Origin of the sequence: Thioalkalivibrio sp. ALMg9, assembly GCF_000380625.1 — a bacterium.
GTDB lineage: Bacteria > Pseudomonadota > Gammaproteobacteria > Ectothiorhodospirales > Ectothiorhodospiraceae > Thioalkalivibrio > Thioalkalivibrio versutus.
The window spans coordinates 282,137-393,930 of record NZ_AQYC01000008.1 but is presented as its reverse complement, the minus strand read 5'-3'; the positions used below and the strand labels follow the sequence as shown (position 1 = coordinate 393,930).

Sequence of the window (111,794 nt, the reverse complement as noted above, 5' to 3'; positions counted from 1 at the left end):
CCACCGGACGGTGAGCTCCAGGAAGACGAGTTCTTTGGCGAGAGCCAGGTCTACCGGGGCCAGGTCGAGATCCTTGTTCCGGTCCTGCGCGACGCGGATGACGTCTCCGACATCACCCTGGCGATCGACTACCAGGGCTGCGCCGACGCCGGCGTGTGCTACCCGCCGCTGACCCAGGAGGTCTCGGTTTCCTTTGCTGCCGATCTGGCCGCCGAGGCCGACACCGACGCCCTTCCGGAAACCGGCGACGGGGCTGCGGAAGACGACGAGGCCGCGGCACCGGTCACCCAGCAGGACCGCATCGCGGCCCAGCTGGCAGACGGCCAGATCTGGCTGGTAGCCCTGGCCTTCTTCGGCTTCGGGCTGCTGCTGACCTTCACCCCTTGCGTGTTCCCGATGATCCCGATCCTGTCGAACATCATCATCGGGCAGAAGAACCTGACCACACGCAAGGCATTCCTGATCTCGCTTGTGTTCGTGCTGGCCATGGCCCTGACCTACACCATTGCCGGCGTATTCGCGGGCCTGGCGGGTGCCAACCTGCAGGCGGCCTTCCAGAACCCCTGGATTATCGGGACCTTCGTGGCCATCTTCATCGCGCTGGCGATGTCGATGTTCGGCTTCTACGAGCTGCAGATGCCGGCCGGCGTGCAGAGCAAGCTTTCGCAGATCAGCAACAAGCAGGAAGGCGGCACCTACGCAGGCGCCGGCATCATGGGCTTCCTTTCCGCCCTGATCGTCGGCCCCTGCGTGACCGCACCGCTGATCGGGGCGCTGCTCTACATCAGCCACACTGGCGATGCAGTGCTGGGCGGGATCGCGCTGTTCGCGCTGAGCATGGGCATGGGGGCGCCGCTGCTGGTCATCGGCACCTCCGCCGGGCGCCTGCTACCGAAGGCCGGTCCCTGGATGGATACCATCAAGGCGGTGTTTGGGGTCGGCCTGCTGGCCATCGGCATCTGGCTGCTCGAACGGGTGATCCCGGGCGAGGTGGCGATGTTCCTGTGGGCGATCCTGCTGATCGTGACCGCCGTCTACATGGGCGCACTAAGGACCCTGCCGGACAATGTCTCCGGCTGGTACAGCCTGTGGAAGGGGCTGGGTGTGGTGATCCTGATCTACGGCGTGCTGCTGATGCTCGGCGCGGCGACCGGCGGCAAGGACATCTTCCGCCCGCTGGCCACGTTCAATCAGCCCGCGGTGACGGCCACGGGCGAGCAGTCCGGGCCGACCGAGATGGCGTTCACCTACGTCGACAGCCTGGAGGACGTGGAACGCGAAGTGGCCCGGGCCCGCGAAAACGGCCAGCCGGTGTTTCTCGACTTCTACGCCGACTGGTGCGTGGACTGTGTGCGGCTGGATCGCACCACCTTCCAGGACCCGCGCGTGATCCGGGCCATGGGCGACGTGCACCTCCTGAAGGCCGACGTGACCGACAACACCTCCGAGCACCGCGACCTGATGCGTCAGTTCAATCTGTTCGGGCCGCCGGCGATGATCTTCTATGACCGCGACGGCAACGAGCTGCGCAACTACCGCAATGTCGGCTACCTGAATGCCGACCGCTTCCTGGCACATGTAGAAAGCGCCATCGGGGTGACACCATGAAACACCGCAAGCACGCACTCGCAGGGGTGGTGGTCGCCACGGCCAGCGCCCTGATCCTGACCGCCTGTGGTGACCCGGAACCCGAGATGGACGCCGGGGCAACCTCTGCCAACGCGGCCACCGAGGTCGCCGCCGAGGAGACCCAGGGCAATCAGCGCATCGACTTCACCCTGCCCGACCTCGCCGGTGAAGAACGCCAGTTCAGTGAGTGGGACGGCGACCTGATCGTGCTGAACTTCTGGGCCACCTGGTGCCCGCCCTGCAAGAAGGAGATGCCGCTGTTCCAGGACACCTTTGATGCCAACCAGGAGGATGGCTTTACCATCGTCGCGGTCGCCGTGGACGAGCAGACAGCCACGCAGCATTTCGTCGACGATTTCGGCATCGGATTCCCGGTACTGATCGGCCAGGACGACGCGGTCGCGATCGGCCGGGAATACGGCAACCGCATCGGCGCCCTGCCCTACACCGTACTGATCGACCGCGAAGGCACCATCCTCGACACCCATCGTGGCGAGGTGGAACCGGCCGACCTGGACGAATGGCTGGAGGCGCACCTGTAGCGCCCCCCGACGCCGGAGCGACACCCGGCGCCCTGGCGCCGCAAGGCTGGTAAGCTTGGCCGCCATGACCGAGCGCGAACGCCTGTGGGAACTCGCCCGCCTGATCCGGTTGGATCGCCCGGTGGGCATCTACCTGTTGCTGTGGCCCACCTTCTGGGCCCTGTGGGTGGCGGCCGAGGGCTGGCCGCCGGCCTACCTGATCTTCATTTTTGCCGCCGGCGTGGTGCTGATGCGCTCGGCGGGCTGCGCGATCAACGACTACGCCGACCGCGACTTCGACAGCCATGTGGCGCGCACCCGCGACCGACCGCTGGCGCTCGGCACCATCACCCCACGCGAGGCGCTGGGTACCTTCGTGGCCCTCAGCGTGGTCGCTTTCGTCCTGGTGCTGTTCACCAATGGGCTGACCATCCTGTATTCCCTGGTGGCGGTGGCACTGGCCGGCACCTACCCGTTCTCCAAGCGTTTCCACCACTTCCCGCAGGTCCATCTCGGCGCCGCCTTTGCCTGGGCCGTGCCCATGGCGTTCACCGCCGTCACCGGCGAGCACCCGCCCGAAGTGGCCTGGCTGTTGTTCGTAACCGTGCTGGCGTGGACGGTGGTGTATGACACCTTCTATGGCATGGTGGATCGCGAAGACGACCTGAAGATCGGGGTGAAATCCACGGCCATCGCCTTCGGCGAACTCGACCGCCTGATCACCGGCGGGCTGCAGGTTCTCGTGTGGCTGGGGCTTTATCTCGTCGGCCAGCACGCCGATTTCGGTGGCTACTACACCGCCGGGCTCGTGGTGGTGGCAATGCTGATGTTCTACCAGCAGTTCCTGATCTTCGAACGCGAACCCGCCGACTGTCTGCGCGCCTTCAAAAACAACCACTACCTGGGCGCCGTCATCCTTCTGGCGATGATCGCCGACCACCACCTGGGGGCCTGAATTCCGCGCCCGCACACCCTCAGGCGCGCGCGAGGACCAGTCCCTCCACCCGTGCGGCACCCTCGCGGCGCAGCACTTCGGCCAGTGCAGCCAGCGTCGCGCCCGTGGTCGCCACGTCATCCACCACCAGCACATGCTGCCCGGCGAGGCTCGAACCGTCCCAGGCAAACGCACCGTGGACATTGCGCCGCCGCGCCTTGCGACCCAGCGCCTGCTGCGACTCGGTCGCGCGGATGCGCCGCAGTCCGCGGGTATCCAGCGGGACATCCAGCACCCCCGCCACACGCCGCGCCAGGTAGTCCGACTGATTGAAACCCCGCTCGCGCAGCCGCCTGCCATGCAGCGGCACGGGGAGCACTAGATCGGGCAGATCGCCGTTCTCGCCCACCAGACGGCCCGCCACCTGCTCCGCCAGGGCCGCGAGGATGCGTTCGGCCCGTGCATTGGCGCCGTGCTTGTAGGCCAGGATCAGCTGATCCAGCGGCCAGGCATAGGCCCAGCCGGCATGCAGCGCATCCAGGACCGGCGCTCGGCGGATGCAAGCCGGGCACACGCCGGCGACCGGCAGGGGCAACGCACAGGTGGGGCAGGGGTGCTCGAGCGGCGCAAGATCCGCCCGGCAATCCGCGCAGATCGCCGGGCCGGGGGCCAGGCACAGTCCGCACTGACCGGGGTACAGGGCCTCCCCCAGCCAGTCGACACAGGCCGCAGCCCGGGCCCTCAAACGCGCGGCCGGAGACCGCCTGGAAACGGGTCGCAATGAAGGGTCCGGGGCCATAATGGTATGCTCTGCTTTTTGCATGCAGGGTAGACCATGGCCACCAGGACCGTCTCCGGACGCAGCTCGCGGCGCGCCGCGTCGATGTTCGATATCGGCAACCTGATCAGCGTGTCGATTGCCGGCATCCCGCTGTTCCTGGTGAGCAGCGAGGGCGTCGGGGTCGGTTTCATCATCGCCGCGATCATGGGTATCGTCCCGCTGGTACTGTGGTTTGGCGGCTCGATGCTGGTCTACGCCCTGAACAAGCACCACCCCGATCCCCGCGTCGGCCACTTCACGCAGTGGGCCGCCTATCGCTACTACGCCCTGATGGGCCTGCTGATCGGGGTCGCCACCTTCTTTCCGCCGGATCTGAACTACTACCGCGCCTACTGGGCAATCGCCGCGGCCATCCTGCTGCCGTGGACGATCTACGCCCTGTTCAATATCTATCGCGAGCCCTGGACGGACGTCGAGATCCCCGCCGAAGCCGACAAGGAACATCATCTATGAGCACGCCCCGCCACGACTGGAACACCGACGAGGTCGAGGCCCTGCTCGACCTGCCGCTGAATGACCTGATCTTCCGCGCGCAGACCGTCCACCGCGAGCACTTCGACCCGAACGCGGTCCAGGTGAGCACGCTGCTGTCGATCAAGACCGGGGCCTGCCCCGAGGACTGCGCCTACTGCCCGCAAAGCGCGCACCACGAGGTCGAGATCGAGCGCGAACGCCTGCTGCCGCTGGACGAGGTGCTGGAGGCGGCCCGCAACGCCCGCGCCCAGGGCGCGACCCGCTTCTGCATGGGCGCGGCCTGGCGCAACCCCACCGACAAGAACCTGGAGCGCGTGATCGAGATGGTCCGCGCGGTGAAGGACGAGGGCCTCGAGACCTGCATGACCCTCGGCATGCTGAAGGCCGAGCAGGCCAAACGCCTGTCCGAGGCGGGACTGGACTACTACAACCACAACCTCGACACCTCGCCGGAGTTCTACGGTCACATCATCAGCACGCGCACCTACGACGATCGCCTCGAGACCCTGGAGCACGTACGCGAGGCAGGCATGAACGTCTGCTGCGGCGGCATCCTCGGCATGGGCGAGTCGCGCCGCGATCGTGCGCGGCTGCTGCAGCAGATGGCCAACCTGCCAAAACACCCGGAGTCGGTGCCGATCAACCAGCTGATCCAGGTGGAGGGCACGCCGCTGCACGGCATCGAGCACCTCGACCCGCTGGAGTTCGTGCGTACCATCGCGGCCACCCGCATCCTGATGCCGGCCTCCTACGTGCGCCTGTCCGCCGGGCGCACCGAGATGTCCGACGAGATGCAGGCCCTGTGCTTCCTCGCCGGTGCCAACTCGCTGTTCTACGGCGACACCCTGCTGACCACGCCAAACCCCGGCGAGAACCACGACCTCGCGCTGTTCGAGCGCCTGGGCCTGCGCCCGGAGACTGGCCCGGAAGCCCCTGCGAAATCGGACCAGTCAGCCTCCGCCTCGGCCTGAGCCAGACCGGCGGTGAGCGGCGGCTTCCCCGACCATTTCTCGGCGGTGGCTAACGCTTACGGCCGCCACCGCCCGGACTACCCGGCCGAGCTGTTTGACTGGCTGGCGGCGCACACTCCGCACCACGAGCGCGCCTGGGACTGTGCCAGCGGCAACGGCCAGGCCGCGCGGGGCCTGGCGCCCCACTTCTCGCAGGTCTTCGCCACGGACGCCGCCCCATCGCTGCTGGCCACACTGCCGGATCACTCCGGGATCGACCGCGTCGCCTGTGCCGCCGAGGCCTGTGCTCTGGCCGATGGCTCGGTCGACCTCGCCTGTGTGGCCCAGGCCGCGCACTGGTTCCGCCACACCGAGTTCCACGACGAGGTCGCCCGCGTCCTGCGCCCGGACGGACTCCTGGCGATCTGGGGCTACGGCGTGCTGCGGGCCGAGGACCCGGCACTGGACCACCTGCTGATCGACTTTCACGATGCCACCTTGGCCCCCTGGTGGCCGGAAGAGCGCCAGCACATCCGCAACCACTACCGCGACCTGCCGTTTCCCTGGCCCGAGATCGAGGCGCCCGAGTTTCGCATCACGCGCGAATGGGACCGCGCCACCCTGCTGGGCTATCTCGGTACCTGGTCCGCGATCCGCCGCGCCCGCGCCGCCGGCCAGGACCCACTGGCTGCGCTGGCGCCGGCCCTGCAAGCCCTGTGGTCCAACCCGAGCATGCCGGCACGGGTGCACTGGCCGATCTTCCTGCGCGCGGGCCTGCGCCCATGAGCGACTCACTCGATCACTACCTGGAGCAACGCCTGAGCACTGTGCGCGACGCCGGGCTATGGCGCCGCACCCGCATGCTCGACGGCCCACAGCGGCCCGAACAGGTTATCGACGGCCACCGCGTGATTGCCTTCTGCTCGAACGACTACTTGGGCCTGGCCGGTGACCCGGCGGTCGCCGCCGCCGCCCGCAAGGCGCTGGATCAGTACGGCGTCGGTGCGGGGGCCGCCCATTTGATCAACGGTCACAGCCGCGCCCACGACGAGCTGGAACAGGCCCTGGCCCGCTTCACCGGGCGCGCTCGGGCACTCGTCTTCTCCACCGGCTACATGGCCAACCTGGCCCTGGTCCAGACCCTGGTCGGTCGCCACGACATCGTCTTCGAGGACCGCCTGAACCACGCCTCGCTGATCGATGCCGTGCGCCTGTCGGGCGCGCGCAGCCAGCGCTACCGCCACGCCGAGCCCGAACACCTGCGCGAGCGCCTGGAGAAGGCGCCCGCGACCGGCCAGCGCCTGATCATCACCGACGGCGTGTTCTCCATGGACGGCGATATCGCCCCACTTCCGGAACTCGCCGCCCTGGCGCGCGAATACAATGCCTGGCTGATGGTGGACGACGCCCACGGCCTGTCAGTGCTGGGCGACACCGGCGGCGGCACCTGCCAGCACTTCGGTCTCGGCGGCGACGACGTACCGGTCCTGATGGGGACGCTGGGCAAGGGCTTCGGCACCGCCGGGGCCTTCGTGGCCGGCTCCGAACGGCTGATCGAGACCCTGATCCAGACCGCGCGCCCCTACATCTACACCACCGCGATGCCGGCCGCCCTGGCCGCCGCCACCCTGGCCTCGGTGCAAATCGCCGCGTCCGCCCACGACCGCCGCGCGCACCTGCAGAACCTGTTGCGACGCTTGGGCGACGGGCTGGATCGCCTCGGCCTGCCACACCCACCGCCCCTCACACCCATCCAGCCTGTCACCCTGGGCACCGCCACTCGCGCGAGCGCCGTCGCCGAGCGACTGTTCGAGGCCGGCTTCCTGGTCCCCGCGATCCGCCCCCCGACCGTCCCGGAAGGCGAGGCCCGCCTGCGCATCACCCTGTCCGCCGCCCACACCCAAACGCAGGTCGACGCACTGCTGCAGGCGCTGGAAAAGGCTCTCAAGGACACACCGGCGTGACACCGCGCGCAAGCTTCTAACCGTCATTGCGGGGAGCAAAGCGACGAAACAATCACCATCCGGATGCCCCGGGAGAGAATATCGGCAGATTGCTTCGTCGCCTGCGGCTCCTCGCCATGACCATTTAGTGCCGGACCAGCGGCCGGCAGCTCACCGCGTTGCAACGCAGACGTGCGACTGGGTCAGCCTCCCCCTACAGCTCGCCGCGTTCGGCGAGGGAGACGGCCTCGTCGGCGACGATCACGTGATCGAGGACGCGGATGTCCACCAGCCCCAGGGCGTCGGTCAGGCGGCGGGTGATGGCGACATCCGAACGCGACGGCTCGGCCACGCCCGAGGGGTGGTTATGGGCCAGGATCACAGCCGCCGCGTTGTGGTGCAGCGCGCGCCGCACAACCTCGCGCGGGTGCACGGAGGCACCGTCGATGGTGCCGCGAAAGAGTTCCTCAAAGGCGATCACGCGGTGGCGGTTATCGAGGAACAGCACGCCGAAGACCTCAAAGGGATAGTCACGCAGGCGCGCCGCCAGGAACTGCCGGGTGGTCGCGGGCGAGGTCAGTGCATCGCCGCGCTCCAGATCGGCCGCCAGGTGGCGGCGCCCCATCTCCAGCACGGCCTGGAGCTGGGCGTACTTGGCATCCCCCAGCCCCGGGGCGGCGCAAAACCCCGCCTGATCCGCCTGTAATAAAGGCCGCAGCCCGCCGAAGCGGCTGAGCAGGTCCCGCGCGACATCCACCGCGCTCTTGCCGGCCACGCCGGTGCGCAGAAAGATTGCCAGCAACTCCGCATCCGAAAGCGCGGCCGCGCCGCGTTCGATCAGCCTCTCCCGCGGGCGCTCGGCCGCGGGCCAGTCGGTAATCGCCATCACCACCTCCCTGTGGTTGCGTTACATGCGTTCGCTTTTTTCGGTTTGGGCCCTGGGCTAGTCCTCGAAGCGGGAGATGTCGCGCACCGCGCCGTAGGCGGCGGAGGTCGTCATCAGGGCGTAGGCGCGCAAGGCCTGGGTGACGGCCCGCTCCCGCGACTCGGGTTTCCAGGCCTTCGCGCCACGGGCCTCCATGGCCTCGCGCCGTGCGGCCAGCGTGGCGTCGTCGACGTCGATGCGGATCTCGCGACCGGGGATGTCGATCACGATGGTGTCGCCTTCCTCGATCAGGCCGATCGCACCACCCTGCGCCGCCTCCGGCGAGACGTGACCGATCGACAGCCCGGAGGTGCCGCCGGAGAAGCGCCCGTCGGTGACCAGCGCGCATTCCTTACCCAGGCCCTTGGACTTGAGATACGACGTCGGGTAGAGCATTTCCTGCATGCCCGGGCCGCCCTTGGGGCCCTCGTAGCGGATGATCACCACGTCGCCCGCCTGGATCTGGTCACCAAGAATGGCCTCCACCGTCGCGTCCTGGCTCTCGAAGACACGGGCCGGACCCGAGAATGTCAGGATGCTGTCGTCCACCCCGGCAGTCTTCACGATGCAGCCATCCGGGGCCATGTTGCCGTAGAGCACGGCCAGGCCACCGTCCTTCGAGTAGGCATGCTCGATGTCGCGGATGCAGCCATTCTCGCGGTCGATGTCCAGGCTGTCCCAGGTCTTGTCCTGGCTGAACGCGACCTGGGTAGGCACACCGCCCGGGGCGGCCTGGTAAAGCGTCTCGGCCTCGGCGGCGTGGCGCATCACGTCCCACTGTTCCAGGGCCTGGCCCATGGTCTCGGCGTGCACGGTGGGAATGTCGCGGTGAATCAGCCCGCCGCGGTCCAGCTCCGCGAGGATGCCGACCACACCACCGGCGCGGTGGACATCCTCCATGTGATAGAGCTGGGTGGCCGGGGCGACCTTGCACAGATTCGGCACCTTGCGCGACAGGCGGTCGATGTCGGCCATGGTGAAGTCGACCTCGCCCTCGCGCGCGGCCGCCAGCAGGTGCAGCACCGTGTTGGTGGAGCCGCCCATCGCGATATCCAGGCTCATCGCGTTCTCGAACGCCTCGAAGGTGGCGATGGAACGCGGCAAAGCAGATTCATCGTCCTGCTCGTAGTAACGCTTGGCCAGTTCGACCACGCGCCGGCCGGCCTGCTCGAACAGGCTCTTGCGCCCGGCGTGGGTGGCCAGCAGCGAGCCGTTGCCCGGCAGCGACAGCCCCAGCGCCTCGGTCAGGCAGTTCATCGAATTGGCGGTGAACATGCCGGAGCAGGACCCGCAGGTCGGGCAGGCGGAGCGCTCGATGGCCTCCACTTCTTCATCACTGGCACTGGAGTCGGCGGCCTTGACCATCGCGTCCACCAGATCCAGGTGGATGACCTTGTCGCTGCCCGGGGCCTGCACCTTGCCGGCCTCCATCGGCCCGCCGGAGACGAACACCACCGGGATGTTCAGGCGCATCGCGGCCATCAGCATGCCGGGGGTGATCTTGTCGCAGTTGGAGATGCAGACCAGGGCATCGGCGCAGTGTGCGTTGACCATGTACTCGACCGAGTCGGCGATGATCTCGCGCGAGGGCAGCGAATAGAGCATCCCGCCGTGGCCCATCGCGATCCCGTCGTCCACCGCGATGGTGTTGAACTCCTTGGCGACGCCGCCGGCCTTTTCCACCTCGCCGGCCACCAGCTGGCCCAGGTCCTTCAGATGCACGTGCCCGGGCACGAACTGGGTGAAGGAGTTGGCAATGGCGATGATCGGCTTGCCGAAGTCGCCATCCTTCATGCCGGTGGCGCGCCACAGGGCGCGGGCACCCGCCATATTGCGGCCGTGGGTAGTGGTGCGGGAACGATAGGCGGGCATGTATATTCTCGTGAACGATTACGGTGAACGCAGATCGTACATAATGAGTCGTACAAACCCCAGTACCCCGGAGCACCTGCAATGAAAATCGAAGTCGAGAACATCAAGTGTGGCGGCTGCGCCAGCTCCATCCGCAAGGGCCTGCTGCAGGTCGAGGGCGTCACCGACGCCGAGGTGGACGTGGAAGGCGGTGCGGTTGATATCGAGGCGCCCGACAGCGCCCGCGAGGCGGTCGCTGCCAAGCTCGCCAGCATGGGTTACCCCGAGGTCGGTTCGGTCTCCGGCCTGCGCTCCGCCAGCGCCAAGGCCAAGTCGTTTGCCAGCTGCGCCGTGGGGCGCATGAGCGGCGAATAGGCTTGATCAATACGTCGCGGGGGCGCGCGCAGCCCGGCCTTGTCGGGCTGGTGCTGCTGTTCGTCCTGGGCACGGGGCTGGCGCAGGCCGAAAGCGGGCTACCGACCGCCGAACTGCAACTCGGCGAACAAGCCCTGACGATCGAGATCGCCGCGACCGACCGTAGCCGCCGGATCGGGCTGATGCACCGCGACCACCTGCCCGCCGACCACGGCATGCTGTTCATCTGGCCACGACCGGCGCACTACGGCATGTGGATGCAGAACACCCGCATCCCGCTGGACGTGGCCTTCATCGATGCCGACTTCACCATTACCAACATCGCCAGCATGACGCCCCACTCCACCCGCATACACGAGGCGAAACGGCCGGTGCGCTACGCCCTGGAGGTCAATGCCGGGTGGTTCAAGGAACACGGTATCGCGCCCGGCGCCTCCGTCCCGGACCTCGAACGCCTCGTGGGCGAGACCGACTAGGGAAACACTGATCAATGTTTCCCTAACACCCCTTCCCGCAGGATCGGGCCAGCAGGCCTGACTGATCCCACGTGTACATTGATCCGTGATTCCCTAGACTGTCTGCTCAAGGACATCATCAGGAAACGGACACGCCCGTGACCGCCACATCCAACCCAGCCGCCCGCAATCACGCGCCCTCGCGCCGAGCCCCGCAGCCCGGGGAGCTCGCCTGGTTCCGTGATGCGGTGCCGTACATCGCCGCCCACCGCGGGCGCACCATGGTGATCGCGCTCGCAGGCGAGGCCGCCCAGGCGCCGGAGTTTCCGGCACTGATGCGCGATATCGCCAAACTCAATGCCCTGGGTATCCGGGTCGTGCTGGTCTACGGGGCGCGCCCGCAAATCGAGGCACGGATGACCGAGCGCGGACTGACCCCGGCTTACGCCAACGGGTTGCGCGTAACGGATGGCGCAGCGCTGGAAGCGGTGCTGGATGCGGTCGGTCGGCTGCGCCTGCAGATCGAGGGCCTGCTCTCGCGCAGCCTCGGCCAGCCGGGTACCGGCAACGCACGCCTGCGCGTGGCCAGTGGCAACTTCGTCACCGCACGGCCACTGGGCGTACGCGACGGCGTGGACTTCCACTACACCGGCGAGGTGCGCGGGGTGGACACCACCGCACTCGCGGCCCTGCTGGACCGCGAGCAGGTGGCCCTGGTCTCCCCGCTCGGCTACTCCCCCACCGGCGAGGTGTTCAACCTCTCCGGCGAGGATGTCGCCACCCAGGTCGCGATCGCGCTGAACGCCGACAAGCTGATCTTTCTCACCGAAGCCGGGGTGTTGCGCGATCCCGAACACGGCGTGCTGGACCAGCTCACCGTGCCGGCCGCGCAGGAGCTGCTGGAGACCGCCACCGACCTGCCGCAGGAACTGGCCAACCACCTGAAGAGCGCGATCGACGCCTGTCGCCAGCGCGAGATCCGGGTGCACCTGATCGACCGTCGGGACGACGGTGGGCTCCTGACCGAGCTGTTCACCCGCCTGGGAATCGGCACACTGGTCTCGCGCGAGCCACTGGAACGGCTGCGCCCGGCCACACTCGACGATGTGGGGGGTATCCATGCGCTACTGGAACCGCTGGAGGCCGAGGGCATCCTGGTGCATCGCGCGCGGGAGCACCTGGAGCTGGAGATCGACCGCTTCCAGGTGCTGGAGGCCGACGGCCTGATCATCGGCACCGCCGCGCTCTACCCCTTCGAGGCGGATGCCGCGGAGATTGCCTGCCTGGCCCTGCACGCGGACTACCGCGGGAGCGGCCGCGGCGACCGTTTGCTGCAGGCAATGGAACACCTGGCGCAGGAACAGGGAATCCGGCGGGTATTCGTGCTCACCACGCGCACCGCCCAGTGGTTCCAGGAACGCGGTTACACGCCAGGCAAGGTGGACGATCTGCCCGTCAGCCGGCAGACCCGCTACAACCAGGCGCGCAACTCGCGGGTGTTTACCCGAGTGCTGGCCGGCGAGTAACCCGGACCAGACAGGCCCTATTCATAGCGGGCCTCGTCATTCATAGCGGGCCTCGTCGCGCTCATGGGCCTCCTGGGCCGCCACGCTCAGCGTGGCAATCGGGCGCGCCTCCAGCCGCGCGATGCCGATCGGTTCACCGGTCTCCTCGCAATAGCCGTATTCGCCCTGCTCGATGCGCGCCAGCGCCGCGTCAATCTTGTTCAGGAGCTTGCGGTACCGATCCCGGGTACGCAGCTCCAGGCCGGCATCGGTCTCGTGGCTGGCGCGGTCATTCGGGTCCGGCTCCTGCCAGCTCTCGCTGCGCAGGTGCTCCAGAGTCTGTTCCGATTCCTCGATCAGCTCGGCACGCCAGGCCTCGAGCTTGGCGCGAAAGTAGTCCAGTTGACGCGGATTCATGTAGGGTTCGTCCTCGGACGGACGGTACCCGGAATCCGGGCGGGTCTTGGCTTCTTGGCTCATCTTGGACCCCTCGCCAGGCCCCCTCTCGCCCCATGCGGGAAGGCCCCGGCGCATTGCACAGTACACCCGATCGAGTATAGGGCAATAACCCTGCCGGGCGGCAAACGCGAAAGCGCGCCCGAACGCACACAACCGGCACCATACGGAAAACGACACCGGCCGCATGCAGCACATCCTTCAGATCAGCGACACCCACCTCGGCCGGGAGCCGGGCCCCATTCGACCGGGTTATCCCGACAGCGACCGCCAGCTCGCCCGCGTGCTCGAGGCCCTGCGCCGGAACGAGGCCCGGCCGGACCTGCTATGGCTCACGGGCGACCTGGCCGAAGATCCGGATCCGGCGGCCTACACGCGACTCCTCGCAATGCTCGACGAACACGTGAAAGGCTGGCCGCTCGCCGGCCTGGCGGGCAACCACGATGACTGGACCCTGCTGCACCGCGCCTTCACGGGCGCCGGACACGCCCTGGACGGCCACCGGCTGCTCGGCGACTGGCTGCTGGTCGGGATCAATTCGGCGGTTGCGGGGCAGGCGTCCGGGCGCATCGAGCCGGCCGAGTTGTCGCGCCTGGATCAAGTACTGACCGCACACCCCGATCACTGGGGCATGGTCGCCGTTCACCACCCGGTCGTGCCCGTCGGCAGCGCATGGATGGACCGGATCGGCCTGACCAATCCCGACGACCTGTTCGCGATCCTGGATCACCACCCGCGCGTACGCGCCTGTCTGTTCGGTCACATCCATCAGGATTTCCGCGCCGAGCGCCAGGGCGTCGAACTGCTGGGCTGCCCCTCCACCTGCGTCCAGTTCGCCCCCGGCTCCGAACAGTTCGCGCTGGATACCGAACACGCCGGCTACCGCGTATTGGCACTGCATGCCGATGGCCGCATCGATACCCGCGTCGAGCGTCTATCCGGCGAATTTCCCGAGGCCCGCGCATGATCCCGGACGATCGCCGCAGCGAGCAGCTCCAGGCCTGGCTGAAGGACCAGCCGGGCAGGTTCACCGACCTGGCACTCCTGCGCGCGGATGCCAGTTTTCGGCGCTATTTTCGCCTGTGCCGCGACGACCAACCGGTGGTGCTGATGGATGCGCCACCCGAGCGCGAGGCCACCGAGCCGTTCGTGGAGATTGCGCGACTGCTTGAATCGCTGGGGCTGCGCCCGCCGCGCATCCTTGCGCACGATCCAGCCACCGGCTTCGTGCTGCTCGAGGACCTCGGCGACCGAACCTTCACCCGGGCCCTCGCCGAGGGGGCCGCGGAAGGCCCGTTGTACGACCGCGCCATCGACACCCTGATCCAGCTGCATCGCGCCTGGCCAGCGCAGGCCGCGAAGGCCCCGGACGTCCCCGCCTACGATTCCCCGCGCCTGCTGGACGAGGCCGCCCTGTTTGCCGACTGGTACTGGCCGGAACAACGCGGCACCCCGATGAGCGCGTCCCTGCGCAACGGATTTCTCGCAGCCTGGCGGGAGGCACTGGAAGACCTGCCCGTCCTGCCCGGGACACTGGTGCTACGCGACTTCCACGTGGACAACCTGATGCTGCCGCCCGGCGAGGATGGCGATTGTGCCGTCCTGGATTTCCAGGATGCCGTGATCGGCAGCCCCGCCTACGATGTCGTCTCGCTGCTGGAAGACGCCCGGCGCGAGGTGTCACCCGCCACCGTGGAGCGGGCATTGAAGCGTTATGCCGCGGGAACGGCCTGGGACCCCGAGATCTTCATGCAGCACTACCGCGTCCTCGGCGTCCAGCGCACCACCAAGATCCTCGGGATCTTCGTGCGCCTGGCGCGCCGGGATGCCAAACCGCACTACCTGGAACACCTGCCGCGCCTGCATCGACTCCTGGCGCAGGGACTGTCACAGCCAGAACTGACACCGGTGGCAGGCTGGTTCCACACCCACATGCCCGAACGGATACGGGAGGATTAAGCCATGCGCGCAATGATCCTGGCCGCCGGGCGCGGCGAACGCATGCGCCCGTTGACCGACCACTGCCCCAAGCCGCTGCTGCCTGTCGGTGGCCGGCCGCTGATCGGCTACACGCTGGATCGTCTGGCGACCGCCGGGTACCGCGACGTAGTCATCAACCTCGCGCATCTGGGCGAACAGATCCGCGCCACCCTGGCTGAACGCCAGGCGGGCCTCGCCATTCGCTACTCACCGGAGCCCGAGGGTGCCCTGGAGACCGCGGGCGGGATCCGCCAGGCCCTTCCCCTTCTGGGGGAGGAGCCGTTTCTGGTGGTCAATGGCGATGTCTGGTGCGACCACCCGCTGACACCCCCGACGACGATGAACACGGCCACCGACCGACCGCTCGCGCACCTCGTACTGGTCGCCAACCCCGACCATCACACGCAGGGCGATTTCGCCCTGGACGGGGAGCGGGTGGCCCTGGCGGGGAACGAGTTGCTGACCTTCAGCGGCATCGGCTGGTACGACCCGGCGCTGTTTCGTGATCTGCCACCGGGGCGCCAGGCCCTCGGACCCTTGCTGCGTCAAGCCATCGAGGCCGGCCGGGTCACCGGCGAACACTACACCGGCGCCTGGCGCGACATCGGCACACCGGAGCGCCTGGCGGCGCTGGACACCGAGCTTGGGGGGCGCTGATCACCCAACGCAGGGGGGATGCGGCCGCTCCGGTCAGGGCTTGATGTAGGTGTAACCGGAGCGTTGCAGGCGGGTCAGTTCCACGATGCCACTGGGAACCACGTCCCTGTCCGATACCTCATGCAGATCGCTGCGTTCGAGCCCGCGCGATTCCAGCGAGTTGCCACACACCAAAAAGCGCACATCCTGCAGCTTAAGGGTGTTCACGGTACTGCGCAGGTCCGGATCGGTACGGGCGTGCTGCAGCAGACTGATGCCGCTGCCATGAGTCAACACCTTGATCTTGAGCGAAACATCATCGGGGCTACCGTCGATGTGATTCTGCAGGTTGCGCAGGGCGTTCAGGTGGAGCTCCAGGTCATCGGTGTTGATGTGATAGACCACCCGCAGCGGCTCTTCGGCCGCCGGCGCCTTGGCGACGGTGCCCATCAATACAGCAGTCGCGCCGCCTGCCGCCAGCATCAACAAGAGCGCCCCGGCCAGGAACCAGCCGGGGCGCAGCACTTGTGGGTCGACTTGCATCGAGACTCCGGCCGTGCCAAATCAGACCTTGATGTAGATCCAGCCTTCCGCCTGACGGCGGGCCGCCTCGGCGACGCCGGAATCGATCAGTTCAGCCTGTGGCAGGATATCCACCTTCTGGCCTTCCTCGCGCGCCAGGCGGTTGAGGGTCTGGGCACAGGCGGTAAAGCGCAGCGTGGGGTACGCCTCCGCCATGCTCGCGACGCGTTCCGGATAGGGTGCGCTGTCGCTTCGCAGCATGCCCATCGCGTTGTTGTGCACCACCACCTGCACGTTCAGGTCGCGCCCGACTGTGGCCGCCTCGCGATACATGCTCTCGATGTCGTCCAGCAACTCGTCCACCGCGCGGGTATCCGCCTCGTTAATGTGCAGCAGAATCTGATCGGTTTCGGTAGCCGAAAACACCTGCTGCGGGGCCGCGGCCCCGCCGGGCGCGTTATCGCTGGCAGCCACCTGCGCCAGGGCCCCGGACTCCTGGCCGGGCGCAGCAGCATGGTCGCCCCCGAAGAAGCCGGCATCGCGAGTGATCTCGTATCCACCCAGCGAACCCACGACCAGCGCGAGCACCCCGGCCGCCACCGACGGGAACCAGGCCGAACCTCCACCGCGCGATAACCGGCAACGGCCACCGGTGGTGCCGGCCGCGCGCCCGGCCGGGACGTCTTCGTAGGCCATGTTCACCAGCTCCTTGAGCTGGTGCATGTCGCAGACCTCGCGACTCAGATGCTCACTGGAGGCGATCGTCTTCAGCGTAAACAGACGATCCTCCGGCGAGAACTCGCCGTCCACGAAGGCATTGAGAATCTCCTCGCTGGGTCGATTCTTTGCACTCAGTCTTTCATTCGACATGCCGATTCCTCACTACCTTGAGATAGGGTGTATCGGCCGCTGTCCCCGTGTCGGCCTGCTGCTCCAGCAGCACCTTCTTCAACTGCGCCCGAGCCCGGCTCAGGCGACTCATCACGGTGCCGATCGGTACGTCCAGCACCTCCGAGACCTCGGAGTAGGCAAAACCCTCCAGGTCCACCAGCGCGACCACCTGACGGTGATCGGTACTCAGTTCGGCCATCGCCCGGTGGACATCCGCGACCATGCGATTGCGCTCGGTCTGTTGCTCCGGGCAGTCCTCGCAGGACAGCTCCATGCTGTCCACATCCACCGTGTCCTTCTGCCGCCGGCCCCAGTCGCGGTAACAGTTGGTCATGATGCGGAACACCCAGGCCTTCAGGGCGTTCTCGTCCTGCAACGACTTCAGCCGGGTCAGGGCCTTCATCATTGCCTCCTGCACCAGGTCATCCGCCAGCGCGGCATCGTGACACCACGCGAATGCCATGCGGTACATCTGCGGCCGCAGGTCGCACACCTTCTGACGCAGCCTGCGCTGCGCGAACCAGTTCGCCATGTTGTCGATTCCTCCATCCGCAGGCCGTACGTGCGACCTTGCTTGTTCTTGTACCCTGTAGGACGCTACGGGGCGCGGGGCTATTCCGGCCCCTCCACCGCAGACGCCGCGCATCCCGGGCTTCGTCGATCAGGATACCCAATGCCATTCGATCCGCAACAACTGGAGCGCGCTTTCGCCTTTGACCCCGATACCGTGCGGGATCTGCGCGACCACTGGGCGCGCCTGATCACCGATGCCGTCTGGGGCGAGCTCAAGACCGGCACCATCGGCGCCGTCCCGCGCCTGCGCAAGCGCCTGCTGGAACTGGGCGAGAACCTGCGCTCCATGCTGTCGGACCGCGCCTGGATCCCGCACGAGCGCGAACGCGTCAAGGGTGCGATGGCCGCCAGCCTTAACCTGCGTGACAGCCTGCAGCAGACCGACCGGGCCGCCAAGCTGCTCAATGGCGGGGCCGACTTCGAAGCCTTCGAGGCCGACTATCTCGCCTTCCGCAAGAGCCTGCTGACCTTCATCGAGCAACACGAACAGATCTGGGGCGATCTTCTGGAGAGCCTCTATGACGACGCACCGGACGACGACCGGGACGAGGACTAGGCCTTGGGCCGCGAGATCCGCGAGGAGCACTTCGGCGCGGCAGACTTTGACCGCTTCCACCAGGCCCTCGCGGACGAGACCGCCCAGCTGCTGAACTGGCTGCGCACGCAACCGCCCGAGGACCCCGCCCCACCCCCGCGGCTGGGCTTCGAGATCGAAGCCTGGCTGTGCGACACCCAGGGGCGACCGCTACCGGTCAATGACGCCTTCCTCGCCGCGATGGACAGCCCGCTGGCCACCCTGGAACTGGCGCAGTTCAATATCGAACTGAACAGCGGCGTCTTCCGCGCCGGTCCCGGCTGCTTCAGCGCCATCCTCGACGAGTTGAACGAGACCCTGCGCCGGGCGCGCCGGGCGGCCCGCCACGCCGGCGCGGAACTGCTGATGGCCGGCAGCCTGCCCACCCTGGAACCGGACGACCTCGGGATCCACCACATGTCGCAGCAGGCCCGCTACCGGGCCCTGAACAGCGCGATCCTGGAACAACGCGCCCAGCGCCCGCTGCAGGTGGACATCGTCGGTCACGAGCACCTGCAGCACCGCCATGCGGACGTGATGCTGGAAGCCGCGGCGACCTCCTTCCAGGTGCATATCGAGACCCGCCCCGAGGTCGCCCACCGCGCCTACAACGCCTCTCTGGTCGCCGCGGCACCGGTGCTGGCCGCCGCCGGCAATACGCCCTACATCTTCGGCCACGACCTCTGGGCCGAGAGCCGCATCCCGTTGTTCGAGCAATCGGTGGAGGTCGGCGGGTTCGCCAACTCGGCGCGTGGCCCGATCCGCCGCGTGACCTTCGGCACCGGCTATCTGCACGCATCCATCGGCGAGTTGTTCACCGAAAACCTCGAGCACTTCCCGGTGTTGCTGCCGGTAGCCCTCGACGAGCCGGCCGATCAACTGGCCCACCTCGCCTTCCACAACGGCACGATCTGGCGCTGGAACCGGCCGATCGTCGGCTGCGATGCGGATGGCCGACGCAGTCTACGCCTGGAGTTTCGCTGCCTGCCGGCCGGCCCGTCGCTGATCGACATGCTGGCCAACACCGCTTTCGCCCTGGGCCTGATCGAGTACCTGGTGGCCGAATCGCCCAACGGAACGCTGGAGACCCCGTTTTCCGAGGCCCGCGACAACTTCTACAATGCCGCCCGCTACGGGCTGGATGCTCGCCTGCGCTGGGGCCATCGCGACCCCGTCCCGGCGCCACGCCTGATCACGCGGGAGCTGCTCCCCCGGGCGGCCGAGGGTCTGGAGCGCCTGGGCATCGACCGCAGCGAACGCGACAACCTGCTTGGCATCATCGCCGCGCGCGTCGCCAGCCGCCAGACCGGCACGCACTGGCAACGCGACTGGGTCGCGCGCCACGGCCGCGACTGGCCGGGCCTGGTCCACGCCTACCGCGGCTGGCAGAACACCGGCGCGCCGGTTCACACCTGGGGACTTTGAGGAAACCCGTGACTCTCTCGATCAACGAATACTTCGAACTACCCGACGGCTTCCTCGAGGCCACGCCCGCCACCCTGCACCAGTGCGTGCCCGGGCCGGCGCTAATCCACCTGGAAGGCCAGCGCGAGCCTGCGGTGGCCGTGGTCCTGCTGCTGCACGGAAACGAGCCGGTGGGCCTGCACGCGGTGCAGCAACTCCTGCGCCACTACACCGGACGCCCGCTGCCGCGCGCGCTGACCCTGGTCGTGGGCAACCCGCAGGCCGCGGCGCTCAACCAGCGCCACCTGGACGACCAGCCGGACTTCAACCGCATCTGGCCGGGGACCGAGCAGGGCGGCTCGCGCGAGGCCGACGTCTTCGCCGAACTCTGCCGGCGCCTGGAAGGACGCGGCCTGTTCGCCGCAATCGACCTGCACAACAACACCGGGCGCAATCCCCATTACGCCTGCATCAACCGTCTGGAGGCGCCGTTCCTCAATCTGGCCGCGCTGTTCGGACGCACGGTGGTCTACTTCACCCGGCCGCGCGGGGTCGCCTCCATGGCACTGGCGCGTATCGCACCGGCCGTGACCGTGGAATGCGGCCACCCCGAGGACGCGGCCGGCGTGGACCACGCGCGCGAGATGATCGATGCAGTGCTGCACCTGGACCACTTCGCCCAGGAGCCGCCGCGGACGGGCGCCATCGAGATCTTCCACACCGTGGCCCAGGTACGGGTGCGCCCCGGACTACAGGTCGGACTGGACGCGCAGCACGACGTCCGCCTGGAACCCGACCTGGACGGCCTGAATTTCCAGCTACTTCCCGCCGGCTCGCGCCTGGTGAATGTGCACGCGGACGCCCAGGACCCGCTGATCGCGATCGCCGAGGACGGTTCGGAGGTGACCGGGGAATATCTGGAGCGGGCCGGTCAGGAGATCCGCCTGAAGCGCCAGGCGATGCCGTCCATGCTCACGCTGGACACCCGCGTGATCGCCCAGGACTGCCTGTGCTACCTGATGGAGCCGCTGACGCTCTGATCCCGCCGCTGTTCGCGACGGATTCGAATCCGGCTCAGGCGTCGCGTTCGACGCGCTCGAGGACCTGGGCGACGTGATCGCCCTTGCGGTAATTCGGGAGGTCGCGCTGCATGTCCGCCAGCGCCTTGTCACGCTCCAGCGCACTGTCATACCAGCGATAGGATTCCCAGTCCGCCCCCAGCAGGTGCGGCATGGAAAGGGTGCTGCCTTCCGGCAGGCGAATGCGGATTCCGTAACGTTTCATGGCGTTCATCCGAGGTTGGTCCCAGTGAGCCGGGCCGGCCGGCGCGCAGTCTAGCCGAGCCCCGAACAGGCGGCAATAAAGCCCTCCGCGCGCCTATTGGCCCCGGCCGACCACAAAATCGAAATAGTGATCCGGAAAGGGCTCGTCCGCCAGGGTGAAATGCCACCACTCCTGCTCGTAGGGCTCGAAGCCCGCCTCTACCATCAGCCGCTGCAGAAGCATGCGGTTGGCCCGCTGCTGTGCGGAAACACCGTCATCCCCGGGCCAGGAGCGCGGACTGAACCGGTCAAAGCCGGTGCCCATCTCCAGCGCGTCGCCGGAGTCGCGATCAATCAAGGTCAGATCGACCGTCGAGCCACGCGAGTGACTCGACCGGGCCGCGACATAGCCATGCTCGAACAACTCGTCCTTGGCAACTTCCGGGTAATACTGTGCCTGCATGCGGGTATCGCCGAGGTCCTCCGCCCAGTGCACGAAGTGCGCGACGGCCCGCGCGGGCCGATAGCAGTCGAACACCTTGAGACCAAGCCCGAACGCCGCGAGACGTTCCTGCACCCGGGCGAGGGCATGGGCGGCCGGGGACGTCAGGATGCAAACGGGGGACTCGTAACCATCGATCGGTTCGCCCACGAAGTTGTCGTCGCCAAAGTACCGGATCTCCTCGACCAGGTCCGTTACCACGTCACCCGCCGCAACAAACCCTGCCGGGCGCGCCTCAGCAGCGCACGAGACCCCGCCTGCCGCCATTGCAACCAGCAGCCCAAGCCCCGCCAGAATCGTCCGCTTGCTGCGCATAGCGCCCCCTTGCCCACGCCTTCGTCACTGCCAGGATACGCAAAGCCAAAACCGGTAGCAGCGCCCAACACCAAAAAGGGCTGCCGGAAGGCAGCCCTTTTGGAGAATTCGGTGGTGGCTACGCCCTGATTCGAACAGGGGACCCCATCATTATGAGTGATGTGCTCTAACCAGCTGAGCTACGTAGCCACGCGGGCTGCGAATTCTCCGGAGGCCGGCGCATAAAGTCAAGCCAGCGCGGCGCCCGGCGGGGTTCAGATCTGCAGGCGCTCGACCACGCGGCCGTTCTTGAGGTGCTCTTCCAGGATCTCGTCGATGTCGCGTTCGTCCTGGTAGGTGTACCAGACGCCCTCCGGATAGACGACCGCGACCGGGCCCTCGTTGCAGCGGTCCAGGCAGCCGGCCGTGTTCACCCGCACCTGGCCCTTGCCGTGGATGCCCATGGCCTTGGCCTGGTTCTTGGCATAGGCGCGCATCTCGGTCGCCCCGTGGTCCTCGCAACAGTTGCCGTCCTCGCGGCAGTTGGTGCAGAAAAAGATATGGCGCTGGTAGTAGCCCATGGAAGTCTCCGGTGATCCCTGCGACTCATGATAACGCTGCCACTGGCAAAACGGCGGGTGGCAGCGTGCGCTGTCCGTGCATTCAGCGGAAGCGGTAGACCAGGCTGACGTCCGTGATGGTGTCGGTATTCTCCACGCCGGGCTCGACGTCCGTGTTGTGCTTCACGGTGAAGCTGGTACGCAGGGACATCCGGCTGGTGACGTCCGCGGTCAGGGCGAGGATGTTCTCGATCTCGGTGTTGTCGCTGCCGGTCAGGATCAGCAACTCGTCGGTGAGGCGGGCGCTTTCGCTGATCTCCCAGCGGAAGTTGCCGGCCAGGCGGCCGACCGGTTCGCTGTCGGTCTCCCCGGTCGTGCGGATGCGCACCTGGCGCATACCGGCACCGATCTCGCCGTCCAGCTGCACCCGCTCGCCGTCGATCAGGCGCCGACCATAACCAGCCGTGGCCGAACCCTGATAGTCATAGTTGCTAAAGCGGTCACGCTCGTAGCGCAGCGCCCCGAACAGGTAGTCGTGCTCGCCCAGCTTGCGGTCCGCCTGATAGCCGGCGATGTAGCGCTCGCCGGTGGTTTCGTCGTCTTCCTCGTGAAAGTACGCGTCCAGGCGGATGCGATTGCGCCAGTCGACGGTCGTGTGCTCCGCGCGGAAACGGCCCGTGGCCGTGGTGGACTCGGTGTTCCCGGTGGTCTTGGAGGCCCCGAGCTCGATCGTCGATTGCCAGCCCTCGGCCTCCCAGGCCAGGGCCTGCGAGACTGGTATGCTCAGCAGGATGAGCGAGGCAAACGCGGACCCGACGGACCGGAACGAACGCACGAGCATGGGAAACCTCCCGGAAGCGAATAAAGGCGAAACCCTAGCAAAGCCGCTGGGGGTATCGGACCAGCCCCTGAGATTCAGGGGACTTTCCGCCGCGGACCAGTGCGTGCACTGCGGGCTATGCCTGCCACACTGCCCGACCTACGGCTGGCACGGGGTCGAGGGCGACTCCCCGCGCGGGCGGCTGACCCTGATGCAGGGCCTGGCCCAGGGCCGGCTGGAGCCGGAATCCGAACGCCTGCGCAGCCATCTGGAAGGCTGCCTGGGTTGTCGCTCCTGCGAGTTGGTCTGCCCGGCACGCGTGCCCTTCGGGGCACTGATGGACCGCGCCCGCGAGATCCTGACCGAACACCCCGCCACGCCGTCGCGCGGGGACCGCTGGCGCCAGGCGCTACAGCACCAGGCCCTGCTGCACCCAACCCTGCGCAGTCTCGGGGGGCTGACGGCGCGCACTGGCGCCCGCCTGGGTGTAGACCGCCTGCTGCCGCGCGGCGGCTGGGAACGCAGTCTCGCCCACACCCGCGACTCCCTGGCACCCGCCCCCCGGCTGCGAGCGACCGCGACCCCGGAAACGGCCGACGCCTTGCTGTTTACCGGCTGCATGGACCGCTTCTTCACCGGACCCGACCTGGAGGCCGCGCTGGAGGTCCTCGACGCCCTCGGCGTGCGCGTCGCCATCCCGCAGGGCCAGGTTTGCTGCGGAGCGCTGGACCAGCACACCGGCCACCGCGCGGCGGCGCAGGCGCTGCAGGCGCGGAATGGCGAAGCCTTCGGCACCCGCGAGGTGCCGGTGATCGCGCTGGACAGCGGTTGCGAGGCCACGCTGCGCGAATACCCCGAGGGCACTGTGTCGGCACGCAGCCAGAGCCTCACCCGGTTTCTGGCGCAGTGGCTGGACACCAACACCAACGGAGATATCTGGGACGCCACACCGATACGCATCGCGCTGCATCGGCCCTGCACCCTGCGCAACGTCACCCGCGAGGCCCACGAGCTGCCCGCGCTCCTGGCACGCCTGCCTGGGGTCACGCTGGCGCCGGTCGCCGACGCGCCGAACTGTTGCGGCGCCGGCGGCACCGCGATGCTGACGCAGCCGGCCATGGCCGACGACCTGGGCACCGAGACCCTGCAGGCCCTGACCGCCGACGCCCCGGACGCGATCATCAGCCCCAATGTCGGTTGCAGCGTGCACCTGCGGGCGCTGGCCAGCGAACAATCGGGTCTTCCGGAAATCCTGTCACCCGCCCGCTTTCTGGCCCGGCGTCTGAAAAACCACACTCACAACTCCGCCGGGCGCTGATCCCTGCCCGCGCTTGCGGTACCCTTGAGGGGTACACCACGACGCCCCAACCGGACCGGAACCATGCGCCGACTTTCCCCGCTGGACCACCTGATCAACCAGGCCGACGCCTTCGTGAAGGTCGTCTCCGGACAGGCCCGCTCCACCGGCCGGCCCTCCCCGGGTGGGGACGACATCGGGCCGCACCTGGAGGATCACGAACGCGACCTGTCCGCCCGCCTGATGCGGGTCAATCATGCCGGCGAGGTCGCGGCGCAGGGGCTATACCAGGGCCAGATGCTGACCGCCCGCAACCCGGAGATCCGCGGCCACCTGGATCAGGCCTCGCGCGAGGAGGGCGACCACCTGCACTGGTGCGCCCGCCGGGTACACGACCTGGGCGGCCGCACCAGCCTGCTGGGGCCGTTCTGGTACATGGGCTCGTTCGGGATGGGCGCGCTCGCCGGGCTGACCGGCGATGCCTACAGCCTGGGCTTTATCGACGAGACCGAACGCCAGGTGGAACGCCACCTGGACCGCCATCTGGAGCGGTTGCCGGCACAGGACGAGGTCTCCGCGCGCATCCTGGCGCGGATGAAGCAGGACGAGGTGGAGCACGGTGCGCACGCGATGGCACTGGGCGGCAAGGCGCCGCCGTGGCCAGTGCGCAACCTCCTGATGCCGCTGACGTCCAGCGTGATGACGCGCACCGCCTACTGGATCTGACCCGCGACGCGGGGAGCCAGGTGATCACCGCCGCGTGCAACGCCGCGCGGCGCGCACCGACTCAGCCCGGGCGACTCATGTTCTTGCCGTAGAAGATCTCCATCATCTCGTGCTTGAGCAGCTTGGAGATGCGCTTGGCCTCCTTGGCCGAGTAATCATCCTTGCCCAGCCCGAACAGGTAACTGTCCAGGTCGAAGTCCTTCAGTACCATCTTGGTGTGGAACAGGTACTCCTGGTACACGTTTACGTCCACCATCTGGTACTTCTCCTGGGTGTCGCGCGACAGGAAGTCCTGGATGGAGTTGATCTTGTGATCGATGAAGTGCTTCTTGCCGCGCACGTCGCGGGTGAAGCCGCGGACACGGTAGTCCATGATCACGATGTCGGACTCGAAGCTGTGGATCAGGTAGTTCAGGGCGCGCAGCGGCGAGATGCGCCCGCAGGTGGACACGTCGATATCCGCGCGGAAGGTCGCGATCCCACCCTCGGGGTGCGCCTCCGGGTAGGTGTGCACCGTGATGTGACTCTTGTCCAGGTGGCCGACCACCGTCTCCGGCAGCGGGCCGGGGCCTTCGGTGTAGCCGATCTTTTCGGTGGCCACCGGCTCCTCCGAGATCAGCATGGTCACCGACGCGCCCTGCGGATCGTAGTCCTGGCGCGATATATCGAGGATGTTGGCCCCGATCAGGTGGGCCACGTCGGACAGGATCTGCGTCAAACGCTGGGCGTTGTACGCCTCGTCGATGTACGCAATGTATTCATCGCGATGTCGGTCACCCGAGGCATAGCAGATATCGTAGATATTGAAGCTCAGGCTCTTGGTCAGGTTATTGAAACCGTGGAGCTTGATCTGCTTCTTGTGACGAGGCATGGCGTGTCCTCTTGGCCCGGGCCGCAGCGAGCGGCGAATTGTAGACGCCCCGGCCCGCAAGTCCAAGGACGGACCCAGGGAGACGCGGCTTCAGCGCGGCGCCGGCCCCTCGATGATCTCGAAGTCGTGGGTCACCTTCGCCGAGGCCCCCAGCATCAGCGAGGCCGAGCAGTACTTCTCGGCCGAGAGCCCCACCGCACGCCCGACCTGCTTCTCCGACAACGCGTGGCCGTACACACGAAAATGCACATGGATGTCGGTAAAGACCTTGGGCACGGTCTCCGCCCGCGTGCCCTCCACGGTCACCTCGCAGTCCAGCACCTGCTGGCGCGCCTTCTTCAGCATCGCAATCACGTCGAAGCTGGTACAACCGCCCATCCCCAACAGCAGCATCTCCATCGGGCGTGCGCCCAGGTTGCGCCCGCCGGCATCCGGCGCCCCGTCCATCACCACCGCGTGGCCACTGTCGGTCTCGCCGACAAAGGCCACCTGATCCAGCCATTTCACTTTCACCTGCATCGGGCTTGTCCTTTCACACTGTTGGATGGAGAAATCCACGCCTATACTCGGGTAGAACTCTACTCAGGGCGGACCTGCTGCACAAAACAGGGCCCTGCCGGCGGATTTTGTGAACGGTGCCAGTTACCCCGGGGTGCAGGGCACGGATGCTGCATTACACTGGCGCTCATCTTCAGGAAGCTGATATCGGACGTGACCATGGAAGCCTTGAACAACCCGTTCATTTACCGCCCGGCGCAGCCATCGCCCGCGCTGGAGCGTTTCCTCGGCTACTGCCACCGGCGCCAGTACCGCAAGCGCACCACGATCATTCACTCGGGCACCGTACCCGACACACTGTATTACGTGGTCAGTGGTTCGGTCTCGGTACTGGGCGAGAACAACGGACATGAGCTGGTACTTGCCTACCTGAACAAGGGCGAGTTTTTCGGCGAGCTGGGCATGTTCGAGGACGACCCGCGCAGCGCGACGGTCACCACCCGCGAGGACACCGAGACCGCGGAGATCCCCTACACCCAGTTCCGCGAGATCGCCCAGCGCGACCCCGAGATCCTGATGCTGCTCACCAGCCAGATCGCGGCCCGCCTGCGTCAGACCTCGCGCAAGGTGATGGACCTCGCGTTCGTGGATGTCACCGGACGCATCGCCCACACCCTGCTGGACCTGGCCCAGCAGCCCGACGCGATGACTCACCCCGACGGCATGCAGCTGCGCATCACCCGGCAGGAGATCGCGCGTATCGTGGGCTGCTCGCGCGAGATGGCCGGACGCGTGCTGAAGGATCTGGAAGAACGCGGCCTGATCACCGCCCACGGCAAGACCATCGTGGTGTTCGGCACCCGCTGACACGAGCCCGCCCGGGTCGGGCCCGCGGGGCCGTTATTCGCCGCGGAACAGCCGGCCCAGGGCCGCGCCCGGGTCCTCGGTGCGCATGAAGGCCTCTCCCACCAGAAAGGCATTCACCCCGGCCGCCTGCATGCGCGCGACATCCTCGCGCGTGTGGATGCCGCTTTCGGTCACCAGCAGGGCCTCCTCCGGCACCTGATCCTTCAACTCCAGCGTCGTCTCCAGCCGCGTCTCGAAGCTGTGCAGGTCGCGGTTGTTGATGCCGATCAGGTCGGCCCCGATGCGCTTGGCCCGCTCCAGCTCCTCGGCGTCATGTACCTCCACCAGGGCATCCATGCCCAGCTCGCGGGTCAGGAAGAAGAGCTCGTGCAGCGCCGTGTCATCCAGCGCCGCCGCGATCAGCAGCACGCAATCCGCACCCAGCACCCGCGCCTCGTAGACCTGGTAGAGATCAATCACGAAATCCTTGCGCAGGATCGGGATCGTGCAGGCCACACGCGCGTCGCGCAGGTCGCCGTCGCGTCCCTTGAAGAAGTCCACGTCGGTCAGCACCGACAGACAGGTCGCACCATGCTCCTCGTAGCTGCGCGCAAACGCCTCGGGGTTGAAGTTCGGGCTGATCTGGCCCTGGCTCGGGCTGGCCTTCTTGATCTCCGCGATCACCGCAGGGCGCCCGGCGTCGATATCGCGCTGCAGGGCCGCGCGAAAACCACGCGGCGCCGGGGCGGACCCCATCCAGCCGCGCAACTCGCGCAGTGGCCAGTACACCTCGCGTTCCTTCAGCTCCTCGCGCTTGCGCTCCAGGATGCGCTGCAGGATGTCGGGTACTGCGTTGCCTTCACTCATTGTGCTTCCTTGTTTGCCAGTCTTGCGCTGGTCGCTTGCAGGCGCTCCAGCCGTTCGCGCGCCGCGCCGGAATCGATCGCCCGGGCGGCGGCCTTGATCCCCGCTGGGAGTGTGTCCGCCCCGCCACCGGCGTAGATCGCCGCCCCGGCATTCAGCAGCACGATGTCGCGTGCCGCACCCGCCTGTCCGTCCAGCACGCCGCGCAGCATGCTGGCCGAGGCCTCCACGCTGTCGACCCGCACCGCATCCAGCGCCGTGGTGGTCAGCCCGAAATCCTCCGGACGGATGGTGTATTCGCGGATCTCGCCATCCTGCAGCTCCGCCACCCGGGTCGGCGAGGCGATGCTGATCTCGTCCAGACCATCCTCGGCATGCACCACCAGGACGTGCTCGCTACCGAGCCCCTTCAGGGCCTCGGCCAGCGGGCGCACCCAATCCTGGGAAAACACGCCGAGCACCTGATTCGGCGCCCCGGCGGGGTTGGTCAGCGGCCCCAGCACATTGAACAGCGTACGCACGCCAAGTTCCTTGCGCGGACCGATCGCGTGCTTCATCGCGCCGTGGTGGGCGGGAGCGAACAGGAAGCCAACACCGACCTCGTCGATGCAGGTCCCCACCGCTGCCGGCGACAGGCCCAGCGAGATCCCCAGCGATTCCAGCACGTCGGCACTGCCGGATTTCGACGACACCGAGCGATTGCCGTGCTTGGCGACCCGCACGCCGCCCGCCGCCGCCACCAGCGCCGCGGCGGTGGAGATATTGAAGGTGCCCGAGGCATCGCCGCCGGTTCCGCAGGTATCCACCAGCCCGGTACGCGGCACATCCACGCGCGTGGCCAGCGAGCGCATCACGCCGGCAGCCGCGCGGATCTCCTCGATGGTCTCGCCCTTCATGCGCAGGGCCACCAGGAACGCGCCGATCTGGGCATCCGTGGCCTCGCCGGTCATCACCGCCTGCATCACGGCGGTCATGGTCGCCTCGTCCAGGTCGCGGCGCTCGATGAGGGCCGCTATCGCTTGCTGCACGGTCACGGGCTTGCTCCTGCGGAAATTCGAAGCGGCTAGTGTAACGTCCGCGCGGTGCCCGCACGACCACCGCCCGGCGCGACCAGCCAGGCGGCCAGTGCCAGGGCCCAGAGCAGCAGCGCCGCGAGGACCAGACGCCCCATGGCATCGTCCAGCCAGTCGACCAGGAACAGCGCCAGCAGCGCGCTGAAGCCCAGCTGCACGAAGGCCTGCATGGCCGCAGCCATGCCGCGCGCGCCGGGGTAACAATCCAGCGCCAGCAGGGTCAGCGACGGCATCGCCGTGGCCAGGGCGAAGCTGTATAGCGCGAACGGCCCGGTGATCGCGGCCACCGGGCCGTCGGCCAGCACCGCCAGGCCCACCAGCGCCAGCGACAGCCCAGACAGCCCGAGCCCGATCGCCACGGCCCGCTGCGGGCTCACCACCCCGGCCACGCGCCCGGCGACGAAGCCGCCCACCACCAGCCCGGCGACCAGCGGCCCGAACAACCACCAGAAGTCCTGTTCCCCGCCTTGCAGGTGCTCGTAGATGATGGTCGGGGACGCGGCAATGAACAGGAACATCGCCCCGAACATCCCCGCATGGACCGCGACCGGGAACAGAAACGCCGGGTTGTGCAGCGTGCCCAGGTAGCCCCGGATGACCGGACGCGGGTGACTGGAGACGCGGCCGACCGGCGGCAGGGTCTCCGGCATCCAGGCGCGCACCGCCAACAGCAGGAAGACGCCGTAGAGTGTCAGGAAGGCGAACACCGAACGCCAGCCAAACGCCGCCTGCAACCAGCCGCCGATGATCGGCGCGGCGGCCGGCCCGATCGCGAACATCATGGTGACCAGCGCGAACACCCGCCGCGCGTCGGTGGGATCAAAGCGATCGCGGATCAGCGCTCGCCCGACCACCACCCCGGCCGCCGCCGCCAGCCCCTGTCCCATGCGCAACGCCAGCACCTGCCAGTACTCCATCGCGAACACCAGCAGCACCGAGGTCAACACGTAGGCCAGCAGGGCCCACAACACCACCGGGCGCCGGCCATAGGCATCCGACAGCGGGCCGGCAATCAGGGTGGCAACGGCGAACGCGACCAGATAGGCGGACAGCGTCGCCTGCATCGCCACACCATCGACGGCCAGGGCCTCGGCCATCGCCGGAAACGAGGGCAGATAGGTATCCAGCGAGAACGGCGCCAGCATGGACAGCGGCGCTACCAGCAGGGCGAAGCGCAGCCGCGTGCGGCGTTCCGTGGCGGCGCCCCTCAAGCGAGGCATGCGCGCCGGAATCGAGAGTGAACACCGGTCGGGCACGACCCGCGAGAGGCCGCCGCGCGAGCGGTGCGAGCCGCAATACCGCCAGCAGGCGCGGCCAGGCGAACCCCACCTGCCGTCCAGAACAAGCAGTAAGGGCCGCGTGGAGAGGTGTCTATTGACCTGCGCTTCACGCCGGCTGGGGCAGGCGACTCAGGAAGTTGCCGAGCAGTTCGTGCCCCTGGCGGGTCAGGATGGATTCCGGGTGAAACTGCACGCCCTCGACATCCAGCTCGCGATGACGCAGGCCCATGATCTCGTCGCGCGAGCCGTCTTCGCGCTGGGTCCAGGCAGTGACCTCCAGACATTCCGGGAGGCTTGCGGCCTCGACCACCAGCGAGTGATAGCGCGTGGCCTCCAGCGGATTCTCCAGCCCGGCGAACACCCCGACCCCGGTGTGATGCACCGGCGAGGTCTTGCCGTGCATGATCTCGCGCGCCCGCACCACGCGGCCACCGAAGACCTGGCCGATCGCCTGGTGCCCGAGGCAGACCCCGAGGATCGGGATCTCGCCGGCAAAGCGCCGGATCACCTCCAGCGACACCCCCGCCTCGTTCGGCGTACAGGGGCCGGGGGAGATCACGATACCGGTGGGGTCGAGCTCCGCAATCTGTTCCGGGGTGATGCAGTCATTGCGGTGCACCACCACCTCCGCCCCCAGCTCGCCCAGGTACTGGACCAGGTTGAAGGTGAACGAGTCGTAGTTGTCGAGCATCAGGATCATGGCGAACGTCCCTGGAGGCCGAAAGAAACGGGCAGACGAATAAAACCGAGGTCATGCGCACCCAGGCAGGGACCAAGCATACCCCGGGTCCCGAGTGGTTGCGCCGCAACCGCAATCGCGCTGACGAAACCGCGCGCCTTCATCGCGGCAGCAATAGCGCCACCAGCAGGGTGCCGTCGGCGGCCTCCAACCGGTGCCCGCCAGGGCTGGGCAGGGTATGCGCCCGTCCGCGCAGGGCCGGGAGGCGGTTCATGTCCTGGCTAGCGGCATCCACCCACGGGTCGGCCAGGCGCACGACCGAGACATAGCGGATGGGCGGATGCGCCTGCGTGTTCAGCCACTCCAGATGCATCGCAGCCGGCGAACCACCCTCCGGGCCCCACAGCCCTTCGCGCCGGTGCAGCCCCTGCACGCCGGCGAACGGGGCGTACAGCCCCAGCGGGGAATCGGCCAGCGCATCCGTCACCGAACGCGCCAGCGCGGACCAGCCGCCCCCCGCATGCGGCGCGGAGAAGGTCACCAGGGTGGAGATGGCCGGGTGCGGCTGACGCACCAGCAGCTCGCGCGCCACGACCCCGCCGGTGGAATGCCCGACCAGCACCAGCTCGCGGCCGGGGTGGCGCCGGGTCAGACCATCGACCACCTGGCCGAGCGCCCGCGCCCGTTCCGGTGGAGCCACAGCGGTCGGCAGATCCACGGTATAGAACTGGCGTGCGGCGGGGTCGGGAGCTCGCTCGAAGTGCGCAGCGCCCACGTTTGCACGGGCACGCCCGCCATCGGCATAGCCGGCGGCGTTCAGGGCCGCGGTGAACCCAGCCTGGCGAAAACCGTCGCCGCGATCCCAGCCCCCGGGTACCAGCACCACGATCTGCGCCGCCGCCAGCCCCGGCAACAGCCAGAGCCCGAGCACCAGCAACAGGATGCGAAGGCCACCGCACCGCATGACCGGCCCTCAGTCGCGGTGGCGCCGGGGCCCCAGACCGCCCAGGGCGGTCTCGGCCGCACGCACCACCGCGCGCCCCTTGTTCAGGGTCTCCTGCCACTCGTTTTCCGGCACCGAGTCGTGGACTACACCGGCCCCGGCCTGGATGTGCAACTCACCGTCGTGCAGCACGGCGGTGCGGATCGCGATCGCGGTGTCCATATTGCCCGACCACGAGAGGTACCCCACCGCACCGGAGTAGGGCCCGCGCTTGACCGGTTCCAGCTCGTCGATAATCTCCAGCGCGCGGATCTTCGGTGCCCCCGAGACGGTCCCGGCCGGGAAGGTCGCGCGCAGGACATCCATCGGCGAGTGGCCCGGGGCCAGCCGCCCCTCCACGTTGGAGACGATGTGCATCACATGCGAGTAGCGCTCGATGCTCATGGTGTCAGTCACCTCCACCGAGCCGATCTCACAGACCCGGCCGACATCGTTGCGCCCCAGATCGATCAGCATCAGGTGCTCGGCACGCTCCTTTGGATCCGCCAACAATTCGGCCTCCAGCGCGCGATCTTCCGCCTCGGTACGCCCACGCGGGCGGGTGCCGGCGATCGGACGCACGGTCACGCAGTCGTCCTCCAGGCGCACCAGGATCTCCGGGGAGGCCCCGACCACGTGGTGATCGTCCAGGTCGAGGTAGTACATGTAGGGCGACGGGTTCAGCGCCCGCAGGGCCCGGTAGAGGTTCAGCGGCGGTGCGGAGAACGGCACGCTCATGCGCTGTGCCAGCACCACCTGCATCACGTCGCCGTCCATGATGTATTCCTGCGCCCGCTTGACGGCGGCCTGATAGCCCTCGGCCGACCAGCCGGACACATACTCCGGCACCGCGTGTGGATGCGGCGGATCCTCCGGCGGTACCAGCGGCTCGCCCAGGCGGGTCTCCAGCTCGTCCAGGCGGGCGGCGGCCACGGCCTGGCCACCGGCCTGGGTCGTATCCGCATGGACCACCAGATACAGCCGCCCGGAGAGGTTGTCGTAGACCACGACCTCCTCGGAGACCATCAGCAGGATATCCGGCAACCCCAGGGCATCCGGCTTCTCCGGCCCCTCCAGGCGCGGCTCGATCAGGCGCACGGTCTCGAACCCGAAATAGCCGACCAGGCCACCGGTGAAGCGTGGAAGCCCCGGCAGCTCCGCGGCCTTGAAGCGCGCCTGATAGGCCTCGATCCAGGCCAGCGGGTCCGTCTCGGTGGTCTGCTCCATCACCGCGCCGTCGGTCTCCACGGTGATGTCGTGGCCATGCACGCGCACCAGGGTGCGCGCCGGCAGGCCGATGAAGGAATACCGCCCCCAGCGCTCCCCGCCCTGCACGGACTCGAACAGGTAGGAATACGGCCGGTTGGCCAGCTTGAGGAAGATGGACAGCGGGGTCTCGAGATCCGCCAGGACCTCGCGCACCAGCGGGATGCGGTTATAGCCCTCGCGGGCCAGCTGGTCGAACTGTTCGGGGGTCATCACAACGGTTCCTGACAAGGGGGATGGATGGCGTGGCGGTTCATCCGCCGTCTCGCCATCGCCCCATTGTCCGGTCCGTTGCCGACATCACGGATCACGCCGCCCGGGCGGGCAGCAGGTCCGGCAACTCGTCCAGCCGATCGAGCACCGCGTCCGGGTGCTCGTCGCGGATATCCTTGCCGTGGTTGTACCCGTAGGTCATGCAGACGATCTGGAAGCCAGCGGCGCGGGCGGCCTTCACGTCGCTCTTGGAGTCCCCGACCATCAAAGCCTCGGACGGGTCCACGCCGAGCTTGTCGGCCGCGTGCAGCAGCGGGGCCGGATCCGGCTTCTTCTGCGGCAGGGCGTCGCCGGCGACCACGATCTCGAAGTCGTCGAGGATGCCCTTTTCGCGCAGCAGCGGCACGGTGAAGCGCTCGGCCTTGTTGGTCACGCAGCCCAGCCGGTAGCCCGCGGCCTTCAGTTGGTCCAGCCCCTCGCGCACGCCCGGATAAAGCGGCGAACGCCCGGCGGTGTTCTCCTGATAGATGCGCATGAACACGGGCAGCGCATGTGCGAACTGCTCCGCGTCCGGCTCGCCGTCGAGGTCGTTGACCAGCGCGCGCTGGACCAACCGCTCCACGCCGTTGCCGACCCAGTTGCGCACGGCCGGCTCGCCGCGTTCGGGCAGGCCCAGCTCGCGCATCATCGCATCCACGCTAAAGGCCAAGTCCGGCACGCTGTCAATCAGCGTGCCGTCCAGGTCGATCAGGATCATGCGGGGGCGTTTCAGGGACATCCCGGTCTCCGGTAACCGTCGATTCAGGCCTTGGCCAGCTCGTCGCGCATCTGCTGGATGATGCTGTCGTAGCGGTTCGGGTCGGTGTCGCTGCCGGCGCCGAAGATCGCGGACCCGGCCACAAAGGTATCGGCACCGGCGGCCTTGATCTCGCGGATATTGTCGGCCTTCACGCCACCATCGATCTCGAGGCGGATATCACGCCCGGAGTCGTCGATCATCTTGCGCGCGGCGCGCAACTTGTCCAGCGTATTCGGGATGAACTTCTGGCCACCAAAGCCCGGGTTCACCGACATCAGCAGGATCATGTCGACCTTGTCCATCACGTACTCGAGATAGGACAGCGGGGTTGCCGGATTGAACACCAGCCCGGCCTTGCAGCCCTCGGCGTGGATCAGCTGCAGGGTGCGGTCGATGTGATCGGAGGCCTCCGGATGGAACGTGATGTAGCTGGCACCGGCCTGGGCGAAGTCCGGGATGATGCGATCCACCGGCTTGACCATCAGGTGCACGTCGATCGGCGCGGTCACGCCGTGCTTGCGCAGGGCATCACAGACCAGCGGACCGATCGTCAGGTTGGGCACATAGTGGTTGTCCATCACGTCGAAGTGCACGGTGTCGGCACCGGCCGCCAGGACGTTGTCGACTTCCTCGCCCAGGCGGGCGAAGTCGGCGGAAAGGATGGACGGAGCGATGAAATCGGGTTGTGCCATGGAAAGCCTCGCAGGGATCGCTGGTGAAGCAGGGCCGACCGTCGACCGTGCTCTCGGAATCGCCGAACTTTACCGGATGCCGGGATGCCAGGCAAAAGCCAGTGGTCGCAGCGGGCGGCACTCCAACGCAAACGGGCCGGAGAAACCCCCGGCCCGTTGGCTGCCTTCGCTTGCCTCTACCAAGGCGCCCGGATCAGTTGAACTCGGTCGCGATGTAGTTGGACAGGTTGGCGATGTCGTCATCGCTCAGGCCCTGGGCCTGCGGACGCATCAGCGCGGTATGATCACCGACTTCCTCGCCGGCGCGATAGCGCTCCAGCAGACTGGCCACGGTGTCCGCATCCTTGCCGGCCAAGGCCGGGAAGATCGCCTGCCCCTTGCCCTGGGCACCGTGACAGCTGGCACAGGTGTTCTGGTACTTGGACTGCCCCGCCTGGATATCGGCGGCCTGGGCCGCACTGGACAGCATCAGGACACTGCCGGCAATACCGGCCAGCACGAACAGCTTGGTTTTCATTATTGTAGTCTCCTCGCTCAAGTTCCCGGGCGGGGTCGTCGCCCCGTCTTGATGCAAACGTTAGCAGGGCTTTCCTGAATGGTGCATTAACATAGAACCAAACAGGGACATAGCCACAGGCCGCTCCATGGAGCCATTCGATCGGTCGGAGAACGCGGGCCGGAGCCTTCCTAGCGTCCGTGGATGTAGCGCTCGTCCGACCAGGTCGCCAGCCACTCGGGACGCACCATGACCAGGCCGGTAATCACGATCCCGTTGATCACCGCCTCGGGCAGCACCAGCAGGGCCAGGTAGCGCAGGTAGTCGCGATGGATATCCGCCCAGGCGAGCTCGGTGAACAACCCGTAGATCGCCGCCGAGGCCAGCACGGTGGCAACCACCGAAAGCGCCCCGCCGAGGAAACCGACCGCGTAGAGGTAGATGAACATGTGCGCGGGCAGACGCGCCTCGGACAGCCGCAGCAGGCCCCAGGTGACCGCGACCGGCAGAATACCCGCCAGCAGCACCGTCAACGGGAAGGCGGCTAGCGGGAGCACGCCGAACAGGCCGAGGATCGCCACCACCAGGAAGACCATCAGGATCGCCAGCTGCCAACCGAACATCAGGGTCACGGTGGCCATGCCCAGAAAATGCAGGGCCAGCCCATCCAGGGCCTGCGCCCGCATGCTCCAGATCAGCAGCAGGCACAGCGTGGCGATCACGAACAGCTGGGCGCGGCCGGGCACGAAGAAGGTCTCCCAGGGCATGCGCCGCAGCATCACCAGCATGCCGCCACCCAGCAGCACGGCGGACAGCACCCGGAGCGCAACCGGCAGTTCGCCCGCCCCCTCGACCATGCTCAGTCGGGCTCGCGCACCGCGGCCGCGACAGTGTACTCGCGGCCCTGCTTGACCTTGTCGTAGTTGCCGAACACTTCCTTGAACCCCTTCTCGATGAACCGCCGCAACCCGGTAATGGTTACGACATAGATGCGTCCACCCGGGTTCATCTGCTCGTGGGCGTCCAGCAGGTAGGTGTAGAGCATCTCGCGCCCCACCTTGGCCGGCAGGTTCGAGGTGACCAGATCGAAACGCCGGTCACGGATCTGCGCGAAGCCGTTACTGGTCACGCAGTCCACATTGGTGATGCCGTTCAGCTCGGCGTTACGCCGGCTGTACTCCACCGCCAGGAAGTTGGTGTCCACCAGCGTGCAGTGTCCCTGCGGCGCCTTGCGCGCCAGCGTCAGGCCGATCGGGCCATAGCCACAGCCCAGATCCAGGCAGGCATCGGTTGGCTCCACCTCGATGCGCTCCAGCAACATCCGCGTGCCATCGTCGATGCGGCGCGGCGAGAACAGACCCCAGGTCGTGCGGAACCGCAGGTGTTCTCCGGCCAGCGTGTCCTCGAACTCCAGGTCGCGCTTCAGCTCCGCCTGACGGGTACGCCGCGCCTGGATCGTGGGGAAGCCCTCCTTCATGCCACCCCTCCGTCCGCAGTCCGCTCCACAGCCTCGGCCAGACCCTGCCACAGGGCCTCGGCGGTGGAGGCCGCGGCGCCGGCGTCGTCCTCGCCCGGCAGACCGAGCACGTTGACGTGCCCCATCTTGCGGCCGGACCGGGCCTCGGCCTTGCCATACAGATGCAGCCGCGCGCGGCCGGCAGCCAGCACGCCCTGCCAGTCGGGTTCCGCTGCGGCGGGCCACAGGTCACCCAGCAGGTTGACCATCGCCACCGGCGTGGTCAGCAAGGCCGGGGCCAGCCCCAGCCCGCAGACTGCGCGCACCTGTTGTTCGAACTGGCTGATGGTGCAGGCATCCTGGGTGTAGTGCCCGGAGTTATGCGGACGCGGCGCGATCTCGTTGACCAGCAATTCACCCTCCACCGTGAGGAAGAACTCCACCGCCAGCAACCCCTGGTAGTCGAGCTGCTCGGCAATGTGCCGCGCGATCGCCGTGGCGCGTTCGCGCGGCTCGTCGCCGACTCGGGCCGGCACCCGCGTCAGGTGCAGGATGCCCTCGTGATGGGTGTTTTCCGCCACCGGAAAGGCCTCGTTCGCGCCGTCCGCGGTTCGCGCCACCAGCACCGAGAGCTCGCGCTCCAGCTCGACCTGGGCCTCCAGCACGCAGTCCACCAGCCCCAGCTCGGCATGCGCCGCGGGCAACTCGCCGGCCTGCGCCAGCCGGACCTGGCCCTTGCCGTCATAACCCAGGCGCGCGGTCTTCAGGATCGCGGGGAACGTCGGCCCCCCCGCGTCCGCTCGCACTTCGGGCGTCTGGCCGGCCAGGACCGCCTGCCAGGGGGCTACCGCCACATCGATCTCGCCGAGGAAGGCCTTCTCCTCCAGGCGATCCTGGGCAATGCTCAGGGCGCGCGGCCCCGGGCGCAGACAGGCGCGGGCATCCAGCCACTCCACGGCCGGGCGCGGGATGTTCTCGAACTCGGTGGTAATGACCGCGCAGGCCCCGGCCAGGGCCTGCAGCGCATCGGGGTCGTCGAAGGCCTGGCACAGGTGCCGCGCCGCCACTCGCCCGGCCGGGCTCGCCGGGTCCGGGTCCAGGACCCATACGGGATAGCCCATACCCTGTGCGGCCTCCACGAAATAGCGGCCGAGCTGCCCGCCACCGAGCAGCCCGAGGGTCGCAGGGGGCTGGATCATGACGGGTCCGGTGGCAGGGTCTGCCCCAGCACGGCCTGACTCTGGGACTGGCGAAAGGCATCCAGACGCTCACGCAGATCGAGATCGTGGTTCGCCAGCATCGCGGCGGCGAACAAGGCGGCGTTCGCCGCGCCCGCCTCGCCGATCGCGAAGGTCGCCACGGGGATGCCGCGCGGCATCTGCACGATGGACAGCAGCGAGTCCTGCCCCTTCAGGTGGCGCGAGGCGACCGGCACGCCGAGCACCGGAACCGGGGTCTTGGAGGCCAGCATCCCCGGCAGGTGCGCCGCCCCCCCGGCCCCGGCGATGATCGCCTGGAGGCCCCGCTCGCGTGCCTGCTCGGCGTACTCGAAAAGCAGATCCGGTGTTCGGTGAGCCGACACCACCCGGGCCTCGAACGGGATCCCGAGTTCGTCCAGCACATCCACCGCCCGCTCCATGGTCGCCCAGTCGGAGGTGCTCCCCATCACGACGCCCACGCGAGGCGCCGCCGAATTGCCTGCCATCTCAGTCATGGCCCGAACGATAGCGACCCCGGCCCCACCCGACAAGCCATGCGCACCACGAAGCGCTCCCGGACGCGCAGAAAAGCCCGGTCAAGGAGCGATCCACAGGGAGACCCAAAGGCCGGAAGGGCTCACTGGTGAGAGCGAAGCGGGGGGCGTGAATGGCCGGTGGATAAGGCTCGACGCGCCCATGCGCTTGCTGCCGATCGTCGCGTCTCCTTGTGGATCGCTTTTCTTCGTGTCTTCGTCCGCTTCGTGGTGCGCAAGGCCCGCGCCCGGTAGAATCGCGGCATGACTGACACCCTGCTTGAAAGCCAACTCCCCGACCTGGAACTCGTGCATCGCGGCAAGGTACGCGATCTCTATGCGGTGGACGCCGACCACTGGCTGATGGTCACCACCGACCGCCTGTCCGCCTTTGACGTGATCCTGCCCACGGCCGTGCCCGAGAAGGGCCGAGTGCTGACGGAGATCACGCAGTTCTGGATGCACAAGGTGGAGCGCGAGCTGGGCATCCCCAACCAGTTGACCGATATCCCACTGGAACAGGTGATTCCGGACCCGGCCGTTCGCGCCCCGCTGGAAGGACGCAGCCTGGTGATCCGCCGGCTCGAGGCCCTGCCGGTGGAGGCAGTGGTACGCGGCTACCTGATCGGCTCTGGCTGGAAGGACTACCAGGCCAGCGGCGCGGTCTGCGGCATCCCGCTCCCGGCCGGCCTGGAGCTCGCCTCGAAGCTCCCCGAGGCGATCTTCACCCCCAGCACCAAGGCCGACGTCGGCGACCACGACGCCAATATCGACTTTGATGCCGTGGTGGCGACCATCGGCGAGGACCGGGCGCGGCAGGTGCGCGATGCGGCACTCTCGATCTACGCGATGGCCCGCGACTACGCCGCCGAGCGCGGCATCATCATCGCCGACACCAAGTTCGAGTTCGGCGTCGATGCCGCCGGCACCCTGCATCTGATCGACGAGGTCCTGACCCCGGACTCCTCGCGCTTCTGGCCGGCCGACCGCTACGCGCCAGGCACCAGCCCGGAGTCCTTCGACAAGCAATACGTACGCGACTACCTGGAGACCCTGGACTGGGACAAGCAGCCGCCCGGCCCCGAGCTGCCCGCGGAAGTGGTGGAACAGACCGCGGCGCGCTATCGCGAGGCCCTGGAGCGCCTGACCCGCGACGCATGAGCCCGGCACAGACAGGAGCGCCCCCGCAGGGCCTGTTCGTCACCGGCACCGACACCGGCGTCGGCAAGACCTTCGTCAGCTGCGCGCTGCTGGAACTCTGGCGGGATCGTGGGCTGCGGCCGCAACCGCGCAAGCCGGTGGAATCCGGCTGCCCGCCGGGCCCCGATGGGCTGTGGCCCGAGGACGGGATGAACCTGACCCACGCGGCGGGCCTTCCGGACGCCGCCATCGAGCAGGTCACGCCCTGGCGCTTCCCCGATGCCATCGCCCCGGACCAGGCCGCCGCGAACCAGGGCGTGCGCCTGACGATCGCGGAGCTGGCCGCGGCCTGCGCAGCCGACGGCACGGGCCCGCGGCTAGTGGAGGGTGCGGGGGGCTTCTACTCGCCGCTGTGTACCGATGGGCTGAACGCGGACCTCGCCGAGGCCCTCGGGCTGCCGGTCCTGCTAGTGGCGGAGGACCGCCTGGGCACACTGAACACCTGCCTGTTGACCCTGGAGGCCCTGGAACGACGCGGCCTGCAACTGGCCGGGATCGTGCTCAACCGGCGCCGGGAGGATGCCGACCCGCGCCTCGACAATGCGGCCGCGCTGCGTTCACGCACGAGCGCCCCGATCATCGAGTCAGCCGAAGGCATCACCCGCGCGGCGCTGGTTCAGAAGCTCTCCACCTCGAAGTTGTCCGGGCGCACGCCGCCGGAGGACTCGCGCCCCTGACCACGGGACTCGGAGGCCGCAGGGGCTTCCTCTTCGTCAACCCGGAACCCGGCCAGGGTCTCGCGCAGGGCACGGGTCCCTTCACGGTCGACGCGGCGGCTCTCGATGATATGCACCGGGCGCTGGGACTCGCCGTAGTACGCCTCGTTGAAGTCGTCGCGCACGGTCATGCGCGAGCCGGACAAGCTCATGCCCAGGTAGGCACCCCGCGCCCGCGAGTAGGACAGGAAGTCGGCCGTCGGGGTGGCGCTCCGGCCCGCACCCACCGGACCGGCAGCCACCGAGGCATCGCCCCCCAGGCGGATGGCGGACCCGAACATCGAGTCCACCGCATCCTGGGTGCGCGCGACCATCACCACCTCGGCGGCATCACCACCGAACTGCATGCCGAAGCTGACCGAACCGAGGGAGTAGAACGCCACCGGCGAATAATCGCCGCGCTCGTCGTCCCAGGCAAGGAACACGCCGATGCCGCCGGAGCCTCCGATCAGGAAGGCCCCGCGAGCCACGCGCGGGAAGATCACCACGCCGCGGGCGTCGCGCAGGTCCTCTTTAAGGGACTCGTACTCGGGGTGGGTCGCCATGTTCTCCACCGTCGCCTGGGCGCGATCGATGATGTCCTGCGGATCGATCTCGCGGCTGAACGGGTTCGCGTGAGCGCTCCCCACTATGGCGGCAAACACCAGCGTCGTCAGGCAGAAAAGGATCAGTCGTTGCATCGTGGAAACCTCCAGAAAGGCCAAGGGAGACGCGGCCGCGCGAATGCGTCGGCGTCTCCCTAACGAATACATTCATCATGGCACAAAAAAAGGGGGCCGAAGCCCCCTTTTTCGTGCTGCAACCCGCAGGATCAGTTGACCTTGGGATCCAGCTCGCCGGACAGGTAGCGCTTGACCATGTCGTCCAGGGAGATCGGCTTGATCTTGGACGCCATGCCGGCGCAACCGAAGGCCTCGTAACGGGCCTGGCAGAGGTCCTTCATTGCGGCGGTCGAGGCCTTCAGGAACTTGCGCGGATCGAATTCCTTCGGGTTCTCGGCCAGGAACTTGCGCACCGCACCGGTGGAGGCCATGCGCAGGTCGGTATCGATGTTGACCTTGCGCACGCCGTGCTTGATGCCTTCCTGGATCTCTTCGACCGGCACGCCGTAGGTCTCGCCCATATCGCCGCCGTACTTGTTGATGATCTGCAGCCACTCCTGCGGAACGGAGGAGGAGCCGTGCATGACCAGATGGGTATCCGGGATGCGGGCGTGGATCTCCTTCACGCGCTGGATGGCCAGGATGTCACCGGTCGGCGGACGGGTGAACTTGTAGGCGCCGTGGGAGGTACCGATGGCGATCGCCAGGGCATCGCACTTGGTGTTCTTCACGAAGTCGGCGGCTTCGTCCGGGTCGGTCAGCAGCTGGTCGTGGGACAGCTGGCCCTCGGCACCGGAACCGTCTTCCTCGCCGGCCATGCCGGTTTCCAGGGATCCCAGGCAGCCCAGCTCGCCTTCCACGGACACGCCACAGGCGTGGGCGATCTCGGAGACCTTGGCGGTCACGTCACGGTTGTAGTCGTACGAGGCCGGGGTCTTCATGTCAGGCATCAGGGAGCCGTCCATCATCACCGAGCTGAAGCCGGACTGGATGGAGCGCAGGCAGACTGCCGGCTCGGAGCCGTGATCCTGGTGCAGCACAACCGGGATGTCCGGGTACTGCTCGATGGCGGCGATGATGTTGTGGCGCAGGAAGGGCTCGCCGGCGTACTTGCGGGCACCGGCGGAGGCCTGAATGATCACCGGGGAGTCGACCGCAGCGGCCGCTTCCATGATCGAATGGACCTGTTCCATGTTGTTGGCGTTGTACGCCGGCATGCCATAGCCATGTTCGGCGGCATGGTCCAGAAGCTGGCGAAGTGAGATTAGAGCCATGGATTCCTCCTTACGGGATTCGGACTGAGGTAGTGAAAAAGTCGATTAATCTGGTTGGCGACTGCGGGCGGTGCGCGGTTCAGGCCAGTTCGCCGACGCGCACGATCTTCATGGCGTTGGTGCCGCCATGCTCGCCCTGCAGGTCGCCCTTGGTAATGATGACCAACTCGCCATCCTGCACGACGCCCTCGCCCTTGAGCAAGTTCACCGCCTCACGGTTCACGCTTTCGTGGCTCTCGGGGATCGGCTTCAGAGTCACCGGATAGACGCCGCGATAAAGCGTCATGCGGCGGCTGGTGGATTCGTGCTGGGTGAGCGCGTAGATCGGGATGCCCGAGCTGATGCGCGACATCCACAGCGCCGTGGAACCGGACTCGGTCAGCGCGGCGATCGCGGAGACATCGAGATGGTTGGCGGTGTACATGGTGGCCATCGCGATGGCCTCGTCGACCCGGCCGAAGGTCGAATCCATGCGATGGTCCGACTGGCGTGCGGCGCGCTGGCGCTCGGCAGCCTCGCAGATCCGGTCCATGCTGGTGACCACGCGCGCAGGATAACGCCCGGTCGCGGTCTCGCCAGAGAGCATCACCGCATCCGTGCCGTCCAGCACCGCGTTCGCCACGTCGAATACCTCGGCGCGGGTCGGGATCGGATTCGTGATCATGGTCTCCATCATCTGGGTCGCAGTGATGACCAGACGATTGAGGCTGCGCGCGCGCGTGATCAGGGTCTTCTGCACCCCCGGGAGCTCGGCGTCACCGATCTCCACGCCCAGATCGCCGCGGGCGATCATGATGACCTCCGAGGCGGCGATAATCTCGTCGATCACCTCCAGGGCCTCGGAGCGCTCGATCTTGGCGCAGATCCCGGCCTCCCAGCCGGCATCCTTCAACAGGCCCCGCGCCAGGTGCAGGTCCTGGGCGGAACGCGGGAACGAGACGGCCAGGTAGTCCACCTGCAGCTCGGCCGCCAGGCGGATATCGTCGCGGTCCTTGTCCGTAATCGCGGGCGCAGACAGGCCACCGCCCTGGCGGTTGATGCCCTTGTTGTTGGACAGCTCGCCGCCGACTTCGACCGTGGTCTCGATCCGGCTGCCATTGACCGCCGTGACCTTGAGCACGATACGACCGTCATCCAGCAGCAGGATGTCGTCCGTGCGCACGTCGTCCGGGAGGTCCTTGTAGGTCAGGCCGACCTGGGTGGCATCGCCCGCGTCGCGATCCAGTTCGGCATCCAGCGCGAAGGGCGCCCCCTCTTCCAGCTGCACCTTGCCCTGCTGGAAGCGGTCGATGCGGATTTTGGGGCCCTGCAGGTCGCCCAGAACACCGACGCAACGGCCGGCGCGCTCGGAGGCGGCCCGCAGGCGCGCCAGGCGCTGGCGGTGGTCATCCGGATCGCCATGCGAGAAGTTCAACCGGACCACATCCACACCGGCCCGGATGATGGCCTCCATGCCCTCGTCGCTGTCCGTTGCCGGCCCCAGCGTGGCTACGATCTTGGTACGTCTCATCCGCGCGTGTCTCCGTCAGCGGGGAAGGACAAGGGCCTCAGCCCTTGGCCCGTTCTTCCAGGATGGCGACGGCCGGCAGGGTCTTGCCCTCGAGGAACTCGAGGAAGGCGCCGCCGCCGGTGGAGATGTAGCTGATGCGATCCGCCAGGTTGTACTTGTCGATCGCGGCCAGGGTGTCGCCACCCCCGGCGATGGAGAACGCATTGCTCTCGGCGATCGCCTCGCCCAGGGCCTTGGTGCCGCCGGCGAACTGATCGAACTCGAACACGCCCACCGGGCCGTTCCAGACGATGGTGCCGGCATTGCGCAGGGCCTCGGCATAGGTGGCCGCGGTCTCGGGGCCCACATCGAAGATCATGTCGTCGTCCGCAACGGCGTCTACGGCCTTGGTCTCGGCCGGGGTGGATTCGGAGAACTCCTTGCCCACGGTCACGTCGGTCGGGACCGGGATCTCGCCGCCCTTGGCGCGGGCGGCCTCCATCAGGCGCTTGGACTCATCGACCAGATCCGCCTCGTACAGCGACTTGCCGACACCATGGCCCTGGGCCGCGATAAAGGTGTTGGCGATGCCGCCACCGACGATCAGCTGATCGACAACCTTGGACAGCGACTCCAGCACGGTCAGCTTGGTCGAGACCTTGGACCCACCGACGATCGCCACCAGCGGGCGCTTCGGGGTTTCCAGGGCCTGACCCAGAGCCTCCAGCTCCTTGGCCAGCAACGGGCCGGCGCAGGCCTGCGGGGCGAATTTGGCCACGCCATGAGTGGAGGCCTGGGCGCGGTGGGCGGTACCGAAGGCGTCCATCACGAACACGTCGCACAGCGCCGCATACTTCTTGGCCAGTGCCTCGTCGTCCTTCTTCTCGCCGGCGTTGAAGCGCACGTTCTCTAGCAGGATCACCTCGCCCGGCTTGGCATCCACGCCATCGAGGTAGTCTCGCACCAGGCGCACTTCGCGCCCGAGCAGGCCACCCATATGCTCGGCGACCGGGGCCAGAGAGTCCTCCTCGGAGAACTCTCCCTCGGTCGGGCGGCCCAGATGCGACATCAGCATCACGGCCGCACCGGCATCCAGGGCCTTCTGCACGGTCTCGAGGCTCGCGCGGATACGGGCGTCGGAGGTGACCTTGCCGCCCTTCACCGGGACGTTGAGATCCTGACGCACCAGCACACGGCGACCCTGCAGGTCGAGATCGGTCATCTTGATGACAGACATGGGAGTACCTCTCGAAATACGGTTGGAAAGAGAAAAGGCTTCGGGCGAGCCCCCGCAGGGACTGGCCCCAGGCCTCTTGGACCCAGGCAATGCAAATGGCCGGACCCCGAGGGGCCCGGCCATCCGGCCTTACTTGGCGACGTGCTCCACCATGCGCAGCATGTTGCAGGTGTAGCCGTACTCGTTGTCGTACCAGGCGACGACCTTCACGAAGGTCGGGTCCAGCTGGATGCCGGCACCGGCGTCAAACACGGACGGGGCGGTGTAGCCGCGGAAGTCGGTGGAGACCACCAGGTCTTCGGTGTAGCCCAGCACGCCCTTCAGCTCGCCCTCGGAGGCCTTCTTCATGGCCGCGCAGACGTCGTCGTAGTTGGCGTCGCTGTTGAGCTCCACGGTGAGGTCGACCACCGACACGTCGGAGGTCGGCACGCGGAAGGCCATGCCGGTCAGCTTGCCGTTCAGTTCCGGCAGCACCTTGCCCACGGCCTTGGCAGCACCGGTGGAGGACGGGATGATGTTCTCCAGGATGCCGCGGCCCCCACGCCAGTCCTTCATGGACGGGCCATCGACGGTCTTCTGGGTCGCCGTGGCGGCGTGCACGGTGGTCATCAGACCACGCTTGATGCCGAACTTGTCGTTCAGCACCTTGGCCACCGGGGCCAGGGCGTTGGTGGTGCAGGACGCGGCCGAGACCATGGTCTGGCCGGCGTACTCACCATGGTTCACGCCAAAGACGAACATCGGGGTGTCGTCCTTGGACGGCGCGGACATCACGACCTTCTTGGCGCCGGCGTCCAGATGCTTCTGGGCGGTCTCGGCGGTCAGAAACAGACCGGTGGATTCGATCACGATGTCGGCGTCGATATCGCCCCACTTCAGCGCGGCCGGATCCTTCTCGGCGGTCAGGCGGATGCGGTTGCCGTTCACCACCAGGTCGTTACCGTCGACGCTGACGTCGCCTTCGAAGCGACCATGGACGGAGTCATAACGCAGCATGTAAGCCAGGTATTCCGGATCCAGCAGGTCGTTGATGCCGACCACCTGGAGGTTCGGGAAATCCTTGGCGATGGCACGGAAAGCCATGCGGCCGATACGACCGAAACCGTTGATACCAACCTTGATAGACATGAGAGTCTCCTCTTTATTGCTTAAGCGAAATCGATTCGGGCTCAGCCGTTCATCACGTCACGTGCGACCTGGGCGATGTTCTCCGGCTTGAAACCGAAGTAATCGAGCAGGGCACCCCCCGGGGCGGATTCGCCGAAGCGATCCAGGCCAAACACCGCGCCGTCGAGGCCGGTGAACTTGTGCCAGGTCGTGGTCGCGCCGGCCTCGATGGCGACACGGGCGCGCACAGCCTTCGGCAGCACGGCCTCGCGGTAGGCCGGATCCTGCTGGTCGAACAGCTCGACACAGGGCATGGAAACCACGCGGACCTTCTTGCCTTCGCCGCTCAGCACGTCGGCGGCCTGCACGGCCAGTTCAATCTCGGAACCGGTGGCGATGAAGATCAGGTCCGGGGTGCCGTCGCAATCCTTCAGCACGTAACCGCCGCGGGCGATGTTGGCGAGCTGCTCGCCGTCACGCTCCATGTGCGGCAGGCCCTGACGCGACAGGATGAACGCGGACGGGCCGTCGGTACGCTCGATGCCGGCCTTCCAGGCGACGGCGGTCTCGACCGCGTCGCAGGGGCGCCAGACGTTCAGGTTCGGGATCAGACGCAGGCTCGGGGTCTGCTCGATGGGCTGATGGGTCGGGCCGTCTTCGCCGAGACCGATGGAATCGTGGGTCAGCACGTACATCACGCGCTGCTTCATCAGCGCGGACATGCGGATGCCGTTGCGGGCATAGTCGGAGAAGATCAGGAAGGTACCGCCGTACGGGATGAACCCGCCGTGCAGGGCGATGCCGTTCATGATTGCGGCCATGCCGAACTCGCGCACGCCGTAGAACACGTAGTTGCCGGCGGCGTCGTCACGGGTGACGCCCTTGGACCCGCCATACATGGTCAGGTTGGAGCCGGCCAGGTCGGCGGAACCGCCCAGCAGTTCCGGAACGGCCGGGGCCATGCCGGCGATCGCGTTCTGCGAGGCCTTGCGCGAGGCGACCTTCTCGGCCTTCTCGATGGTCTGCTTGATATAGGCGTTGGCCTTCTCGCTCCAGTCAGCCGGCAGATCGCCGGCAATCCGGCGCTCGAACTCGGCGGCCAGTTCCGGATGGGCGGCCTTGTAGGCGGCGAAGCGTTCCTTCCACTCGGTCTCGGCCTTGGCACCCTTGTCCTTCGCGCTCCAGCCCTCGTAGATGTCGCCCGGGATCTCGAACGGGCCGTGCTCCCAGCCCAGTTCCTTGCGGGTCAGGGCGACCTCGTCGTCGCCCAGGGCGGCGCCGTGGCACTCTTCCTTGCCGCACTTGTTCGGGGAACCGAAGCCGATCACGGTCTTGCAGCAGATCAGGCTCGGCTTGTCGCTATTCTGGCGCGCCTCTTCGATCGCGGCCTTGACCGCGTTGGCGTCGTGGCCATCCACGCCGCGCACGACGTGCCAGCCATAGGCCTCGAAACGGGCCGGGGTATCGTCGGTGAACCAGCCCTCGACCTCGCCGTCGATGGAGATGCCGTTGTCATCCCAGAACGCGACCAGCTTGCCCAGGCCCAGGGTGCCGGCCAGCGCGCAGGTCTCGTGGGAGATCCCTTCCATCATGCAGCCGTCGCCGAGGAAGGCGTAGGTGTTGTGGTCGACGATGTCGTGACCGGGCTGGTTGAAGTGGGCGGCCATCATCTTCTCGGCCAGCGCCATGCCGACCGCGTTGGAGATGCCCTGGCCGAGCGGACCGGTGGTGGTCTCGACACCGGCGGTGTAGCCGTATTCCGGGTGGCCCGGGGTCTTGGAGTGCAGCTGACGGAACTGCTTGATCTCGTCCATCGGCAGGTCGTAGCCGCTCAGATGCAGCAGCGAGTAGACCAGCATGGAGCCGTGACCGTTGGACATCACGAAGCGGTCGCGATCCGGCCAGCTCGGGTTCGCCGGGTTGTGCTGCATGTAGTCGTTCCACAGCACCTCGGCGATATCCGCCATCCCCATCGGCGCTCCCGGGTGACCGGAATTGGCCTTCTGAACTGCGTCCATCGAAAGGGCGCGGATGGCGTTGGCAAGCTCTCTACGGGTCGGCATGCTGATCTCCTGCTCTAAGTAGTATTGGGTTCGGCTGATGGCGGGCGGCGGCGCGAGGCGCCAGCGGCGGCAGACCCGGACGAGTCGACCGAACGAGGGCTCACCAGTACCGGCCGGCGCGCCAGCGCACGGCGGTGGCCCGAGCAGCCTGCGGGAGCGGACCCTTACTCGGCCACGCGAACGCGCGGCGGGCAGCACTCCCCATCAAAGGCGGTGCATTTTGGCCACTTTCGGGCACCGGGGCAAGTCGCCCCCAAACCGCGCCACGCTGCGCCCTCGCCGCCGGCCGGGACACCGATGCCCTGACTGTCGCGGGGGAGGGGCTTAGAAAAATCCTGCGAGTCGCGTTACACTAGAGGTCGTTTTGCGCAAAACTAAATCGAAACGACCCCAAAAGGAACGCTTAATGTCCAACGACTATATCTTTACTTCGGAATCTGTCTCTGCCGGTCACCCCGACAAAATGGCCGACCTGGTGTCCGACACCATCGTCGACGCCATCATCGAGCAGGACCCGCATGCACGTATCGCCTGCGAGACCGCCACCAAGACCGGCATGGTCATGCTGCTGGGCGAGATCACCACTGGCGCGCAGATCGACTACGAGCGCCTGGTGCGCGACACCGTCGTCGAGATCGGCTACAACGATTCCGACGTCGGCTTCGACGGCAAGACCTGCGCCGTGCTGAACGTGCTGGGCGAGCAGTCCCAGGACATCGCCATGGGCGTGGACCGCGACGTCTCCGACCGCGCCACCCAGGGCGCTGGCGACCAGGGCCTGATGTTCGGCTACGCCGCGCGCGAGACCGATACCCTGATGCCCGCCCCGATCTTCTACGCCCACAAAATGGTGCGCATCCAGTCCGAACTGATGAAGAGCGGCAAGCTGCCGTGGCTGCGTCCGGACGCCAAGAGCCAGGTCTCCCTGCGCTATGAAAATGGCAAGCCGGCCGGTCTGGACGCCGTGGTCCTGTCGACCCAGCACAGCCCGGACATCTCGCAGAAGGATCTGAAGGAAGCGATCTACGAAGAGATCTTCAAGAAGGTCCTGCCGGCTGAATGGCTGAGCCAGGTCGCCGACGACAAGCTCCACATCAACCCGACCGGCAAGTTCGAGATTGGCGGCCCGGTGGGCGACGCTGGCCTGACCGGCCGCAAGATCATCGTCGACACCTACGGCGGCATGGCCCGTCACGGTGGTGGCGCGTTCTCCGGCAAGGACCCGTCCAAGGTGGACCGTTCCGCAGCCTACGCCGGTCGCTACGTGGCCAAGAACATCGTTGCCGCCGGCCTGGCCGAAAAGTGCGAGATCCAGGTCTCCTACGCCATCGGCGTGGCCGAGCCGACCTCGATCACGATCGACACCTTCGGCACCGGCAAGCTGGACGATCGCAAGATCGAAGGCTTCGTGCGCGAAGTGTTTGATCTGCGCCCGTGGGGCCTGATCCAGATGATGGATCTGCTGCGTCCGATCTACAAGGCAACCGCCGCCTACGGTCACTTCGGCCGCGAAGATGTCGACCTCCCCTGGGAGCGCACCGACAAGGCTGAGGAACTCAAGAAGATGGCGGGCCTCTAAGAGTCCCCGACACTTCTTAGAAGAAATACCCATCCGGCTGAGGAGCGCTGCAGCGGTTTTACCGTCAGGCTCAGCCGGATGCACCCTGAAACATGAACACGGCGCTCATCCAGATAAACGGAGAAGTTGATCCATGAATGCTGTGATGAACGACAAAAAGAACACCGATTACGTCGTCAAGGACATTAACCTTGCCGAATTCGGCCGCAAGGAAATTGCGATTGCCGAGACCGAAATGCCCGGTCTGGTCCAGACTCGCGAAGAGTACGCGGCCTCCAAGCCGCTGAAGGGCGCCAAGATTGCCGGCTCCCTGCACATGACCATCCAGACCGCGGTGCTGATCCAGACCCTGGAAGCCCTGGGTGCCGACGTGCGCTGGGCCTCCTGCAACATCTACTCCACCCAGGACCACGCCGCGGCCGCGATTGCCGACGCCGGCACCCCGGTCTTCGCCGTGAAGGGCGAGACCCTGGAAGAGTACTGGGACTACTGCCACCGCATCTTCGAATTCGACGGCGGCGCCAACATGATCCTGGACGATGGCGGTGACGCCACGCTGCTCCTGCACATCGGCGCCAAGGCCGAGAAGGACCAGTCGGTCATCTCCAACCCGGAGAACGAAGAAGAAGTCGCCCTGTTTGCCTCGATCAAGGATCGCCTGGCCAAGCAGCCGACCTGGTACTCCGAACAGCTCGCCAAGATCAAGGGCGTGACCGAAGAGACCACCACCGGTGTGCATCGCCTGTACCAGATGGCGAAAGACGGCGAACTGGCCTTCCCGGCGATCAACGTCAATGACTCGGTCACCAAGTCCAAGTTCGACAACCTGTACGGCTGCCGCGAGTCCACCGTGGACTCCATCAAGCGCGCCACCGACGTCATGATCGCCGGCAAGATCGCCGTGGTCTGCGGCTACGGTGACGTCGGCAAGGGTGCCGCCCAGTCGCTGGCCGGCCTCGGTGCCACCGTGTGGATCACCGAAATCGACCCGATCTGCGCCCTGCAGGCCGCGATGGAAGGTTTCCGCGTCGTCACGATGGAAGACGCGGCCGACAAGGCCGAGATCTTTGTCACCGCGACCGGTAACAAGGACGTGATCACCGAAGATCACATGACCCGCATGAAGAACCAGGCCATCGTCTGCAACATCGGTCACTTCGACTCCGAGATCGCCGTGGCCGCGATGCGCAAGTACGAGTGGGAGAACATCAAGCCGCAGGTTGACCACATCATCCTGCCGAATGGCAACCGGATCATCATGCTGGCCGAAGGCCGCCTGGTGAACCTGGGCTGCGGTACCGGCCATCCGAGCTTCGTGATGTCCAACTCCTTCACCAACCAGACCCTGGCTCAGATCGAGCTGTGGACCAAGGGTGACCAGTACGACAAGAACGTCTTCGTGCTGCCGAAGCACCTGGACGAGAAGGTCGCACAGCTGCACCTGTTCAAGCTGGGCGCCAACCTGACCCGTCTTACCGACGATCAGGCGAAGTACCTGGGTATGTCGGCGGATGGCCCGTTCAAGCCGGAACACTACCGCTACTGATCGGCCAGCCTCACATTTCAATTCGTTGGTAATGTGAACGCCGAGGCGGGCCGCATGTTCGTGCGGTCCGCCTTCTTTTTGTCTGGAGGACAAACATGTCTGCACAAGAACGCGTCTACAGCGTTGAATTTTTCCCGCCCAAGGACGAGGCCGGAGCCGAACGCCTGGCCAAGGCCCGCAAGCGTCTGGGCGCACTGAATCCCGAGTTCTATTCCGTCACCTTCGGCGCCGGGGGATCCACCCGCGACCGCACCCTGGAGACGGTCCGGGACATCATCGACAACGATGGCATCCCCGCCGCCCCGCATGTCTCCTGCATTTCGTCGACCAAGGACGAGCTGCGGGACCTGCTGTCGACCTACCGCGATTCCGGGGTCAAGCGCATTGTGGCGCTGCGCGGCGACCTGCCGTCCGGCACCAAGCATTCCGGCGGTGATTTCCGTTATGCCTCCGAGCTGGTTGAGTTCGTCCGCGCCGAGTTCGGCGACCAGTTCAAGATCGAGGTCGCGGCCTATCCGGAGTTCCATCCGCAGGCACCGAATGCCGAGAAGGACCTGGAGAACTTCAAGACCAAGGTGGACGCTGGCGCCGACGCCGCGATCACCCAGTACTTCTACAATCCGGACGCCTACGTGGCCTTCATGGAACGGGTAGAGAAGATGGGCATCACAATCCCGATCATTGCCGGGATCATGCCGATCACCAACTACACCCAGATCGTGCGCTTCTCCGAGATGTGCGGCGCCGAGATCCCGCGCTACATCCGCAAACGGATGGAGGCCTATGGCGACGACAAGGAATCGATCCGCAAATTCGGGATCGAGGTCGCCACGCGCCTGACCGACGACCTGCTCGATAACGGCGCGCCGGGAATCCACTTCTACTCCATGAACCAGGCCGGCCCGACCGAACAGATCTGGAAGGCCCTGGACCTCGACAACCGGAAGTAGACGGCATGCGCTGCCCCCGGCTGCTGCTCGAATCCGAGGCACTGGCCGCGGGGCAGTCGCTCCCCGCCCCACAGGACCGGCTGCATTACGCCACCACCGTCCTGCGTCTGAAAAGCGGTGCCCCCTGCCGCGTCTTCGACGGCCTCGGCAACGAATTCGACGCGACCCTCGAACTCACCGACCGACGCCACGGCACCTTCCATCTGGGCGAACGTGCCGCCGCCCCGACCCATCCCGCGTTTCCGATCCACCTGCTGCAGGGCGTGGCCCGCGGCGACCATATGGACCTGGCCATTCAGAAGGCCGTGGAGCTCGGCGTTCAGTCCATCCGCCCGGTGCTGTGCGAGCGCTCGCGTTCGGCTGCCGCCCACAAGGGACTGGAGAAGCGCCAGAGGCACTGGCAGGGCATCCTGCAGGCCGCTGTGGAGCAATGCGGCCGCAATGAACTGCCCGCGCTACATCAACCGGCCCTGCCCGCGGCCGCACTCGCGGAATGCCCGGACAGCCTCGGGCTGCTCGCCGAGGAAGGCGCGCCCGGGCTGGATGACCGCCTGGTCGCCCGCGGGCACCCGCCCGGCGCAGTGGCGTTGTATATCGGACCGGAAGGGGGGCTCACGCCCGCGGAACACGAGCAGGCGCGGGAAGGCGGATTTCTGGGCGTCGGCATGGGCCCGCGGACCCTGCGCACCGAGACGGCCGCGATGGCCCTGATCACCCTGGTACAGGCGCGTCTCGGAGACCTTCGAGGCTAGTCACAACAGGCGGGAACCCCCCGGTGGTGTCGTCTCGAGTCGCCGCCGCACTGATCAGGCTGGCTGCGTCTCCGCAAGCTCGAGCAGACGTTGCTCGAGGGTATCCAGCCGAAGCAAGTGAGTCGTCACGCCCGAGGCCTTCACCCGCCAGGACCATGGAGTGGCGTCGACGTCCTCCAGCGCGTAGATATTCTGCGCGGTGATCTGCACCGGATGTGGCGTACCGCGCACCTCCAGGGCATAAAACGGCAGGTGATCCGGCTGCATCACCGCCTGCATCACCAGAAGGCGGGTGAACCGCCGGCGATCCTCGCCGCTATCGCGGCCCGGATCCAGCAACTGGTTCACGTTGATCACCGGCACCTGCACGTCCTGCCAGACCAGGCTGGGCTGCAGCCACGGGACATCCGGATGCTCGGATTCCTGCTGGACGGCCCCGGCGCGGGTGGTCACCTCGAGAAAGGCGCTGCGCGGGAGCAGGATGGAGCCGCTATCCAGCTGAACGATCACCGCCTCGACGGCCTGACCCTGTGCTTCCTCGCTCATGCCGGTATCCCTTCGAGTTGCTCGCGGATCGCGTTCAGCAGGTCATTCTCCAGATACGGTTTCCCGAGATAACCGTTGACCCCGAGACGGTTGGCGCGCTCGCGGTGCTTGGTCCCGCTACGCGAGGTGATCATGATGATGGGCACCCCCCCGAAGTCCGGATGATCGCGCACGTGGGCGGCGAACTCGAAGCCGTCCATGCGCGGCATCTCCACGTCCAGCAGGATCAGCTGCGGGCGTCGCTCGTCGAGCAGGCCCACCGCATCGAGACCATCACGGGCCGTGACCACGTCGTAGCCGTGGCGCGTCAGCAGGCGCGCGGTGACCTTGCGAATGGTAATCGAGTCATCCACCACCATGATCCGTTTCGCGCTCGCCGTCTCGACAACAGCCTGCGGCGTCTCCGCCAGGGACGCCGTCGCGGAGGCAAACCTGACCAACATGCTCAGATCAAGAATCAGCATGACCGAACCATCGCCCTGGAGGGTGGCACCGGCCACACCCGGGATACGACTGAGGACCGGGCCCACCGATTTCACCACAACCTCCTGACTACCCAGCAGGCCGTCAATGCGCAACGCGATACGCTGATCATCGGCGCGCACGAGCAACAACGGGAACGGATGATCCGGCAAGTGTTCGACGCCCGCCTGACTCTCCACACCCATCAAGTCACCGAGCCCGCGCACTGCGTAGTCCTGACCGATGTAGTTGTAGATTGCCTCGTCGTCCCGGCGATCGATCTCCTCGGCACGCGCGCGAACCACGCCCTCCACCGAGGCCATCGGGACGGCAAAGGTTTCTTCGCCCACCTGCACCAGCAAAGCCTGCGAAATCGCCAGGGTGAACGGCAGGCGCATGGTGAAACGCGAGCCCTTGCCTGGCGTCGACTGGATCTCCAGCGTGCCGCCCAACTGTTTCACGTCGCTGTTCACCACGTCCAGGCCAACGCCGCGCCCCGCCACCTGCGAGACCTCGGCGGCAGTGGAGAAACCGGACTGCAGGATGAGCTGCAGGGCCTGGGCATCCGTGACCTCGGCATCCGCCGCGATGAGCCCGCGCTCCGCCGCGCGCGCCCGGATCGCCTCGGCATCGATGCCCCGACCGTCATCCGTGACCTGCAACCGGATCTCGCTGCCGGACTGCTCCAGACTGACATCGATCTGGCCCTGCGCCGGCTTGTGTGCATGTTCCCGTTCGGCAGCGTCTTCGATGCCGTGCGCAATGGCATTGCGCAGCAGGTGCTCCAACGGCGACACCAGGCGCTCCAGCAGGGCACGGTCCAGCTCGGCCCCCTGGCCGGTGAACTCGACGCGGACCTGTTTGCCCAGGTCCTCGCCCGCCTGGCGTACCACCCGCCGTAGCCGCGGCGCCATACGCGCGAAACGCACCATGCGCTGACGCATCAACTGGTCCTGCAGATCGGTCCCCACGCGCCGCTGCTGCAGAAGGATGCCCCCGGCATTCTGCAACTCGTCACCGACTTCCTGCTTCAGGGCCTCGAGGTCACTGACACTCTCGGCGAGCGCGCGGGACAGCTGCTGGATGCCGGAATAGCGGTCCATTTCCAGCGGATCGAAGTCGAGGGCGTCCTCGCCACTCTCCTCCTCCACCCGGAACAGGATCTGGGTCTCGGTTTCGATCTCGAGCTTGCGCAGCTGGTCGCGCAGACGGGCGATGGTGCGCTCCAGTTCGTCGACCTGGCTCTCGACCCGCCCAACCGTCTGTTCGAAGCGGCGATGGAAGGTCGCCAGCTCGCCGGCATTGTTCACCAGGCTGTCGAGGACCTCGGCATCCATGCGCACCTGATCCTGGATCCGCCGGCCCTCGGTCTCCGGCGTCTCGTGGCTGCGCCGGTCCGTCTCCGCCCGGGCCTCCTCGACCTCCAGATCCTTCCCGGAGGTGGCTTCGGCTTCGGAGTCGTCGCTCTCAAACGTGTCCGTCTCGGGCTCCGCTTCGGTCGATTCGGCGTCCGCTTCACCCCCGGCCCAGGCGCGCAGTGCGGGCAGCGATTCGCTGGCCGATTCGTCCATCTGCCAGGCCCCGACCCCGCGCTCGACCAGGCGCTGTACGTCGCTCAAGGCCCGCTCGGTAAGCTGGAAGAAGCCGTCGCGCGGCTCCAGACCGGTCTCGGTCTCCACGCTCAACGCACTTTCCAGGGCGTGCGCAATGGCTCCGACCACGGTGAAACCGGCCATGCGGGCGCTGCCCTTCAGGGTGTGAACTTCGCGCTGGAAGGCATTCTGATCGGGCCCCGGGCGCCCCCCAGTCTCGCGCCAGCCATTCAGGGCCGTGAACGCAGACTCGAGGATATCGCGCGCCTCCTCGATGAAGACCTCGGCAAACTCCCAGTCGATCTCCGGTTCCGGTTCCGACTCTGCGGCCGACTCGGCGACATCGAGGTCGTCGAAGTCGGTCGACTCTTCCTCGCTGGCATCATCTTCAGTCCGCAGCAGCTGTTCCGCGGTCGCATTATCCAGCAGGGCATAGACCTCGGGGGCCCAGGGCGGCGGGTCCAGGACCTTGAGCGGGTCCGGTGCCTCGTCGCCGACTGCATCGGCCACATACGTCTCCAGCTGCCGCAGCAACTCGATGGCCTGCGGCGGCAGTGCCCATTCCATGTCGCGATGGATCCGGACCAGCCGTTCGAACGGTCCGCACACCGAATAAATGCCACGGATATCGGCCGTCCGGGCGCTGCCGTTCAGGGTATGCAGCGCCCGCTCGAGGTCATGGTTCGGAACCCGGTCCGGGCGCCACTGGGACTCGTCCAGCCAGCCACGCAGCGCGAGCAGATGGACCTGCGCCTCGGCGGCAAACACCTGCCACAGCTGGGGATCCGTGTCCATGCGAGCGGCCATGGGCTCGGACGGAAGTTCCGGCTCTTCAGCCTCGGCCTCTCCGTCTACAGGACCTTCGAGGGCACCCTCCTCGACGGCGCCGGAATCCTCCCCGACATCGGCCGCAACATCCGGGGCCATCGTGTCGCCCTCGGTCAGCGCCTCTTCGGTCACCTCGAAGGCATCGGCGGGAAGCTCCAGGGCGTCGAGATCCAGCGGTTCAGCAGACCGCTCAGCCGCCGACGGCTCTTCCGTCTCCCACGGCGAATCCAGGGTTCCGCCGTGCTCGGACTCGGCGGATTCCGTTTTGTCGGTCGCCGCTGCAAGGGCATCCGGCGGCAGATCGGGCACAAAGGCGCCCGGCTCCTGCAGGAGCTCGTCGGCCGCCGCGTCTTGGTCGGGGGCCGCCGTCTCGGCGCCTGCGAGCGAATCCGGTGCGTCCAGTTCGTCGAGGGTACGCGCCAGGGCCTCGAACTCCGCGTCCGCACCCGGCGGCGCAGCGCGCACAGCCGGCTCGTCATCCTCCGCCTCGGCCTCGGGTTCCGGCTCGCCGCCGGCCAGAGCCCGCAGGCGCAGGGCAATGTCCAGAACCGGCGTAACCGGCCCGGTATCGTCACGCACCTCCGCCACCAGTCCGGGCAGGACGCCGATGCCATCCTCAATCACCTGCAACGTGGCGTGGTCCGCCTCCTGGCCGGAATCCAGCTGGCGGTTGAGGAACGACTCCACGGCCCAGGCGAACTCGCCCAGGCGCAAGGCGCCGGCCAACCGGCCCGACCCTTTCAGTGTGTGGAAGGAACGACGAATAACCGAGAGGCTGTCGAGATCGGCCGGGTTGGCCTGCCAGCGCGGGAAATGTTCACCCAGGCTGGCTACCTCCTCGTCCGCCTCCTCGAGGAAGATCTCCAGGATTTCCAGGTCGACCTCCGGACCGCGGACCTGCTCCGCCAGCACGGTGTCGTCGAAAGGCAATGAATCGCGACCGGCCGCGGGCAGCGGGCTCGCCGGTTGCACGACAGGCGTGGCATCGGCATCGGCATCGGCATCGGCGGCGAGCGTGTCCAATGGCTCTTCGCCAGGTTCGTCGTTGGGTGTGAGATCGAAAACCGGAGGTTCGGCGAGGCCGGCGGGGTCCAATTCAGCCCCGGTGTCTGCCGCCGGCGCATCCGGGACCGAAGCCAGATGAACGGCGGCGACGTCGCCGCCGGAGATCGCACCAATGCGCTGCAGGGCCGAAATCCCCCGCTCGTGGACACTGTCCAGTTCACGCCAGGGCTGTCCAGAAGACTCCAGGGCGACCTCGATACTGCTGAGGACCTCGGCAAGGGCGTCGATCTCGCCTTCGTCGAGTTCGGCCGCTGCCATGCCGGCACGGGAATCGAGATGACGGATCAGCGGGCCCAGCAGGGCGTGCAGGGCCTCGAAGCCGGACATCGACATCGCGCCCTCGATCCGGCGCAGGCCCTCGCGGGCCTCGTCGAGTCCATCGCCAGAGGCGTCCGCGCCGGCATCAAGGAATCCGAGGAAGATGTCGCGGACCCGGCGCACATCCACCAGGGCCTCCTTGTAGACGGCCGCCGCCAGCGCGCGATCGAATTCGGCCTGGGGCGTGGGGCTGGCGCTCTTGCGGCGCAGACCCGATTCCAGCAGAGATTCCAGCGCCAGCAGGTGCTCCGCCAGCACCATGTCGACCTGTTCATCCGCCGCGCCCGCGCGCTCGGGAGTGAGCGATGCCATCAGGGCGTCGGTGTGGTCCTGCCCGGCATCCAGCCCGAGAAGACTGAGCGTCGAGCCAATACGCTCGACCTGCCCGCGCAGGCTCTCGAGGTCGTCGACACCCCGCACCTGTGACCGCATCAAGACATCCAGCCGCTCGCGGACCTCGGCAAGGTCGTCTTCCAAGGCCTGGCGCAGGTTGTCGTAGACCGAACGGCCCACCCCGGTACCGCCTTCCACGAGGCTCAACCGGTCGAGCCCGAATACCTCGCGCACGGCGCGGGTCTGTTCGCCCTCGGAGGTCGCACAGGCAACGTGGAACAGCAGGGTCTTGATCAGGTCGGGCGATGCCTCGTAGTCCGGTTCCGATCCGGCATTACCGGCCTCCACATGGGCCGACAAGGCGTTCAGATAGCGTCCGAGTTCGCGATCGACCCGCCCGACCAGTCGGCGCACGTCGGTATCGGCTTCGACACCGCCCTCGGCGACCGCCTCGAGCATCGCACCGGCGACCCAGAACAAGCGCCGGGCCTCGCCCGCCGGAACGGCCTCCTCCACAACGCGGGCGGTCGCCTGCATTCGGGCGGCCGGTTCGGTCGCATCTTCGCCGCGCACCAATTCCAGCAGATCGCGCTGAAAGCGCCGACGCGCCTGTTGCAGCAGCGGGACGCGAGATGTCGGGTCGAGCACATCGCCACCCGAGCCCACACGCTCATCGTCCACTGTCTGCGGGTCCGGCATCAATGCCGCGACATCCAGCAGCAACGAAGCGCCGCGACTATTGCGCAGCTCATTCAGCAGAGGGACGAGGATCATGGGCGACGGCAATTCGCCATCGCCTTCGTTCTCGAGGTAGTCGGGCAGTTGCAGGGCGGCCCGTAGCAGCGGCTCGGTGGCGGCCACATTCGGCTCGTCAGCGCGTTCGATCTGACCCAGGACCTGCAACATCTCGTCGCAGATCAGGACCACGCTGTCGACCTGGACCATGACCAGGGTGTTGCGGATCTGTTCGACACGACTGCGCGCCTCGGCCAGACAATCGCGACAGCCCGGATCGTCGGAGTACCGTCGCAACGCGTCCTGGACCTCGACAAACAGCTTGTCGAGCTCGTCGCGGACCCAGTTCAGTGCGCTGGATGCCATCGGCCGCGTCCGCCGTCAGGCTCGTTGTTCGTCGGAAGAGGTCGGATCGGAGTCGGAAGTCCGCTCCTCCTCGATCACAGCATCGACACGCTCGGTGGTGCCGCCCGGCTCCGGCAGCTTGAAGTCCGATACCGAGGACTGCAGCTGGGCCGAGAGCTGGGCCAGGTCGCCAATCGCCGCCGCGGTGGACTGGGTCCCCTGCGTGGTCTCGGAGGTGATCTCGCGGATCTGGGCCATGATGGAGGTCACATCCTGCGCCATCTCGGACTGCTTGCGCGCCGACGAGGAGATCCCGTCGATCAGATCCGCCAGATCGCTGGAGACCTGCTCGATCTCGGACAGGGCCTCACCCGCGGCCTGGGCCAGCTCGGCCCCCTGGACCACGTTGGCGGTACTCTGCTCCATGGAACTCACGGCCTCGCTGGTATCCGCCTGGATAGCCTTGACCAGCCCCTCCACCTGACGGGTCGCGCTGGAGGAGCGCTCCGCAAGGCGCTGGACCTCGTCGGCCACCACCGCGAAGCCACGCCCGGCCTCGCCCGCGGCGGAGGCCTGGATCGCGGCATTCAGCGCGAGCACGTTGGTTTGTTCCGCGATGTCGTTGATCAGGCCGATGATGTCGCCAATCTCCTGCGACGATTCACCCAGGCGCTTGATCCGTTTCGCCGTCTCCTGGATTTGTTCGCGGATATTGTCCATGCCCTCGATGGAACGGCGCACGGTGCCCGCCCCGCGGGATGCAATCTCCACCGAGTTACGTGCCACGGAGGCCGACTGTTCGGCATCCTGGGCGACCTTGTCGACCGAGCCCGACACCTCCTCGATCGCGTCGTCCGCGCGCTGGATCTCGCGGGCCTGCTCTTCCGACTTCTCGGCCAGCCCCAGCACCTGGGACCGCGTGGAAGCCGAGGATTCGCTGATATCGGCCGCCACCGTGTTGATGGTCGCGACCAGGGTGCGCAGGTTCTCGATCGCGTAGTTCATCGAGTCCGCGATGGCCCCCGTGAAGTCCTCGGTCACCGTCGCGTTGACCGTGAGGTCGCCATCCGCAAGGTTCATCATTTCATCGAGCAGGCGCAGGATTGCCTGTTGGTTGCGTTCGTTCTGCGCCTCGGTCTCCGCCAGCTCGCGCTTGGTATCGCGGTAGAGGAACAGACCCATCGCGATCAGCAGCAGCAGCGCGAGGCCACCGAAGCCGAACCCGATGAACGCGATCACGCCCGCGCGTTCGGCCTCAACGGTGATGGCGTTTTCGAAGTCCCCGGTGGTCTCCAGCATCGCACCACTGCTGGCCTCGACATTGGAGGCCGCCGCATTGACCTCGAACACCTGGGTGGAGGTATCCAGAACGCCTTCCACCGCCTCGCTAAAGGCGACGAACAGCGTGGCGATCTCCATCAGCAAGGCACGCGCTTGCGGGTCATCGACCGGTTCGACCCCCAGCGGGGCGAACCCCTCGATCAGGCCGTCCAGCACGCGGCCGTACAACGTTGCATCACGCTCGAAGCGCTCGATCGCGGGGGCCGCCTCGGCGCCCCCCTGGAGCACGCGACCCAGGCTGTTGGCGATACGCTGAATCAGCATGGTCTGGCGCGCCGCCACATAGACCTGCTCCGGCGGCTCGCCGATCCGGGTCATGCGCCGCACCACATCGTCGGACAGGCGCGAGAGCTCCGGCGAAAACGCGGCCACCGCATCGGAAAATTCCGTGATCAACTGGATATCCGAACGCCCGAGGATGACGGTGTTGATGTTGTCCCGGTACGCCGACCATTCGCGATCCACCGCGGCGATATCCTCTTGCAAGGGTTCCGGAAGTGGCTGCAGACCGTCACCCCCCTGGCGGATTCGGTCCAGGCGGGCCTCGAAGTCATCGCGCAGGGACTGCAGATCGCGGAATCCCTGCTCGGAGCCGGCTGCCGCCTCCAGCGAGCTGGTGGCGAGACGCTGCGATAACAGACGCAAGTCATTGGCCAGCGCGATCCGGTCACGGTACTGACTCTGCTCGTACTCGTGGTAGGTAAAGGCCCCGCCTGTCGCGATCAGGGCCAGCACCAGCAAGCCCCCGAGGACGAAGTTACGTGCGCGACGACTCGATCCCATCAGTTCATACTCCCTGTCGCAGCACCGCAAACCCCGTCATCAGACGGTAGCTGCGGACTGTTCGCTATTGGATGCACCGGCCAAACCCGTGCCGGTAAAGCGATTGTTGTCATTGAGTAGCAGGTCCAGATCCAGCACCGGGTGCAACCGGTGCCCCAGATCGAACCCGCCGGTAATGAACGGGCGGACGGCCTCGGGTACCGAGACCTCCAGGCGCCGCTGGGAGGGGATGCAGCGGCGCATCCCCTCGACCTGGCTGACCAGAAGCCCGGCCATGCCCTGGCCCTGAGGCGCCACCACGATGCGCTGCCCGGTCGCGTCGTCCGGCAATGGCCGGTCCAGCAGCAGCCTGCCCATGTCGAAGACCGGCAGCACCAGCCCCCGCAGATTGCCCACACCGAGCACGGCGGAATCCGCCAGCGGCACGCGGGTCAGCGCCATCGGGTCGGCGACCTCCGCGATCGAGTCCATATCGACCAGGAAGCGGAAATCGCCAACCCGCAACAGGACGCCGCGCCAGCCGGTGCCGATGTCCCGCCGCAATTCGCGATTGACGCGGCGCCCTTCACGATCAAGGCTCGCAATCAGCGCAAACGGCGAGGACAGGTCGGTCTTCATGCCGACAGATATTTCCCGATGGTGGCCAGCAGGTCCTTCTCGACCACTGGCTTGGTGATGTAGTCGCGAGCCCCCTGACGCATCGCCCAGACCCGGTCGGTGGCCTGATCCTTGGTGCTGACCACAACCACCGGGACATGCGCGGTTTCATCCGCCTGGGAAAGCTGGCGCGTGGCCTGGAAGCCATTCAGGCCCGGCATCACCACATCCATCAGGACCAGATCCGGCACCTGCGACTTGGCGGCGGCGACCCCATCCTCGCCGCTCTCGGCGGTGGTCACCGAGTGCCCGTTTTTCTCGAGCATGGTGCGCAGCACATGGATTTCGGTCGGCGAATCGTCAACGATCAGAATGCGGGCCATGGGGTTCGTCTTTCCTTGGTTAGTGTGCAGTGGCGACGCTGTGGATCACGCCGCAGGACTGGCGTATCGGCGCATGGCGCCCAGGAGGTCATCCCGGGTAAACGGCTTGGTGAGGTAGTCCTCCGACCCCACAACGCGCCCCTTCGCCTTGTCGAACACGCTGTCCTTGCTCGACAGCATGATGATCGGCGTGGCACGGAATTCCCTGTTGTTCTTGATCAGTGCGCAGGTCTGGTAGCCATCCAGGCGCGGCATCATGACGTCGATGAAGATAATGTCCGGGCGCGACTGCGCGACCTTGGACAGCGCCTCGAAGCCGTCCACGGCGGTGATGACTTCGGCCCCGTGCTTCTGCAGCAAGGATTCGGCGGTACGCCGAATGGTCTTGCTGTCATCGATCACCATGACCTTGAGCCCCTGAAACTCGGTGGCCGAGTCCGCTTCGGCAAGCGCGTTAGACACCTTTTCCCCCTGAGGTCATTTCGCCCCGAATCTAGCGGAACCGGGGCTCTGTGACAAACAGCACACAATGATATTGCATACCGGGGGCCGCAACGCGCGCGGCGCTGATCCAGCTTGCGGGGTCACCGACGGCCCCGGCGGGCATGGCATACTCCCCCGGAACATCCCGTTCGTGCGAGGCAACGTGGCCCAGAACATCGCCATCCTGATGGACCCGATCGCGGGTATCAAACCATGGAAGGACACCACTTTCGCCATGATGCTGGCGGCACAGGCCCGCGGCCATCGCCTCCACTACCTGGAGCCGGCCGACCTGTGGATCGAGGCGGGCCGGGCGGCGGCCCGGAGCCGCCCGATCGAGGTGCACGACCGGCGCGAGGACTTCTTCACCCTGGGCGAGCCCGTGACGGGTCCGGCGGCGCGCTTCGACCTGTTATTGATGCGCAAGGACCCGCCGTTCGATCTGGAGTACATCTACGCGACCTACGCCCTCGAGCTCGCCGAGCGCGACGGCGTACGGGTATCGAACCGCCCGCAGGCCCTGCGCGACGTCAACGAGAAGGCCTTTACCGTCCACTTCCCCCAGTGCTGCCCGCCCACCTTGATTACCCGTGACCGGGGCCGGATCCGCGCCTTCCTCGAGGCGCAGGGAGACATCGTGGTCAAGCCACTGGACGGCATGGGCGGGGCCTCGATATTCCGTGTCCGCGAGGGCGACCCGAACACCTCGGTGATCCTCGAGACCATCACCGAGTTCGACCAGCGCAGCGTGGTCGCGCAGCGCTTCCTGCCGGAGTTCACCGCTGGGGACAAGCGCATCATCCTGATCGGTGGCGAGCCCTACGACCACGCCCTGGCCCGCATCCCGGCCGCGGGCGAAAGCCGCGCCAACCTGGCCGCCGGCGGCCGGGGCGAGGCCGTGCCCCTGACCGAACGCGATCGCTGGATCTGCCGCGAAATCGCCCCGGAGCTGAAGGCCCGCGGGCTGGACTTCGTCGGCATCGACGTGATCGGGGATTCCCTGACCGAGATCAACGTCACCAGTCCCACCGGTGTCCGCGAACTGGACGCGGCAGGCGGAGACGACCTGGCCGGCCAGTACATCGACTACCTCACTCGCCCGATCGAAGGATGAGCGGCATGCGCTCCGTATTGATTCGAACCCTGCCCCTGCTGCTCGCGGCCGCGCTCCTGGCCGCCTGCGGCCGCGAGGAACCGGATACCGAACAGCTTGGCTTCTACGCCTTCGGCACGCTGGTGGATCTCAGCCTTTACCCGGCCGGCGAATATGACGTGGAGGCGATCGGAACCGCGGTTCAGGAGGAACTGGAAATCCTGCATACCTCCTGGCATGCATGGGAACCCGGGTCACTCGGGCGCACCAACGAGCTACTCGCCCTGCAGGGCGAGTTCAGCGCCCCGCCGTCGGTGCTGCCGCTAATCGAGCACGGCCGCGAGATGGAGGCGTTGAGCGACGGCCTGTTCAACCCCGCACTGGGCAAGCTGGTCGCCGCCTGGGGCTTCCATCAGGACGAACCCGACGGCCCACCCCCGGACGAGGCCACCCTGGCCGAGCTGCTGGACGACCCGCCCCGCATGCAGGACATCGAACGCAACGGCGTACGCCTGCGCGGGACGCATCCGGACCTGCAGCTCGACTTCGGCGGGCTGGCCAAGGGCCTGGCGGTGGAGCGCGTACTGGAGCTGCTGGCGGAACGCGGTGTCGAGGCCGCGATCTTCAACGCCGGCGGCGACCTGATGACCTTGGGACGACCGGGCGAACGGCCCTGGCGGGTGGGCATCCGTCATCCGCATGGCGGCGTGCTTGGCAGCATCGAACTGGACGCCGGCGAGGCCCTGTTCACCTCCGGCGACTACGAGCGCGGCTACGAGTGGGAAGGCGCGCGCATCCACCACGTCATCGACCCGCGCAACGGCCGCCCGAGCCAGGGAATCGACAGCGCCACAGTGCTCCACCACGACCCGGCGCTGGCCGATGCCGCCGCCACCACGCTAATGATCGCCGGGCCCGACGCCTGGCCGGAGTACGCCCGCAAGATGGGTATCGAGCAGGCCCTGGTGGTTCTGGGCGACCGCATCGAGGCCACGCCCGCGCTCGCCGAGCGCGTGCGACCCGGCCCCGACCGGGAACCGTTCGTGGTACGCGAACTGCCGTGAACCACAGGCTGCTGCGCTGGGGCGATACCCTGATCGGGGCTCTGGCTGCGGGGGTCGTAGTCGCGGCCTTCGTTTTCGCCTACAGCCCTTCGGGAGAGGCCCGGGTACTGGTCATCAGCCAGGCCGGGGCCACCCCACAGCACGAGCCGCTGGACCGAGCCCGGGCCCTCGAGATCCACGGTCCGGCCGGGATCACCCACATCGAGATCGAACCGGGCCGGGCCCGCTGCGCCGACTCCCCCGGGCGCCAGAACATCTGCGAGGCCAGCGGCTGGCTGCAGGCCCACGGCGAGGTCGCCGTCAGCCTGCCCAATCGACTGACCCTGCAAGTCCTCGGCACGGAACCGGGCTTCGACAGCATGCATTACTGATGTGGCCACGATGACCGGCGATCCGCATGCCGGGACCGACACCCGCGACCGCGCGATCGCTGCGCTGGCCGCCATTGCCATCGGGATCCAGATCCTCGAGGCCGCCATCCCCAGCCCGGTCCCGGGCATCAAGCCGGGGTTGGCCAACATCGTCACCCTGATCACCCTGCTGGTCCTCGGCTGGCGCGCGGCCGTCGCGGTCACCCTGATCCGGGTGGTCGGCAGCAGCCTGCTGCTGGGGACCCTGCTGAGCCCGGCGTTCTGGTTGTCGCTGGCCGGCGCCCTGGCGAGCCTCGTCCTGCTGGCCGCCCTGCGCCCCTTCGCCCCCCGGCATATCGGCCCGGTGGGCCTGGCCATCGCTGCCGCGATGGCTCACATCACCGGGCAGTTTCTGCTCGCCTGGGCAATCATCATCCCGCACCCCAACCTGCCGCTGGTGTTACCGCCCCTGTTGCTCGCCGCTCTGATCACCGGCGGCCTGACCGGTATACTGACCGCCCACGTACTCGCCGACCCGCGAATCCAGCGCCATGCCCACAACCCCACACCCAATGATTAGCACCAGCCCGGCCCGCCCCACGGGCCCCGGGACCGTGTGCGTCCGCCGTGGGCCGGAGGGGACGTGACGGCGAATACCGCTTCGAACGCCCTCGCCGGACGGCCAGCCGGCACGCCCCCGCCGGAGGCGCCCCGCGTACAGGACCACCTGGGGACCATGATCTTCCTCGCGGTGGTCGCGCACGCGCTGATCATCCTGGGGATCGGCTTCGCGGTCGATCCGATCGAGGCACCCACCCGCGAGCCCCTGGACATCACCTGGGTCACCGACCCCGATGCCCCGCCGCCAGAACTGGACGACGAGGTCGAGCACATCGCCACCCGCGACCAGGCCGCGAGCGGTGAAGGCGAGGGGGTCCGCGAGGCGCAGGCCCCGGATGCGGAGGATGCCGGCGTCGGCGAGCCCGCGCCGGAGGGCCTCGACGCACCCTTGCCGGAGGCCGGCCCGCTGATCATGGACCCGGCGCTCCCGGAGCCCGAGCCGGAACCGGAACAAATCGCCGCCGACACTCCGGACGAGCGCGCCACGCCCCCCGAGGTCGCCGACCCCGAGCCGCTGGAGTCCCTCGATGCCGAGGACCGACCCTCCGCCGCGACACTGATGAATCGCGGCCTGGAGAGCGCGCGGGCGGCACCGGCGGAAGAGCGCCAGACATTCTCCACCCGCGCCAGCCGCACCCGCTATCTGGACAGCCTGGCCGCGCGCAGCGCCCCCGAAGCCGCCTATCTGCAGGCCTGGATCAACAAGGTGGAACGCCTGGGCAACGTGAACTATCCGGACGAGGCGCGGCGCCGCGGTCTCTCCGGGACCCTGGTCCTGTCGGTCCGCCTGAACCCGGAGGGCGAACTGATCAACATCGAGGTCGCCCGCAGCTCGGGCGAGCCGGTCCTGGACCAGGCCGCCATCCTCATCGTGGAACTGGCGGCCCCGTACGCGCCGTTCACCGAGGCGATGCGCGAGGAATACGACGAACTGGTGATCACCCGCACCTGGGCCTTCCGCCGCGACCAGATGGAACAGATCCGCTAGGGAGACACGAATTAACGGCGGCGCACACGGGATCGGGAAAACCGGCCCGGCCTTCCTTGCGGCCTGCAGAGTCAGCATCGATACTGGTGACATGAAGCCGACGCCCGCCCGTCACGAGCCGGACTGCCTGCGCGATCACTTCCTGATCGCGATGCCGAGCCTGAACGATGGCTATTTCAGCCATGCGGTCACCTATATCTGCGATCACGACGAACAAGGTGCGCTGGGCCTAGTCATCAATCAGCCCACCGAGTTCTCCCTGCGCGAGCTGCTGGAGCACGTGGAACTGGAACCCGGCGAGGATCTGCCGGACATGCCGGTCTTCCGCGGCGGTCCGGTGCAACCGGAACACGGTTTTGTGCTGCACTCCGCCGAGCAGACCTGGCGTGGCAGTCAGCCCATTACCGACTCCATCGTGCTGACCACCTCGCGCGACATCCTCGAGGCGATCAACGCGGGCCAGGGGCCCCGCAGGATCCTGATCGCGCTCGGCCACGCCGGCTGGGGCCCCGGCCAGCTGGAAAGCGAACTGGCCGAGAACGCCTGGCTCACCGCCCGCGCCGACGCCGACATCCTGTTTGATCGCCCTAGCGCCGAGCGCTGGCGTGCCGCCGCCGAACTCATCGGCATCGACGTCAACCTGATCAGCCCGGCCTCCGGCCACGCCTGACGGTGGGACTGCTGGCCTTCGACTACGGGCGGCGCCGCATCGGGGTCGCGGTGGGCGAGGAGATCATGGGCTCGGCCCGCGGCCTGCGCACGCTCACCAGCGATGCCCCCGATCTGTGGCCCGCGATTGACACCCTGGTCGCGGAATGGGGCCCGGAAGGGTTCGTGGTCGGATGGCCAACCCAAGCCGATGGCAAGCCCACGCCGCTGGCCCGACGTATCCGCGCCTTTGCCCGCACGCTCGAAGAGCGCTACGGGCAACCGGTATACTGGTGCGACGAGCACCTGACATCTCATCTGGCCCGCGAGCGACGCCGGCCGGGACGCCATGACCCGGGGCTGGACGCCCACGCCGCCGCGGTCATCCTCGAAGGCTGGTTTCTGGAGAATGCATCATGACGACACCGGACGTCCCGACCCTGCTCGACGACATGGCCGAGCAGGCCCGCCACTACCTGAAGACCCACGGGATCGCCGCACCCATCGTGGTCGGCATCCATTCCGGCGGGGTCTGGATCGCGGAGCACCTGCGCGAACGCCTGGGGGTAGAGCGCCCACTGGGCAAGCTGGACATCAGCTTCTACCGCGACGACTTCTCGCGCATCGGCATGCACCCGCAGGTGCGCCCGTCGGAACTGCCGGAAGATCTCGACGGGGAACACGTGCTACTGGTGGATGACGTCCTGTACTCCGGCCGCACCATCCGCGCGGCGCTGAACGAGCTGTTCGACTATGGCCGCCCGGCCTCGGTGACCCTCGCGGTGCTGGTCGAGCGCGACGGGCGCGAACTGCCGATCGCGGCGGCGATCGTTGGCGCCCACATGGAGCTCGGCAAGACCGAACAGATCAAGCTGCGCGGCCCCGAGCCACTGCGCCTGGAACGGGTGACGATCGATCCCGAGGACCTCAAGGCCTGACCCGCCGGATGCACAACGGATGACCGAGACCCAGATCGCCCACCCCGGCGCGCGGCTGCCCGAACCGGGCCCGCTGCCCAACCGCCTGCAGCTGACCGATGACGGCCAGCTGCGCCACATGCTGACCATCGAAGGGCTGAACCGGGAGCTCCTGACCGAGATCCTGGACACCGCCGAATCGTTCGCCAACATGAACGAGAAGGCGGTGAAGAAGGTCCCGCTGCTGCGCGGCAAGACCATCGTCAACCTGTTCTTCGAGGCCAGCACCCGCACCCGTACCACCTTCGAGCTGGCCGCCAAGCGCCTGTCCGCCGACGTGTTGAACGTGAACATCAACACCTCTTCGGCGGTGAAGGGCGAAAGCCTGCTGGACACCCTGCGCAACATCGAGGCGATGAATGTCGACATGTTCGTCGTGCGCCACGAGGAGAGCGGGGCCGCCCATTTCATCGCTCGCCACGTAGCCCCGGGGATCAGCGTGCTGAACGCTGGCGACGGCCGCCACGCGCACCCAACCCAGGCGCTCCTGGACATGTTCACCATCCGTCGCCACAAGGGCGACTTCACCAAGCTGAAGGTGGCCATCGTCGGCGACATCCTGCATTCGCGGGTTGCGCGCTCGCAGATCCACGCGCTGAACATCCTGCAGACCGGCGAGGTCCGCGTGGTCGCCCCCTGCTCGCTGCTGCCGGCGGATGTCGACCAGCTGGGCGTACACGTCTACAACGACCTCGACGCCGGCCTGAAAGACGTCGACGTGATCATCATGCTGCGCCTGCAGCGCGAGCGCATGGAACACGCCCACCTGCCCTCCGAACACGAGTACTACCAGCTGTTCGGCCTGACCTCGCGGCGGCTGCAACTGGCGCACCCGACCTGCCTGGTCATGCACCCCGGCCCCGCCAACCGCGGGGTGGAGATCGAATCCGCCGTGGCCGACGGACCGCACTCGGTGATCCTCGAACAGGTGACCTACGGGATCTCGGTGCGCATGGCGGTGATGTCCATGGTCATGGGGGCTCATCAGGCATGAGCGTGCTGATCGAGAACGCCCGCATCCTCGACCCGGTGGACGGCTTCGACGCGGTCGGCGCGCTATGCGTGCAGGGCAGCGAGATCCTCGCCCGCGGCCAGATCCCGGACGGCTTCGAGCCGCGCCGGCGCATCGACGGCAGCGGGCTGTGGCTGATCCCCGGCCTGATCGACTTGGCGGCACGCCTGCGCGAACCGGGCCAGGAGCACAAGGCCACCGTCGCCAGCGAGACCCTGGCCGCGGCCCGGGGCGGCATCACCAGCGTGGTCGTCCCGCCGGATACCGAGCCACCGATCGACTCGCCCGCCGAGATCGAGCTGATCAATCGCCGCGCCCGCCAGGCCTGCGGCGTGCGCGTGTACGTGCTCGGCGCGCTGACCCATCAGCTGGAGGGCCAGCAGCTGGCCGCGATGGCCGCCCTGATGCAGGCCGGCGCGCGCGGAGTCAGCAACGCAAGCAAACCGCTGGCCAGCCTGCTGGTACTGCGCCGGGCTCTGGAATACGCCACCACCTTCGGGCTGACCATCGTGCTCTCGGCGCAGGACCCGGCCCTCACCGGCTCCGGTTGCATGCACGAGGGCGCGGTCTCCACCCGGCTGGGGCTGGCCGGCATCCCCGAGGCCGCCGAGACCGCGGCGCTGGGCGCCATCCTGGCGCTGGTCGAGCAGACCGGGGCGCGGGTCCACGTGGCCCGGTTATCAACCCGCCGCGGCGCGGAGATGATCGCCAAGGCGCGTGCCGACGGTCTGCCGGTGAGCGCAGACGTGGCCGCCCACCAGCTGTTCCTGACCGAGGTCGACGTCGCGGAATACGACCCGAACTGCCACGTGATCCCGCCACTGCGTGGCCAGCGCGACCGCGACGGCCTGCGCGCGGCCGTCGCGCGCGGCGACATCAGCGCGATCTGCTCCGACCACCAGCCACATGAACCGGACAGCAAGCTGGGCCCATTCGCCAGTACCGAGCCCGGCATCTCGGCGCTGGAGACCCTGCTGCCGCTGACGCTGCGCCTGGTCGAGGACGGACTGCTGAGCCTGCACGACGCACTGGCCCGGGTCACCACCGGGCCGGCGGATATCCTCGGCTTTGCCCAGGGACGCCTGACCGCCGGCGCGCGCGCGGACTTCGTGCTGTGGGACCCGGCCGCGATGCACGAGGTCCGCCGCAAAGACTGGCTGAGCGCAGGCCACAATACGCCCTTCTTCAACTGGACCTTCGCGGGACAGGTCCGCGAGACCTGGATCGCCGGGCGCCCGGTCTGGACCCGCCCCGTCGAGGACACCGCATGAGTACGACCCAAACTGCCAACCGGAACCACCGGGGCACGATCTTCCAGGAGGAAGGCCGCATCCTGGACCACCATGACGCCGGTGCGGACCAGTGGATCCTCCGTGTCCTTGCGCCCGAGTGCGCCCGTGCGGCACAGCCCGGGCAGTTTGCCCATCTGCAATGCGCCCCGCGCCTGCTGATGCGCCGCCCGCTGTCGATCCAGCGCGTGGACCGCGAGGCCGGCTGGGTGGAGTTCCTCTACAAGGTGGTCGGTGACGGCACGCGCGCCCTGTCGCAGCAGGCTAAGGGCGATACCCTCAGCGTGCTGGGCCCGATTGGCCAGCCGTTTCGCCTGAATCCGGAACGTCCGAGGCGCCTGCTGCTGGGGGGCGGGGTCGGCATCCCGCCGATGATCTTCCTCGCCCACCGCCTGCATCTTCAGGGCGAGGCGGGAAAGACCCATGCGGTGCTGGGCTCCGAGGCGCCGTTTCCCTTTCATGCCCGCCCGTCGGAGATCCTCTGGTCGGGCCTGCCGGACGGGGCAATCGCGACCCTGCCGCTGCTGGAAGACTGGGGGGTCGCCTGCCGCCTGACCTCCAAGGCCGGGCTGCCGGGCGCCTATGACGGTTTCGTCACGGACCTAGGGCGCGCCTGGCTCGCCGGACTCGCACCGGAGGAGCGCGCCCAAGTGGAAATCTTCGCCTGCGGCCCCCATCCGATGCTCGCCGCCTGTGCCGAACTGGCCGCGGAGTTCGATCTCCCCTGCCAGGTTTCGCTGGAGGAGTTCATGGCCTGCGCGGTAGGCGGCTGTGCCGGCTGCACGGTACCGGTGCGCACTCCGAATGGGGTGGCGATGAAACGGGTCTGCGTGGACGGTCCGGTGTTCGCGGCCGCCGATGTATTCCCGGAGCCGGAACGGACCTAAGCGAACCATTCGCCGGCAAGCCGACTCCTACCGGTCGGGGAGCTTCAGCTCTTCCTCGGTCTCGTCGGCGGAGGCCACCCCGCCCCCGAAGTTCAGGCGCCACTCGAGATCGGCGCGCGAATCCGCCTTGTTCAGGGCCTCGTCCAGCATGACGTCGCCGGTCTTGAACAGCTTGACGATCGCCTGATCGAAGGTCTGCATGCCCACGGAGCTCCCCTTGGCCATGATCTCCTTGATCTCGCTGATCTTCTCGTCGCGGATCAGCTCGGAGATGTAAGGCGTGTTGACCAGAATTTCCAGCGCGGCAACGCGTCGCCCGTCCTTGGTCTGCAGCAGGCGCTGGGCGACGATCGCACGCAGATTCAGTGACAGGTCCGACAGGATCTGCGGGCGGTTGTCCTCGGGGAACAGGTTGATCACTCGATCCAGGGCCTGGGTGGCATTGGTCGCGTGCAGGGTGGTCAGGACCAGGTGCCCGGTATCGGCATAGGTCAGCGCCGCGCGCATGGTCTCGCGCGAGCGGACCTCGCCGACCATGATCACGTCCGGGGCCTCGCGCATGCCCTCCTGCAGGGCGTGATCGAAGCTGGGGGTATCGATGCCCACCTCGCGCTGGCCGACGATGGAGCGCTTGTGGCTGAACAGAAACTCGATCGGATCCTCGACCGTCAGGATATGCCCACTCTGGTTCGTGTTGCGGTGATCGATCATCGACGCCAGGGTGGTCGACTTCCCGGTGCCGGTGGCCCCGACAATCAGGATCAGCCCGTCGTTGTAGGCCACAAACTGCTTGAGCACCTCGGGCAGCCCGAGCTGCTCGATGGTCGGGATGGCGACCCGGATGAAGCGGATGACCATCGCGACCTCGCCGCGCTGGCGATAGACATTCACACGAAAGCGCCCCAGGCCCTCGCGCGACAGGCCGAAGTTGACGGCCGTCTCGCGGTCGAAGGTCTCCGCCTGGTGTTCGCTCATCAGCTCCCGCGCAATGCTCTCGGCCTGACCGGGCGCCAGCGCCTTGCGCGAGATCGGCTGCAGCGCGCCGTCGACCTTGATACTGGCCGGCGCGCCGGTCAGAAAAAACAGGTCCGAGGCGGCCTTCTGGGCCATCAACTTCAGGTAGGGCTCGATCTGCAACTGGCTCATGTTTTCTGTTTCCCCAACGACTAGCGCAGGTTGAAGTCCTCGGCGCGCTCGTCCACGGACAGGCCTTCGCCCTCATCCGTTACGGCGGGGGCCCCGTCGTCCTGGGCTCGCTGGCTGTCGAGCTTGATGCGCAGGCGCAGGTCGTTCACCGAGTCGGCGTTGCGCAGGGCCTCGTCATAACTGATGTGGCGATGCTCGTAGAGGTCGAACAGGGCCTGGTCGAAGGTCTGCATGCCCTGCTCGCGGGACCGGGACATCAGCTCCTTGATCTCGTGCACCTGGCCCTTCAGGATCAGGTCGGCCATCAGCGGGGTGTTGATCAGGATCTCCACCGCCGGCACCCGGCCCTCGCCGCCTTCCTTGCGTACCAGGCGTTGCGAAATCACGGCCTTCAGGTTCAGCGACAGGTCCATCAGGAGCTGTTCGCGCCGGTCCTCGGGGAAGAAGTTAATGATGCGGTCCAGTGCCTGGTTGGTGCTGTTCGCGTGCAGCGTCGACAGGCACAGATGCCCAGTCTCCGCGAAGGCAACGCCGTAGTCCATGGTCTCGCGGTCGCGGATCTCGCCGATCAGGATCACGTCCGGCGCCTGGCGCAAGGTGTTCTTCAGCGCGATCTCGTAGCTCTCGGTGTCCACCCCGACTTCACGCTGAGTGATGATGCTCATCGCATGCTCGTGAACGAACTCGATGGGGTCCTCGATGGTGACGATGTGGTCGGCTGTCGTGCGGTTGCGATAGCCGATCATGGCCGCCAGCGAGGTCGACTTGCCCGAGCCGGTGCCGCCGACAAAGATCACCAGGCCACGACGCTCCTGGGTAATCTTCTCCAGCTGCGGCGGCATCTGGATGTCCTCGAACTTCGGGATCACGGAATTGATGGTTCGCAGCACCATGCCCGGGCTGCCACGCTGGGTGAAGACGTTTACGCGAAAACGCGACACGCCCTGCAAGCCAATCGCGAAGTTGCACTCCTGGTGGCGCTCGAACTCGGCCGACTGCTTGTCGTTCATCATCGAGCGAACCAGCGCCTGGGTATGCGAGGCCGTCAGGTTCTGTTCGGTCATCCGCACCACGCGGCCGTCGATCTTCGCCGCCGGCGGCATGCCCACCGTGATGAACAGATCCGACCCGTCCCGGTCCACCAGGGCCCGTAGCAGGTCGTGCATGTACTTGATCGCCTTGTCACGATCCATGGCATTCTCCCTTGGTACCCGGTCCGACGGTCAAGCGCATCGGCGGCGTGGTGGTCAGATGGAATCCGGGTTGCTGGCCTTGCGGCGGGCGTCCTCGCGGCTGATCACGCCCTGCGCGAGCATGTCCTTCAGGCACTGATCCAGCGTCTGCATGCCGGAGCCGGAACTGGTCTGGATGGTCGAGTACATCTGCGCGATCTTGTTTTCGCGGATGAGGTTCCGGATCGCCGGCGTGCCGAGCATGATCTCGTGCGCCGCGACGCGCCCGCCGCCAATCTTCTTCATCAGGGTCTGCGCGATGACCGCACGCAGCGACTCCGACAGCATGGCCCGCACCATATCCTTCTCGGCCGCCGGGAACACGTCGACGATGCGGTCGATCGTCTTGGCCGCCGAACTGGTGTGCAGGGTGCCGAACACCAGGTGGCCGGTTTCGGCCGCGGTCAGGGCCAGGCGAATGGTCTCGAGATCACGCAGTTCGCCGACCAGGATGGTGTCCGGGTCCTCGCGCAGGGCCGAGCGCAGGGCCTCGCTGAAGCCGTGGGTGTCGCGGTGTACCTCGCGCTGGTTGATCAGGGACTTCTTCGATTCGTGCACGAACTCGATCGGGTCCTCGATGGTGAGAATATGCCCGTAGTCGTTTTCGTTGCGGTGGTTGACCATGCCCGCCAGCGTGGTGGACTTGCCCGAACCGGTCGGGCCGGTCACCAGCACGATACCGCGCGGGTAGTCCGAGATCTCCTCGAAGATGCGCGGGGCACCCAACTCTTCCAGCGTCAGGACCTTGGAGGGGATGGTACGGAAGACCGCCGCTGCGCCTCGATCCTGGTTAAAGGCGTTGACACGAAAACGCGCCAGCCCCGAGATTTCGAACGAAAAGTCTGTCTCCAGGAACTCTTCGTAGTCCTTGCGCTGGCGGTCGTTCATGATGTCGTAGATCAGGCCCTGGACCTCCTTGTGGTCCATGACCGGCACGTTCACCCGGCGCATGTCGCCGTCGATACGTACCATCGGCGGCATGCCCGCGGAGATGTGCAGGTCCGAGGCCCCGTTCTTGACCGAAAAGGCCAGCAACTGCGTGATATCCATGCATCCCCCTGTTGTCGGGCGTAACGCCGACCCGCGCCAACGCCCTGGTGGCAGCCACGACCACCACCCCCTGTCGCTTATGAAGGCCCGCGCGAAAATCCGCGGTGACCTTGTGTTCTTCCGGACTATATCATAGGGAAATGACCACACCAGACCATGCCCTGAGCACCGTTCGAGCCCGTATCGAGGCCGCCTGCCGCGAGGCCGGACGCGACCCGGATTCGGTCCGTCTATTGGCCGTCAGCAAGACCCGCGGTGCGGACGAGATCCGTGCCCTGCATGCTCTGGGACAGTCCGCCTTCGGCGAGAATTACGCCCCGGAGCTGGTGGACAAGTACGACACCCTGGAGGCCGCACCCGCGCCGCTCGGCCTCGAGTGGCACTTCATCGGCGCGCTGCAAGGCAACAAGACCCGCGCGGTGGCCGAACGCGCCGCCTGGGTGCATACCGTCGACCGCGAGCGTATCGCCCGGCGCCTGTCGGATCAGCGTCCGGAGGGCATGCCGCCGCTGCAGGTATGCCTGCAGGTCAACATCAGCGAGGAACCGCAAAAGGCCGGCGTCGCACCCGGGGAGGTCGCCGCCCTGGCCGCCGCAGTGCAGGACCTGCCCGGCCTCGCGTTGCGCGGACTGATGGCCATTCCGGCCACCGCCGCCGACATCCCGCTACAGCGGGAACCCTTCGCGCGCCTGCGCGCCCTGCTCGATACCCTGAACGCAGGGGGCCATTCGCTGGATACACTGTCCATGGGGATGTCGGGCGATCTCGAGGCCGCCATTCTCGAGGGGGCAACCATCGTGCGCATCGGCACCGCCCTGTTCGGCCCGCGCCAACCCAAATGCAAGGAATCCACATGACGGAACACCGCTTCGAGGTCGGCTTCGTCGGGGCCGGCAACATGGGCGAGGCCCTGCTTCAGGGGCTGGTCCAGTCCGGCCATGCCGCCGAACGCATCGCCATCGCCGACAAGGGCGCCGAGCGCGTACGCGATCTGCAGGCGCGTTACCCGGGGCTCGCCAGTGGTAGCGCCACCGAACTGGCGGCCCAGAGCGCCACCCTGGTGCTTGCGGTGAAGCCACAGACCCTGCCGGAGCTCGCCCCGACGCTGCGCGATGCGGTGCAGCAGGGTCAACCGCTGGTGATCTCGGTAGCCGCGGGCACCACCACCACCCAGTTGGCCGGGTGGCTGGGCGACGCCACGCGCCTGGTCCGCGCGATGCCGAACACCCCGGCCCTGGTCGGCGCCGGGGTCACCGGACTCTACGCCGCCCCCACCGCAAGCCCCGAGGATCGCGCCACGGCCACCCGGCTGCTGGAGGCGGTGGGCCGCGCGATCTGGGTGGAGGACGAGGAGCAGATGCACGCCGTGACCGCCACCTCCGGCAGCGGACCGGCCTACGTGTTCCTGATGATCGAGGCGATGCAGGAGGCCGCGAAGTCACTGGGGCTGCCGGCGGATACCGCACTGGAACTGACCCTGGGCACCCTGGCCGGGGCCACCCGTCTGGCCGCAGAGGGCGACGAGAGCGCCGCGGAGCTGCGCCATCGCGTCACCTCCCCGGGCGGCACCACCGAACGCGCCCTGCAGGTCCTGGAGGACGGCGACCTGCGCGACCTGATGCGCCGCGCCATGACCGCAGCCGCCGAACGCTCGCGCGAACTCGGCCGCTGAAACCCTGAGTCACCACGAAACGCACGAAGGAGGGCCCGGTCAAGAGCGGTTGGTGGTGGGGCAATCAGCGCAGTTCTGCCAACAACTGGCGGATCATGCGCTCGGCCTGGGGGCCATAGCCGCCGCCGAACAGGTGGTCGTGGTTGAGGATGTGGTAGAGGTTGTAGAGTGTGCGCCGCACGCCATAGCCGGGGTCGATGGGCAGAATCTCCTCGTAGGCGGCGACGAAGTCCTGGCCCGGGTGACCGAACAGCTCCATCATCGCCAGGTCGGCCTCGCGGTCGCCGTAGTACACCGCCGGATCGAAGATCGTCACGCTGCCATCCGCCAGGAACCCCCAGTTGCCGCTCCACAGGTCGCCGTGCAGCAGGGAGGGTTCCGGCTGATAGTCGCTAAAGAAGCCGCCCAGCGAGGACTCCAGTTCCTCCAGCGCCCCCAGTAGCGATCCCGCCGCCCCACGCTCCCGCGCCAGCCGACGCTGGAAGCCCAGACGTTCATCACGATAGAACGCCGCCCAGTCGTCGTGCTCGGTATTCGGTTGCGGCGTACTGCCAATGAAATTGTCGTGATCCAGCCCGAAGCGCGGACGGGTCTTCTGGTGCATGTCGGCAATCCCGTGCCCCAGAGCCACCCCGTCGCGGGGGCCGCCCAGCGCCAGGTTCTCCAGCACCAGAAAGTGCGTGCCACCCGCCGATCCGGTGCCGACGACAGCGGGGATTTTCAGGCGTTCGCAGCGCGCGAGTTCTTCCAGGCCGCGCGCCTCGGCCGCGAACATCGCAGCGCCCTCGCCCCCACTCAGCTTGACGAAGAACGCCCGCCCGTCGCTTCCGGTGAAACGCTGCGCCTGATTGATGGAGCCCCCGGAACAGGCCTGGCTTCCTGTTGGCTCGAAGGGCATTCCGGTATGGTCGGCAATACACTGGGCCACCGCCGCCGTCACGGCATCGGGGCCCGTTGAATCGAATTGGTTCATCCTTGGCATCCGGGTTCCATGTCAGTGTGCAGGTTACCGGCTGTCGCAGGATCCGTCAGGAGACCCCCATGGCCTTTCGCAAGCTCGAACCTCTGTGCGACAAGATCGGCGCCGAGCGCATCCGCGCGGTGATCGACGACTTTTACCGCCGCCTGTCGGCCGACCCCCAGATCGGCCATCACTTCGCGCGCATCCAGGATTTTCCGGATCACGTGAAACGCATCGCCGATTTCTGGTACATGAACCTGGGCGGGCGCCTGGAAGAGCCGCCGACCATCGACATGGTCGGCAAGCACGCACCGCTGAACCTGACCGAGGCCGACCTGGCCGTCTGGATGCGCCACTTCAAGGCCACGACCGAGGAGCACCTGGAGCCACCTCTGGCGGCCGAATGGCAGCAATTGGCCGACGGCATCGCCAGTCGCATGCGCGAGGACATCATCCGCGGCTGACCCGCCTTTGTTTGCACCACGAAACACACCAAGGCACGAAGAAGGGCCACGTCCAGGTCAAGCACCGTTCAGAGGAAGCCGGGAGCATTGTGGCGTGGCGACGGGCGAGCCCCGTGCCTGGAGCCTTTGCGGTCGCCGTTGGCGATGCCCTGCGGCGAGGGCCCGTGGCGGATGTCCGTCACCAAATCGGCTCCTGACAGGCCGTCGCGCCAGGGGTCGGCAGAGGCCTCAGGCCTCCGGGCGATCGAGCGCCTGCTGCTCTTCAAGCCTTCCGGTTGCAAACCGCCCTTGGCCTTCTTCGTGGCTTTGTGCGCTTCGCGGCGGGCAGACTAGCAGGCGTTGTCGGTATAACCCGGGGCGTCGCAGAAGGCACGGCTGAGGGTGATGCCCGCCTCGCCAGGCAGTGTGGCCAGGTGGCGTTCGCGGCTCGCGGCGAGGCCATCCTGCGGCGTGACCGGATACAGCAGGGTGGCCAGCGACGGCGGCTCCTGCCCCAGGCGGACCGCGTACAGGATGCGGTAGGCAAACACACGGCGGATGTAGTCGCGGGTCTCGGAGAACGGGATCAGTTCGGCCCAGATATCCGGATCCATCGCGCGGTCCTCCGGCAGCCAGGAACTCACGCGGTGGGCGCCGGCATTGTAGGCCGCGGAGGACAGCATGCTGTGGCCTCCGAAACGGTCGAGATTGCGCCGCAGGTAGTAGGTGCCAAGCCGGGCATTGGTCGCCGGGTCGAGGATGTCCCAGTCGGAGTTCACGCGCACACCCGCCGCCGAGGCGATCGACCGACCCGTCGCGGGCATGACCTGCATGATACCCAGCGCCCCGGCACCGGAACGGACGTCGTAGAGGAAGGCACTCTCCTGGCGTGCGATCGCCATGGCCCAGGCCGGGTCGATACCCTGTTCACGGGCGCCGGCCACGATCAGGTCATCAAAGGCGAGCGGGAAGCGCAGCTCGATGTCGTCCCAGTTGCGGGCGCGCGCCGCGGTGAAGATCGCGCGGTCGTGCCAGCCCCAGTCGGCGAAGGTGCGCGCCGCCGCCTCCAGCTCTGCAGTATCCATGTCGGCCACGGCGTGCGTCCATTCGCGGCGGGCCTCGGCGTTACGGTCCAGGCGGACCAGTTCGCGCATGCGCTGCATGCCGGCGTGCGTGCGCATGGCGGCACGCTGCCCGTCTTCCAGCACCAGGGGCTGATGCCCGATGCGATAGGGCTGCCCCAGGCGGTCGGCCGCCAGGAAGCCGTAGAAGTTGCGTTCGCGGGCCGCGCGCTCGTAGAAGCCGCGTGCGGCCTCCAGCGACTCGATCTGTTCCAGGGCACGGGCATACCAGTACTGCCACGCCGCCTCGTCGCGCACGTCGCGATCCATGGCGCGGATCGCGTCCATCACCACCTCCCAGTCGCGCTCGTACAATGCCGCGCGCACCTGCCACTGGCGCAACTGGGTGTCGAACACCTCGGGCTCCAGGGCCGCCATGAAGTCCAGCGCCTCGGGGCGATAGCGCAGCGCGAGGCGCAGGGCCAGGGCATGCTGCACGCGCCCGGCCGATTCGGAAGACAGGCCGAGATCACGCCCGTCCTTCTCCCAGCCTTCCAGGGCGGCATCCAGGTCCTGGCGGATCCAGCGGGTGAAGGCCCGCTCCATCAGCGCCTCGGCCGAGCGGTGAGCACCGGCGTCGAAGTCGGCCTCCACAACCCGTGCGGGCTGGCTGGCCAGATCCAGCCAGCGCTCCGCCCACGGGCGGTCATCGCGGTCAAGGTAGCGGCGCAAGTAACGAGCCAGACCCGTCTGTCCCGCCTCGACGGCCAGCACGAATCGATCCCAGGCGAGTTCACCGGTCAGCCCACCGGCATCGCGCCAGGCCTTCAGGGCCGGGTCGCAGGCCGAAGGGCGCGACTGCCCGTGCAGCCAGATGGACTCCACGTCCTCCAGGGCCGCATCGCGTTCTCCCGTCTCCAACAGCGCCTGGCGGCGATTGCAGTCCTGCTCGACGGACAGCGAACGGTCCGAATCGAGGAATTCGAGATACGCCCCCCACTGCTCTTCGCGCGCGAGATGCGTCAGATAGCTCCCGTGCAGCCGGGCTGCCAGCGGGGTGTCGTCATGCTCGCGTACAAAGCGGCGCACGGCATCCGGGTCGGCGCGATTGAGATTGCGCGCCAGATCGCGGTAATCCAGGTAAGGGGTCAGTGGGTAGCCGGTCAGGGTGCTGCGCGCGGCGCGGTAGGCCGTCATGTCGCCGCGGTTCAGGGCGCGCTCGGCGAGCAGGTACAGGCTGCGCTCGAAGACATAAAGGTCTTCTTCGCCAGCGGCCGCCGGCAGCGCCGCCGCCAGGACCAGCAACAGGCCGGCCAGCCCGGCGATTACGTTCCTGGATTGGAGCATGCCCCGCCCTCGTATCAATGGTTTCCTATCATCGGCCTGCACCGGGACGCTTGCAATGAGAATCCTCCGGTTTCGCGCGACGCGGGCGGCAGTTCCGGCATTCCGGGGTTTCAAGAGCCCCTTAACCCGTCTCCAGGGTGCGAAACTCGCCCCGCGCGAGACCATCGAGGGTCCAGGAGTCGACCCGGTAACGCACCAGGCGCAGGGTCGGGTGACCCACCGCCGCGGTCATTCGGCGAACCTGGCGGTTGCGCCCCTCGCGCAGGGTGAGCGCCAGCCAGCGGGTCGGGATATGGCGCCGAAAACGCACGGGTGGGTCGCGCTCCGGGATGTCCGGCGGGTCCATGCGTTCCACCTGCGCCGGGCGGGTCAGGCCATCCTTCAACTCGACACCCTCGCGCAGGGCATGCAACGCGGCATCGTCGGGTTCGCCCTCGACTTGAACCCAGTAGGTCTTGCTGGTCTTGTGCTGTGGCTGGGTCAGACGCGCGTTCAGACGCCCATCGTCGGTCAGGACCAGCAGGCCCTCGCTGTCACGGTCCAGACGACCGGCCGGATAGACCCCGGGGATCGCGATGTAGTCGGCCAGTGTCGGACGACCCTCGGGGTCGGTGAACTGGGGCAGGACACCCCAGGGCTTGTGGAACAATACGACCCGGGCCATAACCAGCGCCTCAGTCGCAGCGCAGGGTGACGCGTTCGGCAAAGTGCCGGCCGAGGTCGTAATCCACGCTGGCGCTATAGTCCAGCGCCAGCGCGCGCGCCACCAGCGCCGGATCCGGGCGCGGCCGTTCGAGCCGGGCCTGACAGGTCGCATCCACCAGTCCGGACGCATCAAGAATCTCCGTACCATGCGGGTCCTGATGCAGGATCTCGATGAAATACGTCGGGTCGTAGACCCGGTAGGCCAGCGGCTCGTCGGTCGGATCGACCGGTTGCTCCAGCTCCAGCCGGAAGCGGAAGTGCAGCAGCCCCGCGTCCATGGCCATCTGGGGATCGGCGGCGGCCGCGATCCCGAGCGCCTCTCCAGCCACCTCCAGGTGGCTGTACCAGCGGTACTCGTCCAGATTGTCGAGGATCTCGGTGGCAAGCCCCTGCAGGCGCGCCTCCGGCGTATCGCCGGACTGATGCTCCTGGGCATCGTCGTACAGGTACTGCCCGTAGGTCGGGTCGAAGCGCCAGTGATGGAGCATATGGGTGATCTGCCCCTCGCCGTCGCGCTCGAAGCTGATCCGCAGGTCGATCCAGGCATGCGGGTGCGCCTGTACGCCGGCCGGCAGAAGCACGAGCGCGGCCAGCACCACGCCGCCCAGGATGTGCAGGCGGCGCATCATGCCGTCTGCCTCGTATCCGTCAGGCCCCAGGCGCCGGCGGCGGCCAGGAGCCGGGCGTGGTAGGCGGGGGCAACACCCAGGTCGTGCAGCCAGGCGGACGCGTCCGGATCGGGGCCCGTCGGATGCAATTCTCCGGGCGCTGGCAGATCCGGGATACGGTCGGCGAGGCCGGTCAGCCGGCGCGAGCGGCGCAGCCGGTCGGCCTGCCCGGCGATGGCCGCGGCTACGGCGGGCGCGCGACGGATGTTGCAGCGGGTGACGGCCGGCGGGTCGGCCAGGACCGTGTCGAGGTCGCGCAACCGGCGCAGGATACGCGCGGCCGTCTTCGGTCCGACCCCGTCGATTCCGGGAATGTTGTCGCTGGCATCCCCGGCCAGGGCCAGCATGTCCGCGACTTGCTCGGGGCGGATGCGAAAGCGCTTTTCGATGGCGCGACGATCCATGTCGACCCCGCGCTCCGGGTCGTGCAGGCGATCCTGCCCGCCTAGGATGACCTGGGTCAGATCCTTGTCGGCACTCTTCACATCGATGCGATAGCCGGCCACGCGCCCGGCGCGGGCCAGGCTGGCGATCAGGTCGTCGGCCTCGTACTCCGCGTCGGCCAGAGTCGCAAACCCCAGCCGGCCCAGCAGTTCGCGGATGCGCGCGAACTGCTCGCGCAGCTCCGGCGGGGCCGGCGGGCGATGGGCCTTGTAGGCAGGGTCAATGCGGTGACGAAAACCCCGGCGCAGGCCGGTGTCGAAACAAAAGGCCACCGGACCCGGCGCGCAGGCCGGCAACCACTGGCAGAGCGAGTGCACCAGGCCGTGCAGCGCACCGCCCGGCCGGCCCTGCGGATCCGGATCCAGGCCACGCGCGAACCAGGCGCGAAAGACAAAGATGCTGCTGTCGACCAGGGTCAGGGTCGGCAACCGCGCATCCGGCACTGGGCCGGCGTCAGGCGAGGCGTTCAAGGTCCTTCCGCACGCCAGCGATGGACTGGTCGAAGCCCGCGCGCTCCTCGGCATTCAGTTCCAGCTCGATGGCACGCTCCATCCCGCCCTGACCGAGGATGCAGGGCACGCCCATGGCCACGTCGCGCTCGCCGTATTCGCCGTCCAGCAGGGCCACCGTGGGCAGCACCCGCCGCCGATCCAAGGCGATCGCCTCGACCATCTCGGCGATGGCCGCCGCCGGGGCGCCGTAGGCGCTGGAGGTCTGCTTCAGGGCCAGGATCTCGGCACCGCCGTGCCGGGTTCGCTCGACGATGTTGTCCAGCGTGGCCTGATCCATGAAGTGATCCAGCGGCACACCGTTGATGGACGAATAGCGCAGCATCGGAACCATGGCATCGCCGTGGCCGCCCAGCACCAGCGCCTGAATGTCATGGGTGGAAAGGCCGGTCTCCAGCGCGATGAAGGCGGCCATGCGCGAGGTATCCAGCACCCCGGCCTGGCCGAAGATACGGTCGCGGCTCCAGCCGGTCTTCTGCCAGGCGCGGTAGGTCAGCACATCCACCGGGTTGGAGACCACCAGGATCCGGCTCTGCGGGGCATGAACCAGGATGTCCTGCAGGATCACGTCGAGGATTTCGACGTTCTTGTCCAGCACGTCGGAGCGCGACATGCCGGGCTTGCGCGGCAACCCGGCGGTGATGATCACCAGCTCCGCTCCAGCGATCACCGACGCCTCGTGGCTGCCGGTCAGCCGGGTATCGAAACGCAGCAATGGTGCGGTTTCCTGGATATCCAGCGCCGCACCGGCCGCCGCGCCCTCGCGCACGTCCAGCAGCGCGATCTCGCGGGCGATGTCGCGGCGGGCCAGAAACTGGGCGGTGGATTCGCCGACGCGTCCGGCGCCGACAATGGCGATCTTCTGCATGCGCTGCTCCTCCTACAGGACTGCGTTACAGGCGGGCGACCCCGCTGTCGCGGGCGGCCTGACTGATCGCCTGCGGCACGGTGTCGATCAGACGCGGATCGAACGGGGTCGGCAGGATGTAGTTCGGGCCGAATTCGAGCGTCTCCAGCCCGTAGGCATCCAGCACCACCTGCGGGACGGGCTCGCGGGCCAGTCCGGCCAGGGCGTGTACCGCGGCCACCAGCATCTCGTCATTGATCGTCCGGGCGCGCACATCCAGCGCGCCGCGGAAGATGAACGGGAAGCCGAGCACGTTGTTCACCTGGTTCGGGTAGTCCGAGCGCCCGGTGGCCATGATCAGGTCGTCGCGGGTTGCGTGCGCCAGCTCCGGACGGATCTCCGGGTCCGGGTTGGACAGGGCGAAGACAATCGGCTTCGGCGCCATGGACCGCAGCATCTCCGCGGTCAGCAGGTCCGGGCCGGACAGCCCAATGAATACGTCGGCACCGGCACAGGCATCGGCCAGGCTGCGCGCGTCGGTGTCCACCGCGAAGATCTGCTTGTATTCGTTCAGGTCATCGCGCTGGCTGTGGATGACGCCCTTGCGATCCACCATGAACAGGTTCTTCTTCGCCGCGCCCAGGCGGACCAGCAGCTGCATGGACGCGATCCCCGCAGCCCCGGCGCCGACACAGACGATCTTTGCCTCGCTCAGTTTCTTGCCCTGGATCTCCAGCGCATTGACCAGGCCGGCCGCGGTGATGATCGCGGTGCCGTGCTGATCGTCGTGAAAGACCGGGATATCCAGGCGTTCGGACAGGCGGCGCTCGATCTCGAAGCAGTGCGGCGCAGCAATATCTTCCAGATTGATGCCACCAAAGCCGCCGGCAATGCGCGCGACCGTGTTGATGAAGTCCTCCGGCTGCGCGGCGTCCACCTCGATATCGAAGACGTCGATATTGGCGAAGGCCTTGAACAGTACGCCCTTGCCCTCCATCACCGGTTTGGACGCGAGCGCACCCACGTTACCCAGCCCCAGCACCGCGGTGCCATCGGTAATCACTGCGACCAGGTTGCCCTTGCCGGTGTAGCGATAGGCCAGCTCCGGGTCCTCGGCAATCGCCCGCACCGGCGCGGCGACGCCCGGCGAGTAGGCCAGCGACAGATCATCCTGGGTGGCGGTGGGCTTGGTGATGTGGATCGCCAGCTTCCCGGCCGGCTGCTGCTCGTGGTATTCCAGCGCGCGCTGGTTGAAATCCTTGGACATGGTGTAGCGAGGCCTTTTGTCGGACGGTTGCTTCAGAAACAGGTGCAGGCCCGGTGCGGTAGGCCCGCACCGGAAACAAAATCAGTTGACTGGGTGGGTAGGGACAGACCCGCGCCGGGCCTCGTCATACAAAGGGCGGTACTGGTCGGCCAGACGGGTGAGTTCGCGCTGGCGCGAAGCCGGTGCCGGGTGAGTGCTCAGGAATTCCGGCTGACCGCCATTGGCCTGGGCAGCCATCTTGCGCCACAGGCTGGCTGCGGCATCCGGGTTGTACCCGGCCCGCGCCGCCAGCTCGATACCGATGCGGTCGGCCTCGGATTCCATGCCCCGGCTGTGCGGGAGCTGCACGGCGAGCACGGCCCCCAGTGCCGCCCCGGTCAGGGCCACCTGCGAACGGTCGCCGGAGAGGGCGTAACCCGTCAGGGCCAGATTGCTGGCCAGCGCGACCGACATCTTTTCCGCCGTATGCGCCGACAGCGCGTGGGCAATCTCATGCCCGATGATCTGCGCGAGCTCGTCATCGGTCAGCTCCAGCTGTTCGATGATGCCCGAGTAAATCGCCATCTTGCCGCCCGCCATGGCGAAGGCGTTGACGGTATCCGGCGCCTCGATCACCGCGATCTCCCAGTCCCAGTCCGCGGTCTCGGGACGGTATTTGACCGCCTGCGCAACCACCTTTTCGGTGATGCCCTGCACCCGCGCGGTCATCGCAGGATCGGCATTGATGCGACCCTCCTCGCGCGCCGGAGCCAGCATCTCGACGTAGGCGCTGCGCGACGCATCGATCGCCTGATTCTCGGAGACCAACATCAGCTGCGAGCGTCCGGTCACCGGATTGGTGGTACAACCGGGGATCGCCACGGCCAGGCCGGCGGCGACCAGAACCGTCAGGAACAGAGAGGCCAGACGACCGCGAGCGGTCCGCCAGGACTTGGAAAGAGCACGCATTATTCCGGTACCTCTAGATCGAGCGGATGGCGTATGCGCATCCGGAGTCGGTCTCTCCAAGGATACACCTGACCGCGCACAATCACCGCCTCGCCGTTCAAGGTATCGGGCTGGAGATCGGGCCAGTGATCGCGGTCACGCCCGCGAATCAGGACGTCCAGCGGCCCGTCCAGCTCCAGCACCCAGTGCCGCGACGTCTCGCGCACCGCCACCACCTCGCCTCGCACCCGCAGCCGGCCCTGGCGCAGGGCACCGGAACGCGGGTCCAGGATCCGGACCGGCAGGGCGGCCGGGCGCTCCAACCACAGACCCCGCTGCCCTGCCCGTGCTTCGGCCTCGGCCACGTAGAAGCAGGTATCCAGGGCGGCCGGCTGCGGCCCGGGGCGCGGCATCGCTTCGCCGGCGGCAATCAATTCGGCCGCCAGCAACGGCCCGCCGGGCAGCCAGGCATGCATGCGCAGGCGCCCTTCGGCGTCCCGGGCGGGACGGCCCGGGCGCAGGATCAGCCGCTGATCGACCGCGTCCAGCCGGGCGGCCAGTGCCTCGCGGAGCCCCTCGTGAAGATGCAGGGGTCGCATCGGGCCGGCCCTCTCCGGCAGTGGCGCGGCCGGGGCCAGACCAATCACCTGAACGGTCCGCCCATCGGTCAACCGCAGACTATCGAAGCCCTGGACGCGCTCCACCTCGACCTCCTGAAGCCCGCGCGGATCCTGATCCGCCAGCCGGCACTCGGCCCGGGCCGCAGTGGCCAGCAGCACCAGGGCCAAGCCCACAACGCAGACGAGGGCGCCCCGCAGGACGCCCTCGTCGGGTCGGACAACGCCCGCCGCAGCAGTCACGTGTCCGTTCGCGTTGCGCGCCATCCGGCGCGCCGCAGCCTCAGAATGCGAAGCGGCGGTTGAACTTGTCGACCTGGCCGGCGGTATCAACGATCTTCTGCTTGCCGGTGTAGAACGGATGGCATTGCGAGCACACGTCCAGGTGCATCTCCTCGCCGGAGAGCGTGGAGCGGGTCTCGAACTGCGTACCGCAGCTGCAGATAACCTTGACGTTGTGGTAGTTCGGATGGATGTCGGCTTTCATGGTCGGCTCACGCAGGTTCTGGCGAAAAGTCCGATAGCATAGCGGTGCTACCCGCCCGAGCGCAAGACCGGGTTGCGACGGCATTTGCAGAGCGCGTTTCAACTCTGGGTGACAACTGCCTGAATGGCCGGGTGGTTTTACCCGCGCGGACAACCTGTGGATAACTTTGTGGACGAATTGTCGCACCCGGAACGGAATCCACCAAAAACGTCAAGTGGGAAATGCCCGGCCTCGGCAAAACAGAACCGCAATACACTGATTATTCCGCATTAATTCCACCCCCCAGTCGACGGCCATTCAGCCAGACCCGGGGCCATCGCTTCCCGCGGGGTATCGGCGTGCTCTGTGCATAAGGGCCGCCGTATGTCCATCGTTAGCCCCTGACTTTCGGGGCAATCGCGGTGTAGATGGCCGAATAATCCGCATCGGCCAGGCCCTGTTCACGCGCCTGATCCAGCAGATCCGCCAGCAGCGGCAGCCACGGCCCCACCAAATGGGCATCCTCCACCGCGCGCTCGGTCAGGCGCACATCCTTCAGCAGGTGCTTGACCGGAAAGTTGGCGGTACCGAAGTCGCCGGACAGCATTTTGTCCAGCTTCTTGTCGAAGGTCGGGGCATACAGGGCACTGTCGCGCAGGATCTCCATGAAGGTATCCACCTCCACCCCCTCGCGCCGCACCAGTCCCAGGCTGAGGGAAAACGCCGCCGTGAGACTCGCGATCAGCTGGTTGAAGGCCAGCTTCAGCGCCGCCCCCTGCCCGACCGAACCGACATGCCGGGGTGTCTCGCCCAGAGCCGCCAGTACCGGCTGGGCCCGGGCAAAGTCGGCCTCGCGGTCGGCGCCCGCCATGATCAGCAGACGGCCATCCCGGGCCTCGGGGATGGAACCCAGCACCGGCGCCTCCAGGTAGCAGGCGCCGGCGCCCCGCACCCGTTCCGCCAGGGCCCGGCTCTCGGCCGGCAGGATGGTCGCCATCTGGATCACGCAGCGACCATCCAGCGCGCCGGCCGGCAAGGCATCCAGCACGGCATGGATGGCCGCGGCATCACTCAGCATCAGCACCAGCACGTCCGCCTCCGCGACGGCCGCGGCGGGTGAACTGTGAACGGAGACCCCCTCGGCCGCCAGATCGCTTGCGCGCGCGACCGTGCGGTTGTAGGCCACCACGGGAAATCCGGCCTGCAAAAGACGCAGGCCCATGGGTTGCCCCATGAGCCCGCATCCCAGCAGCGCCACTCGGGACGCAGCCATCGTTACCCCCTACTTGATCTTGTCGTCCAGATCTTCCGTATACCCCAGCAGGGTATGCGGCGGCGGGGCCTCCTTCTGGTACTTGCTCGGGGTAACCGCTTCGGTCTGATGCAGGCTCTTCCACAGGCCGAACACCATGATCAGCATGATGACCGAGAACGGCAGCCCGACACTGATCGCGGCCGCCTGCAACGCGGCCAGACCGCCCGCCAACAGCAGGATGGACGCGACCACCCCCTCGAGGATGGCCCAGTACACGCGCTGGGTGACGGTCGGGTTGCGCACGTCACCGGAGGCCAGGGTGTCGATCACCAGCGAGCCGGAGTCCGAGGAGGTCACGAAGAAGGTGACGATCAGCACCGTCGCCGCCGCCATCACGGCCACGGACAGCCAATCCCACAGCGGCATGGCCTGGAGGGTCACGAACAGCGCGGTGGACATGTTCTCCGACACGGCGCCAGTCAGGTCGACCACACCCTCGAGCTCGTAGCTCATCGCAGTGCCGCCGAACACGGCCAGCCAGACGAAGGCCGCGGCGGTCGGGGCCAGCAGCACGCCGGCGACGAACTCGCGAATGGTGCGGCCACGCGAGACCCGCGCAATGAACATACCGACATACGGGGCCCAGGAGATCCACCAGCCCCAGTAGAAGATGGTCCAGGAGGTCGCCCAGCCGGAATCCTCGATCGTGTCGGACCACAGGCTCATCTCGGGCAGGAACTGAACGTAGACGCCGGTGCTCTCCACCAGGAGGCGCAGGATGAACAGGGTCGGGCCCATGACCAGCAGCAGCGCGATCAGGATCACCGCCAGACCGATATTGAAGTTCGACAGGCGCTTGATGCCCTTGTCGACGCCCAGCGCGACCGACCCGACGGCGATCAGGGTAATGATCGCGACCAGCACGATCTGCATGGAGGTGGATTCCTCGATCCCGAACACGAAGTTCAGGCCCGAGTTGATCTGCATGACGCCCAGGCCCAGCGAGGTCGCCACGCCAAACATGGTGCCGAACAGCGCCACCACGTCCACCAGATGCCCCCAGGGGCCATAGATCCGGTCACCGATGAAGGGGTACAGCGAGGAACGGATCAGCAGCGGGAGATTGTGGCGGTAGGCGTAATACGCCAGCGACAGGCCGACGACAATATAGATCGCCCAGGCATGCAGCCCCCAGTGGAAGAAGGTATAGCGCATCGCCTCGACAGCCGCCGCGCCGGTCTCGCCCTCGACGTGCGGTGGGCTGAGGTAGTGGTACATCGGCTCGGCGATGCTCCAGAACAGCAGCCCGATCCCCATACCCGCGGAGAACAGCATCGCGAACCACGCGGTGTAGCTAAAGCGCGGGGCCTCGAACTGATCGCCCAGGCGCACCCCACCGTAACGGCTGAACATCAGGTACAGGGAGAAGACCAGGAACACGGTGACGACCAGCATGTAGTACCAGCCGAGATACTCCCCGATGCCGCTTTGCAGCTGGGCAAAGACCGCTTCGGCGGTGTCCGGGAAGATCGCCCCGAACAGCACGAACAGTGCGATCACGATGCTGGCGGTGTAGAAGACCGGGCTGCAGATCACGCCAAAGCCGCCGAGGCGGGTTTGCGTCAGACCGGGGGTGGACTGCTCATCCATTCGGTTTCCCCTTGTATTCTTGTGGCGAACGCGGGCCGGCGCGGGCTTGCTCCGAACGTGCTCCGGGAGCCGCACAGGATCACGCCCGTTGGGCGTTGCCGCAGTAGGTGGGACAAAGCCACCGTAGCGAAAGACTACTCCGACTGCAAAAACGTGAAGGGCTTCGCACCCGGCGTCATATCCTGCGCCATATCCGGGGCCATATTACGCCGCCTCGGCGACTGGAGCACGGGCCAGCAACAGGGCGCGGGCCTGCCCGCCCTGACGCTCGCGCTCGATCTCCCAGCCACCCGCAGCGAGGAACTCGAGGTCCGCCTCGGACTCGATTTCCACGTAGATCCGGCTGTCCGCGTGCAGCCAGTCGTGCGCGCGAAGGGCCTCCAGCACCGGCGCCACCCGGCCCTGGCCGAATGGCGGATCCACCAGCACCAGATCGAAGGGCAACCCGTCGGGCGGTTCCCCGGCCAGCAGGCGCAGGGCGTCATCCCGGCGCACGCTCACCTGCTCGGCCCCCAGGGTCTCGCAGTTGGCCTGAAGCTGGGCCGCGGCACGGGCATCGCGCTCGACCAGCAGTACCGAGTCCGCCCCGCGCGAGGCCGCCTCCAGCCCCAACGCCCCGGTGCCGGCGAACAGGTCGAGCACGCGCGCGCCCGGGAGTCGCGGCTGCAGCCAGTTGAACAGGGTCTCGCGCAGGGCGTCCGCGGTCGGGCGCAACCCGCCGACCCCGAGCACCGGCAACCAGCGGCGCCGCCAGGCCCCGCCGATGATGCGGATGCGCGCGGGGCGTCCGGCGGGGGCGCGCCTACTCCTGGCCACCCACGATCACCGTGACCATCGCTTCCGGGTTGATGCGCTCGCGCAACCGCGCGTTCAGGTGATCCAGCTCGACCGCCTCCATGCGTTCGATGTAGCGCTCCAGATAATCCAGCGGCAGATCATAGAAGGCGATCATACCGAGCAGACCGACGATGTCGCTGTTCGAGGCCAACGACAGCGGGAAGCTGTTGACCACGTTCTCGCGCGAGGCCTCCAGCTCGTCGGCATCGATACCCTCGGCATGCCAGCGCTCGAGTTCCTCGCGCAGCGCGGTCACCGCCTCGTCCGCCTGATCGACCCCGGTCTGCATCCCGATACGGAAGGGACCCTCGACCGCCATGGGCTGAAAGCGGCTGCTGACCGAATAGGCCAGCCCGCGCGCGCTGCGAATCTCCAGGAACAGGCGCGAGATAAAGCCGCCCCCGCCGAAGGCATGGTTGGCCAGGGTCAGGGCATAGTGGTCATCCTCGCCGCGGCGCAGGGTCGGGGCCCCCATGTGGATATGGGCCTGCTCGGAAGGGAAGTCGATACGCTCCTCGACCGGGTCCTCGCGCGGTTCCACCGCGGGCAGCGGTTCCACCGCAGGCCCCTGCGGCAGGGCGGCGGAGATGCGTGCCGCCGCAGCCTCGGCCTCACTGCGGCTCAGCCCGCCCGTGATCGCCAGGGCGCCGTTGGCCGTGGTGTAGTGGCGCTCGTAGAACGCGCGGGCATCCGCGGGCTGCAACGCCTCCAGGGTCTCGCGCTCGCCGCCCGGCCAGTTGGCGTAGGGGTGATCGCCATACATCAACTCGTAGAAACGCCGGGTGGCAACGCTCCCGGGATCCTGGCGCTCGCGCTGCAGCCCCTGCAGGGCCTGGCGCCGGGCTCGATCGAAATCGGCCTCCGGGAAGGCGGGCTCGGCCAGGACTGCGGACATGGTCTCCAGCGCCGCGTCCATCCAGTCCGGCTCGGTCAGGCTACGCAGGCTGACGATGGCCATGTCGCGCAGTGCCGTGGTGCTGAACTGCGCGCCCACCGACTCGAAACCCTCGGCCAGCGCGTCCGCATCCATCTCCGCCGTGCCATGCTGCAGGGCGCTGCTGGTCAACGAGGCCAGGCCATTCTGGTCGCCGTCGCGCGAGGCCCCGCCGTCGAAGGTCAGGCGCAGGTCGACCATCGGCAAATCCGGCGCCGCCACGTACAGCACGCGCAGCCCCTCGTCGGTCTCCCACTCCTCGATCTCCACCGCCTGGGCCGGCAGCGCCAGCGCCAGCAGCCCGACCAGGGCTACCAGGAATCCCGTTCGCATCATGTTGCCTCCCGTCATCACATACCCCCCGCGGTATCGCCATAGGGCTCTACCGCACCCGGATCGGGCGGGTCGTCACCATCCAGGGGCTGCGGATCGAGAATGCCGACCGTGCGTCGTTCCGGCACTAGGTACTCGCGCACCACGCGCTGCACATCCTCGGCAGTCACCGCACGCACGCGCTCGACGAAGCGATCGCCTTCCTGCCAGCCGACGCCGATGATCTGCAGCATGCCCAGCTGGAAGGCCTGGGAGCGCACCGAGTCACGCTGATACACCTCGGAGGCGATCACCCGCGCCTGCACCCGTTCCAGTTCGCTGTCGCTGACCGGCTCGTCCTTCAGCCGCTCCACCTGCTCCAGCAGGGCCGCCTCCAGCGTCTCCACATCCGTGGCAGCCGTGGGCACCGCCGCAATCATGAACAGGTCATCCAGCCGGCTGAACGGGCTGTAGCGGGCCGAGGTCGCGCCGGCCAGTTCTTCGCCCCGTACGATCTCGCGGGCAAAGCGCGAGGCCTCACCAGAATCCAGGATCCCGGCCGCCACCATCAGTGCGTAGACATCCACCGGGTCGTCCACGGTATTCAGAACCGGCGCCTTCCAGCCCATCAGCAGGTAGGGTAGCTCTGCGGGGGCCTCGACGATGATGCGGCGTTCGCCCTTTTGCGGCGTCTCGGCGCGCGGCTTCGTCTCCGGGAGATCACCCGCCGGGATGTCCCCAAAATGCTCCCGGGCCGCCTCGATGACCCGCTCGGCATCGACATCGCCGACCACCACGACCACCGCGTTGTTCGGGTGGTAATAGCGGTCATACCACGCCTGATTGTCTTCCAGGGTGTAGGCCTCGATATCGCTCATCCAGCCGATCACCGGATTGCCATACGGATGATTGAGGAAAGCGGTGGCCATCAACTGCTCGCGCACCAGAGAGTTGGGCTGGTCCTCCACGCGCAGACGGCGCTCTTCCTTTACAACGTTCAATTCCGGACGGAACTCGTCTTCCTGCAGCTTCAGGTGCTGCATGCGCTCCGCCTCCATCGCCATCATGGTCTCCCAGTGATCACGCCCGATGATCTGGAAATAACCCGTGTAGTCACGGCCGGTAAAGGCATTCTCGCGCCCGCCCAGACGCGAAACGATGCGCGAAAACTCGCCGGGCTCATACTGCTCGGTCCCGCGAAACATCATGTGCTCCAGCATGTGCGAGATGCCGGTCACGCCGCTGTGCTCGTCGGCCGACCCGACCCGGTACCAGACCATGTTGGCCACCACCGGGGCACGCCGGTCCTCCAGCACCAGGACCGTCAGGCCGTTGTCCAGCGTAGTTTCGACCACCTTCGATTCGATCTCGGGCGTCGCGGCCAGGACCCCGACGGGCCAGGCAAAGACAAACGCCGTAACGAGCACTGTGACCAGGTTTTTACCGCGCATGATTCATGAATCCTCGTGCTAGCATTGGCGAACTCTCTACTTGACCACATCGAGCATGTTCGGTTTCCGCAAAAAGAAGTCCGAAGACCCGGCCACCCCCGACGCGGAGGCACCTGGCAGCGAGCCGGAGAAGCCCGCCCGCGGCGGCTGGTTCCAGCGCCTGCGCAAGGGCCTGGCCAAGACCGGGCAGGTCCTGGGCGGCGACCTGGGGTCGCTGCTCCGGCGCAAGATCGACGACGAACTGTTCGAGGAGCTGGAAGAACGCCTGCTCCTCGCGGACGTGGGCCTGGATGCGACCCAGCGGATCATGGATCGTATCACCCGCGAGGTGAAACGCGGACAACTGGATGATGCCGAGGCCCTGATGGACGCCCTGGAGGCGGCCATGATCGAGATCCTCGAGCCGGTCTCGCGCCCCCTGGAGATCCCGGAGGCCGAACGCCCCTTCTCCATCCTCGTCGTCGGCATCAACGGCGCCGGCAAGACCACCACCATCGGCAAGCTGGCCCACCACCTGCAGGCGGACGATCGCTCCGTGCTGCTGGCGGCCGGCGACACCTTCCGCGCCGCGGCGGTGGAACAACTGCAGACCTGGGGCGAGCGCAATGGCGCTCCGGTGATCGCCCAGGGCACCGGGGCGGATTCCGCCTCGGTGGTCTACGACGGCCTGCAGGCCGCGCAGGCGCGCGGCATCGACGTGATGATTGCCGACACCGCCGGGCGCCTGCACACCCAGACCAACCTGATGGACGAGGTGCGCAAGGTGAAGCGCGTAATGGGCCGGCTGGACGAACACGCCCCGGACGAGGTCCTGCTGGTGGTCGACGGCGGCACCGGCCAGAACGCCCTGAACCAGGCCCGTCAGTTCCACGAGGCCCTGGGCCTGACCGGAATCGTCGTGACCAAGCTGGACGGCACGGCCAAGGGCGGCGTGCTGTTCGCGCTGGCCGAACAGCTGGGCATTCCGGTGCGATTCATCGGGGTCGGGGAAAAGGCCGAGGATCTACAGGTCTTCGATGCCCGCGCCTTCGTGCGCGCCCTGCTCGGCCGCGATAGCGACTGACGAGCACACCGGATGATTCGTCTGCAACGTGTCACCAAGCGATTCGGCAGCGCGTCCGAGGCGCTCAGCAACGTCAGCCTGCGCGTGGACCCGGGTGCGATGGCCTTCATCACCGGGCCCTCCGGCGCCGGCAAGAGCACCCTGCTGCGCCTGATCGCCGGGCTCGAGCGCCCGACCCGCGGGCGCATCCGGGTCAACGGCCACGACCTCGACCGCCTCTCCAACCGCGCGATTCCCGGGTTTCGCCGCAGTATCGGACTGGTGTTCCAGGATCATCGCCTGCTGTTCGACCGCCCGGTGTTCGACAACGTCGCCCTGCCGCTGGAGATCCTCGCCTACCGCCGCCCGGAGATGCGCAAACGCGTGCGCGCGGCGCTCGACAAGGTCGGGCTGCTGCACAAGGAGGGGGTCAACCCGCGCACCCTGTCGGCGGGCGAACAACAACGTGTCGGCATTGCCCGGGCCATCGTCCACCGGCCGGTCCTGCTGCTGGCAGACGAGCCCACCGGCAACCTCGATCCAGCGTTGTCGCGCGAGATCCTGCAACTGTTCGACGACTTCAACCGGGTCGGCATGACCGCCCTGATCGCCAGCCATGACCTCGGCCTGGTCGAACGCATGGGCAAGCCGGTCCTGCACCTGGAAGACGGACGCATCGAGGCGCGCGCGGCTGCGGGGGCCCCGGCATGAAGCCGGGCCGTCGCCTGCAGGACACCGTGCCGGCCTGGCTGGAGGCCCATCGGGATGCCGCCCGGCGCAGCCTGCAGCGCCGCCTGCAGGCCCCGGTTCTGAGCCTGATCAGCATTGCCGTGCTGGGCTTCATCCTCGCCCTGCCGGCCTACCTCTGGGTCCTGCTGGACAACGCCCGCGCCCTGTCCGCCCACGTGGACCACGACCCACGCATCGCCCTCTACCTCGACGGCGTGGAGGCGGCCACGGTCGCGGATCTGGAACGCCACCTGGAGACCGATGCCCGGGTAGAACGCTGGATCTGGATCGATGCCGACGAGGCCCTGGCCCGCTATCGCGAGGGCCTGGCCGACCCGGGCCTGCTGGACTGGCTGGACGAAAACCCGCTGCCGGACGTGGTGGATGTGGTCCCCGCGACCGCGGATCCCGAGACGGTTGCGGCGCTGCGCGAGGCGCTTGCGGCCACCGTGCCGGGTGCGACGGTGGTCAGCGACGACGACTGGGTGCGGCAGTTGAACAGCCTGCACCAGCTGGGGCTGCGCATCCTGTCGGTGGTGGGCGCCCTGCTGGGGCTGGGGGCGTTGCTGATCCTGGCCCTGGCGACTGCCTCGGAGCTGCGCGAACGCCGGGAAGAGATCGCCATCTCGCGGATCAGCGGGGCTACCCACCGGTTCCTGCGTCGACCCTCCCTCTACGGCGGCGTGATGACCGGCCTGGGCGGCGGCATTTTCGCCGGCATCCTGCTGCTCATCGGGATCGGCCTGAGCCGGGCGCCACTGGAACAGGCCGCGGCCGCGTTCGATCTCGAGTTGGGGCTGTCCCTGCCCGGGGCCACCCATCTCCTGGCCCTGCTCCTGGCCGGACTCCTCCTCGGCTGGCTGGGCGCCCGGCTGGGCAGCGGCCATGCCCTGCGGGATGCCCCCTAGGGGCACGCGCCCCGGACGAAACGTCCGGAACCTTTGCAGGGTTTAGCACTCCAATTCACAGACTGCTAATGTAGAGTCATGACTCGGGAGGAAACACCACGCATGAACCAGGCCCTGACCACTCCACGCATCGACATGCCCGTACCGGTGGGCAACCTTGATCACTACATGCAGGCCGTTGGCCGCATCGAGGTGCTGGACGCCGAGCACGAGCGTGAACTGGCCGTGGCGCTGCACGAGCGCCAGGACCTGGATGCGGCACGCCAGCTGATCCTGCACAACCTGCGTTTCGTGATCCACGTTGCGCGCGGCTACAAGGGGTATGGCCTGCCCCTGGGGGATCTGATCCAGGAAGGCAACGTGGGCCTGATGAAGGCCGTCCGCCGTTTCGACCCGAATCAGGGCGTGCGCCTGGTGTCCTTTGCCGTGCACTGGATTCGCGCCGAGATCCACGAGTTCATCCTGCGCAACTGGCGCATCGTGAAGGTCGCGACCACCAAGGCCCAGCGCAAGCTGTTCTTCAACCTGCGCAGTGCCAAGCAGCGTCTCGGCTGGCTGTCCAATGCCGAGGTCTCCGCCGTGGCGCAGGATCTGGGCGTCTCCGAAAAGGACGTCTGGGAGATGGAACGCCGCCTCTCGAGCCAGGATGCGAGTTTCGACCCGGGCCCCGAAGCCGACGATGAATACGGCTACCAGGCCCCGTCGGAACGCCTGAGCCTGGAGGACCTGAGCGACGACCCCGCCAATGTGACCGAGGACGAGGACTGGGACCGTCACTATCAGGAACGCCTTAGCGAGACCCTGGGCGAACTGGACGAGCGTTCGCGCACCATCCTGATGCGCCGCTACATGGCCGATCAGAAGGCGACACTGCACGAGCTGGCCGCGGAGTACGGCGTTTCGGCCGAGCGCATCCGCCAGATCGAGAACAGCGCGATCAAGCGCATCCGGGCCGCCTTCGACGACTGACGCTTTCGCACCCTCGCGAACCAAGGGCCCCGAACGAAAAAGGCCCCGGCATCAAGCCGGGGCCTTTTTGTTGCCGGGTGCAGCGGGACCAAGCCCGGCACCCGGCACGGTTCCATGCCCGATCAGCCGAACAGGATCACCGAGAAGAAGCTAATCCAGGACCAGATAATCAGGCCGACCGTGAACGTCAGCGGAAAGTTGGGGAAAGTAAACCACTCGCGCATCTCGAAGCCCTCGGGAAATTTCAACCAGAATAAGCAAAGGGTAAGCGGGTCCGGAGCGCGGCGCAAGTTCGACCGAGGTCAGCGCTGGGACTTTTGCCGACCCCCACCGGTCGCGTCGGGAGGGGCCTCCTCGCCGGATCCGGTCGGGATACGCGGGTCATCATCGTCCATCAGGATGCGATGCGCCGGGCCCTGAAGATCGTCGTACTGCCCCGAGCGGATGGCCCAGAACAGCACCACGCCCACCACCAGGGCGAACAGCATGGCCAGCGGGATCAGCAGGTAGAGGATTGACATGTTTCCAGTGTACCCAGGCGCGCGAACGGCTTAAACCGGGGGTGGCCGTGACGCCGGATCGCGCACGGACCCCTCTCCGGAAGGCACCGACGACTCGGCGCCTGTGTCCATCACGTCGCGCCCCGGACGCAGGCGCAGCGCATTGCCAACCACCAGCAACGAGCTGAGCGACATGCCCAGCGCCGCCAGCCAGGGAGTCAGCAGCCCCGCCGCGGCTACCGGGAGGGCCACCAGGTTGTAGCCGATTGCCCAGGCGATGTTCTGCCGGATCACCCGCCGCGTGTGGCGCGCCTGGTCCAGCGCCTGCGGCAGGTGTTCCAGGCGATCCGAGAGCAGGACCAGGTCGGCCTGATTCTGCGCCAGCTGGGTGCCGCCGCCCATCGCCAGCGATACATCGGCCCCGGCCAGCACCGGGGCATCGTTGATGCCCTCGCCGGCCATCAGGACCACCCGGCCCTCTGCCTGGCGAGCGTCCACATAGGCGAGCTTCCCCTCCGGGGTCAGGCCACCCTCGGCTTCGGCGATGCCCATTTCCGCCGCGAAGGCCTGCGCGGCCTGCGGGCGGTCCCCGGTCAGCAAGACCACCCGCAAGCCGCGCCCCTGCAGATCGGCGATCACGTTCCGCGCCCCGGGACGCGGAGTGTCGGCCAGCCAGAACAGCGCGACCGGTTGGTCGTCGACCACCAGCCAGACCGGGGTGGCCAGGGGATAGCCCAGGGGTGCCTCCGGGCTGGGCGTATCGCGCTGCGGCAACATCGACGATCCACCAATGGCCACACGGTGGCCCTCTATGTGGCCAACGAGGCCGCGCCCGGGGAGGTTGCGAACCTCGCTGGCGACCACCGATGAGGACGTGGCCGGAGCGACCAGGGCGCGTGCCAGGGGGTGCTCGGAATGGGCCTCGAGCGCGGCGGCCCAGTCCAGCCAGTCAGCCCCCTCGGGCGTGGGCTGCAGCTCGGATTGTGCTACCAGACGCGGCATGCCGACGGTCAGGGTTCCGGTCTTGTCGAGACAGACCATATCGACGCGCGGCAAGGTCTCCAGGGCACTGCCGCGCGTAACCAGCAGACCGAGGCGCGACAACGCGCCGGTGGTGGCTGTCAGCGCGACCGGCGTCGCGAGCGCCAGGGCACAGGGGCAGGTGGCGACCAGCATGGCGACCATGACCCAGAGGGCCCGCGTCGGATCGATCCACGCATACCAGACCAGACCCGCCAGCGCCGTCAGGACCAGGACGGCACCCACAAACCAGCCGGTACCGGCCTCGGCGATCCGGGCCATCCGCGGCTTCTCGGTCTGGGCGCGATCGAGCAGGCGCTGGATCGCCGCCAGGGTCGTCTCGGCGCCGACGCGCTGGACCTCGATGGCGAGTGGGCCATCGACGTTCACGGTCCCGCCGGTCACGGGATCCCCGACGCGCACCGCGTGCGGCTCGGGCTCGCCGGTCAACAGGGCACGATTGACTGTCGACTCACCCTCGCACACCACGCCGTCCGTGGGGATGGTCTCGCCCGGGCGCACACGTACCCGATCCCCCGGCACCAGCTCGCCGACCGGGACCGCCTCGACGCGCCCCGCTGCATCCAGACGGTTGGCGATGGCGGGAACCAGGCGATCCAGGCGGTCAATGGCATGGCTGGCGTGCTGGCGCGCGATCAGCTCCAGATAGCGGCTGGTGAGCAGGAAGAAGACGAACATCACGACCGACTCGAAATAGACGTGCTCGCCGGTCCCGAGAATGACCGCGTACAGGCTGGCCAGGTAGGTCACGATGATCGCCAGACTCACGGGCACGTCCATCCCCAGCTGGCGATGACGCAGGTCGCGCCAGGCGCTTTGATAGAACGGGATCGCGGAATACAGGACGACCGGTGTGGTCAGCGCCGCCGCCACCCAGCGCATGAACTGGAGCAGGTCTTCGTGCTCGGTGTCCTCGGCGCCCAGCCAGAGCGCCACGGCCAGCATCATCACCTGCATCATCCCCAGGGCGGCAACGGCGATCCGGCGCAAGGCGAGGCCCCGTTCGCGGGCGATCGCCTGCTCGCGGGTTCCGGGGTCGTAGGGATGGGCGTGGTACCCGATGTCGCGGATCGCCTTGAGGATATCCGACAGGGCAATGCGCGCGGGGTCCCAGACGACCTGCGCGCGATGGGTGGAGTAATTCACGCGAAAGCTCTCCACGCCCGGAAGGGCCTGGACATGACGCTCGTTCAGCCATACGCAGGCCGCACAGGTGATGCCCTCGAGCATCAGGGCGGCCTCACGGCGGTCGCCCTCTGCGCCGGCGGGCGCGACGAACTGTTGCTGGACGCCGGGGTGATCGAACAGTTCGAGCTCGCGGAGCTCGTCGGGGATCAGGGGGCTGCCGGTGTCCGCCGGGGGGGCATCACGGTGATGGTAATAGGCCCCCAGGCCACGCTCGATGATCGCGCCGGCCACGGCCTGGCAGCCGGGGCAGCAGGTAGGTTCCACGCGGCCCTCGAACGTCACCGGGTAGCAGGCGCCTACCGGCACCTCCAGGCCGCAGTGGAAACAACGGGCCTCGGCCTCGGGCGTTGCCGGGCCCTGCGAGTCGGACGCGAGCGCCACGGCGGGAGCGCGGTGGGCTAACCGGGCTGGGCGCTACGCACGCGGGTGCGTGCCTGTTGCTCCAGAAGCTGCCCATCGTGCTGGACCTGGAAGCGCAGATCCCAGCGCCCCGGTGCCGGCAGCGCCACTTCGACCTGATACATGCCCTCGCCCATCGCCTGCATCTCGAAGCCCTGGTCGCGACGTTCGTCGGCCAGCCACATGAAAAGGCCGCGGATGCTGGCATCGTCGATCGGCTCGCCGTCCGCATCCCGCACCTCGACCTGCAGGGTGGCGGTCTCGCCCTCGGTGGGTCGGTCAACCCAGCCCTGTCGCACCTGCCAGCCCTTCTGTCGCTGTTCCTGCAGCTCCGAGACGCGGTGCACGGCGAGCGCCTGCTTGCGGCTCTCCATGCCGGCCACCGTGCCTGGGAAGGCGGAGGTCACCCGCTCGGCCCGGTTCTCCGGCTCCGGCAGGATCGAGCCGATGAACTGCTGCGGCATCCCGTTATGGGCGAGTGTGATCAGGACTGCCTGCACCGAGGCGACCATGGTGAAGAACCCCACCAATACCAACGGGGCCCAGTGCAGACGCCCAATCTTGGCCTTGCCACCACTTTCGACCTCGGCCTCCTTCTGGGTGAACACGATCCCCAGGCCGTAAGGCACGATGATGTAGAGCGCCAGATGAATGGCGAAGACGTCGGCCCCCTGCCAGGTCAGGATCGAATAGGGGATAAACACGAACAGCATGAGCGCGACGACCACGGCCGAGGTGCTGTAGGCCTTGAACCGCGTGAAGCGGTAGATCAGGGCGAACAGGATGGCCAGTGCCGCACTGCCGATGCCGAGGGTAATGACGAGATTGCTCATATGCTTTTCTTCGTTTCCTGCGTGAACGCAAGCTAGGCGCTTGCGGTGTGCCGCGCGAGTTCCGGCAGCTCGGTTACTGTTTCTTCGCCGGTGGCTGGCGGCAACGCTTGCTAGCGGTGACTGAACTGCGAGGTCACCTCGAGCGGTTCGATATGGCCGTCGCGGTCGGTGATCACGAAGCGGAAAGGCTGCGGCGAGGGAGTACCGGCGGGCACGTCGTGGCGCACACGCGCCACGACGGTCAGCCGCTCACCGGGCTCCAGACGGATGCGTTCCACCTGGCCCAGATCCAGTTCGGCGCCCTCCAGCCCCGCCAGGCCGATCTCGAAGTCCAGCTCCCGATCGGCGGTGTTGTTCAGGCGGATCTCGTAGCCGTTCTGGGTGCGACCATCGGACATCTGGACGTAGAGCGGCTGGCGCACCTGGTTGACGTTGGCGTCCACCGGCGGGCGCCCGAGAATACTGCCGACCAGCGCCACGATCACGATCAGCACGGCGGCCCCGTAGCCAAGGGTCTTGCCGCGCAGGACATGGGTCTTCCCGCCCTCCTGCTCGCGCTCGGAGGTATAGGCGATCAGGCCGCGGGGCCAGCCCTGCTTGTCCATAATGGTGTCGCAGGCATCAATACAAAGTGCGCAGTGGATGCACTGGAACTGCAGCCCGTCGCGGATATCGATGCCCGTCGGGCACACCTGAACGCAATAGCCGCAGTCGATGCAGTCACCCACCCCGGCGGCCTGGCGTTCCTCGCGGGTCTTCAGACCGGCCTTGACCTTGGAGCGCCCGGCGGTACCTTCCCCGCGCGCCTCTTCATACGACACGATCATGGTGTCGCGGTCGAACATCACGCTCTGGAATCGGGCGTAGGGGCACATGAAGGTGCAGACCTGTTCGCGCGCCAATCCGGCAAAGGTGTAGGTCGTCGCCGTCAGGATGCCCGCAGTCAGGTAGGCCGCGTAGACCGCCTGACCCGTAAAGAAGTCGCTCACGATCGAGGGGGCATTCCCCCAGTACAGGATGAAACCGAGGCCGGTGGCAAAGGCCACGAGCAGCCAGGACAGGTGGGTCAACCCGTACTTGAACAGCTTTTCGCCAGTCCAGGGCTGCTTGGCCAGGCGCAGGCGGGCGGGCCGTTCACCCTGGATCTTGCGCTCCAGCCACATGAAGACGTCGGTCCACAGGGTCTGGAAGCAGAAATAGCCACAGAACACCCGTCCGGCGACGCCCGTGACGAAAAACAGCAGCAAGGCGGCCACGAGCAGGAAGCCGGCCAACCAGAAGATGTCCTGCGGGTAGACGACCAGATCGAAGATGTGAAACTGCCGGCCCGGGATGTCGAACAAGACCGCCTGATTGGGGCCGTATTCGCGCTCCCAGCGGACCCAGGGCAGGCCGAAGAACACACCGTAGGCGAGCAACAGGATGCCGGTCTTCAGATTGCGGAAACGCCCCTTGACCGACCGCGGATGGATCGGGATGCGTGCCTCGTACAACGGCTGGGCCTGGGACATCAAAACCTCCCGGAGTTCAATCCGGCAGAGTGGGGCGGCCGCAAGGCGCGCCCCGGGATCGGGTTCCTTCCAAAAAAGCAGGGGCGCCCTCGGGCGTCAAACAACCCGGCGGGCACCCCTGTAGTTATCGCGGCGAGCGCCCGGCCCCGGGGCTCACCATACGGTCAACAGTTTCGCGCTTACTGCCCGCCACCCAACGAATGCACGTAGGCCGTCAGCATCTTGATCTCCGCATCGGACAGACGATCCCCGAACGCAGGCATCTCGCGCTGGGCGCCGTTGCGAATGAAGTTCGCCACCAGACGCTGACGCTCGCTGTCGCTTTCCGCACCGCGCACGTCCACCAGACCCCAGAGATCATTGGTCAGGTTGGGCGCGCCCTGGGAGGCCAGGCCCTGGGCATCCATGGCGTGGCACTGGAAGCAGCCGCCGTCCGTACCGGTGAAAATGCGTTCGCCGGCGTCCGCTTCTTCTTGGTCGACGCTGTAGTCGTTGAGCGACAGCACGTACGCTGCGACCTGATTCAGCTGGTCGCCGTCGAGGGTGTCGCGGTAGCCCGGCATGTAGCCCAGGCGACCCTGGTGCAGGGTTTCCTCGATCTGCTCCACGGTGCCACCCCACTTCCAGTGGTCGTTGCGCAGGTTCGGGTACTGCCCGACCACGCCGGCACCGCCAACCTGATGGCAGGCGGCACACCAGGTGCCGAAGGAACCCTGGGCGTAGGCGTTGACGAAGCTCATGCTCTCGGCGTCCTGCAGGATGGTTTCGTAATCCTGGGCCGCGACTTGGTCAAGCATCTCGCGCTGACGCACCGCGTAGGTGCCGGTCTGCATGTCCTTGGCCAGCAGCGCACGGGTGTTCCAGTGCATCGTCCGCTCTTCGCCACCCTGCTCGAAGGTGATGGTGTTGAAGCCCTTGGTAAAGCTGTCACCGATCGGCCAGGCCGGGTAGATCAGCCAGTACACCACGGCAAACACGATCGTGGCGTAGAAACCCCACAGCCACCAGCGCGGGAGCGGGTTGTTGTATTCCTGGAGGTTCCCGTCCCAGACGTGCCCAGTGGTCTCGACCTGGTTCGGGTCCTTTTCGCGGTTGTCCTGTGTGCTCATTGCTCGTCACTCTTGGTTTTGTCACGCCGGGCCACGGGCTCCCGATGTGAATCATCGTCATCCAGAGGAATATAGCGATACGTCTCGAACTTCCGGGCCCGCTGACGGTTGGCAAACAGGAAGATCACGACCCCGATAAAGGTACCCATGAAGAGCAACAGGGCGACCATCTTGCTGTTGCCCATGTCCGTGATCCATTCCCACAGTCCCATCATGTTCGCGCCCGCTCCTCCTTACCGGAACTCGGCAAAGTGTCCGTCGTCGTATTCGCTGAAGTCGACCATGGTCCCGAGCACCTGGAGATAGGCGACCATTGCGTCCATCTCGGTGACCGTCCCGGGGTTGCCGTCGAAGTTCCCCGCCTGGGCCTGGCGAACCAGGTTGTCCTCGGCGTCACGGATGTCGAACATCCGGGCGTGCTCTTCGCCGAACCGCTCGACGTTGGCCTCGTATTCCTCTTCGGTGAGCGAGTACGGCACACCGACCCGCTTCAGCGCGACCATCCGGCGGTCGATATCGGAGTAGTCAAGCGGGGTTTCTGCCAGCCAGGGGTAGCCCGGCATGATCGACTCCGGCACCAGCGACTGCGGATCGATCAGGTGCTGAACCTGCCATTCGTTGGAGTACTTGCCGCCAACTCGGGCGAGGTCCGGACCGGTGCGCTTGGAGCCCCACTGGAACGGATGGTCGTACTGCGACTCGGCCGCCAGCGAGTAGTGGCCGTAGCGCAGCATCTCGTCACGGAACGGACGCACCATCTGCGAGTGGCAGGTGTAGCAGCCCTCGCGAACGAAGATGTCGCGACCACGCTGTTCCAGCGGGGTGTAGGGACGCACGCCGTCCACTTCCTCGATCGTGTCGTCGATGTAGAACAACGGCACGATCTCGACCAGGCCGCCGACGCTGATCACCGCAAGGGTGAGGATGATCAGCAGGCCGGCATTGGTTTCAACGCTTTCATGCTTCATGGATCTATTCTCTCCCTAATCAGGCCGTGCGGGCTTCGGTGGACGCAGCCTGGGCCTCGCGGGCCTCGGCCTTGATGCCCGAGCGAACGGTCATCGCGATGTTGAACGCCATGATCAGCATGCCGGCGAGGAAGAACCCGCCACCAATGGCGCGCACCACGTACGGCTTGTGCAGGAACACCACCGACTCGGTGAAGGTGTAGGCAAGGTTCCCGTACTGATCGAAGGCACGCAGCATCAGACCCTGACCGATACCGGCCACCCACATCGCGGTGATGTACAAGACGATCCCGATGGTCGCCAGGAAGAAGTGCACGTACACCAGCTTCAGGCTGTACAGGTTCACGTTCCACAGGCGCGGCATCAGGTGGTACAGGGAGCCGAAGGTGATCATCGCCACCCAGCCCAGCGCACCGGAATGCACGTGGCCCACGGTCCAGTCGGTGTAGTGCGACAACGCGTTCACGCTCTTCAGCGACATCATCGGACCTTCGAAGGTCGACATGCCATAGAACGCCAGCGCGGTGATCAGGAACAGCATGATCGGGTCGGTGCGCAGCTTATCCCAGGCGCCCGACAGGGTCATGATGCCGTTGATCATGCCACCCCAGGAAGGCAGCAGCAGCAGGATGGAGAAGGTCGCCGCCAGGGTGGAGACCCAGTCCGGCAGGGCGGTCCAGTGCAGGTGGTGCGCGCCCACCCACATGTACAGAAAGACCAGCGCCCAGAAATGGATGATGGACAGCTTGTACGAGTAGATCGGACGCCCGGCCTGCTTCGGCACGAAGTAGTACATCATCCCGAGGAAGGCCGCGGTCAGGAAGAAGCCCACCGCATTATGGCCGTACCACCACTGAGTCATCGCATCCTGCACCCCAGAGAAGATGGAGTAGGAATGCGGGTGGAACAGACCCACCGGCACCTGGATGTTGTTGAAGACGTGCAGCAGCGCGGTCGCCAGGATGAAGGCCATGAAGAACCAGTTCGCCACATAGATGTGCGGCTGGTTCCGGCGCAGCAGGGTCATCAGGAAGACCATGAAGTAAGCCACCCAGACAACCAGGATGATGATGTCGATCTGCCAGTTGAATTCGGCGTACTCGCGGCCCTGGGTGATCCCCATCATGTAGGTGATCACGCCAAGGATCAGTGCCAGGTTCCACCCGTAGAAGGTGAAGCTCGCCATGGAATCACTCCACAGGCGGGTCTGACAGGTCCGCTGAACCACGTAATACGAGGTGGCGAACAGCGCGTTACCCCCGAACCCGAAGATCACGGCCGTGGTATGGACCGGACGGAAACGCCCGAAGGTGATCTGCGCGATATCGAAATTCAGGAACGGGAACGCCAGTTGCGAGGCGATCCAGACGCCGGCGGCCATCCCGAACACGCCCCAGAGGACGGCGGCAATGGCAAACCGCTTGATAATCGCGTAGTTGTACTGCTCGGAAGTCGCGACTGACGCTGCGGGTGCGGCACCCGCCGTAGTGGCTGCTTGTGACATGACTTTTCCACCTTGCTGCGGGGAACACGGATGTCCCGATGGTTCGGGGGCGTGAACTCTACCCCATTCCGGGCCCACAAAAAACCAATACCGCCTGTGTCACTCGGATATTGAGTGCGATTGGCGGAACTTTTGACCGCTTCGATAATACATCGGTCATACACCTCCAGGCGAGAGGGCGCCGGGCCGATTCGTTGATCTGGATCAACGAATCGGCTGGACCGGGATCACCCGCCCCGCCGGGCGCGATGGCGGCGGGGCATCCGGCACCCAGGCATGGCCATAGACCACCTCCCAGGTTGCCGGAAGGCGACCCTCCACGCCGAAGTCGCGCGCGTAGGCCTCGGCCACCGCAACCAGGCGGCGCGGACCGAACAGTCCGGGCGACCGGCCCGACAGGGCATTGCGCACCCCAACCCCGCGCAGGTCACGAATCAACCCGGTCAGATCCGGGTAGGTCAGGGTCAGGGCCTCCTGGTCCATCACCGGATCGGCAAACCCGGCGCGCACCAGGGCATCGCCAATGTCGTGCATATCCATGAAGGCGTTCACATGCGTCCCCGCCCCACCGTCCACCGTCGCGAAGGCGGCCCGCAGCTCACGCAGGGTGTCAGGACCGAAGGTGGTGAACATCCACAGCCCGCCCGGGCGCAGGATACGCCGCACCTCCATGAAGGCCTGATCCAGGCTGGCGCACCACTGCAGGGCGGAACTGGAAACCGCCAGGTCGAAGGATTGCTCCGCCAGCGGCAGCGCCTCGAGATCGCCGCAGACCACCTGCGGCCGGCGCAGCCAGCGCCCGCGGCGGCGCGCCCGCGCGACCATCTCCGGGGCGAAATCGACCCCGGCCAGGCGGGCTTTGCGGTAGCGGCGGCTCAAGTGGTCCAGGGCCTCGCCGATGCCGCAGCCGAGATCCACAACCTGTTCCGGCTGCATGCGAACCCAGTCCAGCCGCCCCAGCATTCGCTCCTGCACCTCGCGCTGCAGGACTGCGTGCTCCTCGTAGGTGGAGGCCGCCCGCGCGAAGGCCTCGCGGACCCGCGCCTTGTCGAGATCGAAACTGTCGGGTCGGCTCATGCGGATTTCCCTGCGCTGCACTGATTCAAGAACTCGACGACCAAACCGGCCAAGGATTGCGGGCGCGCGAACCACTCCGCGTGGCCGCCCACGCCGCGGACGACCCGACTGGCGGGTCGCAGCCTGTGCAGGTCGTCCGCCACGGCGGCCGGCACCAGCGCATCGCCGGCCTCCAGCCAGGCCGCCGCCGGCACCTCCAGGCCCGCCCAGACGGACCGAAGATCCGCCGCCTCCAGTAGCGCGAGGCCGGCCTCCAGGCCCTCGGGCGAGGCTGGAGCGGCCTGTAACTGCAACACCAGCCGGCGGGCGAGCGAAGCGGCATCCTGGCTGCCACGTGCACAGAGCATCGCCAGGCGGCGCTCCAGCCGCCGGCGACCACCCCCGAGGGCTGCACGAAAATCTTCCAGCTCGGCCGGGGGCAGGGCCGCCGGCCAGTCGTCGGCCTTCGCAAAGCGCGGCGAGGCCCCGATCAGCAGCAGCCCCTGGGGCCCCGACCACTGGCGCGCGGCGGCCAGCGCGACCAGGCCGCCCAGGGACCAGCCCGCCCACACCGGACACTCGACATCCGCTGGCAGCGAAGCGATCAACGCCGCCGCGGTGCGCTCGGCATCCGCCAGCGTCTCGCCATCGCCGGCGGCCCCGTGCCCGGGCAGGTCCGGCGCCAGCACCCGTGTCACACCCGGGAGCGCGGCCCGCAGCGGCGCCCACACCGCGCCAGAGAAGCCCCAGCCATGCAGGAGCACCAGCGTCGGAGCACCGCCCTGCGATTGCGCGGCAGGCACGTCAGCGCCCTGAACGGCGGCCACCGGCTTGCGTATCATGTGCGGTCGAATCCTCTCGCCAATCCGCGCAGGCAGGCTGACCGCTCATGGGCATCACAATCGGCATCATCATCGCGTATCTACTGGGATCGCTTTCCACGGCCATTCTGGTCAGCAAGCTGCTGCGCCTGCCGGACCCGCGCACCACCGGCTCGAAGAACCCCGGCGCCACCAATGTACTGCGCTCGGGCGGCAAGACGGCGGCCATCATCACGCTCATCGGGGATGTCGGCAAGGGCTGGCTGCCGGTGTTCGTCGCCCTGCAACTGGACCTGTTCCCCGGCTGGGCGATCGGCCTGATCGGCCTGGCCGCCTTCCTCGGGCACGTGTTCCCGGTGTTCTACCGCTTTCAGGGCGGCAAGGGCGTGGCCACCGCACTGGGCGTGATGCTCGCCATCAGCCCGCTGGTCGGCGGCCTGGTCCTGCTCACCTGGCTGGTCGTTGCCGCCATCTGGCGCTATTCGTCGCTGGCTGCCCTGGTCGCCGCCGGCATGGCCCCGGTGTACATGGTCCTGCTGGGCATGGACCACTGGATCAGTGCCGCCGTGGCCCTGATGAGCGTGATCCTGTTCATCCGTCACGACAGCAACATCCGCCGCCTGATGCGCGGGGAGGAATCGCGGATCGGCCAGAAGGACAAGGCCCCGGCGGCGCCGAAGGAGTAACCCTTCGGCCTGCGGACGGGTTTACAGCCCCATCCGCAGCCCCCTTCATGCCGCCGCGGGCGGCGCCAGCTCCGCCAGCGGCCAGCGCGCCCGCGCCGCCACCACCGGCGCCCCGGTTTCCGCCACCTGGCCAGCCTGCAGTCGCCGCAGGCCGGCCAGCGCGATCATTGCCCCATTGTCGGTGCAGAATTCGGGCCGCGGGAAATACACTGGCACCCCCTGACGCTGCGCCATGGCCTTGAGCCCGGCGCGCAATGTCGTGTTGGCCGCCACGCCACCGGCGACCACCAGCGCCGGGGCCCCGGTTTGCTCCAGGCCGCGCCGGGTCTTCTCCACCAGGGTGTCGGTCACCGCTTCCTCGAAGGCGCGGGCGACATCCTCCGGCCGGTAGACCTGTTTCTTCAATGCGGTCAGCACCGCGGTCTTCAGACCGGAGAAGCTCATGTCCAGCCCCGGGCGGTCGAGCATCGGGCGCGGCAGGCGCAGGGCGTCCGAGCGCCCCTGCTCGGCCAGACGCGCGAGCGCCGGCCCACCCGGATAGCCCAGCCCCAGCAGCTTGGCGGTCTTGTCGAAGGCCTCGCCCGCGGCATCGTCGATGCTCTCGCCGATCAGGTCGTAGTCGCCCAGGGCACGCGCGTGAATCAGCTGGGTATGCCCGCCGGAGACCTGCAGCACCAGGAACGGGAAATCGAGCCCGGTATCCTCCAGAAACGGCGCCAGCAGGTGGCCCTCCAGGTGATGCACGGCCAGCGCCGGGATGCCCCAGCCCCAGGCCAGGGAGCGCGCCACCGAGGCCCCGGTCAGGAGCGCCCCCAGCAACCCCGGCCCACCGGTGTAGACCACCGCATCCAGGTCGTGGCCGTCCACGCCCGCCTCGTCCAGCACCGCGCGCACCAACGGCAGCAACCGCTGGATATGATCGCGCGAGGCCAGCTCCGGCACCACGCCGCCGTAGACGGCGTGCAGGTCAGTCTGGCTGTACAGCCGGTGCGCAAGCAGGCCCCGGTCCGCGTCGATCAGCGCCACACCCGTCTCGTCGCAGGAAGTCTCGATGCCCAGTACGATCATTGCGCAAGCATGCCGGGTTTCACGGGCCGCACCAAGCAGCCCCTGTGCGTCCGCGCCATTGCGTGGGGGCAAGCGCTCACAGTCGCCCCCGGCGATCCGGGATCCCGTCCAGCGGCAGATGTGCACAATCGCGGCCCAGGGCCATCACCTGAAAACGCTCGCCCATCTCCCCGGGCAGCGTCAGCATGCGCACGGCCTGGGCGGCCTGCATGGTCACACGGGCATCCTCGCCGCTGCCGACGCGGGCCTCGAAACGCCCTGGCAGCCCCGCCCCCAGCAGGAATTCGCCCTGCGCGGCATAGGCCAGCACGTCGAGACCCGCGGCGTCCGCCGCCTCTGCAACCCCGGTGAAATCCACGCTCGCGGTCAGATCCATCAGGCCCGGATAAGCCAGCGGGTCCTGGATCATCTGCTGGCGGTAATACCCCACCAGCGTACCCTGGTGACGCTCCGGGGCGTAGTAGGCGCTGCGCGGAAAGCCATAGTCCACGATCACGGCGACCCCCTGCTCCAGGAAGTCGGCCAGCGCGGTCACCCACGCGGCCTGGGCCGGGCGCCATTCGGAGAGGTAGCCCTCGGGCCACGGGCCATGCTCGGCCTGGAGCCGCGCCACCGGCTCGGCGAGGCCGGGCGGGGCCGGGCGCTCGGCCAGGCTCAGGGTGCCGGCGGCATCGGTCGTGATCCCGACCTGCCAGACCCGGCCTTCACGCCAGCGGAAGAGCTCCACCGGCAGGGCATCCAGGACCTCGTTGGCCAGCACCACACCGCGCAACGGGGTCTCGGGCAGGGCATCCAGCCACGCCACCCGGGCGTACTCCGCGGGTTCAAGCGCAGCCTCCAGGTGGACCTGCTGCCGCGCCCGCAGGTCCGGACTGACCTCGACGATCCAGTAGCGCTCCCACGCCACCCCGAGTTCGCGCAGCGTGGTGATCACATCCCCCGCGAGCCGCCCGCTGCCGGCGCCGAATTCGAGCAGTGTGCCGGTGCCGTTCAGATCGTCCCGCAACACCGGGGCCAGCCAGGTCGCCAGGGTCTCGCCGAACAGGGGCGACAGCTCCGGCGCGGTGACGAAATCGCCCCCCTCGCCCAGCTTGTGGGCCCCGTTCACGTAATAGCCAAGCCCCGGCGCATACAGCGCGGCCTGCATGTAATCGACGAACGGAAGGAACCCCTCGCCGGCGACGACACTCTGTTGCAGGGAGGCCTGCAGACGCCGGGCGATATCGGCGGCCACCGGATCGGCCGGGGCGTTTGTGCTAGGTTTCGGCGGCATCATGACGACGAATGGTACCAACCCGGGGGCAGGCGTGACGCAGGTACAATCCGACAGCATGGACACGACTGCCGGGGAGGCACGGGTGGTGCTGGTCACCGGGGCCGCCCGGCGGGTCGGCGCAACCATCGTGCGCGGGTTGCACGCAGCCGGGTTGCGGGTACTGATCCACTACCGCGGCTCGCGCACGGATGCCGAAGACCTCGTCGCGGAACTGAACGCGAAGCACCCGGACAGCGCCCGCGCCCTGCAGGCCGACCTCCTCGACCTGGAGGCTATCGAACGCCTGGCGCGCGAGGCCGAGGCGGCCTGGGGCCGCCTGGACTTCCTGGTCAACAACGCCTCGACCTTCTACGCCACCGCCGTGGGCGAGATCACCCAACAGAGCTGGGACGACCTGATCGGCTCCAACCTGAAGGCCCCGACTTTCCTCACCCAGGCCTGCAATCCGGCGTTGCAGCGTGAGCAGGGCGCGGTCGTCAATAT

113 protein-coding genes, 1 tRNA gene and 1 riboswitch (2 of these 115 running past the window's edge) are annotated in these 111,794 nt (G+C 67.3%); of the genes, 45 read left to right on the top strand and 69 right to left on the bottom strand.

Annotation, left to right across the window (positions count from 1 at the left end):
• From dsbD to ubiA, 3 genes are all read left to right on the top strand, one after another.
• Window positions 1-1,608, top strand: partial view of a protein-disulfide reductase DsbD gene (gene dsbD, locus F792_RS0107160; protein WP_018168986.1) — the 3' portion only. It extends 711 nt beyond the left edge of the window; 1,608 of the gene's 2,319 nt are visible here — the last part of the coding sequence; its start codon lies off the left edge, out of view; it ends in the stop codon at window positions 1,606-1,608.
• Complete coding sequence (locus F792_RS0107155) at window positions 1,605-2,171, top strand: TlpA disulfide reductase family protein (RefSeq protein WP_018168985.1); 567 nt, start codon at window positions 1,605-1,607, stop codon at window positions 2,169-2,171. The genes dsbD and F792_RS0107155 overlap by 4 nt, the downstream gene beginning before the upstream one ends.
• 64 nt (window positions 2,172-2,235) lie before the next feature.
• Complete coding sequence (ubiA, locus tag F792_RS0107150) at window positions 2,236-3,105, top strand: 4-hydroxybenzoate octaprenyltransferase (RefSeq protein WP_018175637.1); 870 nt, start codon at window positions 2,236-2,238, stop codon at window positions 3,103-3,105.
• A gap of 19 nt (window positions 3,106-3,124) precedes the next feature.
• Here the strand turns inward: ubiA and F792_RS0107145 are convergent, their stop codons facing one another.
• Window positions 3,125-3,679: a ComF family protein gene (locus tag F792_RS0107145; RefSeq protein WP_018168984.1), complete on the bottom strand. Its 555-nt coding sequence runs from the start codon at window positions 3,677-3,679 to the stop codon at window positions 3,125-3,127.
• Between the two features lie 240 nt (window positions 3,680-3,919).
• Between F792_RS0107145 and F792_RS0107140 the strand changes: the two genes are divergently transcribed.
• Genes F792_RS0107140 through bioF form a run of 4 tightly spaced genes read left to right on the top strand, consistent with a single transcriptional unit; the run spans window position 3,920 to window position 7,313 of the window.
• Window positions 3,920-4,378 (top strand): hypothetical protein, encoded by a 459-nt coding sequence (locus F792_RS0107140; protein WP_024327561.1) that lies wholly within the window; start codon window positions 3,920-3,922, stop codon window positions 4,376-4,378.
• On the top strand, window positions 4,375-5,370 hold the full coding sequence (bioB, locus tag F792_RS0107135; protein WP_018168982.1) for a biotin synthase BioB: 996 nt from the start codon (window positions 4,375-4,377) through the stop codon (window positions 5,368-5,370). The genes F792_RS0107140 and bioB overlap by 4 nt, the downstream gene beginning before the upstream one ends.
• 12 nt (window positions 5,371-5,382) lie before the next feature.
• Window positions 5,383-6,135, top strand: a complete 753-nt coding sequence (locus F792_RS0107130; RefSeq protein WP_018168981.1) for a class I SAM-dependent methyltransferase — start codon at window positions 5,383-5,385, stop codon at window positions 6,133-6,135.
• Complete coding sequence (bioF, locus tag F792_RS0107125) at window positions 6,132-7,313, top strand: 8-amino-7-oxononanoate synthase (RefSeq protein ID WP_018168980.1); 1,182 nt, start codon at window positions 6,132-6,134, stop codon at window positions 7,311-7,313. Before F792_RS0107130 ends, bioF begins: the two co-directional genes overlap by 4 nt.
• 193 nt (window positions 7,314-7,506) lie before the next feature.
• Here the strand turns inward: bioF and radC are convergent, their stop codons facing one another.
• Window positions 7,507-8,178, bottom strand: coding sequence for a DNA repair protein RadC (radC, locus tag F792_RS0107120; protein ID WP_018168979.1), 672 nt, complete (start codon window positions 8,176-8,178; stop codon window positions 7,507-7,509).
• A 57-nt stretch (window positions 8,179-8,235) separates the two neighbouring features.
• A complete protein-coding gene (gene ilvD, locus F792_RS0107115) occupies window positions 8,236-10,089 on the bottom strand; it encodes a dihydroxy-acid dehydratase (RefSeq protein ID WP_018168978.1) in 1,854 nt (617 codons plus the stop codon).
• An 81-nt stretch (window positions 10,090-10,170) separates the two neighbouring features.
• On the opposite strand from ilvD, the gene F792_RS0107110 reads away from it, so the two are divergent.
• The 3 genes from F792_RS0107110 to argA all read left to right on the top strand — a co-directional run bounded on the left by F792_RS0107110 (window position 10,171) and on the right by argA (window position 12,424).
• Window positions 10,171-10,443: a heavy-metal-associated domain-containing protein gene (locus F792_RS0107110; protein ID WP_018145194.1), complete on the top strand. Its 273-nt coding sequence runs from the start codon at window positions 10,171-10,173 to the stop codon at window positions 10,441-10,443.
• Between the two features lie 2 nt (window positions 10,444-10,445).
• Window positions 10,446-10,919 (top strand): DUF192 domain-containing protein, encoded by a 474-nt coding sequence (locus F792_RS0107105; protein WP_018145193.1) that lies wholly within the window; start codon window positions 10,446-10,448, stop codon window positions 10,917-10,919.
• Window positions 10,920-11,056: 137 nt separating this feature from the next.
• A complete protein-coding gene (gene argA, locus F792_RS0107100) occupies window positions 11,057-12,424 on the top strand; it encodes an amino-acid N-acetyltransferase (protein WP_018168977.1) in 1,368 nt (455 codons plus the stop codon).
• Window positions 12,425-12,460: 36 nt separating this feature from the next.
• Here argA and dksA read toward each other — a convergent pair whose 3' ends face one another.
• Entirely contained in the window at window positions 12,461-12,883 is a 423-nt protein-coding gene (gene dksA / locus F792_RS0107095; protein ID WP_018145191.1) for an RNA polymerase-binding protein DksA, read from the bottom strand.
• A 163-nt stretch (window positions 12,884-13,046) separates the two neighbouring features.
• Between dksA and F792_RS0107090 the strand changes: the two genes are divergently transcribed.
• From F792_RS0107090 to murU, 3 genes are read left to right on the top strand one after another with little or no spacing between them, the layout of a single operon-like run.
• Window positions 13,047-13,826, top strand: a complete 780-nt coding sequence (locus tag F792_RS0107090) for a metallophosphoesterase (RefSeq protein ID WP_018168976.1) — start codon at window positions 13,047-13,049, stop codon at window positions 13,824-13,826.
• Window positions 13,823-14,818, top strand: a complete 996-nt coding sequence (locus tag F792_RS0107085; RefSeq protein WP_018168975.1) for an aminoglycoside phosphotransferase family protein — start codon at window positions 13,823-13,825, stop codon at window positions 14,816-14,818. Before F792_RS0107090 ends, F792_RS0107085 begins: the two co-directional genes overlap by 4 nt.
• Window positions 14,819-14,821: 3 nt before the next feature.
• Window positions 14,822-15,496 carry an N-acetylmuramate alpha-1-phosphate uridylyltransferase MurU gene (gene murU / locus F792_RS0107080; RefSeq protein ID WP_018168974.1) on the top strand — a complete coding sequence of 225 codons (675 nt, stop codon included), beginning with the start codon at window positions 14,822-14,824 and terminating at the stop codon, window positions 15,494-15,496.
• Between the two features lie 33 nt (window positions 15,497-15,529).
• Here murU and F792_RS0107075 read toward each other — a convergent pair whose 3' ends face one another.
• From F792_RS0107075 to F792_RS0107065, 3 genes are read right to left on the bottom strand one after another with little or no spacing between them, the layout of a single operon-like run.
• The gene (locus tag F792_RS0107075) at window positions 15,530-16,018 is read right to left on the bottom strand and encodes a DsrE family protein (RefSeq protein ID WP_018168973.1); all 489 of its coding nucleotides are present in this window, start codon (window positions 16,016-16,018) and stop codon (window positions 15,530-15,532) included.
• A gap of 21 nt (window positions 16,019-16,039) precedes the next feature.
• Complete coding sequence (locus tag F792_RS0107070) at window positions 16,040-16,867, bottom strand: hypothetical protein (RefSeq protein ID WP_018168972.1); 828 nt, start codon at window positions 16,865-16,867, stop codon at window positions 16,040-16,042.
• A complete protein-coding gene (locus tag F792_RS0107065; protein WP_018145185.1) occupies window positions 16,857-17,420 on the bottom strand; it encodes an RNA polymerase sigma factor in 564 nt (187 codons plus the stop codon). Before F792_RS0107065 ends, F792_RS0107070 begins: the two co-directional genes overlap by 11 nt.
• A gap of 141 nt (window positions 17,421-17,561) precedes the next feature.
• Here F792_RS0107065 and F792_RS0107060 point away from each other — a divergent pair, with 141 nt between their 5' ends.
• The 3 genes from F792_RS0107060 to F792_RS0107050 are packed head-to-tail and all read left to right on the top strand — an operon-like array spanning window position 17,562 to window position 20,479.
• A complete protein-coding gene (locus tag F792_RS0107060) occupies window positions 17,562-18,017 on the top strand; it encodes a hypothetical protein (protein WP_018168971.1) in 456 nt (151 codons plus the stop codon).
• Window positions 18,018-18,020: 3 nt separating this feature from the next.
• Window positions 18,021-19,460, top strand: coding sequence for a glutamate--cysteine ligase GCS2 (locus F792_RS0107055; RefSeq protein ID WP_018168970.1), 1,440 nt, complete (start codon window positions 18,021-18,023; stop codon window positions 19,458-19,460).
• A gap of 8 nt (window positions 19,461-19,468) precedes the next feature.
• Window positions 19,469-20,479: a M14 family metallopeptidase gene (locus F792_RS0107050; RefSeq protein ID WP_018168969.1), complete on the top strand. Its 1,011-nt coding sequence runs from the start codon at window positions 19,469-19,471 to the stop codon at window positions 20,477-20,479.
• Window positions 20,480-20,513: 34 nt separating this feature from the next.
• On the opposite strand, the gene F792_RS0107045 is transcribed toward F792_RS0107050, so the two are convergent.
• The 5 genes from F792_RS0107045 to F792_RS0107025 form a co-directional block, all read right to left on the bottom strand.
• Window positions 20,514-20,723, bottom strand: a complete 210-nt coding sequence (locus F792_RS0107045; protein WP_018168968.1) for a hypothetical protein — start codon at window positions 20,721-20,723, stop codon at window positions 20,514-20,516.
• A 93-nt stretch (window positions 20,724-20,816) separates the two neighbouring features.
• Window positions 20,817-21,518: a M15 family metallopeptidase gene (locus F792_RS0107040; protein ID WP_018168967.1), complete on the bottom strand. Its 702-nt coding sequence runs from the start codon at window positions 21,516-21,518 to the stop codon at window positions 20,817-20,819.
• A 112-nt stretch (window positions 21,519-21,630) separates the two neighbouring features.
• A tRNA-Met gene (locus tag F792_RS0107035) sits at window positions 21,631-21,707 on the bottom strand.
• A 65-nt stretch (window positions 21,708-21,772) separates the two neighbouring features.
• Window positions 21,773-22,078 (bottom strand): ferredoxin, encoded by a 306-nt coding sequence (locus F792_RS0107030; RefSeq protein WP_018168966.1) that lies wholly within the window; start codon window positions 22,076-22,078, stop codon window positions 21,773-21,775.
• Between the two features lie 82 nt (window positions 22,079-22,160).
• Window positions 22,161-22,898, bottom strand: coding sequence for a YdiY family protein (locus F792_RS0107025; protein WP_018168965.1), 738 nt, complete (start codon window positions 22,896-22,898; stop codon window positions 22,161-22,163).
• A 103-nt stretch (window positions 22,899-23,001) separates the two neighbouring features.
• On the opposite strand from F792_RS0107025, the gene F792_RS0107020 reads away from it, so the two are divergent.
• Together F792_RS0107020 and coq7 are read left to right on the top strand one after the other, a co-directional pair.
• Entirely contained in the window at window positions 23,002-24,195 is a 1,194-nt protein-coding gene (locus F792_RS0107020; RefSeq protein ID WP_018168964.1) for a (Fe-S)-binding protein, read from the top strand.
• 63 nt (window positions 24,196-24,258) lie between these two features.
• On the top strand, window positions 24,259-24,900 hold the full coding sequence (coq7, locus tag F792_RS0107015) for a 2-polyprenyl-3-methyl-6-methoxy-1,4-benzoquinone monooxygenase (protein WP_018168963.1): 642 nt from the start codon (window positions 24,259-24,261) through the stop codon (window positions 24,898-24,900).
• Between the two features lie 61 nt (window positions 24,901-24,961).
• Here the strand turns inward: coq7 and speD are convergent, their stop codons facing one another.
• Window positions 24,962-25,771 carry an adenosylmethionine decarboxylase gene (speD, locus tag F792_RS0107010; RefSeq protein ID WP_018145175.1) on the bottom strand — a complete coding sequence of 270 codons (810 nt, stop codon included), beginning with the start codon at window positions 25,769-25,771 and terminating at the stop codon, window positions 24,962-24,964.
• Between the two features lie 90 nt (window positions 25,772-25,861).
• Window positions 25,862-26,290 (bottom strand): OsmC family protein, encoded by a 429-nt coding sequence (locus tag F792_RS0107005; protein WP_018168962.1) that lies wholly within the window; start codon window positions 26,288-26,290, stop codon window positions 25,862-25,864.
• Window positions 26,291-26,488: 198 nt separating this feature from the next.
• On the opposite strand from F792_RS0107005, the gene crp reads away from it, so the two are divergent.
• Window positions 26,489-27,136, top strand: coding sequence for a cAMP-activated global transcriptional regulator CRP (gene crp / locus F792_RS0107000; RefSeq protein WP_018145159.1), 648 nt, complete (start codon window positions 26,489-26,491; stop codon window positions 27,134-27,136).
• 33 nt (window positions 27,137-27,169) lie between these two features.
• On the opposite strand, the gene trpC is transcribed toward crp, so the two are convergent.
• From trpC to purE, 13 genes are all read right to left on the bottom strand, one after another.
• Entirely contained in the window at window positions 27,170-27,982 is an 813-nt protein-coding gene (gene trpC, locus F792_RS0106995) for an indole-3-glycerol phosphate synthase TrpC (protein ID WP_018145158.1), read from the bottom strand.
• On the bottom strand, window positions 27,979-29,013 hold the full coding sequence (trpD, locus tag F792_RS0106990) for an anthranilate phosphoribosyltransferase (RefSeq protein ID WP_018168961.1): 1,035 nt from the start codon (window positions 29,011-29,013) through the stop codon (window positions 27,979-27,981). The genes trpC and trpD overlap by 4 nt, the downstream gene beginning before the upstream one ends.
• Before the next feature lie 29 nt (window positions 29,014-29,042).
• A complete protein-coding gene (locus F792_RS0106985; protein WP_018168960.1) occupies window positions 29,043-30,272 on the bottom strand; it encodes a multidrug effflux MFS transporter in 1,230 nt (409 codons plus the stop codon).
• Window positions 30,273-30,438: 166 nt separating this feature from the next.
• Complete coding sequence (locus tag F792_RS0106980) at window positions 30,439-31,032, bottom strand: aminodeoxychorismate/anthranilate synthase component II (protein ID WP_018168959.1); 594 nt, start codon at window positions 31,030-31,032, stop codon at window positions 30,439-30,441.
• 139 nt (window positions 31,033-31,171) lie between these two features.
• Complete coding sequence (locus F792_RS0106975; protein WP_018168958.1) at window positions 31,172-31,975, bottom strand: triacylglycerol lipase; 804 nt, start codon at window positions 31,973-31,975, stop codon at window positions 31,172-31,174.
• A gap of 9 nt (window positions 31,976-31,984) precedes the next feature.
• Window positions 31,985-33,472, bottom strand: a complete 1,488-nt coding sequence (gene trpE, locus F792_RS0106970; RefSeq protein WP_018168957.1) for an anthranilate synthase component I — start codon at window positions 33,470-33,472, stop codon at window positions 31,985-31,987.
• 94 nt (window positions 33,473-33,566) lie between these two features.
• Window positions 33,567-34,250 carry a phosphoglycolate phosphatase gene (locus F792_RS0106965; RefSeq protein ID WP_018168956.1) on the bottom strand — a complete coding sequence of 228 codons (684 nt, stop codon included), beginning with the start codon at window positions 34,248-34,250 and terminating at the stop codon, window positions 33,567-33,569.
• A gap of 23 nt (window positions 34,251-34,273) precedes the next feature.
• Window positions 34,274-34,963 carry a ribulose-phosphate 3-epimerase gene (gene rpe, locus F792_RS0106960; RefSeq protein ID WP_018145151.1) on the bottom strand — a complete coding sequence of 230 codons (690 nt, stop codon included), beginning with the start codon at window positions 34,961-34,963 and terminating at the stop codon, window positions 34,274-34,276.
• 193 nt (window positions 34,964-35,156) lie between these two features.
• On the bottom strand, window positions 35,157-35,480 hold the full coding sequence (locus F792_RS0106955; protein ID WP_018145150.1) for a c-type cytochrome: 324 nt from the start codon (window positions 35,478-35,480) through the stop codon (window positions 35,157-35,159).
• A gap of 170 nt (window positions 35,481-35,650) precedes the next feature.
• Window positions 35,651-36,316, bottom strand: coding sequence for an energy-coupling factor ABC transporter permease (locus tag F792_RS0106950; protein ID WP_018168955.1), 666 nt, complete (start codon window positions 36,314-36,316; stop codon window positions 35,651-35,653).
• A 2-nt stretch (window positions 36,317-36,318) separates the two neighbouring features.
• The gene (locus F792_RS0106945) at window positions 36,319-36,936 is read right to left on the bottom strand and encodes a class I SAM-dependent methyltransferase (protein WP_018168954.1); all 618 of its coding nucleotides are present in this window, start codon (window positions 36,934-36,936) and stop codon (window positions 36,319-36,321) included.
• Complete coding sequence (locus tag F792_RS0106940; RefSeq protein ID WP_018168953.1) at window positions 36,933-38,114, bottom strand: 5-(carboxyamino)imidazole ribonucleotide synthase; 1,182 nt, start codon at window positions 38,112-38,114, stop codon at window positions 36,933-36,935. The genes F792_RS0106945 and F792_RS0106940 overlap by 4 nt, the downstream gene beginning before the upstream one ends.
• Window positions 38,111-38,620, bottom strand: a complete 510-nt coding sequence (purE, locus tag F792_RS0106935) for a 5-(carboxyamino)imidazole ribonucleotide mutase (protein WP_018649625.1) — start codon at window positions 38,618-38,620, stop codon at window positions 38,111-38,113. Before purE ends, F792_RS0106940 begins: the two co-directional genes overlap by 4 nt.
• Window positions 38,621-38,911: 291 nt before the next feature.
• Here purE and F792_RS0106930 point away from each other — a divergent pair, with 291 nt between their 5' ends.
• The gene (locus F792_RS0106930) at window positions 38,912-39,808 is read left to right on the top strand and encodes a phosphoribosylaminoimidazolesuccinocarboxamide synthase (protein WP_018168951.1); all 897 of its coding nucleotides are present in this window, start codon (window positions 38,912-38,914) and stop codon (window positions 39,806-39,808) included.
• The gene (gene bioD / locus F792_RS0106925) at window positions 39,805-40,524 is read left to right on the top strand and encodes a dethiobiotin synthase (protein ID WP_018168950.1); all 720 of its coding nucleotides are present in this window, start codon (window positions 39,805-39,807) and stop codon (window positions 40,522-40,524) included. The genes F792_RS0106930 and bioD overlap by 4 nt, the downstream gene beginning before the upstream one ends.
• Here bioD and F792_RS0106920 read toward each other — a convergent pair.
• The 6 genes from F792_RS0106920 to tkt all read right to left on the bottom strand — a co-directional run bounded on the left by F792_RS0106920 (window position 40,464) and on the right by tkt (window position 48,335).
• Window positions 40,464-41,243, bottom strand: coding sequence for a lipid-binding SYLF domain-containing protein (locus tag F792_RS0106920; RefSeq protein WP_018168949.1), 780 nt, complete (start codon window positions 41,241-41,243; stop codon window positions 40,464-40,466). The genes bioD and F792_RS0106920 overlap by 61 nt on opposite strands.
• A 131-nt stretch (window positions 41,244-41,374) precedes the next feature.
• Entirely contained in the window at window positions 41,375-42,439 is a 1,065-nt protein-coding gene (gene fba, locus F792_RS0106915) for a class II fructose-bisphosphate aldolase (protein WP_018145142.1), read from the bottom strand.
• A gap of 79 nt (window positions 42,440-42,518) precedes the next feature.
• Complete coding sequence (gene pyk / locus F792_RS0106910) at window positions 42,519-43,949, bottom strand: pyruvate kinase (RefSeq protein ID WP_018168948.1); 1,431 nt, start codon at window positions 43,947-43,949, stop codon at window positions 42,519-42,521.
• 37 nt (window positions 43,950-43,986) lie between these two features.
• Window positions 43,987-45,165: a phosphoglycerate kinase gene (locus tag F792_RS0106905; protein ID WP_018145140.1), complete on the bottom strand. Its 1,179-nt coding sequence runs from the start codon at window positions 45,163-45,165 to the stop codon at window positions 43,987-43,989.
• Between the two features lie 129 nt (window positions 45,166-45,294).
• Window positions 45,295-46,293, bottom strand: a complete 999-nt coding sequence (gene gap / locus F792_RS0106900; RefSeq protein WP_018145139.1) for a type I glyceraldehyde-3-phosphate dehydrogenase — start codon at window positions 46,291-46,293, stop codon at window positions 45,295-45,297.
• A 41-nt stretch (window positions 46,294-46,334) separates the two neighbouring features.
• Entirely contained in the window at window positions 46,335-48,335 is a 2,001-nt protein-coding gene (gene tkt, locus F792_RS0106895) for a transketolase (RefSeq protein WP_026305920.1), read from the bottom strand.
• Window positions 48,336-48,741: 406 nt separating this feature from the next.
• On the opposite strand from tkt, the gene metK reads away from it, so the two are divergent.
• From metK to F792_RS0106875, 4 genes are all read left to right on the top strand, one after another.
• The gene (gene metK / locus F792_RS0106890) at window positions 48,742-49,914 is read left to right on the top strand and encodes a methionine adenosyltransferase (protein ID WP_018145137.1); all 1,173 of its coding nucleotides are present in this window, start codon (window positions 48,742-48,744) and stop codon (window positions 49,912-49,914) included.
• 33 nt (window positions 49,915-49,947) lie between these two features.
• A riboswitch (S-adenosyl-L-homocysteine riboswitch) is annotated at window positions 49,948-50,028 on the top strand.
• A 19-nt stretch (window positions 50,029-50,047) separates the two neighbouring features.
• On the top strand, window positions 50,048-51,460 hold the full coding sequence (ahcY, locus tag F792_RS0106885) for an adenosylhomocysteinase (RefSeq protein ID WP_018168946.1): 1,413 nt from the start codon (window positions 50,048-50,050) through the stop codon (window positions 51,458-51,460).
• 95 nt (window positions 51,461-51,555) lie between these two features.
• On the top strand, window positions 51,556-52,410 hold the full coding sequence (metF, locus tag F792_RS0106880) for a methylenetetrahydrofolate reductase [NAD(P)H] (RefSeq protein WP_018145135.1): 855 nt from the start codon (window positions 51,556-51,558) through the stop codon (window positions 52,408-52,410).
• A 5-nt stretch (window positions 52,411-52,415) separates the two neighbouring features.
• A complete protein-coding gene (locus F792_RS0106875; RefSeq protein WP_018168945.1) occupies window positions 52,416-53,162 on the top strand; it encodes a 16S rRNA (uracil(1498)-N(3))-methyltransferase in 747 nt (248 codons plus the stop codon).
• A gap of 54 nt (window positions 53,163-53,216) precedes the next feature.
• Here F792_RS0106875 and F792_RS0106870 read toward each other — a convergent pair whose 3' ends face one another.
• From F792_RS0106870 to pilG, 6 genes are read right to left on the bottom strand one after another with little or no spacing between them, the layout of a single operon-like run.
• Entirely contained in the window at window positions 53,217-53,708 is a 492-nt protein-coding gene (locus F792_RS0106870) for a hypothetical protein (protein ID WP_018168944.1), read from the bottom strand.
• On the bottom strand, window positions 53,705-59,407 hold the full coding sequence (locus F792_RS0106865; protein WP_018168943.1) for an Hpt domain-containing protein: 5,703 nt from the start codon (window positions 59,405-59,407) through the stop codon (window positions 53,705-53,707). Before F792_RS0106865 ends, F792_RS0106870 begins: the two co-directional genes overlap by 4 nt.
• 15 nt (window positions 59,408-59,422) lie before the next feature.
• Window positions 59,423-61,510, bottom strand: coding sequence for a methyl-accepting chemotaxis protein (locus F792_RS0106860; RefSeq protein WP_018175662.1), 2,088 nt, complete (start codon window positions 61,508-61,510; stop codon window positions 59,423-59,425).
• Window positions 61,511-61,549: 39 nt separating this feature from the next.
• Entirely contained in the window at window positions 61,550-62,128 is a 579-nt protein-coding gene (locus tag F792_RS0106855; RefSeq protein ID WP_018145130.1) for a chemotaxis protein CheW, read from the bottom strand.
• Complete coding sequence (locus F792_RS0106850; protein ID WP_018145129.1) at window positions 62,125-62,490, bottom strand: PleD family two-component system response regulator; 366 nt, start codon at window positions 62,488-62,490, stop codon at window positions 62,125-62,127. The genes F792_RS0106855 and F792_RS0106850 overlap by 4 nt, the downstream gene beginning before the upstream one ends.
• A gap of 45 nt (window positions 62,491-62,535) precedes the next feature.
• A complete protein-coding gene (gene pilG, locus F792_RS0106845) occupies window positions 62,536-62,952 on the bottom strand; it encodes a twitching motility response regulator PilG (protein WP_018175663.1) in 417 nt (138 codons plus the stop codon).
• A gap of 172 nt (window positions 62,953-63,124) precedes the next feature.
• Here pilG and gshB point away from each other — a divergent pair, with 172 nt between their 5' ends.
• The 11 genes from gshB to F792_RS0106790 all read left to right on the top strand — a co-directional run bounded on the left by gshB (window position 63,125) and on the right by F792_RS0106790 (window position 71,902).
• On the top strand, window positions 63,125-64,087 hold the full coding sequence (gene gshB / locus F792_RS0106840) for a glutathione synthase (RefSeq protein WP_018168940.1): 963 nt from the start codon (window positions 63,125-63,127) through the stop codon (window positions 64,085-64,087).
• A gap of 5 nt (window positions 64,088-64,092) precedes the next feature.
• A complete protein-coding gene (locus tag F792_RS0106835; RefSeq protein WP_018168939.1) occupies window positions 64,093-65,130 on the top strand; it encodes an FAD:protein FMN transferase in 1,038 nt (345 codons plus the stop codon).
• Complete coding sequence (locus F792_RS0106830) at window positions 65,127-65,501, top strand: NusG domain II-containing protein (protein WP_018168938.1); 375 nt, start codon at window positions 65,127-65,129, stop codon at window positions 65,499-65,501. Before F792_RS0106835 ends, F792_RS0106830 begins: the two co-directional genes overlap by 4 nt.
• Before the next feature lie 10 nt (window positions 65,502-65,511).
• Window positions 65,512-66,060, top strand: a complete 549-nt coding sequence (locus tag F792_RS0106825) for a Gx transporter family protein (protein ID WP_026305919.1) — start codon at window positions 65,512-65,514, stop codon at window positions 66,058-66,060.
• 156 nt (window positions 66,061-66,216) lie between these two features.
• Window positions 66,217-67,089: an energy transducer TonB gene (locus F792_RS0106820; RefSeq protein WP_018168936.1), complete on the top strand. Its 873-nt coding sequence runs from the start codon at window positions 66,217-66,219 to the stop codon at window positions 67,087-67,089.
• Between the two features lie 91 nt (window positions 67,090-67,180).
• Entirely contained in the window at window positions 67,181-67,759 is a 579-nt protein-coding gene (locus tag F792_RS0106815) for a YqgE/AlgH family protein (protein ID WP_018168935.1), read from the top strand.
• Window positions 67,760-67,761: 2 nt separating this feature from the next.
• Window positions 67,762-68,157, top strand: a complete 396-nt coding sequence (ruvX, locus tag F792_RS0106810; protein ID WP_018168934.1) for a Holliday junction resolvase RuvX — start codon at window positions 67,762-67,764, stop codon at window positions 68,155-68,157.
• Window positions 68,154-68,675 (top strand): bifunctional pyr operon transcriptional regulator/uracil phosphoribosyltransferase PyrR, encoded by a 522-nt coding sequence (gene pyrR, locus F792_RS0106805; protein WP_018145120.1) that lies wholly within the window; start codon window positions 68,154-68,156, stop codon window positions 68,673-68,675. Before ruvX ends, pyrR begins: the two co-directional genes overlap by 4 nt.
• A 19-nt stretch (window positions 68,676-68,694) precedes the next feature.
• Window positions 68,695-69,708 carry an aspartate carbamoyltransferase catalytic subunit gene (locus tag F792_RS0106800; protein ID WP_018145119.1) on the top strand — a complete coding sequence of 338 codons (1,014 nt, stop codon included), beginning with the start codon at window positions 68,695-68,697 and terminating at the stop codon, window positions 69,706-69,708.
• Complete coding sequence (locus tag F792_RS0106795) at window positions 69,705-70,997, top strand: dihydroorotase (protein ID WP_018168933.1); 1,293 nt, start codon at window positions 69,705-69,707, stop codon at window positions 70,995-70,997. Before F792_RS0106800 ends, F792_RS0106795 begins: the two co-directional genes overlap by 4 nt.
• Window positions 70,994-71,902, top strand: a complete 909-nt coding sequence (locus tag F792_RS0106790) for a dihydroorotate dehydrogenase electron transfer subunit (RefSeq protein ID WP_018168932.1) — start codon at window positions 70,994-70,996, stop codon at window positions 71,900-71,902. The genes F792_RS0106795 and F792_RS0106790 overlap by 4 nt, the downstream gene beginning before the upstream one ends.
• Before the next feature lie 27 nt (window positions 71,903-71,929).
• Here F792_RS0106790 and F792_RS0106785 read toward each other — a convergent pair whose 3' ends face one another.
• Genes F792_RS0106785 through F792_RS0106775 form a run of 3 tightly spaced genes read right to left on the bottom strand, consistent with a single transcriptional unit; the run spans window position 71,930 to window position 75,330 of the window.
• On the bottom strand, window positions 71,930-73,048 hold the full coding sequence (locus F792_RS0106785; RefSeq protein ID WP_018168931.1) for a PilT/PilU family type 4a pilus ATPase: 1,119 nt from the start codon (window positions 73,046-73,048) through the stop codon (window positions 71,930-71,932).
• Window positions 73,049-73,068: 20 nt separating this feature from the next.
• Window positions 73,069-74,241: a PilT/PilU family type 4a pilus ATPase gene (locus tag F792_RS0106780; RefSeq protein WP_018145115.1), complete on the bottom strand. Its 1,173-nt coding sequence runs from the start codon at window positions 74,239-74,241 to the stop codon at window positions 73,069-73,071.
• Between the two features lie 54 nt (window positions 74,242-74,295).
• Window positions 74,296-75,330, bottom strand: coding sequence for a type IV pilus twitching motility protein PilT (locus F792_RS0106775; RefSeq protein ID WP_018145114.1), 1,035 nt, complete (start codon window positions 75,328-75,330; stop codon window positions 74,296-74,298).
• Between the two features lie 140 nt (window positions 75,331-75,470).
• Here F792_RS0106775 and F792_RS0106770 point away from each other — a divergent pair, with 140 nt between their 5' ends.
• Entirely contained in the window at window positions 75,471-76,187 is a 717-nt protein-coding gene (locus tag F792_RS0106770; RefSeq protein WP_018168930.1) for a YggS family pyridoxal phosphate-dependent enzyme, read from the top strand.
• Window positions 76,184-77,002: a pyrroline-5-carboxylate reductase gene (gene proC, locus F792_RS0106765; RefSeq protein ID WP_018168929.1), complete on the top strand. Its 819-nt coding sequence runs from the start codon at window positions 76,184-76,186 to the stop codon at window positions 77,000-77,002. The genes F792_RS0106770 and proC overlap by 4 nt, the downstream gene beginning before the upstream one ends.
• 64 nt (window positions 77,003-77,066) lie before the next feature.
• Here the strand turns inward: proC and F792_RS0106760 are convergent, their stop codons facing one another.
• Window positions 77,067-77,975, bottom strand: coding sequence for a fructosamine kinase family protein (locus F792_RS0106760; RefSeq protein ID WP_018168928.1), 909 nt, complete (start codon window positions 77,973-77,975; stop codon window positions 77,067-77,069).
• Window positions 77,976-78,043: 68 nt separating this feature from the next.
• Between F792_RS0106760 and F792_RS0106755 the strand changes: the two genes are divergently transcribed.
• Window positions 78,044-78,427: a group III truncated hemoglobin gene (locus F792_RS0106755; protein WP_018168927.1), complete on the top strand. Its 384-nt coding sequence runs from the start codon at window positions 78,044-78,046 to the stop codon at window positions 78,425-78,427.
• 329 nt (window positions 78,428-78,756) lie between these two features.
• Here F792_RS0106755 and F792_RS0106750 read toward each other — a convergent pair whose 3' ends face one another.
• The 14 genes from F792_RS0106750 to F792_RS0106685 form a co-directional block, all read right to left on the bottom strand.
• Complete coding sequence (locus tag F792_RS0106750) at window positions 78,757-80,814, bottom strand: transglycosylase SLT domain-containing protein (RefSeq protein ID WP_018168926.1); 2,058 nt, start codon at window positions 80,812-80,814, stop codon at window positions 78,757-78,759.
• Between the two features lie 121 nt (window positions 80,815-80,935).
• Window positions 80,936-81,478 (bottom strand): pseudouridine synthase, encoded by a 543-nt coding sequence (locus tag F792_RS0106745; protein WP_018168925.1) that lies wholly within the window; start codon window positions 81,476-81,478, stop codon window positions 80,936-80,938.
• Between the two features lie 10 nt (window positions 81,479-81,488).
• Window positions 81,489-82,148, bottom strand: coding sequence for a DUF1007 family protein (locus F792_RS0106740; protein ID WP_018168924.1), 660 nt, complete (start codon window positions 82,146-82,148; stop codon window positions 81,489-81,491).
• Window positions 82,145-83,101 (bottom strand): 5'-3' exonuclease H3TH domain-containing protein, encoded by a 957-nt coding sequence (locus F792_RS0106735; protein WP_196799402.1) that lies wholly within the window; start codon window positions 83,099-83,101, stop codon window positions 82,145-82,147. The genes F792_RS0106740 and F792_RS0106735 overlap by 4 nt, the downstream gene beginning before the upstream one ends.
• Entirely contained in the window at window positions 83,085-84,008 is a 924-nt protein-coding gene (gene mdh, locus F792_RS0106730; protein ID WP_018168922.1) for a malate dehydrogenase, read from the bottom strand. The genes F792_RS0106735 and mdh overlap by 17 nt, the downstream gene beginning before the upstream one ends.
• Window positions 84,009-84,033: 25 nt before the next feature.
• On the bottom strand, window positions 84,034-85,254 hold the full coding sequence (locus F792_RS0106725; RefSeq protein ID WP_018168921.1) for a malic enzyme-like NAD(P)-binding protein: 1,221 nt from the start codon (window positions 85,252-85,254) through the stop codon (window positions 84,034-84,036).
• A gap of 81 nt (window positions 85,255-85,335) precedes the next feature.
• Window positions 85,336-86,202 (bottom strand): M48 family metallopeptidase, encoded by an 867-nt coding sequence (locus F792_RS0106720; RefSeq protein ID WP_018168920.1) that lies wholly within the window; start codon window positions 86,200-86,202, stop codon window positions 85,336-85,338.
• The gene (locus F792_RS0106715) at window positions 86,202-87,065 is read right to left on the bottom strand and encodes a thermonuclease family protein (RefSeq protein WP_018168919.1); all 864 of its coding nucleotides are present in this window, start codon (window positions 87,063-87,065) and stop codon (window positions 86,202-86,204) included. Before F792_RS0106715 ends, F792_RS0106720 begins: the two co-directional genes overlap by 1 nt.
• A 16-nt stretch (window positions 87,066-87,081) precedes the next feature.
• Window positions 87,082-87,285: a 50S ribosomal protein L31 gene (gene rpmE, locus F792_RS0106710; protein WP_018145101.1), complete on the bottom strand. Its 204-nt coding sequence runs from the start codon at window positions 87,283-87,285 to the stop codon at window positions 87,082-87,084.
• A gap of 373 nt (window positions 87,286-87,658) precedes the next feature.
• Window positions 87,659-88,537 carry an NAD(P)-dependent oxidoreductase gene (locus F792_RS0106705; protein WP_077276958.1) on the bottom strand — a complete coding sequence of 293 codons (879 nt, stop codon included), beginning with the start codon at window positions 88,535-88,537 and terminating at the stop codon, window positions 87,659-87,661.
• Window positions 88,538-88,546: 9 nt separating this feature from the next.
• Window positions 88,547-90,169: a BCCT family transporter gene (locus F792_RS0106700; protein ID WP_018168917.1), complete on the bottom strand. Its 1,623-nt coding sequence runs from the start codon at window positions 90,167-90,169 to the stop codon at window positions 88,547-88,549.
• 204 nt (window positions 90,170-90,373) lie between these two features.
• Window positions 90,374-90,985, bottom strand: coding sequence for a 16S rRNA (guanine(966)-N(2))-methyltransferase RsmD (gene rsmD, locus F792_RS0106695; protein ID WP_018168916.1), 612 nt, complete (start codon window positions 90,983-90,985; stop codon window positions 90,374-90,376).
• The gene (locus F792_RS0106690) at window positions 90,972-92,276 is read right to left on the bottom strand and encodes a pitrilysin family protein (RefSeq protein WP_018168915.1); all 1,305 of its coding nucleotides are present in this window, start codon (window positions 92,274-92,276) and stop codon (window positions 90,972-90,974) included. The genes rsmD and F792_RS0106690 overlap by 14 nt, the downstream gene beginning before the upstream one ends.
• A gap of 14 nt (window positions 92,277-92,290) precedes the next feature.
• The gene (locus F792_RS0106685; RefSeq protein ID WP_018168914.1) at window positions 92,291-93,703 is read right to left on the bottom strand and encodes a pitrilysin family protein; all 1,413 of its coding nucleotides are present in this window, start codon (window positions 93,701-93,703) and stop codon (window positions 92,291-92,293) included.
• A gap of 55 nt (window positions 93,704-93,758) precedes the next feature.
• Here F792_RS0106685 and ftsY point away from each other — a divergent pair, with 55 nt between their 5' ends.
• The 4 genes from ftsY to rpoH all read left to right on the top strand — a co-directional run bounded on the left by ftsY (window position 93,759) and on the right by rpoH (window position 97,351).
• Window positions 93,759-94,766, top strand: coding sequence for a signal recognition particle-docking protein FtsY (ftsY, locus tag F792_RS0106680; RefSeq protein ID WP_018168913.1), 1,008 nt, complete (start codon window positions 93,759-93,761; stop codon window positions 94,764-94,766).
• A 12-nt stretch (window positions 94,767-94,778) separates the two neighbouring features.
• Complete coding sequence (gene ftsE / locus F792_RS0106675) at window positions 94,779-95,456, top strand: cell division ATP-binding protein FtsE (protein ID WP_018145094.1); 678 nt, start codon at window positions 94,779-94,781, stop codon at window positions 95,454-95,456.
• Window positions 95,453-96,382: an ABC transporter permease gene (locus F792_RS0106670; protein WP_018168912.1), complete on the top strand. Its 930-nt coding sequence runs from the start codon at window positions 95,453-95,455 to the stop codon at window positions 96,380-96,382. The genes ftsE and F792_RS0106670 overlap by 4 nt, the downstream gene beginning before the upstream one ends.
• Window positions 96,383-96,484: 102 nt before the next feature.
• A complete protein-coding gene (gene rpoH, locus F792_RS0106665) occupies window positions 96,485-97,351 on the top strand; it encodes an RNA polymerase sigma factor RpoH (protein ID WP_018145092.1) in 867 nt (288 codons plus the stop codon).
• A 302-nt stretch (window positions 97,352-97,653) separates the two neighbouring features.
• Here the strand turns inward: rpoH and ccoS are convergent, their stop codons facing one another.
• From ccoS to F792_RS0106610, 10 genes are all read right to left on the bottom strand, one after another.
• Entirely contained in the window at window positions 97,654-97,872 is a 219-nt protein-coding gene (gene ccoS, locus F792_RS0106655; RefSeq protein WP_018145090.1) for a cbb3-type cytochrome oxidase assembly protein CcoS, read from the bottom strand.
• Between the two features lie 30 nt (window positions 97,873-97,902).
• The gene (locus F792_RS0106650) at window positions 97,903-100,461 is read right to left on the bottom strand and encodes a heavy metal translocating P-type ATPase (protein WP_018168911.1); all 2,559 of its coding nucleotides are present in this window, start codon (window positions 100,459-100,461) and stop codon (window positions 97,903-97,905) included.
• 17 nt (window positions 100,462-100,478) lie between these two features.
• Window positions 100,479-101,312: a FixH family protein gene (locus tag F792_RS0106645; RefSeq protein WP_018168910.1), complete on the bottom strand. Its 834-nt coding sequence runs from the start codon at window positions 101,310-101,312 to the stop codon at window positions 100,479-100,481.
• A gap of 110 nt (window positions 101,313-101,422) precedes the next feature.
• Window positions 101,423-102,823, bottom strand: a complete 1,401-nt coding sequence (ccoG, locus tag F792_RS0106640; RefSeq protein ID WP_018168909.1) for a cytochrome c oxidase accessory protein CcoG — start codon at window positions 102,821-102,823, stop codon at window positions 101,423-101,425.
• Between the two features lie 179 nt (window positions 102,824-103,002).
• Window positions 103,003-103,932 carry a cytochrome-c oxidase, cbb3-type subunit III gene (gene ccoP, locus F792_RS0106635; RefSeq protein ID WP_018168908.1) on the bottom strand — a complete coding sequence of 310 codons (930 nt, stop codon included), beginning with the start codon at window positions 103,930-103,932 and terminating at the stop codon, window positions 103,003-103,005.
• A complete protein-coding gene (locus F792_RS0106630; RefSeq protein WP_018145085.1) occupies window positions 103,929-104,147 on the bottom strand; it encodes a cbb3-type cytochrome c oxidase subunit 3 in 219 nt (72 codons plus the stop codon). The genes ccoP and F792_RS0106630 overlap by 4 nt, the downstream gene beginning before the upstream one ends.
• A gap of 18 nt (window positions 104,148-104,165) precedes the next feature.
• Window positions 104,166-104,900: a cytochrome-c oxidase, cbb3-type subunit II gene (gene ccoO / locus F792_RS0106625; RefSeq protein WP_018168907.1), complete on the bottom strand. Its 735-nt coding sequence runs from the start codon at window positions 104,898-104,900 to the stop codon at window positions 104,166-104,168.
• A gap of 19 nt (window positions 104,901-104,919) precedes the next feature.
• On the bottom strand, window positions 104,920-106,404 hold the full coding sequence (ccoN, locus tag F792_RS0106620) for a cytochrome-c oxidase, cbb3-type subunit I (RefSeq protein ID WP_018168906.1): 1,485 nt from the start codon (window positions 106,402-106,404) through the stop codon (window positions 104,920-104,922).
• Window positions 106,405-106,608: 204 nt separating this feature from the next.
• Window positions 106,609-107,481, bottom strand: a complete 873-nt coding sequence (bioC, locus tag F792_RS0106615) for a malonyl-ACP O-methyltransferase BioC (protein WP_018168905.1) — start codon at window positions 107,479-107,481, stop codon at window positions 106,609-106,611.
• On the bottom strand, window positions 107,478-108,302 hold the full coding sequence (locus F792_RS0106610; RefSeq protein WP_018168904.1) for an alpha/beta fold hydrolase: 825 nt from the start codon (window positions 108,300-108,302) through the stop codon (window positions 107,478-107,480). Before F792_RS0106610 ends, bioC begins: the two co-directional genes overlap by 4 nt.
• A 47-nt stretch (window positions 108,303-108,349) precedes the next feature.
• Here F792_RS0106610 and plsY point away from each other — a divergent pair, with 47 nt between their 5' ends.
• Window positions 108,350-108,967, top strand: coding sequence for a glycerol-3-phosphate 1-O-acyltransferase PlsY (gene plsY, locus F792_RS0106605; protein ID WP_018168903.1), 618 nt, complete (start codon window positions 108,350-108,352; stop codon window positions 108,965-108,967).
• A gap of 45 nt (window positions 108,968-109,012) precedes the next feature.
• On the opposite strand, the gene tsaD is transcribed toward plsY, so the two are convergent.
• Together tsaD and F792_RS0106595 are read right to left on the bottom strand one after the other, a co-directional pair.
• Window positions 109,013-110,035 carry a tRNA (adenosine(37)-N6)-threonylcarbamoyltransferase complex transferase subunit TsaD gene (gene tsaD, locus F792_RS0106600; RefSeq protein ID WP_018168902.1) on the bottom strand — a complete coding sequence of 341 codons (1,023 nt, stop codon included), beginning with the start codon at window positions 110,033-110,035 and terminating at the stop codon, window positions 109,013-109,015.
• A 76-nt stretch (window positions 110,036-110,111) separates the two neighbouring features.
• The gene (locus tag F792_RS0106595; protein WP_038084454.1) at window positions 110,112-111,311 is read right to left on the bottom strand and encodes a class I SAM-dependent methyltransferase; all 1,200 of its coding nucleotides are present in this window, start codon (window positions 111,309-111,311) and stop codon (window positions 110,112-110,114) included.
• A gap of 82 nt (window positions 111,312-111,393) precedes the next feature.
• Between F792_RS0106595 and F792_RS0106590 the strand changes: the two genes are divergently transcribed.
• Window positions 111,394-111,794, top strand: the 5' portion of a protein-coding gene (locus tag F792_RS0106590; RefSeq protein WP_026305918.1) for a pteridine reductase. It continues 322 nt past the right edge of the window; the window shows 401 of its 723 coding nt (coding positions 1-401); the start codon lies at window positions 111,394-111,396; its stop codon lies off the right edge, out of view.

Bases quoted from the DNA above. Each gene is read 5' to 3' on its own strand.
- F792_RS0106865 (WP_018168943.1), bottom strand. From the start codon at position 59,407: ATGGCATCCAGCGCACTGAACTGGGTCCGCGACGAGCTCGACAAGCTG.
- F792_RS0106740 (WP_018168924.1), bottom strand. From the start codon at position 82,148: ATGATGCGCCGCCTGCACATCCTGGGCGGCGTGGTGCTGGCCGCGCTC.
- F792_RS0106825 (WP_026305919.1), top strand. From the start codon at position 65,512: ATGACCGGCGATCCGCATGCCGGGACCGACACCCGCGACCGCGCGATC.
- ftsY (WP_018168913.1), top strand. From the start codon at position 93,759: ATGTTCGGTTTCCGCAAAAAGAAGTCCGAAGACCCGGCCACCCCCGAC.
- fba (WP_018145142.1), bottom strand. From the start codon at position 42,439: ATGGCTCTAATCTCACTTCGCCAGCTTCTGGACCATGCCGCCGAACAT.
- F792_RS0106685 (WP_018168914.1), bottom strand. From the start codon at position 93,703: ATGCGCGGTAAAAACCTGGTCACAGTGCTCGTTACGGCGTTTGTCTTT.
- ccoN (WP_018168906.1), bottom strand. From the start codon at position 106,404: ATGTCACAAGCAGCCACTACGGCGGGTGCCGCACCCGCAGCGTCAGTC.
- ahcY (WP_018168946.1), top strand. From the start codon at position 50,048: ATGAATGCTGTGATGAACGACAAAAAGAACACCGATTACGTCGTCAAG.
- purE (WP_018649625.1), bottom strand. From the start codon at position 38,620: ATGGCAGGCAATTCGGCGGCGCCTCGCGTGGGCGTCGTGATGGGGAGC.
- speD (WP_018145175.1), bottom strand. From the start codon at position 25,771: ATGCCTCGTCACAAGAAGCAGATCAAGCTCCACGGTTTCAATAACCTG.
- ccoG (WP_018168909.1), bottom strand. From the start codon at position 102,823: ATGTCCCAGGCCCAGCCGTTGTACGAGGCACGCATCCCGATCCATCCG.
- F792_RS0107045 (WP_018168968.1), bottom strand. From the start codon at position 20,723: ATGAAACGTTACGGAATCCGCATTCGCCTGCCGGAAGGCAGCACCCTT.
- F792_RS0106750 (WP_018168926.1), bottom strand. From the start codon at position 80,814: ATGCTCCAATCCAGGAACGTAATCGCCGGGCTGGCCGGCCTGTTGCTG.
- F792_RS0106670 (WP_018168912.1), top strand. From the start codon at position 95,453: ATGAAGCCGGGCCGTCGCCTGCAGGACACCGTGCCGGCCTGGCTGGAG.
- gap (WP_018145139.1), bottom strand. From the start codon at position 46,293: ATGTCTATCAAGGTTGGTATCAACGGTTTCGGTCGTATCGGCCGCATG.
- F792_RS0106705 (WP_077276958.1), bottom strand. From the start codon at position 88,537: ATGGCTGCGTCCCGAGTGGCGCTGCTGGGATGCGGGCTCATGGGGCAA.
- tkt (WP_026305920.1), bottom strand. From the start codon at position 48,335: ATGCCGACCCGTAGAGAGCTTGCCAACGCCATCCGCGCCCTTTCGATG.
- rpoH (WP_018145092.1), top strand. From the start codon at position 96,485: ATGAACCAGGCCCTGACCACTCCACGCATCGACATGCCCGTACCGGTG.
- F792_RS0106780 (WP_018145115.1), bottom strand. From the start codon at position 74,241: ATGGATCGTGACAAGGCGATCAAGTACATGCACGACCTGCTACGGGCC.
- bioC (WP_018168905.1), bottom strand. From the start codon at position 107,481: ATGAGCCGACCCGACAGTTTCGATCTCGACAAGGCGCGGGTCCGCGAG.
- proC (WP_018168929.1), top strand. From the start codon at position 76,184: ATGACGGAACACCGCTTCGAGGTCGGCTTCGTCGGGGCCGGCAACATG.
- pyk (WP_018168948.1), bottom strand. From the start codon at position 43,949: ATGAGACGTACCAAGATCGTAGCCACGCTGGGGCCGGCAACGGACAGC.
- F792_RS0106700 (WP_018168917.1), bottom strand. From the start codon at position 90,169: ATGGATGAGCAGTCCACCCCCGGTCTGACGCAAACCCGCCTCGGCGGC.
- F792_RS0107110 (WP_018145194.1), top strand. From the start codon at position 10,171: ATGAAAATCGAAGTCGAGAACATCAAGTGTGGCGGCTGCGCCAGCTCC.
- F792_RS0106820 (WP_018168936.1), top strand. From the start codon at position 66,217: ATGATCTTCCTCGCGGTGGTCGCGCACGCGCTGATCATCCTGGGGATC.
- F792_RS0106630 (WP_018145085.1), bottom strand. From the start codon at position 104,147: ATGATGGGACTGTGGGAATGGATCACGGACATGGGCAACAGCAAGATG.
- ubiA (WP_018175637.1), top strand. From the start codon at position 2,236: ATGACCGAGCGCGAACGCCTGTGGGAACTCGCCCGCCTGATCCGGTTG.
- mdh (WP_018168922.1), bottom strand. From the start codon at position 84,008: ATGCAGAAGATCGCCATTGTCGGCGCCGGACGCGTCGGCGAATCCACC.
- F792_RS0107005 (WP_018168962.1), bottom strand. From the start codon at position 26,290: ATGCAGGTGAAAGTGAAATGGCTGGATCAGGTGGCCTTTGTCGGCGAG.
- F792_RS0106975 (WP_018168958.1), bottom strand. From the start codon at position 31,975: ATGCGGTGCGGTGGCCTTCGCATCCTGTTGCTGGTGCTCGGGCTCTGG.
- F792_RS0106870 (WP_018168944.1), bottom strand. From the start codon at position 53,708: ATGAGCGAGGAAGCACAGGGTCAGGCCGTCGAGGCGGTGATCGTTCAG.
- F792_RS0106610 (WP_018168904.1), bottom strand. From the start codon at position 108,302: ATGATACGCAAGCCGGTGGCCGCCGTTCAGGGCGCTGACGTGCCTGCC.
- F792_RS0106725 (WP_018168921.1), bottom strand. From the start codon at position 85,254: ATGTCCAAGGATTTCAACCAGCGCGCGCTGGAATACCACGAGCAGCAG.
- ccoP (WP_018168908.1), bottom strand. From the start codon at position 103,932: ATGAGCACACAGGACAACCGCGAAAAGGACCCGAACCAGGTCGAGACC.
- F792_RS0106860 (WP_018175662.1), bottom strand. From the start codon at position 61,510: ATGGGATCGAGTCGTCGCGCACGTAACTTCGTCCTCGGGGGCTTGCTG.
- pyrR (WP_018145120.1), top strand. From the start codon at position 68,154: ATGACGACACCGGACGTCCCGACCCTGCTCGACGACATGGCCGAGCAG.
- F792_RS0107065 (WP_018145185.1), bottom strand. From the start codon at position 17,420: ATGGCGAACTGGTTCGCGCAGCGCAGGCTGCGTCAGAAGGTGTGCGAC.
- F792_RS0107140 (WP_024327561.1), top strand. From the start codon at position 3,920: ATGGCCACCAGGACCGTCTCCGGACGCAGCTCGCGGCGCGCCGCGTCG.
- crp (WP_018145159.1), top strand. From the start codon at position 26,489: ATGGAAGCCTTGAACAACCCGTTCATTTACCGCCCGGCGCAGCCATCG.
- F792_RS0106645 (WP_018168910.1), bottom strand. From the start codon at position 101,312: ATGAGCAATCTCGTCATTACCCTCGGCATCGGCAGTGCGGCACTGGCC.
- F792_RS0106905 (WP_018145140.1), bottom strand. From the start codon at position 45,165: ATGTCTGTCATCAAGATGACCGATCTCGACCTGCAGGGTCGCCGTGTG.
- F792_RS0106790 (WP_018168932.1), top strand. From the start codon at position 70,994: ATGAGTACGACCCAAACTGCCAACCGGAACCACCGGGGCACGATCTTC.
- F792_RS0107040 (WP_018168967.1), bottom strand. From the start codon at position 21,518: ATGCGCAGCAAGCGGACGATTCTGGCGGGGCTTGGGCTGCTGGTTGCA.
- F792_RS0106875 (WP_018168945.1), top strand. From the start codon at position 52,416: ATGCGCTGCCCCCGGCTGCTGCTCGAATCCGAGGCACTGGCCGCGGGG.
- radC (WP_018168979.1), bottom strand. From the start codon at position 8,178: ATGGCGATTACCGACTGGCCCGCGGCCGAGCGCCCGCGGGAGAGGCTG.
- F792_RS0106775 (WP_018145114.1), bottom strand. From the start codon at position 75,330: ATGGATATCACGCAGTTGCTGGCCTTTTCGGTCAAGAACGGGGCCTCG.
- bioB (WP_018168982.1), top strand. From the start codon at position 4,375: ATGAGCACGCCCCGCCACGACTGGAACACCGACGAGGTCGAGGCCCTG.
- F792_RS0106920 (WP_018168949.1), bottom strand. From the start codon at position 41,243: ATGCAACGACTGATCCTTTTCTGCCTGACGACGCTGGTGTTTGCCGCC.
- ccoO (WP_018168907.1), bottom strand. From the start codon at position 104,900: ATGAAGCATGAAAGCGTTGAAACCAATGCCGGCCTGCTGATCATCCTC.
- F792_RS0106755 (WP_018168927.1), top strand. From the start codon at position 78,044: ATGGCCTTTCGCAAGCTCGAACCTCTGTGCGACAAGATCGGCGCCGAG.
- F792_RS0106985 (WP_018168960.1), bottom strand. From the start codon at position 30,272: ATGCCTCGCTTGAGGGGCGCCGCCACGGAACGCCGCACGCGGCTGCGC.
- F792_RS0107025 (WP_018168965.1), bottom strand. From the start codon at position 22,898: ATGCTCGTGCGTTCGTTCCGGTCCGTCGGGTCCGCGTTTGCCTCGCTC.
- bioF (WP_018168980.1), top strand. From the start codon at position 6,132: ATGAGCGACTCACTCGATCACTACCTGGAGCAACGCCTGAGCACTGTG.
- F792_RS0107075 (WP_018168973.1), bottom strand. From the start codon at position 16,018: ATGCAAGTCGACCCACAAGTGCTGCGCCCCGGCTGGTTCCTGGCCGGG.
- ftsE (WP_018145094.1), top strand. From the start codon at position 94,779: ATGATTCGTCTGCAACGTGTCACCAAGCGATTCGGCAGCGCGTCCGAG.
- dksA (WP_018145191.1), bottom strand. From the start codon at position 12,883: ATGAGCCAAGAAGCCAAGACCCGCCCGGATTCCGGGTACCGTCCGTCC.
- F792_RS0106800 (WP_018145119.1), top strand. From the start codon at position 68,695: ATGACCGAGACCCAGATCGCCCACCCCGGCGCGCGGCTGCCCGAACCG.
- F792_RS0107085 (WP_018168975.1), top strand. From the start codon at position 13,823: ATGATCCCGGACGATCGCCGCAGCGAGCAGCTCCAGGCCTGGCTGAAG.
- F792_RS0106715 (WP_018168919.1), bottom strand. From the start codon at position 87,065: ATGGCGCGCAACGCGAACGGACACGTGACTGCTGCGGCGGGCGTTGTC.
- F792_RS0107070 (WP_018168972.1), bottom strand. From the start codon at position 16,867: ATGTCGAATGAAAGACTGAGTGCAAAGAATCGACCCAGCGAGGAGATT.
- F792_RS0106950 (WP_018168955.1), bottom strand. From the start codon at position 36,316: ATGGTCGAGGGGGCGGGCGAACTGCCGGTTGCGCTCCGGGTGCTGTCC.
- tsaD (WP_018168902.1), bottom strand. From the start codon at position 110,035: ATGATCGTACTGGGCATCGAGACTTCCTGCGACGAGACGGGTGTGGCG.
- coq7 (WP_018168963.1), top strand. From the start codon at position 24,259: ATGCGCCGACTTTCCCCGCTGGACCACCTGATCAACCAGGCCGACGCC.
- F792_RS0106850 (WP_018145129.1), bottom strand. From the start codon at position 62,490: ATGGCCCGCATTCTGATCGTTGACGATTCGCCGACCGAAATCCATGTG.
- rpmE (WP_018145101.1), bottom strand. From the start codon at position 87,285: ATGAAAGCCGACATCCATCCGAACTACCACAACGTCAAGGTTATCTGC.
- ilvD (WP_018168978.1), bottom strand. From the start codon at position 10,089: ATGCCCGCCTATCGTTCCCGCACCACTACCCACGGCCGCAATATGGCG.
- F792_RS0106955 (WP_018145150.1), bottom strand. From the start codon at position 35,480: ATGAAAACCAAGCTGTTCGTGCTGGCCGGTATTGCCGGCAGTGTCCTG.
- trpE (WP_018168957.1), bottom strand. From the start codon at position 33,472: ATGACCCCCGAACAGTTCGACCAGCTGGCCCGCGAGGGCTATAACCGC.
- F792_RS0106690 (WP_018168915.1), bottom strand. From the start codon at position 92,276: ATGATGCGAACGGGATTCCTGGTAGCCCTGGTCGGGCTGCTGGCGCTG.
- F792_RS0106815 (WP_018168935.1), top strand. From the start codon at position 67,181: ATGAAGCCGACGCCCGCCCGTCACGAGCCGGACTGCCTGCGCGATCAC.
- F792_RS0106720 (WP_018168920.1), bottom strand. From the start codon at position 86,202: ATGCGTGCTCTTTCCAAGTCCTGGCGGACCGCTCGCGGTCGTCTGGCC.
- F792_RS0107060 (WP_018168971.1), top strand. From the start codon at position 17,562: ATGCCATTCGATCCGCAACAACTGGAGCGCGCTTTCGCCTTTGACCCC.
- F792_RS0106785 (WP_018168931.1), bottom strand. From the start codon at position 73,048: ATGAGCCAGTTGCAGATCGAGCCCTACCTGAAGTTGATGGCCCAGAAG.
- F792_RS0107090 (WP_018168976.1), top strand. From the start codon at position 13,047: ATGCAGCACATCCTTCAGATCAGCGACACCCACCTCGGCCGGGAGCCG.
- plsY (WP_018168903.1), top strand. From the start codon at position 108,350: ATGGGCATCACAATCGGCATCATCATCGCGTATCTACTGGGATCGCTT.
- F792_RS0107155 (WP_018168985.1), top strand. From the start codon at position 1,605: ATGAAACACCGCAAGCACGCACTCGCAGGGGTGGTGGTCGCCACGGCC.
- trpC (WP_018145158.1), bottom strand. From the start codon at position 27,982: ATGAGTGAAGGCAACGCAGTACCCGACATCCTGCAGCGCATCCTGGAG.
- F792_RS0106745 (WP_018168925.1), bottom strand. From the start codon at position 81,478: ATGGCCCGGGTCGTATTGTTCCACAAGCCCTGGGGTGTCCTGCCCCAG.
- F792_RS0106980 (WP_018168959.1), bottom strand. From the start codon at position 31,032: ATGATCCTGATGCTCGACAACTACGACTCGTTCACCTTCAACCTGGTC.
- F792_RS0106945 (WP_018168954.1), bottom strand. From the start codon at position 36,936: ATGAAGGAGGGCTTCCCCACGATCCAGGCGCGGCGTACCCGTCAGGCG.
- metK (WP_018145137.1), top strand. From the start codon at position 48,742: ATGTCCAACGACTATATCTTTACTTCGGAATCTGTCTCTGCCGGTCAC.
- F792_RS0106930 (WP_018168951.1), top strand. From the start codon at position 38,912: ATGACTGACACCCTGCTTGAAAGCCAACTCCCCGACCTGGAACTCGTG.
- rpe (WP_018145151.1), bottom strand. From the start codon at position 34,963: ATGGCACAACCCGATTTCATCGCTCCGTCCATCCTTTCCGCCGACTTC.
- F792_RS0106595 (WP_038084454.1), bottom strand. From the start codon at position 111,311: ATGATGCCGCCGAAACCTAGCACAAACGCCCCGGCCGATCCGGTGGCC.
- F792_RS0106760 (WP_018168928.1), bottom strand. From the start codon at position 77,975: ATGAACCAATTCGATTCAACGGGCCCCGATGCCGTGACGGCGGCGGTG.
- bioD (WP_018168950.1), top strand. From the start codon at position 39,805: ATGAGCCCGGCACAGACAGGAGCGCCCCCGCAGGGCCTGTTCGTCACC.
- F792_RS0106855 (WP_018145130.1), bottom strand. From the start codon at position 62,128: ATGAAGACCGACCTGTCCTCGCCGTTTGCGCTGATTGCGAGCCTTGAT.
- F792_RS0106795 (WP_018168933.1), top strand. From the start codon at position 69,705: ATGAGCGTGCTGATCGAGAACGCCCGCATCCTCGACCCGGTGGACGGC.
- F792_RS0106835 (WP_018168939.1), top strand. From the start codon at position 64,093: ATGCGCTCCGTATTGATTCGAACCCTGCCCCTGCTGCTCGCGGCCGCG.
- F792_RS0106965 (WP_018168956.1), bottom strand. From the start codon at position 34,250: ATGTCCCTGAAACGCCCCCGCATGATCCTGATCGACCTGGACGGCACG.
- F792_RS0106770 (WP_018168930.1), top strand. From the start codon at position 75,471: ATGACCACACCAGACCATGCCCTGAGCACCGTTCGAGCCCGTATCGAG.
- F792_RS0106940 (WP_018168953.1), bottom strand. From the start codon at position 38,114: ATGATCCAGCCCCCTGCGACCCTCGGGCTGCTCGGTGGCGGGCAGCTC.
- ccoS (WP_018145090.1), bottom strand. From the start codon at position 97,872: ATGTCAATCCTCTACCTGCTGATCCCGCTGGCCATGCTGTTCGCCCTG.
- metF (WP_018145135.1), top strand. From the start codon at position 51,556: ATGTCTGCACAAGAACGCGTCTACAGCGTTGAATTTTTCCCGCCCAAG.
- murU (WP_018168974.1), top strand. From the start codon at position 14,822: ATGCGCGCAATGATCCTGGCCGCCGGGCGCGGCGAACGCATGCGCCCG.
- F792_RS0107030 (WP_018168966.1), bottom strand. From the start codon at position 22,078: ATGGGCTACTACCAGCGCCATATCTTTTTCTGCACCAACTGCCGCGAG.